Here is a 112820-nt window from a genome sequence, read left to right as displayed (position 1 = left end):
CCGCTCTCCAGCGTCTCCGATGCTCCGGCCACGCCGGAGAAGATCGAGACCGAATCGGCCCAGCGGGTCCCCGCGACCAGCATCGAGCCGGCGTTCGCCGAGGACGACATCGACATTCCTGAGTTCCTGAAGTAACACGGGAATCCGATTTGAGTGAATTGGCTGCGCGGCTGTCGGCGATCGACACGCAGATCGCTGACGCCGCGCGCCGAGCAGGCCGCGATGGCGGGGAGATCACCCGAATCGTGGTGACGAAGTTCCATTCGGCATCCGTCGTCCGGGAGCTCCACGCGCTCGGCGTGCGCGACGTCGGTGAGAATCGGCAGCAGGAGATGTCCGCCAAAGTCGACGAGCTGCAGGATCTCGACCTGCGCTGGCATTTCATCGGCCAGGCGCAGACGAACAAGGCGGCGGCGATCAGGAGCGGGGCGGATGCCGTGCACTCGGTCGACCGCGAACGGCTGGCCGATGCGCTCCATCGTGCGGCGGAGGACGACTCCGCGCTTGACGTGCTCGTGCAGATCAATCTCACCGGCGACGCCGGGCGCGGGGGAGTCGAGCCCGGCGCGGCAGACGCTCTCGCCGAGCACGTGCTCGGCCTGCCCTCGCTACGACTCCGTGGAGTGATGGCCGTGGCTCCGCTCGATGAGGAACCGGCATCCGCCTTCGCGCGCCTGCGCGTCGTCGCCGACCGGATCCGCCTCATCGCGCCGGATGCAACATGGATCTCTGCCGGCATGACCGGCGATTTCGCCGAGGCCATCGCCGCAGGTGCGACACACCTGCGGATCGGCTCCGCAATCACGGGACCCCGGCCCGACCGGGGTTAACCTCTAAACAGACCAGCCCGAACGTTCGAACCGGAGGACACGATGGGTAACCCGCTGAAGAAGACCATGGTGTATCTCGGCCTCGCCGACGAGGAAGAGGTGTACGAGGAGGAGACGCAAGCTCCTGCCCGCGCACACCGCGAACGCGACCGCGAGCAGCGTGACCGTGAAGAGGCCGCCCCGGCGCCCGTCACGCCGTTGCGTCGCCCCGTCGCCGTGCGGCAGCCTGCTGCGGGCACGGTGAACGAGATCCTCACGGTGCACCCCAAGCAGTACCGCGACGCTCAGCTGATCGCTGAGAGCTTCCGCGAGGGCGTCCCGGTGATCATCAACCTCTCGCAGATGAGCGACGCCGACGCGCGCCGCCTCATCGACTTCGCCAGCGGTCTCTCCCTTGGCCTATACGGCCGCATCGAGCGCGTGACGTCGAAGGTCTTCCTGCTGTCGCCGGAGAACATCGCGGTGTCGGGCCACGGGGGAATCGCACACGCAGACGCCGAGTCTGCGGGCTTCGACCAGTCGTAGCCCGTGGAGCTGGTCTCCGTTGCCGCGAGCATCGTTCATCTGGTGCTTCTGCTGTACATCTTCATACTCTTCGCACGCCTCATCCTCGACTACATTCCGCTGTTCAACAGGGAATGGCGTCCGAAGGGCGCTGGCCTGATCGTCGCTGAGATCGTCTACACGATCACCGACCCCCCGATCCGCTTCTTCCGGCGATTGATTCCGCCGTTGCGCATCGGAACACTGTCCCTGGACTTCGGTTTCGCACTCACCATGCTGATCGTGCTGATCCTCATGAACATCGTGCGCATCTTCGTCTGATCTGCGCAGCGACTTCGTCGCGCACGGGTGTCGCGACATCGCGACATTCAGATGCGGGGACTATGCTTGGCTCCCAGGTGCGCGCCCCGGATTCGCGCCACATCACGACCACGCCATACATCGAAACTGGCAACAGAACTCATCGAAAGAGGAGCCACCCATGGCACTTACCCCGGATGACGTCGTCACCAAGCAGTTCCAGCACGTCCGTTTCAAGGACGGCTTCGACCCGGACGAGGTGGACGACTTCCTCGACGAGATCGTCATCGAGTGGCGCAAGGCCCTCGAGGAGAACGTCGAGCTGAAGGCCAAGCTGGCCGCCTACGAGTCCGGTGCGACTCCTGAGGCCGCCGCTCCGGCTCCCGCTGCCGTCGTCGAGGCACCCGCGCCGGTCGCCGTCGCCGAGGCCCCCGTCGAGCCCGCAGCATCTGGCTCCGCGACCGCGACCGCAGGCATCATCGAACTCGCGCAGCGTCTGCACGACGAGCACGTCGCCGAGGGTGAGGCGAAGCGCAACCAGCTCATCGCCGAGGCCGAGACCGAGGTCAGCCGCATCCGCGGCGAGGCCGAGGCCAAGCAGCGCGAAGAGACCTCCCGCATGGAGCGCGAGCGCAACCAGCTCGAGGCCCGTATCACCGAACTCCGCAACTTCGAGCGTGACTACCGCAACCAGCTGCGCGGTTACATCGAGGGTCAGCTCCGCGACCTCGACGAGAAGTCGGCGTCGACGGACTCGACCCCCGTCTCGGCGATCGGACTGTAGGTCGACCCTTTGCCAGGACGTCGTCCCCTTCGTCGGTCGGCGGCCGGTGCGATCGTTGCGATTCTCGCAGCGCTCGTACTGGCCGCCGATCAGTTTGTGAAGCACCTCACGATCACCAACCTGCCATTGCAGGAGTCCGTGCCCGTGCTCGGAGAATTTCTCCAGCTCTACTACGTGCGCAACCCCGGAGCGGCTTTCTCGCTCGGTTCTGAGGTCACCTGGATCTTCACGATCGCTCTGTCGATCGTCGCCGGTGTGATCATCTGGAAGGCGCTTTCGCTGCGTTCGCGCTTGTGGGCTCTGGTTCTCGGATGCCTGCTCGGCGGCGTGCTCGGCAACCTGACCGACCGTCTGCTCCGCGAGCCGGGTTTTCCGGTCGGGCATGTCGTCGACATGATCTCGATGCCCTGGATGATGCCGGCGATCTTCAATGTCGCCGACATCTTCATTGTCACCGGCATGATCTCGGTCGCGCTTCTCGTCGTGTTCGGACTGCGCTTCGACGGCACCCGCGAGCGAGACCACGCCGCGGCGGCCGACGCCGATGCGGCGACTTCCGAGAAGCCGGATGGGTCGACGACCGCCGACGTGGAGCGCTGAGCGTGGAATCCCGTTCCCTTCCCGTCCCCGACGGTTTGGACGGTACGAGGGTCGACGCTGCGCTGGCGAAGATGCTCGGCTTTTCGCGCACCTTCGCCGCTGACGTCGCCGCCGCCGGCGGTGTCCAGCTCGATGGAGTGACGCTCGACAAGTCCGATCGTCTGCGCGGCGGTGGCTGGCTCGAGGTCGAATGGCAACCGAAGGAGGAGCCGCGGATCATTCCGATCCCGGTACCGGATCTCGGCATCGTCTACGACGACGACGACATCGTCGTGGTCGACAAGCCCACTGGCGTGGCCGCCCATCCGTCGCTCGGCTGGGAGGGCCCGACCGTCGTCGGCGCTCTGGCCGCCGCAGGCTTCCGTGTCGCGACCAGCGGTGCGCCGGAGCGCCAGGGCGTGGTGCACCGGCTCGATGTGGGGACCAGCGGGCTCATGGTGGTCGCGAAGACTGAGACCGCCTATACCGCGCTGAAGCGCGCCTTCAAGGAGCGCACGGTCGAGAAGATCTACCACGCGGTGGTTCAGGGACATCCGGACCCGCTCGTCGGCACCATCGATGCGCCGATCGGGCGACACCCGAATCACTCGTGGAAGTTCGCAGTGATCCCCGACGGCAAGCCGTCGGTCACGCACTACGAGACGCTCGAGGCCTTTCCGGGGGCATCGCTCCTGGAGATCCACCTGGAAACCGGCCGCACGCATCAGATCCGCGTGCACATGGCCGCGCACCGGCATCCGTGCGTGGGCGACCCGCTGTACGGTTCCGACCCGACGATGGCAGCCAGACTCGGCCTGACGCGGCAGTGGCTGCACGCGCACCAGCTCGCCTTCCACCATCCCGCCACCGGCGAGTGGGTGCAGTTCGAGTCACCGTATCCGGCCGATTTCCGTCACGCGCTCGACATCCTCCGCGGGGAATAGCGAACGCCGTTCCGTCTCCTGCACATCCATCACTGGTGCGCTAGCGTGGATGCGCCGCTGAGGGGGAGGCGCTTGTGAGACAACCCATTGACCGACGTACCGCACTGCTCGGAGTCCTCGCGCTCGGACTGATCGGGTGTGCTCCACGTCCGGCTGGCCCGTCAGGAGTTGCTGTTCCGACTCGGATGCCGATGCCCACGCGGATGCCGATGCCGGTGTCGACTCCGACGCCGACTCCGGTGCTGCCCGATCCCATTACGATCGCGGCACGACACCACGGTGTCGTGCCATCGGCGTGGGGGACGCACCTGCCTGGCGTCGTGTCGGAGCTGGTGAACCCGACGGACGAGCACGGAGCGGCACGGGTGGCGCTGACCTTCGACGCCTGCGGAGGATCAGGCGGCTCGAACGTCGATCACGCGCTGATCGATGGTCTGCGCGCCGCGACGGTGCCGGCGACGCTCTTTCTGAACCAGCGCTGGGTCGAGACCCATGCGGAGCTGGCGGCAGAGCTCGCGGCGGATCCGCTTTTCCTTCTCGCGAACCACGGAACCGGGCACCATCCGCTCTCGGTCACGGGTGCGGCCGCGTATGGGATTCCGGGCACAGGGTCCGCGGCAGGTGCGGTCGACGAGGTGTGGAGCAACCATCAGGTGCTCACGGAACTCGTGGGGCACCCACCGCGCTATTTCCGTGCAGGCACAGCGCACTACGACGATGTCGCGGTGCGGATCGTGCACGAGCTCGGCGAGATACCGATCGGGTTCACCGTCAACGGCGATGGCGGTGCCAGTTATTCCGCAAGCGCGGTGCGCCACGAGTTCGGGCGGGCCGCCGCTGGCAGCATCGTTCTGGCGCATATGAATCGGCCGGACGGCGGAACCGCGGCAGGAGCGCTGGCAGCAATCTCCGATCTGCGGGCCCATGGCGTTCGATTCGTCCACGTGGACGCCTGACGGAGAATGGCCTCATGAGCATCGAAGTGCGCCCGGCGACCGTGTTCGAGGATGTCGCGGCGCTCGTGGGACCCAAGAAGCCGACGTCGAATGTGTGCTTCTGTCTGAGCTACCGCATCGGCAGTAAGGAGAACGTGGCGCTCATCGGCGAGGACCGCGCGAACCGCGTCCGTGAGCTGTGCGCGCAAGATCCACCGCCGGGAGTGATCGCGTACCTCGACGACGAGCCGGTCGGCTGGGCGGCCGTGCATCCGCGGCGAGACACGAGCTTCGCGCGGAACCGATTGATCCCGCATATCGACGACCTCGACGTCTGGTCGCTCTGGTGTTTCCGGGTCCGTCCAGGGCATCGGAAACTCGGGCTCATGCACGCCCTGATGGACGGCGCCGTCGCGTATGCCCGGGAACGCGGTGCCCCGGCGATCGAAGGGTACCCGGTGGACAACAACGGGGCAAAGGTCAATCAGACCATGATGTACGTCGGGACGCGTGCGATGTTCGAGCGTGCGGGCTTCGAGAAGGCGGCTGACACCGGGTCCGTGATCGACGGTTTCCCGCGTGTGCTTATGCGACTCGACCTCTCGTGAAAGAAATCGTGAACCGTTTGAGCTCTCACAGGCAATAGACAGCGTGAGCACAGACAGCGAGATCATCCAGACGTCGTTGAAGCAGCCTGCGGCGTTTGCCGAGCTGTTCGACCGTCACGCGCGCGCGGTGAACGCGTTCGCCGCTTACCGCATCGGCCAGCATGCCGCGGAAGACGTACTCAGCGAGACTTTCCTTATCGCCTTCCGTCGCCGTGCAGACTTCGACACCAGCGTCGAGTCGGCGACCCCATGGCTGTTCGGAATCGCCTCCCGGCTGATCCGAAAGCACCGGGCGACAGAGGCGAAGCAGTGGCGCTCCTTCGCTGCGGCGATCACTGGTGAGGAGCACACCTCCGAGGGTGGCGTCGATGACGCAATGACGAAGCTAGATGCCGCACGAGAAGTTCAGAGCCTGAAGACGCGTATCGCGGCGCTCGCGCCCAGAGATCGCGAAACTCTCCTCCTCTACGCATGGCAGGGCATGACCTACGAGGAGATCGCCACCACCCTCGGTGTGCCGGTGGGGACCGTGCGTTCGCGCTTGAACCGCGTGCGTCGAAGATTGGACCCCGGGCGGGTCAAGCGAGCAGAAGTATCCGAGATCAAGCAGAAGGGAGAGTCCGTTGGACATCTTTGAGAAAGTGCGCGAGACCACTCCGGAGATCGACGGGGCAGACGAGAACGTCATTTCCGCACGAGCGCGGCTGCTGATGGAGATCCAGACCGAGCGGCGGCCAGCGCGGACCTCTGCCAGGCGTCGGAGGCCATGGATCATCGCGGGCGGTCTGGTCGGGGCAGCGGCGGCAGTGACCGTCGGAGTGCTGGTGGTGGGGAACTTTGCGAGGCCCGGAACTGTCGAAGCCCTGCCGACGCCGTCCCCAGCATTGACGCGTCCGGGATCTGGGCCGATTCCCAGGCCGGTTCCGGCTCCCGTCACCGTGGAATCGGTCCTCAGAGGCGCAGCGAATGTCGCGTCGACGAGTTCGGGACCAATTGCAGGCGAGGGACAGTATCTGCGCATCGACCGCCGGACCGAGCAGCTTGTGCTCCACGGTCCCGCAATGGGTTCGCCGCAGAATACGACGAGAGCGGATGCCACAGCGGCGTGGGTGTCTGCGGGCCACTATGTGACCTACGTGCCCGCAGACCGCTCAGGGGAGTGGGTGACCGTCTTCGAGCCGGAACGCGAGATTATCGCGCTCTACGGCGAAGACGCCGCTGCGCTGTCCCAGGCGTGGCTGGATCAGGTGCTGAAGGAGCAGATCATCCGCCGGGTACCCGGCGGCATGGCCGATCGATGGGAGGACTCGACTGAGCCCGTGGCGGGATCTGACGCGTACTACGCGCAGATGCCTCGCGATCCGGCTCAGTTGATCAATTGGATCCTCGAGTACAACGGCGATTTCAATCTGGGAGCAGAAGAAACGGGGGTAGCGACGTTCCTGATTCAGGAGCTGGAGTGGAACGTCGCCCCGGCAGATCTTCGCGTTGCGATGTACCGCGCGTTGAGCACGCTTTCGAACGGAGTCGTCGTGGGGACTGAGGGCACCGTCGTCACGCTCGCGTTTCCGACCTATGCTCCCAACGACCGGTGGGATGAGATATCGATCGATACCGATACCGCACTCGTGACCCGCACATCCGTCACCTTCGGCTCGGGCGGGACGATCGTCCCGGACACGGTGCCGAACTCCAGATCGACGCCGTCTCTCAGCATCGTCGATTCGGCCCCGTGAACCGCTTTCCGATTCTGGGGCAATACATAGTGTGAGCACAGACAGCGAGATCATCCGGCGGTCGATCGAACAGCCTCGCGCATTTGCCGAGCTGTTCGATCGGCACGCGCGGGTCATTGGCGGCTTCGCCGCGCGCCGTGTCGGATCCGAGGCCGCGGAGGATGTGGTCAGCGAGACGTTCCTCGTCGCATTCAGGCGCCGGGCTTCGTTCGACCAGGCGGTGGAATCCTCTGTTCCCTGGCTGCTCGGAATCGCATCGCGGCTGACGCGAAAGCACAGGGCGCAAGAGGCGAAGAACTGGCGCTCGATCCAGGCAACCGCCGACCAGCGAATCGATCACTCACACGACGGCACCGAACCCGTGATCGCACGGTTGGACGCCGCGAGCTCGACCAGGCAACTGGCGCCACTGATCGCAGCCCTGTCGCCGAAGGACAGGGAGACGCTCCTGTTGTACGCATGGGGCGACCTGACCTATGAGGAGGTCGCCTCCGCTCTCGGTGTGCCGGTCGGCACCGTGCGCTCGCGACTCAACCGGGTCCGTCGGAGATTGGACCCCGGCCGTTCGGCCCGAATGGAACAGCAGAGCAACGAGAAGGAAGGAGAGGTCGATGGACGTGTTGGAACGCGTGCGTGACGTCAACGCAGGGGCAGAGATCGCCGAAGAGCATTACACCCGATCTCGATCGTTGCTCCTGGAGGGCATCGACGAGAGCATCAGCTCTGCGCGTAGGCGCGCAGCCAGGCGCCCGATGTTCCTCATCGCCGGCGCGGTCGCAGGAGTCGCTGCAGCAACGGTGGGCGTCGTGATCGTCAACCAGCTGACAGCGGTGGTGCCTCAGGTCGAGGCGAACCCGGTCGAGACGGCCGATCCGCGCCGTCCCGGCGGGGTCCTGACGCCGGCGCCTGCGCCGACTCCCGCAACTCCCACGGAAGTGCTCCGCGCCGCAGCGAACGCGGCAGCGTCGTTCGCCGCGCCTCAACTCCAGCCCGGTCAGTACCTGCGTCGCGAGTGGACGACGGAGGAGATCATTCTCTACAGCGAACTGGGGGCCGGTGGGTGGGGCATGGGAGGTTCGCACCAGACCGCAACCAGTGCGTGGCAACTGCGACATGGCGGAGTCATGTACATACCGGAGGACTTGTCCGCGTCGTGGTACGCGGAAGGGACCGCCATTCGAGTTGGCGACACCTATGGGGACCAGGTGGAGGCAGATGAGCAGTCTCGGCGGGACCTCGCGACTTTGCCAGGTGAACGCCCGCTCGAACCCTTCACCAAGTTTGCGCCGTGGGACGGTGTTGGGGAAGTCGAGACGCTTGACGTGTTCTTTGCCAGTATGCCTCGCGATCCCGATGAACTGATCACGTGGGTGCAGGAGTTCGCGGGCACGGATCAGCCGGGATGGGCCGACGGAAAGGTGGGGTGGTTCTTCATCGATATGCTCTCCTACAACGTCGGGCCAGCCGACTTGCGAGCGGCGATGTACCGTGCCCTCAGTCTCCTGCCGGGTTCGACCGTTTCGGATGAGGTAGACGGTGTTCGGACGATCACGTTCGACTCGCAACTGGCGCTGGCCGAGGCGACGGAGTTCGCTTCGTACCGGATGACGATCTCGATCGAGATGAGCACGGGAACCGTGCTCGAGACTTCCGAGCGAGCCGAAGCCGGAATCGGCGTGGTGCCCACCGATGTGCCCGACGTCAGGACGCGATACACCACCAGCATCGTGGACTCGCTACCCGCCGAATAGCCCCTCGCCGGTCTGGGGTGTCGGATGCCGAAAGTACACTTGAACCCATGGCATCCGACTCCTTCGTTCACCTGCACGTGCACAGCGAGTACTCGATGCTGGACGGTGCTGCGCGGGTCGGGCCGCTCATTCAAGAAGCGGTGAAACAGGGGATGCCGGCGGTCGCGGTGACCGACCACGGCAACACCTTCGCCGCCTTCGAGTTCTACAAGACCGCGAAGGATGCCGGCATCAAGCCGATCATCGGCATCGAGGCGTACGTCACCCCTGGCACGCACCGCAGCGACAAGACGCGCGTGCGCTGGGGATCGCCCGAACAGCAGCGTGATGACGTCTCCGGCTCCGGTGCGTACACGCACATGACCCTCCTCAGCGAGACGACGGAGGGCATGCACAACCTCTTCCGGCTCTCGTCGCTGGCGAGCATGGAGGGGTACTACTTCAAGCCCCGCATGGACCGCGAGATCCTGCAGAAGTACTCCAAGGGACTCATCGCCACGACCGGCTGCCCGTCGGGGGAGATCCAGACCCGACTGCGCCTCGGCCAGTATGACGCGGCACGTGCCGCTGCGGCCGAGTTCCAGGATCTCTTCGGCAAGGAGAACTACTTCGCCGAGATCATGGACCACGGCCTATCCATCGAGCGCCGGATCATGACCGACCTGCTGAAGATCGCGAAGGACCTCAGCATCCCCCTCGTCGGCACCAACGACCTCCACTACACGCATCAGCACGACGCCACCAGCCACGCCGCTCTCCTCTGCGTGCAGTCCGGTTCGACGCTCGACGACCCCAATCGCTTCAAGTTCGACGGCGACGGCTATTACGTGAAGTCTGCGGCCGAGATGCGCCAGATCTTCCGCGACAACCCCGAGGCCTGTGACTCCACGCTGCTCATCGCCGAGCGCTGCGAGGTCGAGTTCAACACCAGTGCGAACTACATGCCGAACTTCCCGGTGCCCCAGGGCGAGACCGAGGAGAGCTGGTTCATCAAGGAGGTCGAGCAGGGTCTCCAGATGCGCTACCCGCACGGGATCCCGGATGACGTGCGCAAGCGGGCCGAGTACGAATCGGGCGTCATCACGCAGATGGGGTTCCCGGGCTACTTCCTCGTGGTCGCCGACTTCATCAACTGGGCGAAGAAGAACGGCATCCGCGTCGGCCCCGGCCGCGGTTCCGGTGCGGGGTCGATGGCCGCCTACGCCATGGGGATCACCGACCTCGACCCGATCGAGCATGGACTCATCTTCGAGCGGTTCCTCAACCCGGACCGCGTCTCGATGCCCGACTTCGACGTCGACTTCGATGATCGTCGACGCGCCGAGGTGATCCAGTACGTCACCGCCAAGTACGGAGACGAGCGCGTCGCCCAGATCGTCACCTACGGCACGATCAAGGCGAAGCAGGCGCTGAAGGACGCCGGCCGCGTCCTCGGCTTCCCGTTCAGCATGGGGGAGAAGCTCACCAAGGCGATGCCGCCGGCCGTGATGGGCAAGGACATGCCGCTGGACGGGATGTTCGACCCGAAGCATCCGCGTTACAAGGAGGCCAGTGAGTTCCGGGTGGTCATCGAGACCGATCCCGAGGCGAAGACGGTCTTCGACACGGCGTTGGGCTTGGAGAACCTGAAGCGTCAATGGGGCGTGCACGCCGCCGGCGTCATCATGTCTTCCGACCCGCTGATCGACATCATCCCGATCATGAAGCGGGAGCAGGACGGTCAGATCGTCACGCAGTTCGACTACCCGTCGTGCGAGTCCCTCGGCCTCATCAAGATGGACTTCCTCGGGCTGCGAAACCTGACGATCATCTCCGACGCCCTCGCGAACATCAAGCTGAACCGCGACGAGGACCTGGTCCTCGAAGAGCTCGCCCTCGACGACCAGGGGTCCTACGACCTGCTGGCCCGTGGCGACTCCCTCGGCGTGTTCCAGCTCGACGGCGGTCCGATGCGCTCGCTGATGCGACTGATGAAGCCCGACAGCTTCGGTGACATCTCGGCGCTCATCGCCCTGTACCGACCGGGCCCGATGGGTGCGAACTCGCACACCAACTACGCGCTGCGCAAGAACGGCCTGCAGGAGATCACCCCGATCCACCCGGAGTTCGCCGAGTCGATCGCCGACATCCTCGACGAGTCCTACGGCCTGATCATCTACCAGGAGCAGGTGATGGCGATCGCGCAGCGGGTGGCGGGCTTCTCCCTCGGGCAGGCCGACATCCTCCGTCGCGCGATGGGCAAGAAGAAGAAGTCCGAGCTCGACAAGCAGTACGAGGGCTTCCAAGCGGGAATGCACGCGAACGGCTACTCGGATGGTGCGGTGAAGGCGATCTGGGACGTCTTGCTCCCCTTCTCCGACTACGCCTTCAACAAAGCGCACTCGGCCGCCTACGGCGTGATCTCGTACTGGACGGCGTATCTCAAGGCGCACTATCCCGCGGAGTACATGGCTGCGCTGCTCACGAGCGTCGGCGACTCCAAGGACAAGATGGCGCTCTACCTCAACGAGTGCCGCCGCATGGGCATCAAGGTGCTCCCGCCGGACGTCGGCCAGTCCATCAACTTCTTCGCCGCCGTCGGGGAAGACATCCGCTTCGGTCTCGGCGCGGTGCGCAACGTCGGCAGCAACGTCGTCGACGGCATCGTCCAGGCTCGCCAGGAAGAGAACTTCGCCTCGTTCCACGACTTCCTGGGCAAGGTTCCACTGCACGTCGCCAACAAGCGAACCGTGGAATCGCTGATCAAAGCGGGAGCGTTCGACTCACTCGGGCACACCCGTCGTGCACTCATGGAGATCCACGAGGACGCTGTGGAGCAGATCGTCCTCGACAAGCGTCGCGAGGCCCACGGCGAGGTCGGCTTCGACTTCGACAGCCTCTGGGATGAGCCGCAGCACGATGCGAAGGTGCCGGATCGGCCGGAGTGGACGAAGAAGGACAAGCTCGCCTTCGAGCGCGAGATGCTCGGGCTGTACGTCTCCGATCACCCGCTCGCCGGTCTCGAGGTGCCGCTGGCGAAACATGCCTCAATCTCGATCCACGACCTGAACAACTCCGAGGATATCCAGGACGGCGAGCAGGTCACCGTCGCTGGCCTCGTCACCAGCGTTCAGCACCGTGTGGCGAAGTCGAGCGGCAATCCGTACGGCATGATCACCGTCGAGGACTTCAACGGAGAGGTCACCGTGATGTTCATGGGCAAGACCTACACCGAGTTCCAGCTGGTCCTGCAGCAGGACTCGATCCTCGCGGTCCGCGGACGGGTGTCGCGCCGTGATGACGGGCTGAACCTGCACGCGCAATCCGCCTTCGCACCGGACGTCGGCTCGTTCGATGCGGCCGGACCGCTCGCACTCGTGCTGGCGGAGCAGCGTGCGACAGAACGCGTCATGAACGAGCTCGCCGAGGTGCTGCGTCGGCACTCCGGAGAGACCGAGGTCGTTTTGCGCGTGCACCGCGGCGGGACCGCGAAGGTGTTCGAGGTGCCGATGCCGGTCAAGGTGACAGCCGACCTGTTCGGTGACCTCAAGTCTCTGCTCGGGCCGTCCTGTTTGGGATGACCGGGTAGTATCGGGACGCGTTGGGAGCGCGGAAAGACCCCGCCGCGCACCGCGACGAAAGGACCACTATGAGCACCGACCAGCCCGAGTTCACCGACAGCGAGAGCGAAGCGTTCATCGAGGACGGCGTGCTCTACGACGAGGAGGTCACTCCCGAGTACGGGATCCTCGGTTTCACGCTTCGTGAGCTGCTCATCGTCGCCGCGTGGCTTGTCGCCTTCGTCGTCTCGTTCTTCCCCCTCGTCGGCGAAGCGTCGATCTGGGCGGTGGGTATCCAGTGGATCCTGCCGATCGGCCTGCCGACGGTCGCGGTCTTCCTGCTGGTCCTGCGCCGATTCTCACCGGACGGTATCCGTCGAGTCGGTTCGCTCGGTATCGATCAGTTCGCCTCTGTCGCCTTCTCGGTCTCGGCGACGGTGTGGCTCGGCAGCCTGTGGGGAGCGGTGGCGGCCTCGATCGGGTACGGCAGCTGGACCCTGCCCTGGAACGGTGTGGTCCAGGTGATCGTCTCCTTGGCTCTCGTCGCGTTCACGGTCTTCGCGCCGATCATCCCCGGCCTCAAGGAGGACTTCCAGGGGCGCCTCGTCACACTGGCCCACCGGAACGCGAATCCGGTTCGTCCCGTGATCGCCCGACCTCGCCCCGTCGCTCCCGAGCACGCCCCCGAAGCTCCCGGCGCGGCCGTCGCCGAGTGGGATTCGGCCACGGCGGATGCACCGCAGAACGAATCGGCCACCATGGTGCTCGACCTCGAACTGTCGGGTGAGCACACGACGGACGAGATCCTCCGGGCCGACTTCGCAGGTCAGGTGCCCCTCGCCGCTCACGCGTCCAACGGCGGCACCGGGACCGAGGAGACCACCGCGGCTGACACATATGCTCCGTCCTACTCGCGGCGGTCGCGGGGACAGGATGCCGATTGGCAGGTTGAACCGGTCGAGAACGACGAGTACGGCGCCGCGGACGGCTTCGACGCTCTCGTCGAGGAGCTTTCCGAGCCATCCGCCGGCCACGATGCGGATCCCGCAGCCGATCTGGATGACGCCACCGATCTCGACGCGACGAACCCGCGCGAGTCGGCACCCGCTGCCCAGCCGTTCTGGATCCTCGCGCCGACCGAGCGCGACGTCCACGACGAGCGCGGTGAGACGCTCTTCCGGATCGGTCCCGGCGCGTGGGCGCTCGTGATCGAAGACCGAGGCGGCGCCTACGTGGTGCGGCACGACGATGGTCGGATCGGCTACCTGCACGACCTCGCAGACATCGCGAAAGGCTGAACGTGCGCACCATCGACCTTCGAGGGCGCGAGCTCTCGCCCGCTGACATGCTCGCGGCCGTGCCGCGCGCCACACAAGCCCGCGCCGAGGCGCTCGAGGCGGCCACGCGCATCGTCGACGACGTGCGCGAGCGCGGTGAGGACGCGCTGCGCGAGCAGGCCGAGCGCTTCGATCGAGTCGTCGGCCACGCCGTCCGCGTTCCGGCGGAGCACATCGATGAGGCCCTGGCATCCGTCGACCCGATCGTGCGCGCCGCCTTCGAAGAAGCGATCAGCCGCGTGCGGCAGGGATCCGCAGCGCAGGTTCCGGCTGCCCGGACGACCGACATCGGCGCGGGTGCGCGGATCATCCAGCGCTGGCAGCCCGTCGGGCGAGTCGGGGTCTACATCCCCGGGGGCAAGGCGCCCCTCTCCTCGAGCGTCATCATGAACGCGGTTCCCGCGCAGGTCGCCGGCGTCCAGCAGATCGCACTCGCATCGCCGCCGCAGTCCGATCAGGACGGGCGGGTCCACCCGACGATCCTCGCTGCCGCCGGTCTCCTCGGCATCACCGAGGTCTACGCGATGGGCGGCGCCGGTGCTGTCGGTGCCTTCGCGTGGGGCGTGCCCACCATCGGCCTCGATCCCGTCGACGTCGTCTCCGGACCGGGCAACAACTACGTCGCCTCTGCGAAGCGTGCCGTCGCCGGCGTCGTCGGTACGGATTCCGAGGCGGGCGCGACCGAGATTCTCATCGTGGCCGATGCGGATGCCGACCCGCGTCTCGTCGCGGCCGATCTCATCAGCCAGGCCGAGCACGACGAGCAGGCATCGGCCGTGCTCGTCACCGACTCGCCCGAACTCGCGGCGCAGGTCGTCGTCGAGGTCGAGCGGCAGGCGGCGGCGACGCGACACAGTGTCCGCGTCGCAGCGGCGCTGGACGGTCCGCAATCGGCGATCGTGCTGGTCGACGACCGGGCGATGGCGACCGCGTTCAGCAACGCCTACGCACCCGAGCACCTCGAACTTCACCTGTCGGATGCGCGAGAGGCGGCGGCGGCCTTCACGAGCGCCGGTGCCGTCTTCGTCGGCGACCAGACCCCGGTCAGTCTCGGCGATTACATGGCCGGCAGCAATCACGTCCTGCCGACCGGTGGCCAGGCGCGCTACGCTCCTGGCCTCGGCGCCTACACCTTCCTGCGCCCCCAGCAGGTGATCGAATACGACCACGCGGCCCTCGCCGCGGTGCGAGAGGGTGTGGTCGCGCTGGCTAACGCCGAGGTGCTGCCCGCGCACGGCGAAGCGATCGAGGCCCGTTTCACGGCGTAGGTTAGACGACATGCATTGCCCCTTCTGCCGGCATCCGGACTCCCGTGTGATCGATTCGCGAACGAGCGATGACGGGCTCTCGATCCGCAGACGCCGTCAGTGTCCGGAATGCGGCGGGCGGTTCACGACGACGGAGACCGCGAGCCTGAACGTGATCAAGCGATCAGGCGTCATGGAGCCGTTCAGTCGCGAGAAGGTGATCGCAGGCGTCCGCAAGGCATGTCAGGGGCGTCCGGTCACCGAGGCTGATCTCGCGATCCTCGCTCAGCGCGTCGAGGAGGCCGTCCGGCAGACCGGGGTGTCGCAGCTCGACACGAACGAGATCGGGCTGGCGATCCTCGGTCCACTGCGCGACCTCGACCGTGTGGCCTATCTGCGCTTCGCGAGCGTGTACCAGGCCTTCGACTCTCTGGACGACTTCGAGAGCGCGATCAGCGATCTGCGCCGGGACCACGCGAAGTCCGAGCCCGACGAACGGTAACCTGGCAGGGATGTATCCGCTGCTCTTCCGCGCCGTCCTGTCGCGCTTCGACCCCGAGTTCGCCCACCATGCCGGCATGGCGGTGATCCGCATCCTCGGCGTGCCGCCGTTCTCCTGGGCGACTCGTGCGCTGACCCGCCCGGATCCCACGTTGCAGGTCGAAGCCCTCGGGCTCGTCTTCCCCTCGCCGTTCGGCATCGCCGCCGGGTTCGACAAGAATGCCGTCGGAGTGCGCGGTCTCGCAGCCCTGGGGTTCGGCCACGTCGAGGTTGGCACGGTGACGGCGATCCCACAGGAGGGAAATCCCAAGCCGCGACTGTTCCGGCTGATCGCGGATCGTGCCGTCATCAACCGCATGGGCTTCAACAATGCGGGAGCGGATGCTGCGGCACGCCGCCTCGCCCGGCTGCGTCGGGGTGCGCCCGACACGGTGATCGGCGTGAACATCGGCAAGAGCCGGGTGGTCGAGGTGGAGGACGCCACGGCCGACTACGTCGCATCCGCAATCACACTCGCTCCGTTGGCCGACTATCTTGCCGTCAACGTGTCATCGCCGAACACCCCCGGTCTCCGTGGCCTGCAGGCTGTGGAGACGCTCGCGCCGCTGCTGCGAGCGGTGCGAGCGGCAGCGGGGGAGACCCCGCTGCTGGTGAAGATCGCTCCCGACCTTCCGGATGACGAGATCACCGCGATCGCGCAGATGGCTGTCGCCGAAGGTCTGGCCGGCATCATCGCCCACAACACGACCATCAGCCGCGACGGGTTGAGTACGGATGCAGCGACGGTCGAAGCGGCCGGCGCCGGCGGTCTGTCCGGCGCCCCGCTGAAGGAGCGGTCGCTGCAGGTGCTCCGGGTCGTGCGCGCGGCGGTGCCCGAGGAGTTCTGCGTGATCGCCGTCGGCGGTGTCGAGACGGCCGACGATGTGCAGGAGCGATTGGATGCCGGGGCCACTCTCGTGCAGGGTTACACGGCGTTCCTCTACCGCGGCCCCTTGTGGGGTCGCGAGATCAATCGCGGGCTGCGCCGCGGCTGAGCACTGACGAGAAAAGCCTCATGCTCCCGGGAGCATGAGGCCTTTTTCGAAGACGAGGCGAGTCAGGCCGGGTACTTGCCGCGCTTGACCTGCGGCTTCGGAAGGCGCATGAACCGCATCTGGAGCGCACGCATGGCCGCGTACCAGCCGAGGCCCTTCTCCAGGCGTTCCTTGCCGAACTTCTCCGCTGCCTTGCGCTTCACGCGCAGGCCGAGCAGGATCATCCCGCCGACGGCGATCAGCAGATACGCCATCATCACGATGTACGCGTAATAGGCGATCGCGAGGTTGGCGGGGGCGAGGGAAGCCAGGATGACGAGGACCATCACGGCCATCACGAACTCTGCGGGGTGCCAGCCGGCGTCCACGTAGTCACGGACCCAGCGGCGCTGGGGTCCCTTGTCGCGGGGCGGCAGGTACTTGTCCTCGCCGGCGGCCATTCCGGCCTGCGCGCGTGCGCGGCGCTCGTTGAGCTCGGCACGAGCTGCGGCCTTGGCCTCCTTGGTGTTCGCGACAAGGGGGCGGCGGCGGGCCGCCTCCTGCTGCGCACGGGTGGGCGTCGCGCGTCCCTTTCCGACGGCGGGCGTCTCAGAGGCGTCGTCGTTCGTCGATGGGGAGGCAGGGGTATTGGCCACGAGGTTCCTCGGTTCGCTACAGGGGGTTCACCTTAAGATTACTCGCATGAACTCTCCTGCCCCTTCCAGCGAATCAAATCCGTCTCCCGCCGTCGATCCGGCGATCGCCGAGGCCGTCGCAACCGGCATCCCTGCGGCGCTGGCCGATCTGGGCGATCTCGTCCGGATCCCCGGCATCGCGTGGCCCGCATTCGATCAGACGCAGCTGGAGCGCAGTGCCGCCGCCGTCGCCGCGCTCGCGACCGGAACCGGGGTGTTCGACGAGGTACGCGTGCTGCGGGCCGCGATCCCGGGTACCGACGAGCACGGCCAGCCGGCGGTGCTGGCGACGCGCGCCGCGCGCAACGGCAAGCCGACGATCCTGCTCTACGCGCATCACGACGTGCAGCCTCCCGGAGACGACGAGCTCTGGGAGACCCCGCCGTTCGAGCCGACGGTGCACGACGGCCGTCTCTACGGACGAGGTGCCGCCGACGACAAGGCCGGAATCATGGCGCACATCGCTTCGCTGCGGGTTGTCGCAGAGGTGCTCGGCGACGATCTGGAACTCGGCGTGTCGATGTTCATCGAGGGGGAGGAGGAGTACGGCTCCCGCTCGTTCGCCCAGTTCCTCTCCGATAACAAGGAGGCGCTGCGTGCCGACGCCATCGTCGTCGCGGACTCGGGCAACTGGGATTCGGTCACTCCCGGCTTGACCGTCTCTTTGCGGGGGAACGCACGATTCACGATGCGCGTCCGCACCTTGGACCACGCTTCCCACTCCGGGATGTTCGGCGGCGCCGTTCCAGATGCGATGATGGCGACGGTGAAGCTCCTGTCGACCCTGTGGAACGAAGACGGCTCCGTCGCCGTCGAGGGAATGACGGAGCGGGACGCCCCGACTCCGGACTACACCGAGGAGACGCTGCGGGATGAGGCGGGTCTGCTGCCGGGGACGTCGCCGATCGGCGACGGAACCATCCTCAGCAGGATCTGGAACAAGCCGTCGATCACGGTGATCGGCATCGACGCGACGAGCGTCGCAGCAGCATCCAACACGCTGCTTCCCGAGGCGACGGTGGTGATCAGTGCGCGCGTGGCACCGGGGCAGTCCGGTGAAGAGGCGTACGAGGCGCTCCAGCGGCACCTGCGCGCCCACGCGCCGTACGGCGCGGAGCTCACCTTCTCGGATGCCGATCTCGGCAACGGCTTCCTGGTGGACACCAGCGGCTGGGCAGTCGCGCTGACCCGTGATGCGATGCGTGACGGCTATGACGCGGCTCCCGTCGACCTCGGTGTCGGAGGGTCGATCCCGTTCATCGCCGATCTCGTCCGGGAGTTCCCGGGGGCCCAGATCCTCGTCACCGGCGTCGAGGATCCGCACTCCCGCGCGCACAGTCCGAACGAGTCGCTGCACCTCGACACGTTCCGCCACGCGGTGACGACCGAAGCGCTGCTGCTCACCCGGATGAACGAGATCACGCTGCCGCTCTGAACACCCGGGCGCGGCTTTCCCTCGTCCTCGCCGCGTACACGGGCAGCGACGGTACAATCGATGGGAAAGCCGCGCCTGGCGCGGCCCGTCACAAGGAGCGACATGACCGACACCACACTGACTGCCGACACCGCCCGCGCCCACGGCGTGAACCTGACCGAGGCTGCGGCCGTCAAGGTCAAGAATCTGCTCGAGCAGGAGGGCCGCGACGACCTGCGCCTGCGCGTGGCTGTTCAGCCCGGCGGATGCTCCGGACTCATCTACCAGCTCTACTTCGACGAGCGCTACCTCGAGGGCGATGAGACCGTCGACTTCGACGGCGTCGAGGTCATCATCGACAACATGAGCGTCCCGTATCTCGACGGCGCGTCCATCGATTTCAAGGACACGATCTCGGAGCAGGGCTTCACGATCGACAACCCGAACGCGGCCGGAAGCTGCGCCTGCGGCGACAGCTTCCACTGATTCTCGACCCCGTCCAACCTGCGTGGTTGGCATGAATCAGGTGTGAGGTTGCCCTAGACTTGAGGCGTGCCCTGTCCGCGATCTGAAAGGTGCATCGTGCCCTCGAAACACCGCCTTCGTTGGGCCGCCCTCCCCCTGGGAGTTGCGGCAGCTGTGGTTCTAGCGGGGTGTACCACCGCCCAGGAACACGGCTATCTCCCGGGCTTCGTGGACGGCGCTCCTGCCACCACCAACCAGGCAGATCGAGTGTCGTCACTCTGGGTGAACTCCTGGATCGTGCTGCTCGCTGTCGGTGTGATCACGTGGGGCCTGATGGCCTGGGCTGCGATCGCCTACCGCCGCCGCAAGGGCCAGGTCGGCCTGCCGGTGCAGCTGCGCTACAACATGCCGATCGAGATCTTCTACACGATCGTGCCGCTCATCCTCGTGCTGGGCATGTTCTTCTTCACCGCTCGCGATCAGACGGAGATCGAGGCGAAGTGGGACGACCCCGACGTCGAGATCACCGCGATCGCCAAGCAGTGGGCCTGGGACTTCCAGTACGACGGCGAGGACGAAGACGATTCCGACGCCGTCTGGACGATGGGCATCCAGGCGCAGCCCGATAAAGAGGGCAACATCGACCAGTCGCAGTTGCCGACTCTGGTGCTCCCGGTCGATCAGAAGGTCACGATCGACCTCCAGTCCCGCGACGTCATCCACTCCTTCTGGATCATCGACTTCCTCTACAAGAAGGACATGTACATCGGGAAGGACAACTCCTGGTCCTTCATCCCGACGCGCGTCGGCGAGTACGAGGGCAAGTGCGCCGAGCTCTGCGGCGAGTATCACTCGATGATGCTGTTCAAGGTGAAGGTCGTCGAGCAGGACGAGTACGACGCATACGTCGAGTCTCTCCGCGAGAAGGGCAACACCGGCAGCATCACCGATGCCTATGACCGTCTCGGCAACTTCCCGGGCACGGGACCGTCTGACTCCGGGGAAGAGTCCCACTCCGAGGAAGAGGGAGAGTAAGCCATGTCGACCAACTCTGAATCCGGCGACGCTCACCGCTCCCGTCCGTCTGCACTTCCCGCCCGCCAGGCTGCTCTGATGAGCTCCTCGCGTGTGGAGCAGAAGGGCAACATCGTCGTCAAGTGGATCACCTCCACAGACCACAAGACCATCGGGTACATGTACCTGATCGCCTCGGTGCTGTTCTTCCTCCTCGGAGGCGTGATGGCTCTCGTCATCCGCGCCGAGCTGTTCGCACCCGGGATGCAGATCGTCCCGACGAAGGAGCAGTACAACCAGCTGTTCACGATGCACGGCACGATCATGCTGCTGATGTTCGCGACGCCGCTCTTCGCCGGATTCGCCAACGCGATCCTGCCGCTGCAGATCGGAGCGCCCGATGTGGCGTTCCCGCGTCTGAACGCCTTCGCCTTCTGGCTGTTCCTGTTCGGATCGACGATCGCCGTCGCCGGCTTCCTCACCCCGCAGGGCGCGGCCTCGTTCGGCTGGTTCGCCTATCAGCCACTCGCCGGCGCGACGTTCTCGCCCGGCGCAGGTGGAAACCTGTGGATGCTGGGACTCGGCATCTCCGGCTTCGGAACCATTCTCGGTGCGGTGAACTTCATCACCACGGTCATCACCATGCGAGCTCCGGGTATGACGATGTGGCGCATGCCGATCTTCTCGTGGAACACGCTGATCACGAGCCTGCTGGTGATCATGGCGTTCCCGGTTCTGGCCGCCGCGATCTTCGCCGCCGGTGCCGACCGCGTGCTCGGTGCGCACATCTACGACCCGGCCAACGGCGGCGTGCTCCTCTGGCAGCACCTGTTCTGGTTCTTCGGGCACCCCGAGGTCTACATCATCGCGCTGCCGTTCTTCGGCATCGTCTCGGAGATCTTCCCGGTGTTCAGCCGTAAGCCGATCTTCGGTTACAAGACCCTCGTCTACGCGACGATCGCCATCGCGGCGCTCTCGGTCGCGGTGTGGGCCCACCACATGTACGTCACCGGATCTGTCCTGCTGCCGTTCTTCGCGCTGATGACGATGCTCATCGCCGTACCGACTGGTGTGAAGATCTTCAACTGGATCGGAACCATGTGGCGAGGATCGGTGACGTTCGAGACGCCGATGGTGTTCGCCCTCGGCTTCCTGGTCTCGTTCGTATTCGGCGGTCTGACCGGTGTCATCCTCGCCGCCCCGCCGTTGGACTTCCACCTCAGCGACTCGTACTTCGTCGTCGCGCACTTCCACTACGTGGTCTTCGGTACCGTCGTGTTCGCGATGTTCGCCGGGTTCTACTTCTGGTGGCCGAAGTGGACGGGCCGCATGCTGAACGAGCGTCTCGGCTACGTGCACTTCTGGATGCTGTTCATCGGCTTCCACATGACGTTCCTCATCCAGCACTGGCTGGGCGTCGACGGCATGGTGCGCCGCTACGCGGACTACTCGGCCGCCGACGGCTGGACCTGGCAGAACCAGGTCTCGACGATCGGTGCGATCATCCTCGGCGCTTCGATGCTGCCGTTCTTCCTGAACGTGTGGATCACGGCACGCAAGGCGCCCAAGGTCACGGTCAACGACCCGTGGGGCTACGGCGCTTCGCTCGAATGGGCGACTTCCTGCCCGCCGCCGCGACACAACTTCACGTCGATCCCGCGGATCCGCAGCGAGCGTCCTGCGTTCGATCTGAACCACCCGGAGGCGGCGGAGTTCGCCACCACCGCGCCCGGCGAACGAGAGGTCCACTGAGCCATGCGTGACAATGTCATTCTCTGGTGGGTGCTGACCGCGTTCTTCGCGCTCGTCGGCGTGATCTACACCGGGTGGAACATCCTGGCTCACCCTGATCTCGAGATCGTGAACCGAATCGAGTGGGTCGGCACCGTCGCCCTGTTCTTCACCGCCTTCATGGGGGCGATGATCGCGTTCTACCTGGATCGTACGCACGCTGCCCAGGGCGGCGAGCTGCCCGAGGACATCCTCACGGCGGACATCGATGACGGTGACCCGGAGCTCGGCGAGTTCAGCCCGTGGTCCTGGTGGCCGCTCGTTCTCGCGGCGTCCGCGGCGATCTTCATCGTCGGGCTGGCCGTTGGCCACTTCCTCCTGCCGATCGGTCTTGCGATCTTCGTGGTCGCGATCGTCGGCTGGGTGTACGAGTATTACCGCGGTAACTTCGCGCGCTGATTTCCAGACATGAAGAAGGCCCCCGGATCTCTCCGGGGGCCTTCTTCATGTCTGGCTCAGATTGAGGCGTCCACCGTCCGGCGGCGGGTGAGCAGCACCGATGTGGAGGCCAGCAGGCCGATCACCGCGACGGCGATCACCAGATACAGCCCCGGGCGGTATGTGGCGATGCTGGTCGCCGTCGTAGCGCTGATAAGGCTGGTGGCGATCGCCAGGACGATCGCACCGCCGATCTGGCCCGATGTCTGCACCAATCCGGATGCCAATCCTTGCTCTTCGTCGGCGATGCTCTCCGCGGCCTGGACCATGACGGCGGAGAAGCCGATCGCGAATCCCAGCCCCAGCAGGAGGAAGCTCGGCAGGTAGTCGACGAAGTACGCCGGGTCCGGACTGCCGCCCCGCAGGATGAACCAGAGGTATCCCAGCACGAAGGAGGCCATCGAGACGATGATCATCGGCGTGGTGCCGAAGCGATCGATGAAACGACCGGCGAGCGGCGAGAGGATCGCGACGATGATCCCAGCCGGCGCTAGTGCGAGCGCCATCTGCAGAGGTGCCCAGCCGAGGGTGTTCTGGAGATACAGCGACACGATCGTCTGGAAGCTGATGTAGGAGCCGAAGATCGCCATGGCGGCGAGGTTGGCTCGTACGATCGATGTCACCTTGAAGATGCTGAGGCGCACGAGCGGGTGGCGCACCTTGCTCTCCGTCAGGAAGAAGGCACCCAGAAGGACCACAGCCACCACGAGCGTGACGATGACCCCGCCGGTGAAGCCCGTCTCCGGGGCGGTCACGATCGTGTAGACGGCGGCGAGCATGCCACCGGTGAGCATTGCGGCTCCGGCGAAGTCGATGCGTCCACGCTCGGTTTCCTGGGTTTTGGGAACCACGATGAACGCGGCGACCAGGACGACGGCGACAGCGACGACCGGGGCGAAGAAGGTCAGCCGCCAGTCGATCCCGGTCAGCAGGCCGGACATGATCAGTCCCGAGGCGTAGCCGGTCGCACCGAAGACCGTGAAGATCGACAGCGCTCTGTTGCGGTCGTGTCCCTGTTTGAAGGTGGTGGTGATGATGGACAGAGCCGCCGGCGCGGTGAAGGCCGCCGCGATTCCCTTGACGACACGGCTGGCGATGAGGAGGGCGCCGTCGTCGACGATGCCACCGACGAGAGAAGCGATCCCGAACACGACCAGGGCCGCCAGGAAGACGCGCCGTCGGCCGAGGAGGTCGGAGGCGCGGCCGCCCAGCAGAAGGAGGCCACCGTATCCGAGGATGTAGCCGTTCACGATCCACTGGAGGCTGATGGTGTCCAGGCCCAGCTCGGCGCCGATGGAGGGCAGCGCGACGCCGACCATGGAGACGTCGAGCGCGTCCAGGAACATGGCGAGTCCGGCGACGAAGAGGATGGCCCAGAGTTTGAGGCCCCATCGACGGTTGGTCGACGGGGAAGCTGTCGGGGGAGTGAGGTCTGTTTGCGTAAGTGTCACGTCGATCAACGTACATGCCTGTGCATTTGATGTCAACGCATTGAATGCCATGTCATTAAATGTGTGCACATGCTACGCTGATGCTCATGAAGTCGGCACCGGATAGCGATGTCTGCGTGAAGTGGTCCGAAACACTGCGCACCTACCACAATGCATCCTGCGAACTGGAGAGCGAACTCCAGTCGCAGCACGAGCTGGGACTCAGTGAATTCGAGGTCCTGCAGGCTCTTACCGTGCATGCTCAGCATGATGCGGATCCTCAGGTGAGGATGAAAGAACTCGAGACGGAGATGTATCTCAGTCAGAGCGCTCTGTCACGTACCGTGTCCCGCCTTGAGAAGGCGGGTCTCGTCGCCCGGGGCGAGTGCGATTTCGACCGTCGCGCCAGCTTCCTGATGCTGACGGACCGGGGGAGGGAACGCTGGAGCGCCGCGAGCCCCACCCATCGGGCCGTGCTTCAGAAGCACCTCGCCTGACCTCAACCCCGCCGGTTGCGGAGTCTCAAGCGAGACGGGCGGCTCTTCGGTGCGCGTACCGTCAGGCGCGAGTACGGACGCGCGGAATGCCGGTGAGCGGGTCGATGGGGCGATGGTGGGTGCCCTCGGCATCCTGCACCGGATAGCCCTCACGCACCCAGTACTCGAAACCGCCGATCATCTCGCGGACCTCGTATCCGATCTTCGCGAACTCCAGCGCTCCCTTCGCGCCAGCGTTGCATCCAGGGCTCCAGCAGTACACGACGACCTGTGCGTCCGCAGGGATCTCGACGGCGGCTCGTGCGGCGATCTCGCTGTAATGCATGTGAATCGCGCCGGCGACGCGCCCCTGCGCCCAGGCCTCGTCGGACCGGACGTCGATCACGACGATCTGCTCTCCGGCCTTCAGCGCCGCATGGACGTCACTGGCGTCGGTCTCGTAGGCGAGCTTGGCTGCGAAGAAGTCTGCACGTTCGATCATGCCTTCAGCCTATTGAGGAGCGTCATCGACGTCCGGCGCTGTGCGGCCGCCGAACAACTGATTTCCGCCATTCTGTGGGGCTTCGGCAAAGACGGGCGGTCAGACGACGGCGGTCATCTGAATGCGAGGACCATAGCGGTCGAGGTTGAGCCGTGACTCGACCTCGACAAGCCTGTGCAGGAAGGGCGTGGAAGGGAGGCTTTCGTGGAAGCCGCACGTCGCATAGAAGGGCCCGTTCCAGGCGACGTCACGGTAGGTGCGCAGCGTGATGGATTGATACCCCCGACGCTGTGTTTCGGCCTTGGCCGCAGCGACCAGCATCCGGCCGTAGCCTCTCCTGCCGTGCCGGGGGAGGACTGAGAGCTGCTCGAGGTGCGCCTGCCCGTCGATCTCCAGAACGTGAGCGAAGCCGACGACGTCATGGGGCGTTTCGACGTCCTCCGCCACCAGGACGAATCCAGGAAGTGCGGACCGTTCCGATGCTGACGCGGGTGGCGGCCAATCGGTCGCGCCGAACAGCTCGATGAACAGGGCGTCGGCCTCGGCCTCGATCTCTTCCGCGATGGCCAGGTCGGACTCCCGAGCGGGGCGGATGGCGACGCGCAACGAGTCAGTCATCGTGCACGGCCGCGATCGCTTCGATCTCGACGAGCTGGTCCGGGTAACCGAGGACGGTCACCCCGAGGAGCGTGCTGGGCACGTCATGCGAGCCGAATCTCGCGTGAACGACATCCCACGCCGTCACGAGGTCCTCGCGGGTGCTGGAGGCGACGAGAACCCGGGTGCTGATGACGTCGGAGAGCGCAGCACCGGCCGCATGCAATGCGACAGACAACGTCTCCATGCAGCGCGCGGCCTGAGCGGCATAGTCGCCCGGTGCGGCTGTGGACCCGTCGTCATTCAAAGGGCAGGCCCCGGCCAGGAAGATCAGGCGAGCGCCGGCCGCTGCGGTCGCGGCGTACGCGTACGGGGCTTCGGCGAGGGAGGACGAACGGATGAGACGGACTGCAGACATGCTCCGATCCTTTCACGGGTGCGCGCACGAACGAGGAAGGCCCTGTCGGTTCGCATCTCAGCGACCGACAGGGCCTTCCTCGTGGGGGAGCGGCGAACTACTCGCCCTCCTCCGACTTCTTCTTGCGAGGCTTCTTCACCGGCTCGGTGGCGATCACCGTGCTCGGGGTGTTCGGCGTCTCGCCGATGTGATCCTCGGTCGCGACCAGAGGAGCATCCGGTGCTCCGGCGCGCTCGTGCGCACCCTGGATCTCGGCGTTCTCGATCTCCTCGTCGTGTGCGAGGACGTGGTGCTGATGTGCGTCTGCCGCCTCGACCTCTGCCTGCGTGAGCGGAGCGAGTCGGTCCTCGTAGAACCAGCGGGAGATCGACGAGCGGACGTTCTCCGTCCACGGGATGCGGCCCTTCGCGTTCGGGCGCACGACGAGCGGCTGGTAGCCGTCGACATCGATGAGCTTCCAGCGGTCGTACTTGTCGACCGGCTGGTGCACCTCGATGAATTCGCCACCAGGAAGGCGGACGATGCGACCCGACTCGAAGCCGTGCAGCACGATCTCGCGGTCCTTCTTCTGCAGCGCGATGCAGATGCGCTTCGTGACGAAGTAGCCGAGGATCGGCCCCAGGAACAGCAGGATCTGCAGGGAGAGGATGACCCCCTCCATCGTGAGCATGAAGTGCGTCGCGATGAGGTCGGAGGATGCTGCAGCCCACAGCACCGCGTAGAAGATGACGCCGGCCGCGCCGATGGCGGTGCGGGTGGCGGCGTTGCGCGGACGCTGAGCGATGTGGTGCTCGCGCTTGTCGCCGGTGACCCACGCCTCGAGGAACGGGTAGATCGCCACGAGGACGATGAACAGTCCCAGCGCCACGAGCGGGATCAGGATGCCGAACGAGAAGGTGCGATCGAAGAGGACGAGGTCCAGGTTCGACGGCGCCAGGCGCAGGGCGCCGTCGGCGAAGCCGATGTACCAGTCCGGCTGCGTTCCTGCCGACACGGGGGATGGGTCGTATGGGCCGTAGTTCCAGATCGGGTTGATCTGGAAGAACGTCGCGATCAGCACGATCGTGCCGAACACGATGAACAGGTATCCGCCCATCTTCGACATGTAGACCGGCATCATCGGGAAGCCCACGACGTTCTCGTTCGTACGGCCGGGGCCGGCGAACTGCGTGTGCTTGTTGATGACCATCAGCATCAGGTGCACCACGATCAGTCCGATGACCAACAGCGGCAGCAGCAGGATGTGCAGCGTGTAGAGGCGACCGACGATGTCGGTGCCAGGGAACTCGCCGCCGAAGAGGATGTACGAGGTCCAGACGCCGATCAGCGGGATGCCCTTGATCATGCCGTCGATGATGCGGAGGCCGTTGCCCGAGAGCAGGTCGTCGGGAAGCGAGTAGCCGGTGAAGCCCTCTGCCATGGCCAACACGAACAGCACGAAGCCGATCACCCAGTTGAGCTCGCGCGGCTTGCGGAACGCACCGGTGAAGAAGACGCGCAGCATGTGCACGCCGATGCCGGCCACGAAGACGAGTGCGGCCCAGTGGTGGATCTGGCGGACCAGGAGGCCACCACGCAGGTCGAACGAGATGTACAGCGACGACTCGAGGGCCGCGGACATCTCGATACCGCGCATCGGCGCGTAGGCGCCGGTGTAGTGGGTCTCGACCATCGAGGCCTGGAAGAAGAACGTCAGGAAGGTTCCGGAGAGGAACACCACGACGAAGCTCCACAGCGCGATCTCACCGAGCATGAACGACCAGTGGTCGGGGAAGATCTTGCGTCCGAGTTCCTTGACGAAACCGGAGAGGCTGGTGCGCTCATCGATGTAGTTCGACGCAGCGCCGACGAAGCGGCCGCCGAGCGGTGCCTTGTTGTCCTTGTCCTCTTTGGACAGCGTTGCAGTGCTCAATGGCGCTCCCAGAAGCTCGGGCCGACGGGTTCTTTGAAGTCGCTGCGTGCGACGAGGTAGCCCTCGTCGTCGACCATGATCGGCAGCTGCGGAAGCGGGCGAGCCGCCGGGCCGAAGATGACCTTGGCGTGGTCGGTGACGTCGAACTGCGACTGGTGGCAGGGGCAGAGCAGGTGATGCGTCTGCTGCTCGTACAGTGCGACAGGGCAGCCGACGTGGGTGCAGACCTTGGAGTACGCGACGATGCCGTCGTACGACCAGTCCTTGCGGTCATCGGCCTCGATGAGCTGCTCCGGGCGCAGGCGCATGAGCAGGACGATCGCCTTCGCCTTCTCCTCGAGGTAGCCATCGTGGTGGCTGAGTTCGGCGAGCTCTTCCGGGATGACGTGGAAGGCGGAGCCAAGGGTGACATCGGCTGCACGGATCGGAGTGCCGTCGGGGTCGCGAGCGAGGCGCATCCCCTTGTCCCACATGGTGTGCTTCAGCAGTGCCACCGGGTCGCCGACGTGCGGGTGCTCCGGGTCGGTGCCGGCGTGCGGGGCCAGGCCGCGGAACAGAGTCACACCGGGGATGATCGATGCCACGACAGCGGCGATCAACGAGTTGCGGATCATCGAACGACGTCCGAAGCCGGACTCCTCGTTCGCCTCGGCGAAAGCCTTGATCGCCGCCTCGCGCGTCGAATCCTTGCCCCGAGTGGGGTGGCGGTACTCGATGAACTCCTTGTCGGACATCAGCGCCTTCGACCAGTGGATCGCGCCGATACCGAGAGCCAGCAGCGCGAGCGCGATGCCGAGTCCGATGAAGAGATTGTTGTTGCGGATGTCGATGAGCGCGCCGCTCTCGATCGGGAACAGCATGTAAGCGGCGACCGCCCAGATGCTGCCCGCGAGCGAGAGGTAGAACAGCGAGTAGACCGTGCGCACCGCGTTCTTCTCAGCGCGCGGATCCTTGTCGGTCATCCGCTCCCGGTGCGGCGGCAGCCCCGGGTTCTGCACGGGGTCGCTGACTGCGACGCCCAGCCCCGGAGAGGGCTGGTAGGCCCTGTCAAGAGCCTGCGTGTCGTCGTCGTGTGCCATGGTGCTCCTCGTACGTTCCTCTTCGATGAATAAGCGTCAGTTGGACTTCGCCGTGATCCACACGGTGATGGCGACGAGCGCGCCGATGCCGAAGATCCAGATGAACAGACCTTCGGAGACCGGTCCGAGCGAGCCGAGTGTCGCTCCGCCGATCTGCACGGCCTGCTGCTGGAAGAGCAGGGCGGAGATGATGTCGCGCTTGTCCTCGTCGGACAGGTTCATGTCGCCGAAGACCGGCATGTTCTGCGGACCGGTCACCATGGCCGCGTACATGTGCAGCGCGCTGGTCTCGGTCAGAGCGGGGGCGTACTTGCCCTCGGTCAGGGCGCCACCGGCGGCGGCGACGTTGTGGCACATCGCGCAGTTGACGCGGAACAGCTCGGCGCCGTTCGCGACGTCGCCCTCACCGTCGAGCAGGTGCTCATCGGGGTAGGTCGGACCGGGAGCGACCGACTGGACGTACGACGCCATCGCCTTGATCTGGTCCTCGGTGAACTGCGGCTTCTTCTGCGGAGCCTGCGGGCCCTGCATCTGCAGCGGCATCCGGCCGGTGGCGAGCTGGAACTCGGCCGCGAGCTCGCCGACGCCGTACAGGCTCGGACCATTGGGCGTGCCCTGCAGGTCGAGGCCGTGGCAGGTGGCGCAGTTCGCGGTGAACAGCTTCTCGCCGTCCTCCACGGTCAGCTGGGTGGACGCGGCCGCCTGGGTGTCGGTGGCGGCGAACGCGGCCGACGCACCGGCGTACACAGCGCCCGTGATCATCAGGCCTGCTCCGATGAGCGCGGCCGCAGCGATCGGGCTGCGACGACCGCTGGAGCGACGCTTCTTCTCTCGTGCCATCTCGGGGATCAGCTCCGCTCTTATTTCAGGAAGTAGATAACGGCGAACAGGACGATCCAGACGACGTCGACGAAGTGCCAGTAGTACGACACGACGATCGAGGAGGTCGCCTCCTTGTGCCCGAAGTTCTTGACGGCGTAGGCGCGGCCGATGACGAGCAGGAAGGCGATGAGCCCGCCGGTGACGTGCAGGGCGTGGAAGCCGGTGGTCAGGTAGAAGGCAGACGCGTACGAGTCGGCGCTGATGGGCATGCCCTCAGCGACGAGCTGTGCGTACTCCCACACCTGGCCTGAGACGAAGACCGCGCCGAGCGCGAATGTCAGGAAGAACCACTCGACCATTCCCCAGCCGAGCATGCCGCGCTTCTTCGTCGTGTACGGCTGAAGCCGCTCGGCGGCGAAGACGCCCATCTGGCAGGTGACGGAGGAGAGGACCAGGATCACGGTGTTGATGAACGCGAACGGAACGTTCAGCAGCTCTGTCCGCTCAGCCCACAACTCGGGTGAGGTGCTGCGGAGCGTGAAGTAGATCGCGAAGAGTCCCGCGAAGAACATCACCTCACTGCCGAGCCACACAATGGTGCCGACAGCTACCGGGTTGGGCCGCTTGATCGTTCTCGCCGCCGGGGCATACGTCGCTGAGGTCGTCACCCTTCCATTATGGCCGATCCGAGGGGGTGATTCTTGCACCGACAGCCCTGTTTTTGCCTCCCAGGGACTTAGGCAACCCTAAGAAGATACTGCGAATCGTCGGTGAATCGGCGGGAAACAGCGGATGCTGGCGGCCGTCATCTCGGCGTCGACGTCGATGCGCGCGGATAGGATCGCTGACATGGCTGATTCGCTGACCTGGTCCGACATGCTCACCTCTCTTCTGGAGCGTCGTGATCTCAGTGTCTGGGAGTCGACGTGGGCGATGCGCCAGATCATGCAGGGCAAGGTGACCGAGGCGCAGCTGGCAGGGTTCCTCGTCGCACTCCGCGCGAAGGGTGAGACCGTCGACGAGATCGTCGGGTTCCGCGATGCGATCCTGGAGTCGGCCGTGCCGCTGCCGGTGTCTCCGAACGTGCTCGACATCGTCGGTACCGGCGGAGACCGGGTCGGTACCGTGAACGTGTCGACGACGGCAGCGATCATCATCGGTGCGTCCGGCATTCCGGTGGTCAAGCACGGCAACAGAGCAGCGAGTTCGGCCTCGGGGTCCTCCGACGTGCTCGGGGCGCTCGGACTCGAACTCTCGCTCGATCCAGCGGCGGTGGCCTCCGCCCTCGACCGCACCGGCATCACGTTCGCGTGGGCGGCGGCGTTCCACCCCGGCTTCCGGCACGCGGCCACTGTGCGCTCCGAGCTCGGCGTTCCGACGGTCTTCAACATGCTCGGCCCTCTTTGCAACCCGGCCAGGGCCGAGGCGAACGCGGTCGGAGTCGCGCACCTCGAACGCGTGCCGCTGATCACCGGCGTGTTCCGCACCCGGGGTGCGACGGCTCTCGTCTTCCGTGGCGATGACGGGCTCGACGAGCTCACCACTACGGGTCACAGCAGGATCTGGGAGGTGACCCGCGGCGATATCCACGAGCACGACCTGGACCCGCGCGACCTGGGCATCCCTCTCGCCGAGCTGTCCGATCTCATCGGGGGATCCCCGCAGCACAACGCCGAGGTGCTGCGCCACACGCTGACCGGGGCGCCGGGGCCGGTGCGCGACATCGTGCTCCTGAACGCGGCTGCCGGCATCGTCGCATTCGAGCTGTCGCAGGATGCCGCGCAGGTGCAGCGGCCGATCCTGGAGCGGTTGCGCGAGGGATACGAGCGCGCATCGGAGGCCGTCGACGATGGTCGCGCCGCCGCCAAGCTCGATGAATGGGTCGCGGTCAGCCGAGAGCTCGCCTCCGCCTAGGCGCATGATGGATCCCGCCGCCGCACTCCTGGAGATCGCCACTCTGCTGGAGCGCGAACGGGCGTCGCGCTATCGGGCCAAGGCGTTCCGCCAGGCTGCCGCCACGCTGCAGGGGCTGACCGAAGAGGTGCGCAACGATCCGGCGCGGCTGCGGGCGAGCAAGGGGATCGGAGAGTCCACATTCGCGGTCATCCGGCAGGCGCAGGCCGGCGAAGTGCCTGACTATCTGGTCGAACTGCGCGGCGAGGTGGAACCGGAGCGCATCTCGGCACTGCGATCTTCGCTGCGCGGCGACTTGCACGCGCATACGGATTGGTCGGATGGAACGACCTCGATCGCCGTGATGGCCGAGGCGGCGCGCGCCCTCGGTCATGAGTACCAGGCGATCACCGACCACTCACCGCGGCTTCGCGTCGCGCGCGGGCTCTCCGCTGAGCGGCTCCGCGAGCAGATACCGCTCGTGCGGGCGCAGTCCGGCGAGGGATTCCGGGTTCTCGCCGGCATCGAGGTCGACATCCTCGAGGACGGGAGGCTGGATCAGGAGGACACGCTGCTCGGCGAGCTCGACATCGTCGTGGCATCCGTCCATTCCAAGTTGCGCATGGATGCGAAAGCGATGACGGCGCGAATGATCGCGGCGGTGTCGCATCCGAGGGTGAACGTCCTCGGCCATTGCACGGGCCGTCTCGTTCAGGGGGAGCGCGGCACGCGCCCGCAATCGCAGTTCGACGCGACGGCGGTCTTCGCGGCCTGCGCTGAGAACGGTGTGGCCGTGGAGATCAACTCACGCCCGGAGCGGCAGGACCCACCGGATGACCTGATCTCGCTCGCGATGGATGCCGGGTGCCTCTTCTCGATCGATTCCGATGCGCACGCCCCTGGGCAGCTGTCGCTGCTCGATCATGGTGCCGAACGCGCGGAGCGCGCCGGGATCCCGGCTGCGCGCATCGTGACGACGTGGGGTCTGGAGAGGCTGCTCGCCTGGGCGGAGTGAGAGCAGGTCAGACGGTCGATACCGCGGCGACGGCGCGCGTCATGGAGGTGCCGAGGTTCCACTGCTCGGCCAGCGCCGTGGCAGCATCCGCCTCAGCAGGGTCGAGCATGCGGAGCGCGATACCGGGGACGGCGATGTCGAGGTTCCTCGCGACTTCCACAACGGTCGGGGCGACGTCGAGGTAGTCGGAGGCTGCGAGGATCTTCGCGCTGACGCCGGCGCTCATGCCTTCGCCGGCGGCTGCGGCGGTGCGGATGCCGGAGAGATCGCCGTGCGTCTGGAGGAGTGTGGCCGCGGTCTTCTCGCCCACGCCGGCCACTCCGGGAAGGCCGTCGGAGGCATCGCCGCGCATCGTGGCGAAGTCGGCGTACTGCGAGGGTAGTACCCCGTACTTGGCGACCACGGTCGCGTCGGTGACGATCTCGAGGTTGCTCATGCCACGAGCCGTATAGATGACCCGGATGTCGCGGGCATCGTCGACGAGCTGGAACAGATCGCGGTCTCCGGTGACGATGTCGACGGGGATCGTCGCGCGGGTCGCGAGGGTGCCGATCACGTCGTCGGCCTCGTGCTCCGTGACTCCGATGATCGGAATGCCGAGCGCCGTCAACGTCTGACGGATCAGCGGGATCTGCGCTTCAAGCGGATCTGGCACCTCTTCGACGTCAGGAGCGCCGGCGACGACCTCGACGACGCGGTGCGTCTTGTAGCTCGGGATGAGGTCGACTCGCCACTGCGGTCGCCAGTCGTCATCCCAGCAGGCGACGACGTGCGTCGGTTCATAGAGGGTGACGAGCTTGGCGATGATGTCGAGCAGGCCGCGCACCGCATTGACGGGGGAGCCGTCCGGCGCCTTCACTTTGTCGGGAACACCGTAGAAGGCGCGGAAGTAGAGGCTGGCGGTGTCGAGCAGCATCAGGCGGTCGGCGCGGGTCATGGGGACAGTCTGGCACTCGGTTCCGACACCTGCGCGGGATCAGCAACCGGGGGAGTCGGGTTTCTCGGTGCAGGTATGCGCGACGAGGGCGGTGTGCGCTTCGAAGATACGGATCTGTTGGACCGGACCGTCGGTGGTGAGTTCTCCGTTGATGGGGAACCATCCGGTGCCGAAGTCGATCTCGGCGGTGTAGCGGACGTCGACGTCGGCGGGATAGGTTCCGCGGTCCTGGTAGACGTGGCTTGTCGGGGTGGGGGTGAACTGCGCTTGACCGAGGTCCGCCCAGGACGCTCCGCCGGTGGTGGTCGTGGTGGAGGAGCTGTCGCCGTATTGGAAGTCGTATGCGATCGGGGTGAAACGGACGGAGAGCGATCGGCCGAACAGTGTGCCGGACTGCGTGGTGATGGATGCGGTGGTGACGAAGTTGGTGGGCATGCCGGCGATGCCGACGTTGTCGGGTTCTCCGGTGAGGGTGGCGGGCGTCGGGGCGAACTGAGCGAGGTCGGTGATCGTGATCGGTCGGACACCCGGAGCCACGTTCTCTTCGGCGGGAGCTTCTTCTGCTTCCTCGGCGCTTCGGAAGCACTCGATGAAACTCCAGCTGCGCAGGCAGGTCTCGAAGTCGAGTTCCTTCGGCGGCGGGGAGGACTCGGATTCTTCACCCGAATCATCGTCGGGGTTGAAGACGGGATCGGTGCCGGGGGTGGTCTGTTCGCCGCCGACCGTTATCGCTGTTCCGTTGTTCTCAACTCCGCAGCCCACGGTCACAAGCTCAATTTCGTTGCAGCCGTCGGACATTGGAGTAGTGAGAAGGACGGCTCCAAGGAGCAGCACCGTCAACATGGTGCGTCCGTCGCAATCTCATACTTTGCGATGTGCAATTGATCTGCGTTGCCGACGAACTTGACTTCCACGCCATACACATCGCTCCGTTCGGGAGCAGTGACGTCTTCGCCGTTTGAGTTGAGCGCTCGCGCCATAGTTACATCAAGACACACCAACGCAGTTACCTCGGCGACTGCATCACCGTGACTTGCCTGGACCCCTGCAAACGATAGGAGTGCGGTTGGGCCAAGGATTCGAAGACCTGCCTCCTCCAGTTCCCTGGCCGCCTTCACATCGGACTCTAGAACCTCGCCGGTGAGGAACTTGCGCGGGTCTGCGGTGTTATCGCCGCTGCGTAGAGCGTTCACCGCATCGTTGTACGCCCTATACGTTTCTTCCGCCGCCGCGAAAGCTTCCTCTTCCGAGGCGAAGGCCGCGGTCGGGGTCGGTGTCGGCTCCGCTTGCGGGGAGCATCCGACCAGCATTGCGGCCGACAAGACGAGCACGCCGAGGGCGGCCAGGGGAGTCGACGCAGTCCGTACGAGAGTCACCCCGACACGTTAACCCGAATGCGTCCGCATCCGTCAGAGTTATCCACAGGACTGGCGGTGAGGCTCGAGTCCCGCGGCACCCGATCTTCTGATAATCTGAACTGTCACTCGTGGCGTGCATACGCGCGCGCTCGTGACGAGCAATCCAATCCATTCGCTGCGAAGCATGATTTCGGCCGTGCGCGGCCGCATCTTCCAGCCCGAGTTCCATTCACAAGGACAACCCACTACATGACTACCGCAACGACCGCCCCGGCCACCAAGCAGGTCGCCATCAACGACATCGGATCTGCTGAGGACTTCCTGGCCGCGGTCGAGAAGACCCTGAAGTTCTTCAACGACGGCGACATCATCGAAGGAACGATCGTCAAGATCGACCGCGATGAGGTTCTGCTGGACGTCGGCTACAAGACCGAGGGTGTCATCCCCTCGCGCGAGCTCTCCATCAAGCACGACGTCGACCCCAACGAGGTCGTCAAGGTCGGCGACGAGGTCGAGGCTCTTGTTCTCCAGAAGGAGGACAAGGAAGGCCGTCTGATCCTCTCCAAGAAGCGCGCACAGTACGAGCGTGCCTGGGGAGACGTCGAGAAGATCAAGGAGAACGACGGCGTCGTCACCGGTACGGTCATCGAGGTCGTCAAGGGTGGACTCATCGTCGACATCGGCCTTCGTGGCTTCCTTCCGGCTTCGCTCATCGAGCTGCGCCGCGTCCGCGACCTCACGCCGTACCTCGGCCAGGAGATCGAGGCGAAGATCCTCGAGCTCGACAAGAACCGCAACAACGTCGTGCTCAGCCGCCGTGCGCTGCTCGAGCAGACGCAGTCGGAGTCGCGCACCACGTTCCTGAACAACCTGCACAAGGGTCAGGTCCGCAAGGGTGTCGTGTCGTCGATCGTCAACTTCGGTGCGTTCGTCGACCTGGGCGGCGTGGACGGCCTCGTGCACGTCTCCGAGCTGTCCTGGAAGCACATCGAGCACGCCTCCGAGGTCGTCGAGGTTGGCCAGGAGGTCACCGTCGAGATCCTTGAGGTCGACCTCGACCGCGAGCGCGTCTCCCTGTCGCTGAAGGCGACGCAGGAGGACCCGTGGCAGGTCTTCGCCCGTACCCACGCGATCGGTCAGGTCACGCCGGGTAAGGTCACCAAGCTCGTTCCGTTCGGTGCGTTCGTTCGCGTCGCAGACGGCATCGAGGGCCTCGTCCACATCTCCGAGCTCTCCAGCAAGCACGTCGAGCTGGCCGAGCAGGTCGTGTCGGTCGGCGAAGAGGTCTTCGTCAAGGTCATCGACATCGACCTCGAGCGTCGCCGCATCTCGCTCTCGCTCAAGCAGGCGAACGAGTCGGTCGACCCCAACGGCACCGAGTTCGACCCGGCGCTGTACGGCATGCTCGCCGAGTACGACGAGAACGGCGAGTACAAGTACCCGGAGGGCTTCGACGCCGAGACCGGTGCTTGGAAGGACGGCTTCGACTCGCAGCGCGAGGCATGGGAGCAGGAGTACGCTGCAGCCCAGGCTCGCTGGGAGGCTCACAAGACTCAGGTCACCAAGGCGGCCGAGGCTGAGGCAGAGGCCGGCGCCGACTTCGGTGGACAGGTGTTCTCCAGCGAGGCGACCGGTGCTGGCACCCTCGCCGACGACGAGGCTCTCGCGGCTCTGCGCGAGAAGCTCTCGGGCGGCAACGCGTAAGCACAACGCTCAGAAACGGGCCGTCACCTTCGGGTGGCGGCCCGTTTCGCGTCTCCAGGACCGGAGGCTTTCGATGACCGATCCAGAAGACGGGACGGCCAGAGCGGATGCCGGCGACTCGCGTGCCAGGATGGAAGCATGCCTCTCATCGCACTCACCGGCGGCATCGCGTCCGGAAAGTCGACCATCGCGAGGCGTCTGGCAGACCATGGAGCGATCATCGTGGACGCCGACCAGATCGTCCGAGACGTCCAGGCCCCCGGGTCTCCCGTGCTCCAGCAGATCGCGGAGGCCTTCGGTGACGGCGTCATCACCGCGGAGGGCGCGCTCGATCGCGCGTCCCTCGGCGCGAAGGTCTTCGGTGACCCAGAGCTCCTCGCCCGATTGAACGGGATCGTGCACCCGGCGGTCCGCGCCGAATCGCAGCGCCGGTTCGAGGAGGCGCAGGCCGCCGACCCGTCGGCAGTCGTCGTGTATGACGTGCCGCTGCTCGTCGAGGCGCGCGTCGACGATCCCTGGGACCTCATCGTCGTCGCGCACGCCCCGGTCGCAGAGCGGCTGCGCCGGCTCGTTGAACTGCGCGGCATGGATGAGCGATCGGCCCAGGAGCGGATCGACGCACAGGTGTCCGACGATCGGCGTCTTGCGATCGCCGATGTCGTGATCGACACCGCCGGCACGATCGAGGAGACGCGGACCCAGACCGATGCCCTCTGGGAGCGGGTCCGCGCCCAGTGAGCGCGGAATCCTTCTCCGGGCACGCGCCGGGATCGCCCTCCTTCCGGCGCCTCATCACGGGCCTCTTCTTCGCCGGTATCGCGACGTTCGCGCAGTTGTACTCGCCGCAGGCGGTGCTGCCGGCGATCGCCGATGATCTCGGCATCACCCCGGCCGCTGCCGCGCTGAGCGTCTCGGCGGCGACACTCGGACTGGCCGCCGCGGTGATCCCGTGGTCAATGGTCGCGGATCGCATCGGCCGGATCCGCGCGATGGGCGTCGGAGTACTGGCGGCGACGGCGCTCGGTCTGTGTGCTCCTCTGAGCTCGGAGATCGGGATTCTGCTCCTGCTGCGGTTCGCCGAAGGGATCGCGCTCGGTGCTGTTCCCGCGGTCGCGTTGGCGTACCTGAGCGAGGAAGTCGGAGCGCGTCATGCGGCGGCGGCAGCGGGAAGCTACATCGCGGGTACCACCGTCGGCGGGCTCGTCGGTCGCATCCTCTCCGGAGTGGTGGGCGAAGCGGCGGGATGGCGGGCAGGTATCTGGGCTGTGGCGGCGCTCTGCGCTGTGGCGGCGGCGCTGTTCCTCTGGCTCACGCCGCGGGCGCGCGGCTTCGTGCCCCGTCGGATGCACGATGACGGTCCCAGCATCCTCACGACCCTCCTGGTGCCGCTGTGGTCCTCGACGCAGCTGGCACTGTACGCGCAGGGATTCCTGCTGATGGGCGCGTTCGTCGCGGTCTACAACTACCTCGGCTTCCATCTCTCGGCAGCGCCATTCCTGCTGCCGGCATGGCTCATCACATCGCTGTTCCTGGCCTATCTCGCCGGAACCGCCTCCTCGCCGTTGGCGGGGTCGCTCGCGTCGCGGCACGGGCGATATCCGGTGCTGCTCGGATCGATCGCGTTGACATCCTGCGGTGCGGTTCTGATGCTGGTGCCGGTCGCTGCCGTCGTGCTCGTCGGTCTGGTGCTCTTCACTGCCGGTTTCTTCGGCGCTCATGCCGTTGCATCCGGCTGGGCACCCGCGGCCGCGGCCGCGGAGAGCCGCGCCCAGGCGTCGTCTCTGTACTACTTCGGCTACTACGCCGGGTCGAGCCTCTTCGGATGGGGGCTCGGTCTCGTGTTCGGTCACGAAGGATGGACCTGGTTCGTGCTTCTGGTCGTGGGGATGTGCGCGGTCGCTGCCTTCTTCGCCGTGGTCGGATTGCGCGCCGTCCCGTCCGGGCACGTCTGACGCACGCACAGAGGTTCGAGCCCGATGTGCGTCCAAGGGCCCATTCTGCAAAGGTTGCCTGATGCACAAGCGCTATCTCGCCGCGTACGACGATCAGCTCCGCACGGATTCCGAGTCCGTACATGCCCTCGATACCGTGATGCACGGGCCGCTGCGTCTGTCAGTCTTTCCCGGTGGACGCGGCTTCATCAGCTATGCCGATCTCGGGGGAGCAGATGCGCAGAGGATCGGGGAACTCGTCGACGCGGCCATCGAGCACTTCCGCGCTCTGCCCGGCACGACATCGGTCGAGTGGAAGACGCGCGGGCACGATCACGCTCCAGGACTGCATGAGGCGCTCTTATCGCGTGGATTCATCGCTGAGGATCCCGAGTCGATCATGATCGGCGAGGCCGTGCTGCTCGCACATGACGTGGCAGTGCCGGAAGGCGTCGAGATCCGCCGGACGCGCAGCGACGCCGATGTCTGGGCGATGGAGGAGATGCAGGGAACGGTGTTCGAGGATCCGGATTGGCGGACGAGAGCGGAGACGACGCTGCGTCGCGTGCACGAGGACGACACGGTGGAACTCTGGATCGCCCTCGACAGCGGACGAGTGGTGAGCGCCGGGCGTCTCGAGCCCGTCGAAGGAACCGAGTTCGCGGGCCTCTGGGGCGGCGCCACGTTGCCCGAGTGGCGCGGTCGAGGCATCTATCGCGCACTCACCGCGCAGCGGGCGCGATCCGCTCTCGTCCGCGGCAAGAGGTACCTGCAGTCGGATTGCACGGAGTTCTCAAGACCGATCCTGGAGCGCTCCGGGCTGGTCAAGGTCTCGACGACGACTCCGTACGTGTGGACGAAGCCGGCACGCTGAACAACGGCAGTCGGTGGGTTTGTACGTATCATTCACAATTTGACCCGACCCCTTCGTGATTGATAATCTGGCGGCGGGGAGAATGTAATTCTGGGGATTCCGCGTCTGCGGTGTCAGCAACCGTTCTCGGTGCGCGCAATGATGCGCCCGTGGTTTTCGGCGAATGTGGCTGTCCATCGCGGGTGTCTTGCTGTGCGCTGACCCACGTCCGCACGCAAACGAGGAGTCCAAAGTGGTAGATAACAAGTCCCAGCTGTCGCGTCGCACGGTCGTCAAGGGCGCTGCGTGGTCGATACCCGTCATCGCCGTTGCAGCGTCCATGCCCCTGGCAGCCGCAAGCCTGCCGGAGGTCGGAACGAACCTCGGTCCGCTTTACGCATCGTCGGTCGACATCTCCAGCATCAACGTGAACATCGGGGCATTGCAGTTCGACTGCTACCCGGGCATGACGTCGGCTGACATCGTCACCGCGCTGGTGCACGAGATCACCTTGACGTCTACGAACGCCGCGCCTTTCGACATCTCGAACCTCATCGTTCAGGGCTTGGGCTGGACCGTCGTCGCCGGCGCGACCGCGACGAGCGTCACCATCCGCCACGTAGCCACGGATTCCACCTGTGAAGGATTCGTCCAGGGGCCGTCGCTGTACTTCAACGGACAGGTCGCGGCGACGAACAGCATCACTGTGTCGGCGCTCGCCTATAACGCCGACTTCACGGTGGCGCCGCTCATGATCCAGCCTGCGTCCGGCACCGGCGCGCTCGTCGGCCCGGCCTGAGCAGACGCCGAGCGAGTCGTTCCTTCCGGGGCGGCTCGCTTTCGCGTTCCTAGCCGACGGCCTGCTCGCCACGATCGGCGGCACGGCGGGCACGCCTGCGGCGAAGAAGCACGACGACGCCGATGATCAGAGCGATCAAGGCGACACCGGCGGCGATCGGGACGATGATCGCCAGCGCCGCGAGGAGGAACGATGCGCCGTCTTCGGCGGTGCTGAGCACCGGAGCCGCCAGCCCGCCGGTCGTGGCGTTCGCCGCGACGCGCGCTGTCGCCTTGACCACGTGAACGACGAGGGCGATCGCAATGCCGACGACGACAGGCACCCAGGTGTTGTCGGTGAAGAACGACGCAGGATCGGCGACGGCGACCGTCTGCGCTCCGGATCCCGCCCCGAAGGCGATACCTCCGGCAGCCGGGCGGATGATGCTCTGCACGATGTCATTCACGGAGTCGAGCGCCGGGATCTTGTCGGCGACGATCTCCAGCAGCAGGAGGGCTCCGAGGATCCAGAGGGCGACGTCGCTGGACAGCCACGACCAGCCGGCAGGCAACGCCATCGCCGGCAGCAGGCGGTCGGCAAGGCCGAGCAGGAACAGGGGCATCCACGCGTTGAGACCAGCGGATGCGGCCAGGCTGGAGCCGATGATGAACTCGATCACGCCACCACTCTAAGCGGGGCGTCAATCTCAGAGCCCAGTGTCGGAGCCCACTCGTAAGCTGGGATCATGCAACCCACGCGCAGTGTCCGTCCTTTCGAGGTCATCAGCGAGTACGCGCCGGCGGGCGACCAGCCCGCGGCGATCGCCGACCTCGCCGCACGGATCAATGCCGGTGAGACCGACGTCGTCCTGCTGGGTGCCACCGGCACGGGAAAGTCCGCGACCACGGCGTGGCTCATCGAACAGGTGCAGCGTCCGACGCTGGTGCTCTCGCACAACAAGACGCTCGCGGCTCAGCTGGCCAACGAGTTTCGCGAGCTCATGCCGAACAACGCGGTCGAGTACTTCGTCTCCTATTACGACTACTACCAGCCCGAGGCGTACGTACCGCAGACCGACACATTCATCGAGAAGGACTCCTCCGTCAACGCCGAGGTCGAGCGACTGCGGCACTCCACGACCAACTCACTGCTCTCGCGCCGCGATGTCGTCGTGGTGTCGACGGTCTCCTGCATCTACGGTCTCGGGGCGCCGGAGGAGTACCTCCGCGCGATGGTCGCACTCCAGGTGGGGGAGCGATACGACCGAGACGCGCTGATCAGGCAGTTCATCTCGATGCAGTACAACCGCAACGATGTGGACTTCTCCCGCGGCAACTTCCGGGTGCGCGGCGACACGATCGAGATCATTCCCGTCTACGAGGAGAGTGCGATCCGCATCGAGTTGTTCGGCGATGAGATCGAGGCGCTGTACTCCCTGCATCCGCTGACCGGTGAAGTCATCGAGAAGCTCGATGCGGTGCCGATCTTCCCGGCCTCGCACTACGTCGCCAGTACCGATGTGATCCAGCGGTCCATCGGCACGATCGAGGCGGAATTGGCCGATCGCCTGGCCGAGTTCGAGCGGCAGGGCAAGCTGCTCGAGGCGCAGCGTCTGCGGATGCGCACGACCTTCGATCTGGAGATGCTGCAGCAACTGGGCTTCTGCTCCGGAATCGAGAATTACTCACGACACATGGACAACCGCTCACCTGGTGAGCCGCCGCACACGCTGCTGGACTTCTTCCCCGACGATTTCCTGCTGGTGATCGACGAGTCGCACGTGACCGTGCCGCAGATCGGGGCGATGTACGAAGGAGACGCCTCGCGTAAGCGCACGCTGGTGGAGCACGGTTTCCGGCTGCCGAGCGCAATGGACAACCGGCCTCTGCGCTGGGACGAGTTCAAGAACAGGATCGGGCAGAGCGTCTACCTCTCGGCAACCCCGGGCAAGTACGAGATGGGGATCGCCGACGGCATCGTCGAACAGATCATCCGCCCGACCGGTCTCGTCGACCCGCAGATCATCGTCAAGCCGTCCAAGGGGCAGATCGATGACCTGCTCGAGGAGATCCGTCTGCGCGTCGAGCGTGACGAGCGCATCCTCGTCACGACGCTGACGAAGAAGATGGCCGAAGAACTGACGGACTTCCTCGGCGAACATGGTGTGCGCGTGCGCTACCTGCACTCCGATGTCGACACGCTGCGTCGCGTCGAGCTTCTCAGCGAGCTGCGTGCCGGGGTCTACGACGTACTCGTCGGCATCAACCTGCTCCGTGAGGGCCTCGACCTTCCCGAGGTCTCGCTGGTCGCGATTCTCGATGCCGACAAGGAGGGCTTCCTCCGTTCGGGAACGTCGCTGATCCAGACCATCGGCCGCGCCGCACGAAATGTGTCTGGCGAGGTGCACATGTATGCCGACAAGATGACCGATTCCATGGCGAAGGCGATCGATGAGACCGATCGCCGCCGCGAGAAGCAGGTGGCGTACAACCTGGAGAGGGGCATCGACCCGCAGCCGCTGCGGAAGCGGATCGCCGACATCACCGAGGTGCTCGCCAGAGAGGGCGCCGACACCGCAGAGATGATGTCCAAGCGCGGGCGTGCAACCGGCAAGGGCAAATCGCCGACGCCGAACCTGCGGCGCACCGGCATCGCAGCCGAGGGTGCTCAGCAGTTGGAAGCCACGATCCAGGACCTGTCCGACCAGATGCTCGCCGCTGCCGGGGAACTCAAGTTCGAACTCGCAGCGCGTCTACGCGACGAGGTGCAGGACATGAAGAAGGAACTGCGCGCGATGGAACGCGCCGGACACGCCTGATCGCGAGCGGAGCTGACCCACATGGATGACGCGGGGAACGAGCTCGCCGATCGCATCCGCGCTCTGCTGAGCGCCGACGTCGCTCTGGAGGAGCGCCGCATGTTCGGCAGCCGCGCCTTCCTGGTCGAGGGGCGGATCCTCGTCGGGGCACGAAAGGGCGGTGTTCTGCTCGTTCGTGTCACCACCGAGCACGGCGCGGCATTGCTGACTCAGCCCGGTGCCACCCCGGCGGTCATGGGGGCGCGAACCATGAGCCCGAACTGGCTGGATGTCGCGCCGAGCGCGATCGAAGACGACGATGCGCTGATGTTCTGGCTCGACGCCGCGAGGGAGGACAGCGCGACGCTGAGCTGATCCCTACGGGCAGTGCATCAGTGGTTTCGGGCCGGAACGGTCGATCTCGTGCTCCGTCATCGGGGCGCCGCAGAGGGGACACGCCCTTTCTGCGCGCTCTGCTGCGGTCGGCGGCGGTGTCTTCTCGTACGGGCCGACGGACGCAGGCCCGGCCAGGCGCACCAGATTCGAATTGAACCATGCGTAGAACCCGCCGGCTTCGCGGATGCGCGTGCGGAGAGGTTCGCGGTCGGTGTCCTTGGTCATGTTCATTAGTGTACTAACTATTAGGGCGGATGTAAGATCATCTCTCGTGACGGCCTCTGACGATCTGCTCCGGCTGGAGAACCAGCTCTGCTTCGCGCTTGTGACGGCGGCGCGCAACGTCGTCGCGATCTATCGGCCGATCCTCGAGCCCCTCGGTCTCACGCATCCGCAATATCTCGTGATGCTGGCGCTGTGGGAACGCTCTCCTCGCGCGTTGAACGATCTCGCAGCCGACCTCGCGCTGGAGCCCGCCACCGCATCGCCGCTCGTGAAACGACTCGAGAAGGAAGGACTCGTCACCCGGCAGCGCAGCGCCGGCGACGAACGCCGTCTCGACATCACGCTCACCGATTCCGGGCGGGCACTGCGGGAGCGTGCCCTCGATGTGCCGCAGCAGGTGATGTCGGCGGTGGGGATGGATGTCGATGAAGTCGCGACGTTGCGTGACGGCGTCGCACGGTTCGCGGGGCGCACCGAAGGAGTGTGATCGCGATGCGCTGGTCGCGAACTCGATTGTCCGCCGGAGCCAATGTCGGTGGCCCCTCGTAGACTTGATCGGTGCCTATTGTCCCCGTTGTCACCCCAGGAAAACTCAGTGTTCGCGGTGCCCGCGTCCACAACCTCAAGAACGTCGACATCGACATCCCTCGCGACTCGCTGGTCGTGTTCACCGGGCTGTCCGGCTCCGGCAAGTCCAGCCTCGCATTCGACACGATCTTCGCCGAAGGGCAGCGCCGGTACGTCGAATCGCTGAGCGCGTATGCGCGCCAGTTCCTCGGCCAGGTCGATCGGCCAGACGTCGATTTCATCGAGGGCCTGAGCCCCGCCGTGTCGATCGACCAGAAATCCACCAACCGCAACCCGCGCTCGACGGTCGGCACGATCACCGAGATCTATGACTACATGCGACTGCTCTGGGCGCGTATCGGCATTCCGCACTGCCCGGAGTGCGGTGAGAAGATCCAGCGTCAGACCGTGCAGCAGATCGCGGATCAGCTCATGGAACTTCCCGAGCGCACCCGGTACCAGATCGTCGCCCCGGTCGTCTCGCAGAAGAAGGGCGAGTTCGTTGACCTGTTCCGCGAGCTCGGCGCGAAGGGCTACTCGCGTGCGATCGTCGACGGCGAACTCATCCAGCTCGCCGAACCGCCGACACTGAAGAAGAGCTACAAGCACGACATCGCCGTGGTCGTCGACCGGCTCGTGGCATCCGATGACATCCTCGGCCGCGTCACCGACTCGGTCGAGACCGCACTCGGACTCGCCGGTGGCGTCGTGCAGGTCAACTTCGTCGATGGCGAGGGGGACGACGCCTGGCAGACTTTCTCCGAGAAGCTGGCGTGCCCCAACGGTCACGCGCTCACCCTCACCGAGATCGAGCCCCGCACCTTCTCATTCAACGCGCCGTTCGGTGCGTGCCCGTCCTGCTCCGGTCTCGGCACCCGGATGTCGGTCGACGTCGACCTCATGCTCGGCGACGAGGACCTCTCCATCCGCGAAGGCGTCATCATTCCCTGGACGACCCAGGGCAAGGGCCTCTTCCAGTACTACGAGCGGCTGCTCGAGGGTCTCTCCCGTGACCTCGATTTTTCGTTGGACACCCCCTGGCGCAAGCTGCACTCCGACGTGCAAGACGCGATCCTGCGCGGCGAGAACTACAAGGTCACCGTCAAGTGGAAGAACCGCTACGGGCGGGAGATGCGCTACGCATCGGGCTTCGAGGGCGTCGTCCCCTATATCGAACGACAGTACCTGCAGGCGGAATCCGACAACCAGCGCAACCGCTGGGGGGAGTACCTCCGAGAGGTGCCCTGCCCGGTCTGTCAGGGCAACCGCCTCAAGCCCGAGGTGCTCGCCGTCCAGGTGCACGGACACTCCATCGCCGAGGTCTCGCACCTGAGCCTCGCAGACGCGCGCGGCTTCATGGAGAAGCTCGTGCTCACCGACCGCGAGGCGAAGATCGCGGCCCAGGTGCTTCGCGAGATCCGGCTGCGGCTCGACTTCCTGCTGCAGGTCGGACTGTCATACCTCAACCTCAGTCGCTCCGCCGGCTCGCTCTCCGGCGGTGAGGCGCAGCGCATCCGCCTGGCGACGCAGATCGGCTCCGGCCTCACGGGCGTGCTCTACGTCCTCGACGAACCCTCGATCGGCCTGCACCAGCGCGACAACCGCCGCCTCATCGACACGCTGATCAAGCTCCGCGATCTCGGCAACACTCTCATCGTCGTCGAGCATGACGAAGAGACCATCGAGGCGGCCGACTGGGTCGTCGACATCGGTCCAGGAGCCGGTGTCAACGGCGGTGAAGTGGTCCATTCCGGTCCTTACTCGGCGCTGCTGAGCGACAAGAACTCGATGACGGGGGACTACCTCTCCGGTCGCCGTGAGATCCCGATGCCGAAGAAGCGGCGCAAGATCGACAAGAAGCGGCTGCTGAGCGTCGTCGGTGCCAAGGCGAACAACCTGAAGAACGTCACGGCGGACTTCCCGCTCGGCGTGCTCACCGCTGTCACCGGCGTGAGTGGTTCCGGCAAGTCTTCGCTCGTGAACGACATCCTGTACCAGGTGCTCGCGTCGCGCCTGAACGGAGCGCGCACGGTGCCGGGCAAGCACACGAGGGTGACCGGGCTCGACAACCTCGACAAGGTCGTTCACGTCGACCAGGCACCGATCGGACGCACCCCCCGATCGAATCCGGCGACCTATACGGGTGTGTTCGATCGCATCCGCACCCTCTTCAGCGAGACCCCCGAAGCCAAGGTCCGCGGCTACCAGCCGGGGCGCTTCAGCTTCAACGTCAAGGGCGGACGCTGCGAGGCGTGCTCCGGCGACGGCACGATCAAGATCGAGATGAACTTCCTGCCTGACGTCTATGTCGACTGCGAGGTCTGCCACGGCAAGCGCTACAACCGCGACACCCTCGCCGTGCACTACAAGGGCAAGAACATCGCCGAGGTTCTCGAGATGCCGATCGAAGAGGCAGCGGACTTCTTCGAGCCGATCCAGGCGATCCACCGGTACATGAAGACGCTCGTCGACGTCGGACTCGGTTACGTGCGCCTCGGTCAGTCGGCGACGACCCTCTCCGGCGGCGAGGCTCAGCGCGTGAAGCTGGCGACCGAGCTCCAGCGCCGCAGCAACGGCCGCAGCATCTACGTGCTCGATGAGCCGACGACCGGTCTGCACTTCGAAGACGTCCGCAAACTCCTCGAGGTGCTCAACGGCCTGGTGGACAAGGGCAACACGGTCATCGTCATCGAACACAACCTCGACGTGATCAAGTCCGCGGATTGGGTGATCGATCTCGGGCCTGAGGGCGGCTCTGGTGGTGGCGAGATCATCGCGACCGGCACTCCGGAACAGATCGCTCGCGCCGAGCAGAGCCACACCGGGCAGTTCCTCGCGGAAATCCTCGGGGAAGGGCGCTCGGCGCGGAAGGCCAGCTGATGGCCGATGTCCTGCCCTACAAGCCGCGGGCGGGGGAGATTCCCACCGACCCCGGCGTGTATCGCTTCCGCGACGCCGAGGGCCGAGTTCTCTACGTCGGCAAGGCGAAGAACCTCCGCCAGCGGTTGTCGAACTACTTCGCTCCGCTGCGCACGCTGCACGAACGCACCCGCCGGATGGTCACGACGGCAGCATCCGTCGAATGGACGGTGGTGCCCACCGACGTCGACTCGCTGCAGCTGGAGTACATGTGGATCAAGGAGTTCGATCCGCCGTTCAACGTGCGCTACAAGGACGACAAGTCCTATCCGTTCATGGCGGTGACGCTCGGCGACGAGGCGCCCCGGGTGATCGTGACCCGCAACCATCGCATTCCTGGGGCGAAGTACTTCGGGCCCTACCCGAAGGTGTGGGCGGTGCACGACACCATCGACCTGATGGTCAAGGCCTTCCCGATCCGCACCTGCAGCGACGCCAGCTACAAGCGCGCCATGCAGACCGGACGGCCCTGCTTTCCCGGCCAGATCGGCAAATGCGGCGGCCCCTGCTCGATGACGGTGACGGTCGAAGAGCACCGTGCGATGGTCGACGATTTCGTCGCCTTCATGGCCGGTGGCGATGAGCGCTTCACCAAGGAGCTCACGAAGCGGATGCTGGCGGCATCCGCGGCGATGGATTACGAAGCGGCCGCGAAGTTCCGAGACAAGCTCTCGGCGATCGAGGCGGTGCTCGGCAAGAGTGCACTGGTGCTCGCCGCCGACGAAGACGCGGATCTCTTCGGCATCGCCGAGGACGAGTTGGCCGCGGCGGTGCAGCAGTTCGTGATCCGCGGCGGGCGCGTGCGCGGCGTGCGGGCGATGACGATCGAGAAGGAGATCGACATCACCACCGGTGAGCTCGTCGATCAGGTGCTGCAACGCGCCTACGGCGAAGCCGAGGACGTGCCGCGCCGCATCCTCGTGCCGACACTTCCCGACGACGTGGTCGAACTGGAGTTGTGGCTGCGCGAACGACGAGGAAAGAAGATCGAGATCACCGTCGCCCAGCGGGGGCAGCGGGCAGACCTGATGCGCAACGCGACGCTGAACGCGCAGCAGGCCCTGATCAGGCACAAGACGCGCCGCACCAGCGACTACGTCGCCCGCACTCAGGCGCTCACCGATCTGCAGGAGGCGCTGGAACTCGAAGAGGCACCGCTGCGGATCGAGTGCTTCGACATCTCCCATCTCGGCGGCACCAACGTCGTCGCCTCGATGGTCGTATTCGAAGACGGGCTTCCACGAAAAGACCAGTACCGCTCGTTCAACATCCCTGAGACGACCGACGACACCGACTCGATGTACCAGGTCCTCCGCCGCCGTCTCGCGTATCTCGACCGGCCGGACCTGCAGGCCGATTCAGAAGCCGTCCTCGACGAGGAGACAGACGCAGGAACACAGGCGAAGCGGAAGCCGCGCTTCGCGTACCCGCCTCAGTTGCTGCTCGTCGACGGCGGGAAGCCGCAGGTCGAGGCGGCCGCACGAGCCCTTCGTGACGCCGGTCATACCGAGATCGCGGTGTGCGGCATCGCCAAGCGACTCGAGGAGATCTGGCTGCCGGGGGAGGATTTCCCGGTGATCCTGCCGCGCACCAGCGAGTCGCTGTACCTGCTGCAGCGACTGCGCGATGAGGCGCACCGCTTCGCGATCGTCCACCAGCGCAAGAAGCGCAAGCGCGACATCTCGACGGTGCTCACCGAGGTCCCCGGTCTCGGTGCGTCGCGGATCAAGACCCTGCTCAAGCACTTCGGTTCGGTCACGGCGCTCCGCGCCGCGCAGCCGGGGGAGATCGAAGAAGTGCCGGGTATCGGCCCCGTGCTCGCCCAGAACATCCATACGCATCTCTCCACTCGCTAGGCTTGAGAGGACGGGGAGAAGGAGCAACATGACAGACGAGGACAAGGGCGAGTTCCTCATCGTCACAGGTATGTCGGGCGCAGGCCGGACGACGGTCGCCAACGCGCTGGAGGACCTGGGCTGGTACGTCGTCGACAACCTCCCGCCGCAGATCCTCCGTCCGCTGCTCGACCTCACTGACATGGGTGGCGGCGCGCTCCCGAAGGTCGCGGCCGTCGTCGATGTGCGCGGTCGCAACCTGTTCGACGATTTCCCTGGCGTGGCGAGGGCGCTTCGTGCCCGAGGCAGCGTGAGGGTGCTGTTCCTCGACGCTTCTGACGACGTCCTGGTCCGGAGATTCGAGTCGGTCCGGCGGCCGCAACCGCTGCAGGGCGACGGCACGCTCCTCGACGGCATCCGGATCGAGCGGTCCAAGCTCGCCCCCATCCGCGAGGCCGCCGATCTGATCATCGACACCTCGAATCTGAACATCCATCAGCTGGCCACGCAGGTTTCTCAGATGTTCTCCGAGGAGGGCGCGGCGAGGCATCGCGTCACCCTGCTCAGCTTCGGGTTCAAGTACGGGCTCCCGACCGATGTCGACCTCGTCGCCGACATGCGTTTCCTGCCGAATCCGTTCTGGAACGAAGAGCTTCGCGGACTCACGGGCCAGGACGAACAGGTGAAGGAGTACGTCCTCTCGCGGCAGGGAGCCGAGGAATTCCTCGATGCCTACGCGGCCGCGCTCGCGCCGGTTCTCGAGGGGTACCAGCGCGAGAACAAGAGCCATTCGACGATCGCGATCGGCTGCACAGGCGGCAAACACCGCTCCGTGGCGATGTCTGAAGAGCTGGCGCGCCGGCTCAAAGCGATCCCGGGAGTGGCGGTCAACGTCCGTCATCGGGATCTCGGACGCGAGTAGCAGAGCGTTCGGCCGAGTAGGCTAGTCGTTTGCGTCGCGATCCGGCGCGTGAGCGTATGAGGAGTCTCGTGGCACTAACCACCGACGTCAAGGCTGAGCTGGTCAGCATCCGTAATGCACCCCCCACGGTGCGTGTCGCGGAGGTTACCGCCATTCTCCGGTTCGCCGGTGGGCTGCATTCGATCGCGGGTCGTGTCGCGGTCGAGGCGGAGGTGGATGCCGAGACTCTCGCGCGCCGCGTCGCCCGGGATCTCGCCGAGATCTACGGCGTGCGTCCGGAGATCGCACAGGTGCAGTCGAGCACCGCCAACGAGGGCGCACGCTGGGCCGTCCGCGTCATCGCCGCAGGCGAGACCCTCGCCAGGCAGACCGGCCTCCTCGACCAGCGCCGACGCCCCGTGCGCGGCCTGCCGAACCGCCTCACCACCGGTTCTCGCGAAGAGGTCGCCGGCCTCTGGCGCGGCGCGTTCCTCGCCGCGGGAACCCTCAGCGAGCCCGGGCGTTCCGCCATGCTCGAGGTGGCCTGCCCGTCGTCGGAGGCCGCCATGGCACTCGTCGGCGCCGCCCACCGGCTCGGTGTCGCCGCCAAGGCGCGTGAGGTCCGCGGGATGCCGCGCGTCGTCGTCCGCGAGGGCGAGGCCATCCGCACCATCCTCAACGAGATGGGCGCCCAGCGGACGGCCGTCGCATGGGAGGAGCTCCGTCAGCGCCGTGAGGTGCGTGCCGGGGTGAACCGCCTGGTGAACTTCGACGATGCGAACCTCCGCCGTTCGGCGCAGGCCGCTGTCGCCGCCTGCGCACGCGTGGAGCGCGCACTGGAGATCCTCGGCGACGACGTGCCCGATCATCTGCGTCTCGCCGGCGCGCTTCGTCTCGCGCACCGCGACGCGAGCCTCGACGAACTCGGCCACCACGCGGATCCGCCGTTGACGAAGGACGCCGTCGCCGGCCGCATCCGTCGTCTGCTCGCGACCGCAGACAAGCGTGCGCAGCAGGAGGGCATCCCCGGCACCGAGGCCGCAGTGCCCGCCGGTCTCGACGTCTGAGCCCGTCATAGCCGGAAGGATCCGGTCCGCCCCGACGTTCTCGTCACTAGGATGAATAACGTCTGCTCCACGCCGCACTTCGGTGGCGCGGAGGATCGGCAAGCGCCGCGGCGCGGCGCGGATTGGATGAAAGCGATATGGCAACCTACACGCTCCCCGACCTCCCGTACGACTTCGCAGCCCTTGAGCCGCACATCAGCGGGAAGATCATGGAACTCCACCATGGCAAGCACCACGCGGCCTACGTCGCCGGCGCGAATGCGGCGCTCGACGGGCTCGCCGAGGCTCGCGAGAGCGGCAACCTTGCGAACGTCAACAAGCTGGAGAAGGACCTGGCGTTCAACCTCGGCGGCCACGTCAACCACTCCATCTTCTGGACCAACCTGTCGCCGAACGGCGGAGGACAGCCCGAGGGCGAGCTGAAGGCAGCGATCGAGGAGTTCTTCGGATCCTTCGAGAAGTTCCAGGCGCACTTCACCGCCAACGCGATGGGCATCCAGGGCTCCGGCTGGTCCGTGCTCAGCTGGGACTCGATCGGCCAGCGCCTGATCATCCAGCAGCTGTTCGACCAGCAGTCCAACGCTGCGCAGGGCACCGTGCCGATCTTCCAGCTCGACATGTGGGAGCACGCTTTCTACCTCGACTACCTCAATGTGAAGGCCGACTACGTCAAGGCGGCGTGGAACATCGCCAACTGGGAGAACGTCGCTCAGCGCTTCGTAACAGCCCGCGAGAAGACTGCAGGCCTGCTGGTACTGTCGTAAGCAAGACGGGCGTCCCGATGGGCCAACTGCCCGTCGGGACGCCGTTGTCCATGCTTCTCTAGTTGAAACCGCGCGCGAGCGCTCGAGAAATCAGGAGACCTTAGTGTCTGTCAAGATCGGTATCAACGGCTTCGGCCGCATCGGACGCAACTACTTCCGCGCGGCTCTCGCGCAGGGCGCAGACATCGAAATCGTCGCAGTCAACGACCTCACCGACAACAAGACCCTCGCACACCTGCTGAAGTACGACTCCTCCGCGGGTGTCCTCGATGCAGAGATCAGCTTCGACGACGAGAGCATCACCGTCAACGGCAAGACCATCAAGGCGTTCGCCGAGCGCGACCCCGCCAACCTCCCCTGGGGCGAACTGGGTGTCGACATCGTCATCGAGTCGACTGGTTTCTTCACCAAGGCCGACCTCGCCAAGAAGCACATCGACGCCGGCGCGAAGAAGGTTCTCATCTCCGCTCCCGCGACCGGCGACGACCGCACCATCGTCATGGGCGTGAACGAGGAGACCTACAACCCGGAGACGGACCACATCCTCTCCAACGCCTCGTGCACGACCAACTGCCTCGCCCCGCTCGCCAAGGTCTTCAACGACGAGTTCGGTATCGTCCGCGGCTTCATGATGACGGCGCACGCGTACACGGCAGACCAGAACCTCCAGGACGGCCCGCACGGCGACCTGCGCCGTGCACGCGCAGCGGCGATCAACATCGTCCCGGCGTCCACCGGTGCCGCGAAGGCGATCGGAACGGTTCTGCCCGAGCTCAACGGCAAGCTCAGCGGCTCGTCGTACCGCGTTCCGGTTCCGGTCGGCTCGATCGTCGACCTCACGCTGATCACCGAGCGTGAAGACCTCACCGTCGACGTGATCAACGCCGCGTACAAGAAGGCCGCTGACGAGGGTCGCCTCGCCGGCTACCTGCAGTACAACGCCGACGACATCGTCTCGACCGACATCGTGCACAACGCGCACTCGTCGATCTTCGACTCCACGCTGACCAACGTCAGCGGCAACCTGGTCAAGGTCTCGAGCTGGTACGACAACGAGTGGGGCTACTCCAACCGCCTCGTCGACCTGACCGAGTACGTCGCAGAGCGTCTCTGAGCTCGACATGACTCTGCGCACCCTGGACTCTCTGGGTTCGCTCGAAGGCAAGCGCGTCATCGTCCGTTGTGACCTCAATGTCCCCTTGCGGGACGGGGTCATCACGGACGATGGTCGTGTGCGCGCTTCGCTGCCGACCTTGAACGCCCTCATCAACGCCGGAGCACGCGTCATCGTGTGCTCCCACCTCGGACGCCCTGACGGGGCGCCCGACCCGCAGTACAGCCTCGAACCGGTCGCTCAGCGTCTCTCCGAGCTGCTCGGCAAGCCGGTGGCGTTCGCGCGCGACACGGTGGGGGAGTCGGCACACGATGCCGTCGCGTCTCTCGAGGACGGTGGCGTCGTCGTCATCGAGAACCTGCGCTTCAACGCGGGCGAGACAGCGAAGGACGACGCGACGCGTCAGGCCTTCGCCGCGCAGCTCGCAGAACTCGGTGACGTGCTGGTCTCCGACGGTTTCGGCGTCGTGCATCGCAAGCAGGCGAGCGTCTACGACCTCGCGGAACTGCTGCCATCGGCGGCGGGACTCCTGATCGCAGCCGAACTCGACGTCCTGGACCGTCTCACCGAGAAGCCGGAGCGACCGTACGCGGTCGTGCTGGGCGGCTCGAAGGTCAGCGACAAGCTCGGCGTGATCTCGCATCTGCTTCCGCGTGTCGACCGGATCCTCGTCGGCGGCGGGATGCTGTTCACGTTCCTCAAGGCGCAGGGACACGCCGTCGCATCCAGTCTCCTCGAAGAGGACCAGCTCGACACCGTCCGCGGCTACCTCGCCGAGGCGGAGAAGCGCGGCGTCGAGATCGTGCTCCCGACCGATGTGGTCGTCGCGGCGTCATTCTCGGCGGATGCCGCGCATGAGATCGCAGCGGCGGACGCGATCGAGGAGACCGCGTTCGGTGCTTCCGGGATCGGGCTCGACATCGGCCCCGAGACCGCTGCGCGCTTCGCCGAGGTCATCCGCACCTCGAAGACGGTGTTCTGGAACGGGCCGATGGGCGTGTTCGAGTTCCCGGCCTTCGCCGCGGGGACCAAGACCGTCGCACAGGCGCTCACCGAGGTCGACGGGCTCAGCGTCGTCGGCGGCGGAGACTCTGCTGCCGCGGTGCGGCAGCTCGGCTTCTCTGATGACCAGTTCGGTCACATCTCGACGGGTGGAGGCGCCAGCCTCGAATTCCTCGAGGGCAAGAAACTACCCGGCCTGGAGGTGCTCGGATGGGCATAAGCGCTCGTACCCCGTTGATCGCGGGAAACTGGAAGATGAACCTCGATCACCTGCAGGCGGTGGCGTTCGTGCAGAAGCTGCACTGGACGCTGAAGGATGCCAAGCACGAGGACGGTTCGGTCGAAGTCGCGGTCTTCCCGCCTTTCACGGACATCCGCAGCGTGCAGACGCTCATCGACGCGGACAAGATCCCGTTCGCGCTCGGCGCCCAGGATCTGTCGGCACATGACTCCGGTGCGTACACCGGTGAGGTGTCCGGTGCGTTCCTGGCCAAGCTCGACGCGAAGTACGTCATCATCGGTCACTCCGAGCGTCGTGAGTACCACGCCGAGTCGGACGAGGTCGTCGCATCCAAGGTGCAGGCCGCGCTGAAGCACGCGCTCGTGCCGGTGATCTGCGTCGGCGAGACCGCGGAGGACCTGGAGAAGTTCGGTGCAAGTGCCGTTCCGGTCGGTCAGCTCGAGGTCGCGCTCCAGGGCGTGTCGAAGGACGCTGACATCGTCGTGGCGTACGAGCCGGTCTGGGCCATCGGCTCGGGTCAGGCGGCGACGCCGCAGCAGGCGCAGGACGTCTGCGCGACACTGCGCGGCGTGATCGCGAAGGTTCTGGGGGAGGATGCGGCTGCTCGCACCCGCGTCCTCTACGGCGGCTCGGTGAAGTCCGCCAACATCGCCAGCTTCATGCGTGAGCCTGATGTGGACGGTGCCCTTGTCGGCGGCGCGAGCCTCGTCGTCGATGAGTTCGCAGCGATCATCCGTTTCCAGAAGCACGTCGGCGTGTGAGTGTGACGGGGCTGCGGCCCCGTCACACCGTATACTTGACCGTTACGAGGGCAAATCTGCCCTGGCGAAAGGCTCTTCTTCGTGGCAATTCTCGAGTTCGTCCTGCAGGTCGTGCTGGGTATCACCAGCGTCCTGCTGACCCTCCTCATCCTCCTCCACAAGGGCCGCGGTGGCGGCCTGTCCGACATGTTCGGTGGGGGAATGTCGTCGGCGGTCGGCTCGTCCGGTCTCGCGGAGCGGAACCTCAATCGCTTCACTGTGGTCCTGGCGCTGGTGTGGTTCGTCGCCATCGTCGCGCTGGGGCTCATCACGAAGTTCGAGGTGATCTGATGGCTACCGGTGGTAACGCCATTCGCGGCACGCGTGTCGGTTCTGGCCCGATGGGCGAGCAGGACCACGGCTATCATGCCGACCGCATTGCAGTGTCGTATTGGGACGGTCTCGGTAACGAGACGGTCCGCTACTTCGCCGCCGGTCTCCCGGACGAGGAGATCCCCGAGACCATCGACCACCCGCAGTCGGGCCTCCCGGCTGGCCGGGACAAGGAGAACCCGCCGGCTCTCGCCAAGCCGGAGCCGTACAAGACGCACCTCGCTTATGTGAAGGAACGTCGCACCGATGAGGAAGCCGTCCAGCTCCTGGAAGACGCCCTCACTCAGCTGCGCGAGCGTCGGGGTCAGTGACCACCACGCTCTGATGAAGAAACCGCCACGACCGAGTCGTGGCGGTTTCTTCGTCTGCGGTCAGCGGCAGCCCGCGGCAGCGTCGATGTACGACTGCGGGGGATAGCCGTACGCCCACACTCCGTTCGCATCATCGGTGAAGCCCATGCTGATCGCCCAGCCGGTCGCCCACTTCTCGATGCTGTCCTGAGTGGAGTCGTCGTACATGTCTGCGCACTTCACGCTGATGGCGTGGCCGACCTCGTGCGCGACGAGTGCCTGACTCATCGCGGACGGCCACTGCTCGGCCACGGAGTCGGACAGCTCGATCGTCGCGTAGCCGGGGTCGTCGTACCACCAGGTCGTGTATCCGCCCATGCCGCCGTCGAGTCCGAAGCCGTTGACGAGTTGAGCCCAGTCGAACTCGAGCAGCACACCGGGAGCCAGGCTTCGCGCGAAGGCCTCCACTTCGAGACGCGTGCCCTGCAGCGGACCGGCCTTCTCTGCGATCTCCGCCTGCTCTGAGGCGACGATCTGCGTGGCGGCCGACTCCAGGGCGATGAACGCGTCAGCGGCGCCCTGGTCGATCGTGGTCGTGTAGGAGACCTCCTCGGCGGCGTCGCGCAGAGCGATCACGTCAAGGTTCCGGGCGGAGATGTGCGCCGCTTCGAGCGCAGAGGCGCTGTCTGCAGCCGAGACCAGGGCGGCGACGCCGGATTCGGTCACGGTCGTCGCGGTGGCAACGGCGTCATCGCTTTGATCCTGGAGATCCTCGGCATGCTCGTCAGCACGCGCACGATTTTCATCGAGCTGCTGCGTCTCGGAGAACAGCTCCCAGAACCAGAAGGGCTTGTCGTCCGTCTGCGGCAGGGTGACTGCGAGAGCGTCGTCTGCTGCGGATGCCTTCGTCTGGCCTTCCGACACGGCGACGCCGAGTGCATCTGTTGAGCTCGCATCGAGCAGGGTGCCGCTGTTGTTCTCGAGAATGAGCGCCGCTGCATCCGTCGTCGTCCGAAGAGCGCCGACCTCGGCCCTGAGCTGTTCCGCGGTGGTCGCGGCGGCGGAAACGGAATCCTGGTACGCCGCTTCGGCACCGTCGTATCCGGCGTGGGACGAGAGCTGCACCGCGGCGATGGTGGCGACGGCCGCCACGGCGCCGAGAGAGCCGAGGATCGCGCCAGTGCGCCTCTTGCGCGGTACAACCGGCGGCGGCGTGATCGGACCGGTCATCTGTGCCGGGAGCGCGTGTCCGCCGGCCGGATAGGGGTGACTCACGATGTTTCGTCTCCTGCCTCCGCACCGCCGTGCGATCGTCGACATGAGTCTAATCAGGCGCGAATGCAGAAGGCCCCGCCACTGGCGGGGCCTTCTGAGAACGAGGGGCTGACGAGAATCGAACTCGCATCATCTGTTTGGAAGACAGAGGCTTTACCACTAAGCTACAGCCCCGAATCAGATCCTTCACGGACACTGACCGGACTCATCGATCATAGCGGACTGTCGCGGGTGCTCTCGTCCGTTAGACTTCATGGGGCTGAATCCGCGTGCGGATTCCCCGGGGCGTAGCTCAGCTTGGTAGAGCGCCCGCTTTGGGAGCGGGAGGTCGCAGGTTCAACTCCTGTCGCCCCGACACGACTTCCACAGGCATCACAGCCGCGATTCAGCGCGGAAATGACAAGGAGAACGAACCAGCATGGCGAACAGCACCGTCGAGAAGCTGACCCCGACGCGGGTCAAGCTCAGCATCACGGTCACCCCGGACGACCTCAAGCCGAGCATCGCTCACGCGTACGAGCACATCGCTCAGGATGTCCAGATCCCCGGCTTCCGCAAGGGCAAGGTCCCGGCTCCGATCATCGACCAGCGCATCGGTCGCGGCGCGGTCATCGAGCACGCCGTCAACGAGGGCCTCGACCAGTTCTTCCGTGCCGCCACCGCCGAGCACAAGCTCCGCGTGGTCGGCCGCCCGGCCGCCGAGATCATCGAGTGGCCGAACGAGAAGGACTTCTCCGGAGACCTGCTCGTCGACATCGAGGTGGACGTCCGCCCCGACATCGAGCTGCCCTCCTACGACGGCATCACGGTGACCGTCGACGCCGTCGAGACCGACGAGGCGGCCCTCGACGAGGAGCTCGACCGTCTGCGCGCCCGCTTCGGCACGCTCATCCCGGTCGACCGTCCCGCTGCCAAGGGCGACTTCGTCGAGCTCGACCTCGTCGCCGCGATCGACGGCGCTGAGATCGACCGCGCCGAGGGTGTCTCGTACGAGGTCGGCTCGGGCGAGCTCCTCGAAGGCATCGATGACGCGATCGAGTCGCTCACCGCTGGTGAGGACACCACCTTCCGCTCCGCTCTCGTCGGTGGCGACCACGCCGGTGCAGAGGCCGAGGTCTCCGTCACCGTCAAGGCCGTCAAGGAGCGCGAGCTTCCTGAGGCTGACGACGACTTCGCGCAGATCGCCAGCGAGTTCGACACCATCGCCGAGCTCCGCGCGAGCCTCGCCGAGCGCGTTGCCGAGCAGGGCGTGTTCGCCCAGGGTTCCGCGGCGCGCGACAAGCTCGTCGAGACGCTGCTCGAGCAGATCGACATCCCGGTTCCGCCGAAGCTCATCGAGGATGAGGTGCACAGCCACCTCGAGGGTGAAGGCCGCCTCGAGGACGACGAGCACCGCGCCGAGGTGACGGAGGCCAGCGAGAAGCAGTTCCGCACGCAGGTGCTCCTCGACACGATCGCCGAGCAGGCCGACGTGCAGGTCTCGCAGGACGAGCTCAGCCAGTACCTGATCCAGTCCGCTGCGCAGTACGGCATGGCGCCCCAGGAGTTCGTCGAGGCGCTGCAGTCCTCGAACCAGCTCCCGGCACTCGTCGGCGAGGTCGCGCGCAACAAGGCTCTCGCTGTCGCGCTCGGCAAGGTGACGGTCGTCGACACCAACGGCAAGCCTGTCGACCTCACCGGCTTCATCGGTGGCGACGACGAGCAGGATGCTGCTGAGGCTGAGGAGAAGCCGGCCAAGAAGGCTCCGGCCAAGAAGCCCGCTGCGAAGAAGGCCCCCGCGAAGAAGGCGGCCGATGACGCAGACGCTGCCGAAGCCGCTGCGGACAAGCCCGCTGCGAAGAAGCCCGCCGCCAAGAAGGCTCCGGCCAAGAAGGCGGCCGACAAGGCCGAGTGATCGCCACGCGATCGTGACGAAAGGGGCGGGTGCTGCGGCATCCGCCCCTTTTTCATTCGAGGGGGAGTGCATGACGAACTGGGAAGAACAGATCGATGCCGTCTGGAGCGACCCGACGCTCTCGGACGCACAACGTATCGAGCGGATCGACGCGCTTGCCGAGCAGCGACCGGACCATGACGCCCGCGCTCTCTTCGAACGCGCCGGTGCCCGTGACTCCGCGGGACTCGAGGCGGAGGCGGAGGGTCTGTATCGGCAAGCCCTCGACGCGGGGCTCGACGATGAGCACCGAGCTCAGGCCGCCATCCAGCTTGCCAGCACGCTGCGCAATCTCGGGCGGATCGAAGAGGCGCTGGAGATGCTTCGTGCGGAACGCGAGCGAGGAGGCCCGCTGGCCGATGCGGCTGCCGCGTTCTACGCGTTGACGCTGGCATCGAAAGGCGATCCGTATACCGCTGCGGCCGTTGCCCTCGAAACTCTCGCTCCGCACCTCCCGCTGTACACGCGTTCCGTCGCGGCGTATGCCAAGGAACTCGCGGCCCCGCCACGCTGATATGCCGACGGCGAACACGGCCGGAGCGCTGCGTTGTCGCCGGTAGATTCGAATCACCGAAACACGGAAACAGGAGCTGACATGGCTGCAGAACCCCTCGTCGCGACGAGTGTCTTCGACAGGCTGCTGAAGGACCGCATCATCTGGCTGGGTTCAGAGGTGCGCGACTCGAACGCCAATGAGATCTGCGCGAAGATCCTTCTTCTCGCCGCAGAAGACTCAGAGAAGGACATCTACCTCTACATCAACTCGCCCGGTGGCTCGATCACCGCTGGCATGGCGATCTACGACACGATGCAGTTCGTGCCGAACGACATCGTCACCGTCGGAATCGGCATGGCGGCCTCCATGGGTCAGCTGCTGCTCACCAGCGGCACCAAGGGCAAGCGCTACATCACGCCGAACGCGCGCGTGCTGCTGCACCAGCCGCACGGTGGCTTCGGCGGTACGTCCAGCGACATCCAGACCCAGGCGCAGCTCATTCTCTCGATGAAGAAGCGTCTCGCGGAGATCACGGCATCGCAGACCGGCAAGTCGGTCGATCAGATCAACGCCGACGGCGACCGCGACCGCTGGTTCACCGCGGACGAGGCCCTCGAGTACGGCTTCGTCGACCACATCCGCGAGCACGCGAGCGATGTGACCGGCGGCGGCGGCACTGCGGACGCCGCAGAATAACGGATTCGAGAGGACTCACATGTACACCCCGACCTTCCAATCCGCAGGCAACCTGCCCTCCAGCCGCTACGTTCTCCCGCAGTTCGAAGAGCGCACGGCCTACGGCTTCAAGCGCCAGGACCCGTACAACAAGCTCTTCGAAGATCGCGTGATCTTCCTGGGCGTGCAGGTCGACGACGCATCCGCCGACGACGTGATGGCACAGCTCCTCGTCCTGGAGAGCCAGGACGCCGAGCGCGACATCACGATGTACATCAACTCGCCCGGCGGCTCCTTCACCGCGATGACCGCGATCTACGACACGATGCAGTACGTCGCGCCGCAGATCCAGACGGTCGTGCTCGGCCAGGCGGCGTCGGCTGCGGCTGTGCTGCTCGCGGCCGGTGCTCCCGGCAAGCGTCTCGCGCTGCCGAACGCCCGCGTGCTGATCCACCAGCCCGCGATGGGCGAGGCAGGTCAGGGCCAGGCGTCCGACATCGAGATCCAGGCCGCGGAGATTCTCCGCATGCGCACGTGGCTCGAGGAGACGATGGCCTCGCACACGGGTAAGCCCGTCGAGCAGGTCAACCGCGACATCGACCGTGACAACATCCTCTCGGCCGCTCAGGCGCTCGAGTACGGAATCGTCGACCAGGTGCTCACCACGCGCAAGCGCGCGTAGCATTTCGGCAAGAGAGGGCGGTCCGGGTTTCCGGACCGCCCTTTTGCGCACCCCGAGGAGCCGGTACCGCGCAGGTGTTTCGGAGGAGCGCGAATGCGCGTCGGTCATGAACGGCCTGCTCATCTGAGCACCGGAGTGCGCGGATGGGGTTGACGGCTTACGCTGGAGACGAAGGAGGATGCCGTGGACGACGAATTGCTCATGGTCAGGGTCGCTGAACTCTCGTACGACGAGGACAAGACTCAGGACGAGATCGGCGCCCTGCTCAAGATCTCCCGGTGGAAGGTCGGCCGCCTGCTCACGCAAGCGCGCGAACGCGGCATCGTCCGCATCGAGATCGTGCATCCTCGGGCTCGTCGGCTCGGACTCGAGCGCGCGCTGGTCGAGCGATTCGGCCTCGCCGAAGCGGTCGTCGTGCCGTCGCCCTCCGGCGAGGAGAGCACTCTCGACCGGGTCGCCCAGGCGGCAGCCGACTTCCTGACGACCCTTCGCCCGGTGCCGCGGACCCTCGGCGTGAGCTGGGGACGCACGCTCCGCGCGGTCGCCGAGGCGCTCACCGACGGCTGGGCGCACGGCGTGACCGTGGTCCAGCTCAACGGCGGAGTGAGCCTGAACCGCCGCTCCGGCGGAGCTGCTGGCCTCGCCGGGATGATCGCACAACGTGCATCCGGACACGTCTCCCTGCTGCCGAGCCCCGCCATTCTGGAGCGGGTGGAGACGAAGCTGGCGATCGAGGCCGATCGCACCGTCGCGGCTGTTCTCGAAGAGGCCACCCAGGCGCAGGCATTCCTGTTCACCGCCGGTCCCTGCGACGCCAGCTCCGCCCACGTCGAGAACGGCTACCTCAGCGTTCAGGACGTCGAGGAGCTCGCCAGGCGCGGTGCCGTCGGTGACGTCCTCGGACGCTACGTCGATGCCGACGGCAACATCGTGGACCCGCAGCTGGACGCCCGCACCGTCGGTGTCGGGCTCGCTCGCCTCCGGACGGCGAAGACGGCGATCTTCGTCACCGCGGGCCCCGCAAAACATGACATCGCGCGTACAGTCGTCAGCAGCGGCCTATGCAGCGTTCTGGTGACCGATGAGACCACAGCCCGAGCATTGTTGGAGGAACAGTGACGACCAAGGAATTGAGCCGCAGAACAGCGGTGGACGTGCTGGGCGGTGAGCCCGATGATGCGACGCTGCGGCGGTTCCTGCACGGGCTCCCCGGAGTGGATGCGGTAGGCCTCGAGCAGCGAGCTGCCGGACTCGGCACCCGTTCGATCAAGACGACTTCGAAGGCCTGGGCGCTGGACACGATTATCAAACTGATCGACCTGACCACGCTGGAGGGATCGGACACGCCTGGCAAGGTGCGCTCGCTCGTCGCCAAGGCGAAGAACCCGGATGCCGCCGATCCGTCGTGCCCGAAGGTCGCGGCCGTCTGCGTATACGGCGACATGGTCGGCGACGCGGTCGCCGCCCTCGGCGGCATGCACGGCGACCCGGACGACGGACTGATCTCGGTCGCCGCGGTCGCCACCGCGTTCCCGAGCGGACGCTCCTCCCTCGAGATCAAACTCGCGGACACGGCGGATGCAGTCGCCGCGGGTGCCGACGAGATCGACATGGTGATCGATCGCGGTGCGTTCCTCTCCGGGCGGTACGGCCTCGTGTTCGACCAGATCGCCCGGGTGAAGGAAGCCTGCCGTCGCGAGGACGGCAGCTACGGCTCGCTGAAGGTCATCCTGGAAACGGGTGAGCTCAACACCTACGACAACATCAAGCGGGCCTCGTGGCTCGGCATCCTGGCCGGGGGCGACTTCATCAAGACGTCGACGGGCAAGGTGCAGCCTGCCGCGACCCTGCCGACCACTCTGCTCATGCTGGAGACCGTCCGCGACTGGCACCAGGCGACCGGCGAGAAGATCGGGGTGAAGCCCGCTGGCGGCATCCGGTCGTCGAAGGATGCGATCAAGTACCTCGTCACCGTCGCAGAGACCGTCGGCGAGGAATGGCTGCAGCCGCACCTGTTCCGTTTCGGGGCCTCCAGCCTGCTGAACGACGTTCTCCTGCAGCGCCAGAAGCTCACCACCGGCCACTACTCGGGCCCCGACTACGTCACGATCGACTAGGACAACGCATATGTCATTCCTGGAATACGCTCCCGCGCCGGAATCGAAGGCGCTCCTGAACCTCAAGGACAGCTACGGTCTGTTCATCGACGGCGAGTTCGTCGACGGATCGGGCGACAGCTTCTCCACCATCTCGCCGGCCGATGAGTCGCGCATCGCCGAGATCGCATCGGCGAGCGATGAGGACGTCGACCGTGCCGTCGCCGCAGCGCGACGCGCCTACGAGAAGACCTGGTCGAAGATGAGTGGTCGCGATCGGGGCAAGTACCTGTTTCGCATCGCCCGTCTCGTGCAGGAGCGCGCGCGTGAACTCGCCGTCGCGGAGAGCCTCGACAACGGCAAGCCGATCAAGGAGAGTCGCGACGTCGACGTGCCGCTCGTCGCCGCCTGGTTCTTCTACTACGCGGGCTGGGCCGACAAACTCGATCACGCCGGCCTCGGCGCGAACCCGCGCTCGCTGGGCGTAGCCGGCCAGATCATCCCGTGGAACTTCCCGCTGCTGATGCTCGCGTGGAAGCTGGCTCCGGCCCTCGCCGCCGGCAACACCGTGGTGCTGAAGCCGGCGGAGACCACGCCGCTGACCGCACTCATCTTCGCCGAGATCCTGCAGCAGGCCGACCTCCCGGCCGGTGTGGTTAACATCATCACCGGTGCTGGCTCGACCGGAGCATCCCTCGTCCGCCACCCTGACGTCGACAAGGTGGCCTTCACCGGCTCCACCGGCGTCGGCCGTGACATCGCTCGCGCCGTCGCCGGTACGAAGAAGAAGGTCACGCTGGAACTCGGCGGCAAGGCTGCGAACATCGTCTTCGACGACGCCCCCATCGACCAGGCCGTCGAGGGCATCGTCAACGGCATCTTCTTCAACCAGGGACACGTCTGCTGCGCGGGCAGCCGCTTGCTCGTGCAGGAGTCGATCCACGACGAGGTCATCGACCGGCTGAAGAACCGGCTTTCCACTCTGCGTCTCGGCGACCCCCTGGACAAGAACACCGACATCGGTGCGATCAACTCGGCCGCCCAGCTCGCCCGCATCCGCGAACTCAGCGACATCGGCGAGGCCGAGGGCGCCGAGCGGTGGACCGCCGACTGCGTCATCCCGGAGAAGGGGTTCTGGTTCGCGCCGACGATCTTCACCGGAGTCGAGGCCTCGCACCGCATCGCACGCGACGAGGTGTTCGGGCCGGTGCTGTCGGTGCTCACCTTCCGCACGCCGGCCGAGGCCATCGCGAAGGCGAACAACACGCCGTACGGTCTCTCCGCCGGGATCTGGTCCGACAAGGGCTCCCGTATCCTCGCCGTCGCCGACCGGCTCCGCGCTGGTGTGATCTGGGCGAACACGTTCAACCGTTTCGATCCGTCGAGCCCGTTCGGCGGCTACAAGGAGTCCGGTTACGGCCGCGAAGGCGGACGTCAGGGACTCACCGCCTACCTGAAGGGGGCTGCAGCATGAGCAAGCGACTGACCGTGCCGAAGACGTACAAGCTCGCCATCGGCGGCGCTTTCCCTCGAAGCGAATCGGGACGCACCTACGAGGTGCTCTCGGCGAAGGGCGCGTTCCTGGCGAACGCCGCGCAGGGTTCGCGCAAGGATGCTCGGGATGCCGTCGTCGCCGCCCGCGCCGCCGTGAAGGGGTGGTCCGGGGCGACCGCGTACAACCGCGGGCAGGTGCTGTACCGCGTCGCCGAAGTGCTCGAGGGGCGTCGTGCGCAGTTCGTCGACGAGATCGTGGCGCAGGAAGGCATCTCTGCGGCTGCCGCCGGAGCGCAGGTCGACGAAGCGATCGACCTCTGGGTCTGGTACGCCGGCTGGTGCGACAAATACGCCCAGATCGCAGGCAACGCCAACCCGGTCGCCGGTCCGTACTTCAACATCTCGGTGCCGGAGCCGACCGGTGTGGTCGCGATCATCGCACCGCAGGATTCCGCCCTGCTCGGTTTCGTCTCGGTCGTCGCCCCGGCGCTGGTCGCAGGCAACTCCGTCGTCGTGATCGCGAGCGAGCGGTTCCCGCTGTCGGCGATCAGCCTCGCCGAGGTGCTTGCGACGAGTGACGTCCCAGGGGGAGTGGTCAACGTCCTCACCGGGTCGCCCGCGGAGATGGCCCCGTGGCTGGCCTCGCATCAGGACGTCAACGCCCTCGACCTCGCCGGAGCGGGGGACCTCGAGTGGGTCGACCTGCAGATCGCCGCGGCCGACACGCTGAAGCGCGTGATCGCGCCGGGCGAGGTCATCGCCTCACCGGAGCGGATCTCGGCGTTCACCGAGATCAAGACGGTGTGGCACACGAAGTCGATGGTGTGATCGCAACGTGATCGGATGCGGGGTCGTTCGCCATCGGCGAGCGGCCCCGCGCCAATGCGGCCCAGTGTCCCTTGCAGCGGTTAGGCTCAGATGACGATCTCTGGATCCCCCCTAGGAGGACGCGCATGGCCCGTATCGGTGAAAGCGCTGACCTGTTCAAGTGCTCGTTCTGCGGAAAGAGCCAGAAGCAGGTGCAGCAGCTCATCGCTGGCCCCGGTGTGTACATCTGCGACGAGTGCGTCGAGCTGTGCAACGAGATCATCGAGGAGCGGATGGCGGAATCCTCCGCCGAGGGCACAGCCGAGTTCGATCTGCCCAAGCCGCGTGAGATCTTCGCGTTCCTCGAGGAATATGTCGTCGGCCAGGAGCCGGCGAAGCGCGCACTCGCGGTGGCGGTCTACAACCACTACAAGCGCGTCCGCGCGCACGGCACTCTGCAGACGGCCGAGCAGAAGGCCGAAGAGGTCGAGATCGCGAAGAGCAACATCCTGCTGATCGGACCGACGGGCTGTGGCAAGACGTACCTCGCGCAGACCCTTGCGAAGCGCCTGAACGTGCCGTTCGCTGTCGCCGACGCCACCGCCCTCACCGAAGCGGGATACGTCGGCGAAGACGTCGAGAACATCCTGCTCAAGCTGATCCAGGCCGCCGACTACGACGTCAAGCGCGCTGAGCAGGGCATCATCTACATCGACGAGGTCGACAAGATCGCCCGTAAGGCGGAGAACCCGTCGATCACGCGTGACGTCTCCGGCGAGGGTGTGCAGCAGGCGCTGTTGAAGATCATCGAGGGCACGGTCGCCTCGGTTCCGCCGCAGGGCGGACGCAAGCACCCGCACCAGGAGTTCCTGCAGATCGACACGACCAACGTGCTGTTCATCGTCGCCGGCGCCTTCGCCGGGCTCGAGGACATCGTGTCGGCTCGCGTCGGCAAGCACGGCATCGGCTTCGGCGCTCCTCTGCACGACAAGACCAAGGATCTCGACCTCTTCAGTGAGGTGCTGCCGGAGGATCTGCACAAGTTCGGGCTCATCCCCGAGTTCATCGGCCGCCTGCCCGTCGTCACGAACGTGTCGCCGCTGGATCAGGACGCGCTGATGGAGATCCTCACCGGTCCGCGGAACGCCCTCGTCAAGCAGTATCAGCGCATGTTCGAGCTGGACGGCGTGCAGCTCGAGTTCGATAAGGAGGCGCTGCGCTCGATCGCCGATCTCGCCGTCGATCGCAAGACCGGTGCCCGCGGTCTCCGCGCGATCCTCGAAGACGTCCTCGGACCGATCATGTTCGAGATCCCGTCGGCTGATGACGTCGCCAAGGTGATCGTCACGAAGGCCGCCGTCGACGAGGGCGCACCGCCGACGATCATCATGGAGCGTAAGCGCAAGAGCGCGTGAACGGAACCGTCGTCGCCCTCGGAGGCGGCGGGTTCTCGATGTCAGACGACGGCACATCGCTGATCGACGACTATCTTCTGGAGCTGACCGGCGCGACGAAACCCCGTGTCTGCTTCGTGCCGACGGCCAGCGGAGACTCGGACTCGTATAGCGGGCGATTCGAGGCCGCCTTCGCGGGACGCGCCGAGACATCCGTGCTTTCGTTGTTCTGCCAGGATCCGTGGGGTTACACCGATCCCCGGATGCTGCTCGACCAGGATCTGGTCTACGTCGGCGGCGGTTCGACGGCGAACCTCCTCGCGCTGTGGCGCCTGCACGGGCTGACGGAGATCCTGCGTGAGGCGGCGAGCAACGGCACGGTGCTCGCGGGAATCAGCGCAGGAATGAACTGCTGGTTCGAGGCGTCGTCGACGGACTCATTCGGTCCGCTCGCCCCGCTGGCGGACGGTCTCGGATTCGTGAAGGGCAGCGCCTGCCCGCATTACCTCGGCGAGCCCGATCGGCGGGAGAAGTATCTGAGCTGGGTCGCGACGGGCGTGCTGCCCGACGGCTACGCGGTCGACGACTATGCCGCGATCGTCATGCGTGACGGGTCGCTGCAGGAGGCGATCGCGGAGCGTCCCGGCCAGCCGGTGTTCCGCGTCGAACGTGCCGGTGACGAGGCGATCGAGCACGAGGTTCCGGTGAGGGCGCTCCAGCGCTGATTGTCGGTGGCCGCGTCTAACGTGACGCCATGCGAAGCTTCCAGATCTCGGTCCCGGATGACGTCATCGCCGATCTGCACGCGCGACTTTCGCGAGCGCGGCTGTTACCGGACTCTCCCCGGCGTCCTGAATCGGGGCTGTCGGGGGCGTACCTCCGCGATCTCGTCGACAGTTGGGCGGCCTTCGATTGGCGGTCACGCGAGCGAGAGCTGAACGAGCATCCGCAGTTCATCGCTGATATAGACGGAACCGACATCCATTTCGTCCATCTGCGCTCGGACCGCCCCGATGCACCTGCACTCCTCGTCATGCACGGCTGGCCGCACACGTTCGCGCTCCAGCTCGAGTTCGCCCGGTTGCTGCCGGACTTCCATGTCATCGTCCCGAGCCTGCCGGGGTTCGCCTTCTCCGCACCTTTCGACGGAACGATGACCGAGGGCGTTATGGCTCGCCTGATGCATGCGCTGATGACCGAGGTGCTGGGGTACGAGCACTACCTCACCTACGGCGAGGACATCTCCGCCAACGTGAGCGACCTCATCGCCGCGACTCACCCCGGCGCGGTGCAGGGCATCCTCGCGACGCACGCGCACTTCGGCACCGGCGAAGAGCGTGACGCCCTCGATGATGCCGATGCCCGCGCTTTCTTCGAGCGTCTCGCCGCTGGGGGCGGACCAGATGGCGCCTACTCTCACATTCAGGCGACTCGACCGGACACCCTCGCTGCGGGTCTGAACGATTCTCCGGTGGGGCTGCTCGCCTGGCTCGTCGAGAAGCTCGTCGAGTGGAGTGACACACCGACCGGTCAGCCTGAACTCGTCGAACGGCGGATATCCCGTGACCGCATCCTCACTGAGGCGATGATCTACTGGGCCACTCAGAGCATTGCCACGTCGTTCCGCCCCTACTTCGATGGCGGCGATGAGGAGCGGATCCCTCCCGTCGAAGTACCCGCAGCGGTGGCGATCCAGAGGCATGAGCACGACTATCCGGAGAGCCTGGCCCTTGCGTACTATCGCGACCTCCGTTCCTTCGAACGGATGCCGGAGGGCGGCCATTTCGCGGTCGCCGAGGTTCCGGCGGCGATGGCGGGCAGAATGCGAGATTTCGCGCGCGGCCTCGGGCTGCTGCCGAGCTGAACGGTCCCGTACTTGGCTTCGCTTGGCTTCGCTTGGCTTCGCGGGTGCCGCGGGTGCCGCGGGTGCCGCGGGTTCGGCGATCAGTATCGGATCGCCGAACTCGCGTCGTCGGTCACGCGTCCAGACCGCGCCGCTTCAGCAGCGGAGAGATGTCGGCATCGCGGCCACGGAAGTCACGGTAGGCCGCAAGCGGATCCATCGAGCCGCCGACGCCGAGCAGGCGCTGACGGAACCGGTCGCCGTTCTCCCGAGTCAGGCCCCCGTTCGAGCGGAACCATTCCACAGTGTCGGCGTCGAGCACCTCGCTCCAGATGTAGGAGTAATAGCCCGCGCTGTAGCCGCCGGAGAAGACGTGCGCGAAGTACGTCGACGAATAGCGCGTGGGGACGACGGGGTTGTCCAACCCGATGTCCGCGAGCGCGGTGGCCTCGAATGACGCGACATCGACGGCTCCGTCCGACGGCCCGACCCGGTGCCAGGCCTGATCGAGCCACGCTGCCGCGAGGTATTCGCTCGTCGCATGCCCCTGGTTGAACGTCTCGGTCGCACGCAGGCGGTCCACGATGGCAGGATCGAGCGGCTCGCCGGTCTCGTAATGCTTCGCATAGTTGTCGAGCACCTCCGGCCAGAGGATCCACATCTCGTTGACCTGGCTGGGGAACTCGACGAAGTCCCGGAAGACGTTCGTTCCGGCGAAGTGCGGGTACGTCACGGTCGCGAACAGGCCGTGCAGCGCGTGCCCGAACTCGTGGAAGAGCGTCGTCACCTCGTCGAGCGTGAGCAGCGTCGGCTCGCCGTCACCGGGGAGCGGCACATTGAGATTGTTGACCACAACCGCGGGGGTCCCTCTTAGGCGGGACTGACTCACGATCGGGTTCATCCACGCGCCGCCGCGCTTGGAATCCCGCGTGTAGAGGTCGAGGACGTACAGACCCAGGGGACTGTCGTCTTCGTTGTGCACCTCGAAGACGCGCGCGCCCGGGTGGTAGGCGGCGAGGTCACCGCGCTCGGTGAACCGCACGCCGTACAACTGGGTAGCGGCGTAGAAGACGCCCTCCTGCAGCACCCGCTCCGCCTCGAACCACGGTCGGAGCGCGCCGGTGTCGATGTCGAATCGAGCGGTCCGGACACGCTCGGTGAAGTACGCCCAGTCGTGAGCTTCGACCGTGAACGGCTCCGCTTCGGTCTCATCGACGATGGACTGCAGCGCGGCTTGTTCAGCCCGGGCATTCCGGGCCGCAGGTGCGGCGAGTTCGCGCAGCATCTGCTCGACAGCCAGCGGATCGCCTGCGGTCTCGTCGGCCGTGACATACGCCGCATGCGAGTCGTAGCCGAGCAGGGCCGCGCGCTCGGCGCGCAGACCTACGATCTCGCTGAGCACCGGGCGGTTGTCGTGCTCGTTGTCTCGCGCGCCGCGCGCCTGTGACGCCTCGAGGATGCGCTGACGGGAGCTCCGGTCCCGGAGCTGTGCGAGGTACGGATGCCCCGTGAACAGCGGCAGCGACACCAGGAAGCGACCGGGAAGCCCGCGTTCCTCGGCGGCGCGGGCAGCCGAGGAAAGCTCGCCGGCCGTCAGCCCGTCGAGCTCCGCGGCGGAGTCGAACACGACCGCGAGATCGTTGGTGTCGGCGAGGAGATTCCGTTCGAAAACGTTGCTGAGCGTCGACAGCTGCTGATTGAGACCGGTCAGACGTGCCTTCGCGGCATCGTCGAGCGCGGCGCCGGCATGCGTCATCTCGCGGTGGTGACGCTCGACGAGGTAACGCTGTTCGGCGTCGAGTTCTCGCGTGTCCAGCTGCGCATGCACCTGCTGCACCCGCCAGTACAGCTGACTGTTCAGGATGATCGCATCCTGGTGGGCGGCCATCAGCGGTGCGAGCTCCGCATCGATCTCCTGGATCTCCTCCGTCGCGTCGGCTGAGCTGACCGTGTAGAAGACGTGCGCCACGCGGTCGAGCAGTTCACCGGCGCGCTCCAGCGCTTCGATCGTGTTCTCGAAGGTGGGCATGGAACGCACCATCGTGATCCGGTCGATCTCGCGGAGGTGTTCCTCGAACGCGGCGCGGAAGGCAGGAAGGTAGTGCTCGGGCCGGATCGCACTGTAGTCAGGGAGACCGTAGGGGAGTACGGATGGCTGCAGCAACGGGTTCGTGGCATCGGTCATCCTTCGAGCCTAGGGCGCATCGGCATCCAGCGGCTCACTCGCTCAGCCGTGTCATCACCCGCTGCAGAGCCTCGACGACGACCCGCACCGAACGCCGGCGAAGGTTCTCCGGCCGCGCCAGCAGGTCGATCATCCGGTGCGTGCTCACCCCCTGCAGGGGCAGCCGGACGATATCGCGGTCATCTGCGCTCCTGGACGTGTAGCGGGGCAGCATGCCGATCGCGTCGCCAGCGGCGACCACCGCGGACACCGCGCCGTAGTCGTTGATCCGGTGCTGCACGTGGATCGTGCGGTTCGTGACCGCGGCGACGGCACGGAGTACATCGTCGGGGGAGTACCCGATTCGACTCGTCACCCAGAGTTCCCCGGCGACGTCGGCTGGTGTGAGGGTCTTGCGAGACGCGAGCACATGAGTCTTCGCGACGGCGATGTCCAGCGGCTCGCGAACCAGCGTGAGGCTCCGGATGCCCTCGGCCGGCCACGGAGCGGTGTGCTCCATCCGGTGAGCCAGCACGAGGTCGTATCGGGCGGTGAGGGCCGGAAAGTCGCTCTGCGCGACGTCTTCATCGGTCAGCTGCACCGTGGGTGATGACGTCGATGTCGACAGTTCGCGGACGAGCGAGCCGAAGAGTGCCTGACCCACGCTGTGGAACCCGCTCAGCGTGACGATTCCGGTGGTGTCGGTTTCGAAGTCGTCCAGTGCGTTGCGTGCGGCCGCCATCGCGTCGATCGCCTCGGCGCCCGCCGCGGCGAGCACCTCGCCGGCTGCGGTGAGCATCAGGGTTCGGCCTTCTTTGCGTGTCAGCGGAGTTCGGAAGCCGCGTTGCAGGGCGGAGAGTTGCTGGGACACGGCGGAGGGGGTCACTCGCAACTGTGCAGCGACGGCGGTGACGCTTCCGAGTGCGCCGAGCTCGCGGAGGATCTGCAGCTGATGGAGTTCCATTCCGAAATTCTAGAGTTAAGAGCTGGCTTAACGAATAGTGCAGTAATCAGCGATTGCTCTACATGGTGCAAGTGCGGTGTGATCGAGTCATGAAAGCACTGTTCAAAGCCGAACGCGCAGCGGGGCTCGAGCTCGTCGAGCGCCCCGACCCCGTGGCCGGCGCCGACGAAGTGATCATCCGCGTGCTGCGCACCGGCATCTGCGGCACCGACCTGCATATCCAGCGCTGGGACGACTGGGCGGCATCCGCCGTCGTCGCCCCGCTGATTCCGGGTCACGAGTTCTACGGTGAGGTCGTCGAGGTCGGTCCGCTCGTGCACGACATCGCCGTGGGCGACCGCGTGTCCGGCGAAGGACACATCGTGTGCGGCACATGTCGCAACTGCCGTGCCGGCCGCCGCCAGATGTGCATCCGTACGATCGGGCTGGGCCTGCAGCGCGACGGCGCGTTCGCCGAATACCTCTCGCTGCCGGCGGCCAACGTCTGGGTGCACCATGCCGAGGTCAGCCCAGAGCTGGGTGCGATCTTTGACCCGCTCGGCAACGCGGTGCACACCGCCCTCACGTTCCCTCTGATCGGCGAGGATGTCCTGGTCACCGGCTGCGGTCCGATCGGACTGATGGCGATCGCCGTCGCACGGCATGCCGGTGCCCGCTTCATCGTCGCCACCGACGTCAGTGCTCCGCGATTGGAGATGGCACGGCAGATGGGCGCGAACGAGGTCGTGGACGTCTCGGTGCGCGACATCCGCGAGGCGCAGGTGGCCCTCGGCATGCGCGAAGGCTTCGACATCGGTTTCGAGATGAGCGGGGCGCCCTCGGCGCTTCCCGGCATGATCGACAACATGAACCACGGCGGCCGCATCGCGATGCTGGGATTGCCGAGCAGCGAGTTCGGGGTCGATTGGGGAAAGCTCGTCACGCACATGCTGACCATCAAGGGCATCTACGGTCGCGAGATGTTCGAGACCTGGAACGCGATGGGCGCGATGCTGCAGACCAGCGCGACGTTGCGTGCATCGATCGGGCAGGTCATCGCCGAGGTGATTCCGGCGCGTGACTGGGAGCGCGGATTCGCGGCCTCTGAGTCAGCAGGAACGGGCAAGATCATCCTCGATTGGACGGAGTTGTGATGTACGGAACTTTCCAGAAGCACGTGGCCGCCGAGCTGGCCGGCATCGAAGAGGCCGGGCTCACCAAGCATGAGCGCGGCATCCGCGGGCCGCAGAGTGCCGAGATCACCGCCGACGGCGCGGCGGTTCTGAACTTCTGCGCAAACAACTACCTGGGGCTCGCTGACGATCCCCGGATTCTGGATGCCGCGACGGCGGCGCTTCAGGAGTGGGGCTACGGCCTCGCCAGCGTGCGCTTCATCTGCGGCACGCAGGAGCAGCATCTGGAGCTCGAGCGGCGCCTGTCCGGTTTCCTCGGCACCGACGACGCCATCTTGTACTCCTCATGCTTCGACGCCAACGGGGGAGTGTTCGAGACGCTGTTCAGCGCGGAGGACGCGATCATCTCGGACGAGCTCAACCATGCGTCGATCATCGACGGCATCCGCCTCTCCAAGGCTCGACGGCTCCGCTACCGCAACCGCGACATGGCAGACCTCGAGGAGCAGTTGCGAGCGGCATCGGATGCGCGCTTCCGGGTGGTCGTCACCGACGGCGTGTTCTCGATGGACGGTTACATCGCACCGCTGGCCGAGATCTGCGACCTCGCCGAGCGCTACGACGCGCTGGTGTTCGTGGACGATTCCCACGCGGTCGGTTTCGTGGGCGAAAACGGTCGCGGCACGCCCGAGCTCTGTGGCGTCGCGGACCGCGTGGACATCTACACCGGCACGTTCGGGAAGGCCCTGGGCGGGGCTTCCGGTGGCTACGTCGCTTCGCACTCCGACATCGTCGCGCTCCTGCGTCAGCGCTCGCGCCCCTACCTCTTCTCGAACACTCTGGCGCCCGCGATCGTGGCGGGAACCCTGACCGCGCTCGACCTCGTCGAGGGTTCGGCGGATCTGAGGGCGCAACTGCGCGACAACGCCGCACTGTTCCGGGAGCGGATGGCGGCGGAGGGATTCGACCTGCTTCCCGGTGAGCATCCGATCGTTCCCGTGATGTTCGGCGACGCCGCGCTCACCGCCCGCGTCGCGCGGGAGATGCAAGCCCAGGGGATCTACGTCACAGCGTTCAGCTTCCCGGTCGTGCCGCGAGGGGCGGCGCGGATCCGCGTGCAGCTGTCGGCCGCGCACACCGCGGAACAGATCGAGCGCTGCGTCGCGGCATTCGTCGTCGCCCGCGCGTCGGTGAGCTGATCCGCACCTCTTGCAAAGAAACACTTGCAAAGAAGTCTTTGCAAAGGTATCTTTGCATGCATGACGGATGACACGCAGGTTCGAAGGCTTGATTCGGGGGCGCTGAAGGCGCTGGCGCATCCGTTGCGCGTGCAGATCTTCGATCTCCTTGCTGCACAGGGACCGCAGACCGCGAGCTCCCTCGCCGGCCTCGTCGGAGAGACCTCGGGGTCGATGAGCTATCACCTGCGGGCCCTTGCCGCGCACGGACTGATCCAGGAAGTCGAGGGGCGCGGCACGGCGCGCGAGCGCTGGTGGGAGCGCCCGAAGGGGCGCATCGAGGTACCGGGACCCGACGAGTCCACATCGCCCGCGAGTCGCGCGGCAGCCCAGATCGTCACTGCGGAGTTCTTCCGCCTGCGTCACGAGACGCTCATGGCGTATCTCAACCGGCCGCAGTCAGAGGTGCCGGAGGAATGGCGCGACGTCGGTCTCACGATGACGACCCACCTCGATATGACGCCGCCCCAGGTGTTCGCGCTGCGCGAGGAGATGGAGGCGCTCGTCGAGAGCGCGATCCAGCGCTTCCGCGGTCAGACCGGCCCTGATGTTCGTCGCGTCTCTCTTCGCGCCGAGATCTTCGACCTTCCGACGGCGAACAGCCGCCAGACCAGCCCTGAGGAGTGATCATGACCACTGCAACGCTTCGACTCGCCGCACCGACACGCTTCGAACGACTTCTCCAGCAGGTCGCGCTCGGACTGTCTCGACACGTCGAGCACCGGATCGTCGCCCGCGCCGAGCGTCGCGAGATCGCCCTCGATATGCTGCGCGAGCAGCAGGCGCGCCGACACGACCCGCGGGCCGTGGATCATGCCCTCGCGCAGCTCGGCCTGCCGAGGCGCTGAGATCCCGTCGGGCGTTTCGTCTCGTCGCTGCGCTCCTCGCTCAACGACCGGAGACGCTTCTTGGTCGTTGAGCGAGCGAAGCGAGACGAAACGCGGCGCTCAGTCCTCGAACGGCCGTGCGATCACGTCGCCTGAGGCGGTCTGCAAGACCTCCCAGCCGGAGTCGAGTTCCGCGGTCGCGCGGCCCTCGAGCCAAGTGAGCGTCCAGTGGCCGCGCAGGCCGCGCGACTCGACCTCGGCGATCGCGGGGCGGAGCGCCGCTGGTACCGAAGCAGGCGGCTCCGAACCGGCGGCCCAACGAGTGCCCAACTGCATCAGACGCCCTCGCCCACTGCAGGCTCGACGGGGGCGAGCTCGATCGCGGTGACCGCGAACGCCTCGGCCTCGCTGAACTCGAGCTCGGCGATTCGGCCGACGGCGCGCAGGTCATCGGCGGCGGCGCGGAGGGCGACGAGCTTCGCGGCGGGAGCGGCGATCGCTGCACGAGCGACCGCCGTCTTCTGCGAGGCCTTCGCCTCTGTCTTCGCACGACGGATGCCGATCAGCGCCTCACTGGCGGCAGACAGCACCGCAGGATCGCCGGCGATGCCGAGCGGCTCCGGCCAACTCGCGGTGTGCACCGAACCCTCCTCGAACCACGACCACACTTCCTCGGTGGCGAACGACAGCACCGGAGCGAGCAGACGAAGCACCGCAGAGAGGGCCAGGCGCAGGGCGAGTGCCGCCGATGCCTGCCCGACGTCGTTCTGGTTGTACGCGCGCTCCTTGACGAGTTCGAGGTAGTCGTCGCAGAACGTCCAGAAGAAGGCCTCGGTGACTTCCAGGGCCTTCGCCTGGTCATAGTTCTCGTATGCCTTCGTGGCATCGCGGATCACCCCGTCGAGGGCGGCGAGCATCGAAGCATCCAGCGCGTGCGTGACCTGTGCATCCTCGGGAACCGGGAACGACAGCACGAACTTCGCCGCGTTCAGCACCTTGATCGCCAGACGGCGACCGATCTTCACCTGCGTCGGATTCTGCGGGTCGAACGCCGCATCCATTCCCAGTCGGCTGGAGGCCGACCAGTAGCGAACGGCATCCGAACCGTGCGATTCGAGGATGTCCGCAGGCGTGACGACGTTGCCCTTCGATTTCGACATCTTCTTGCGATCGGGGTCGACGATGAAGCCGCTGATCGCCGCGTTGCGCCACGGTGCCCGGCCGTCCTCGAGAGTCGAGCGCAGCATCGTGGAGAAGAGCCAGGTGCGGATGATGTCCTGGCCCTGCGGACGCAGGTCGAACGGCGCAGTGAGGTTCCACAGCTCCTCATCGCGCTGCCAGCCGCCGGCCAGCTGCGGGGTGAGCGACGACGTCGCCCAGGTGTCGAGGATGTCGGCCTCGGCGTCGAATCCACCGGCCACGCCGCGCTGGTCCTCGGTGTATCCCGCCGGCACGTCGCTCGTCGGATCGATCGGCAGCGAGGCGGCATCCGGGGTCAGCACACGGTCGTAGTCACGCTCGCCGTTCTCGTCGAGCGCGTACCAGAGCGGGATCGGCACGCCGAAGAAGCGCTGGCGCGAAACCAGCCAGTCGCCGGTGAGGCCGCCCACCCAGTTCTCGTAGCGCACCCGCATGAAGTCCGGGTGCCAGGCGAGCTCGGCACCGTGCGCGATGAGCTCGTCGCGCAGCTTCGCGTCTCTCGCGCCGTTGCGGATGTACCACTGGCGGGTCGAAACGATCTCGAGCGGGCGGTCTCCCTTCTCGAAGAACTTCACCGCGTGGTTGAACGGCTTGCCGACCGACGTCATGTCGCCGGTCTCCTGCAGCTTCTCGACGAGCGCCTTGCGGGCGCTGAAGACCGTCTTGCCGCCCATGTTCTCGGCGTACCAGTCTCGTGCGCCTGCTTCCGACACCAGAGAAGGCGCTTCGGGAAGGAATCGGCCATCCAGGCCGATCGTGGTCATGTTGGGCAGTGACTCGTTCGTCGTCGTGCGCAGCTCGCGCCACCAGATGATGTCGGTCACGTCGCCGAAGGTGCAGACCATCGCGGCGCCGGTGCCCTTGTCGGGCTGAGCAAGGTGGTGTCCGTGGATCTCGATCTCGGCGCCGAAGAACGGGGTGCGCACCTTCGTGCCGATGAGGTGCTTGTGCGGGCCCTCCGGGTGCGTCACGAGCGCGATGCACGCCGGGAGCAGCTCCGGGCGGGTCGTGTCGATGGCGATCGAGCCGGTGCCATCGGCGAAGGGGAACTCGATCGTGTGGAACGCCGCCTGCTGGTCGCGATCCTCCAGCTCGGCCTGCGCGATCGCGGAGCGGAAGTCGACGTCCCACAGGGTGGGCGCAAGTGCCTGGTAGGCCTCGCCGCGCTCGATGTTGCGCAGGAAGGCGAGCTGGCTCTGCCGGATCGTGTCGTCGGAGATCGTGCGGTAGGTCTGGGTCCAGTCCACGCTGAGGCCGAGCTGGCGGAAGAGGCTCTCGAACTGCTTCTCGTCTTCGACGGTCAGTCGCTCGCACAGCTCGATGAAGTTGCGGCGGCTGATCGGCAGCTGGTCGGCTGCGCGGCTGGACTTGTTGTCACCGCCCTCGAACGGGGGAGTGAAGTCGGCATCGTACGGAAGAGTGGGGTCGCAACGGACGCCGTAGTAGTTCTGCACGCGGCGCTCGGTCGGGAGGCCGTTGTCGTCCCAGCCCATCGGGTAGAACACGGTCTTGCCACGCATGCGCTCGAACCGCGCCTTGATGTCGGTGTGCGTGTACGAGAACACGTGCCCGATGTGGAGGGATCCGGATGCCGTCGGCGGTGGTGTGTCGATCGAATAGACGCCATCGCGGCCGGCGGCAGCGGCGCGGATGCGGTCGAACAGGTACGTTCCCTGATCGCGCCATGCGGCGTCCCACTTCGCTTCGAGACCTTCGAGTGCGGGCTTGTCGGGAATCTGGTTCTGAACGGACACGGCCATGGAGGTCTCCTCGAGCGATGTATGCGGCACTGTGTGAGCGTGCCTGAGTGTGGGTTGTGCCCTCAGTCTAATGGAGAGCCGATGACGAAGGATGAGGTGTAAATCGACCCGGTCCAAGAAGGGGCCGTAGACTGAGATGTCACCCCATCGCTCTTCTCGAGGACCTTTCATGCGCATTTCGCTCCGGCGTCGCCTCCTGCCCTTCGTCGCGGTCTCCGCCGCTGCCGCCCTCGCGCTGAGCGCCTGCGCGGCTCCTGGGGCTACCGAGGAAGGCGGCGGAGAAGTCGTCTGGGGTGTCGACGGCAGTCTGCTCGCGTCCGGGCACATGGACCCGCAGACGAGCCAGTTGGACATCTCCGCGGCCGTCCAGCGGTCCGTCCTCGACTCGCTGGTCTTCCAGAAGCCCGACGGCTCGTTCGGCCCGTGGCTCGCGACCGAGTGGAACGTGTCCGATGACAGCACCGAGTACACGTTCACGCTCCGCGACGATGTGACGTTCCACGACGGGGAGCCGTTCGATGCGGCGGCGGTGAAGGCGAACTTCGACCGGATCATCGACCCCGAGACGGAATCGGCTCAGGCCGCGAGCATGCTCGGCGGAGAGTTCTACGCCGGCACCGACGTCGTCGACGAGCACACCGTCACGGTGCGCTTCTCCCAGCCTTACGCGCCTTTCCTGCAGGCAGCGAGCACGGCGCAGCTCGGCTTCTACTCGCCGAAGGTGCTGGCCGAGTCCGCTGACGAGTTGAAGGTCGGCGGCCCCGGCATCACGGTCGGCACAGGCCCGTTCGAGCTCACCGATTACACGCCGGAGCAGGAGATCGTGTACACGGCCAACGCCGACTACGCGTGGGCGCCGGAAGGCACGGAGAAGCCCGGATTCGAGACGCTGCGCGTGGAGATCCTCCCCGAGCCATCGGTGCGCGCGGGCGTCGTCAGCTCCGGAGAGGCCGACCTCGTCGGCCAGATCCCGCCGAACCTCGCCGCCACGCTCGGCGACGGGGTGACCGTTGAGGCTGTCGAAGAGCCGGGTCTTCCCTACTCGCTGTACCTCAACGAGAAGCACGGCGTCTTCGCCGACCAGAAGGTGCGCGAGGCGTTCTCCCGTGCGATCGACATCGATGCGTCCGTCGAAGAGATCTTCTTCGGCGAATACCCGCGCGCGTGGAGCATCCTCGGACCGACGACCCCGGGCTACGACGCATCGCTCGAGGGATCGTGGCCGATGGACCGCGACCTCGCGAACTCCCTGCTCGATGAGGCCGGGTGGACCCAGCGCGGCGACGACGGCATCCGCACCAAAGACGGCCAGCGGCTGTCCGCGCGCTGGATCGCCTGGACCCCGGTGCCCGACGATCGTGCCGCGCTGGCGAACGCCATCCAGTCCGACCTCAAGGAGGTGGGCTTCGAGGTCCTCCTCGAGAAGCTCGAGCCGGGTGCCTACAACGAGCAGTACGGGCCGAAGACGTTCGATCTCACCGACTGGAGCTTCTCCGGCGTCGACGCCGACCTGCTGCGCAACCATCTGCACAGCGAGGGTTTCCAGAACGCCTCGCAGGTCACCGACCCGACCATCGACGAATTGCTCGAGAAGGGTGTCGCGACGACGGATGCCGACGCTCGTGCCGATGTCTACGGCGAACTGCAGCGGTGGAACGCCGAGCACGTCGCGATCGTGCCGTTGTACGTGCCGTCCGCCATCACCGCGGTCGGGGAGCGCATCTCCGGTCTGCAGTTCGACCTCTACGGACGTCCGCTGTTCTTCGGTGTGACGGTCGAGTGACCCGGCACGGCATCGGCGATACGATGCCGTAGTCAGGAGCGCAATGATCAGAAGGATCGTCGGGCACGCGGCATCCCTCGTCGTGGTGCTGTGGGGAGCGGCGACGCTCGCCTTCCTGGCTTTCCGGGTGATCCCCGGCGACCCGGTCGACGTCATGCTCGGACCGCAAGCTCAGGTGAGCGATGCCGTCAAGGACGGCATCCGGGCGGAACTGGGGCTGGATCGGCCGCCGCTCGAGCAGTACGTCTCGTACCTGAGCCAGCTGCTGCGGGGCGACCTGGGCGAGTCGTACCAACTGCGGATGCCGGTGGCCGAGGTGATCGGGCGGCAGCTCGGGGCGACCCTGCAGCTGACCGCATCCGCGCTGCTCATCGCCGTGGTGCTCGCTCTTGCCGCCGCGCTCTTCGCGCGGCGCGCGGTGTCCAGGGGAATCGTCGCGGCTGTCGAACTCGTCCTGCTCTCCTCGCCGGTGTTTTGGATCGGTCTCGTGCTGCTGAGTGTCTTCGCCTTCGGTCTCGGCTGGTTTCCGGTCTCCGGCACTCGAAATCCGGCGACGATGGTGCTCCCCGCCGTCACGCTCGCCCTGCCGGTGGCTGCGCTTCTGGGACAGGTGCTGCGCGACGGCATCGAGACGGCGGAACGCCAGCCGTTCGCGACGACCGTTCGCGCGCGGGGCGCGGGTCACGTGCGCCTCACCCTGCATCACACGCTGCGGCACGGTGCGGCCGGCGCCCTCACCCTGACCGCCTACCTCGTCGGCTCCCTGCTCGGCGGGGCGGTGCTGGTGGAGACCGTCTTCGCCCGGCCTGGCCTCGGAAGGGTGACGCTCTCGGCGATCACCGACCGCGATCTGCCGGTGCTCAGCGGCATCATCCTGCTCAGCGCGTTCACGTTCGTCGTCGTGAATCTCGTCGTCGAGCTCGTGCACCCGCTGCTCGATCCGCGCGTGCGGACAGTGGCCGACACCCCGGACAGGACGCCGCGCGCATGAGCGTCGGACGTCGCATTCTCCTCGGCGCAGCCGTGTTGATCCTCGCGCTGATCGCCGTGGCGGCGCTCGTGCCCGACCTGATCGCCTCCCAGGATCCCCTGCAGACCGATGTGCGCAGCGCCCTGCAGGCGCCGAGCGCCGCGCATCTGTTCGGCACGGACCAGAGTGGCCGCGACGTCTTCTCGCGCGTTGTGCACGGGACAGGCAGATCGGTCGGCATCGGACTGCTCGCGACCGCCCTCGCCCTCGCCCTCGGTCTGCTGTTCGGCGCACTGGCGGGGGTCGCGCCCCGTGCCGTCGATATCGCCGCGATGCGCGTCACTGATGTGCTCCTCGCCTTCCCCGAGTTCCTCGTCGCACTGATCGTCGTCGCGGTGCTCGGGCCCGGTCCCGTGAACGTCGCGATCGCGGTCACGCTCGCCGCGGTGCCGGTGTACGTGCGCATGGGGCGCGTGCAGACGAGGACGCTCGCCGTCGCCGAGCATGTCGAGGCGGCTCGGATCCTCGGGGTGCCGCCCGTGCTCGCGTTCGTGAGGCATGTGGTGCCCAGCGTCTTCGGGTCGCTCAGTGTGCTCGCCACCATCGGGATCGGATCGAGCATCCTTGCCGCAGCCGGGCTCAGCTTCCTCGGTCTTGGCCCCGCGGAACCGGCACCGGAATGGGGCCTCATGCTGGCCGGCGGGCGCAACGTCCTCGGCCAGGCGTGGTGGATCTCGGTCTTTCCCGGAGCGGCGATCACGCTCACGGTCGTCGCAGCGACGATCGTCGGACGTCAACTGAGGGCCCGCGCCGAGGGGAGGACATCATGAGTGCGCTCGAGGTGCGGGATCTCTCCGTCAGAATCGGCGGTGCCAGGCCGGTGGAATCCGTCTCCTTCACCGTGGAACCGGGGGAGTGCGTCGCGATCGTCGGGGAGTCGGGGGCCGGCAAGTCGCTGACGGCCGCGGCCCTGCTGGGACTGACTCCGCACGTCGCCCGGGTATCTGCCACCCGTCTCGTCGTCGACGGCGTCGATGCGCGGTTGTTCGGCGAACATGAGTGGCGCCGGCTCCGCGGCGAACGGATCGCGCTCGTGTCGCAGGATGCTCTGGTGTCCCTCGACCCGCTGCGCACCATCGGGGCGGAGATCGCCGAACCGTTGGCCATCCATCGGCGGCTCGCGGGGACGCAGCGCCGCACGAGAGTGCTCGAACTTCTCGACGCGGTGGCGATGCCGGAGCCGGCACGTCGGATCAGACAGTACTCGCACGAGCTGTCCGGAGGGCTCCGGCAACGCGCGCTCATCGCCTCGGCCCTCGCCGGCGACCCAGCGGTGCTCATCGCCGACGAGCCGACGACGGCCCTGGACGCGACGGTGCAGGCGCGGATCCTCGATCTGCTGCGAGGGATCGCGGATGCCGGCACCGCCGTCGTCTTCATCAGCCACGACTTCGCGGCCGTGAGGCGGGTCGCCGATCGGGTCCTGGCGATGCGGGACGGCCGGGTCGTCGAGTCCGGTGCGGTCGCGGAGGTGCTCGAGGCTCCGCAGCACGAGTACACGCGCCGACTGATCGCAGCGACGATGCACGAGCCGCGTCCCGCCGTCGATGCGGGCGGCGAGCTGGTGTTCTCGTCCGTTGCAGCGTCGAAGGCGTTCGGCGCCATGCCCGCCGTCGTCGGTGCGACTTTCTCGGTGCATCGTGGTCGGACGCTCGGCATCGTCGGGGAGTCCGGCTCCGGCAAGACGACACTGGCCAGGATGATCGTCGGTGTGGAGCATCCGGACGCCGGCGAACTGCGCTGGAACGGAGCGCAGCGCGTGCAGCTTGTGCACCAGAACCCGCTCGGCGCATTCGATCCGCGATGGACGATCGGACGATCGCTGCGCGAGGCGCTTGCTGCCGGCCGGGTCCCTCGCTCGCAGCGTTCCTCGCGCGTTGCCGGACTGCTCGTCGAGGTCGGCCTGGATCCCGCACTCGCGGGGCGCCGGCCATCCGCCCTCTCCGGCGGTCAGCGACAGCGCGCCGCCATCGCCCGGACCCTCGCCGCCGATCCGGATGTTCTGGTGCTCGACGAGCCGGTGTCGGCACTCGATCCCTCGGTGCGGGAGCGGATCCTGCACCTGCTCCGGCGACTGCAGCGAGAACGCGGGCTGACGATGATCTTCGTCTCGCACGATCTCGACGTGATCGCGGCGATCGCGGATGACGTGCTCGTGATGCAGGACGGGCGGATCGTCGAGCAGGGCTCCACCGGTGCCGTCTTCGCGGCTCCTCAGCATCCGTTCACTCGAGAGCTGCTCGCGGCCAGCGCCGTGTCCTGAGCTCAACCCTTGATCTGGATGCCCAGCCCGGCCGCAATGGTCGGGGCGAGCTGCTGCACCTGGAACTCGGTCAGTGTGGTTCCGCGCAGGCTGTTCGCGTCGAGGTAGGCGAGGGCATCCAATCCGCGCAGATCGACGTGCGTGGCACGCATACCGCGCGGATCGACCTCGTCGCTGCGAGTGCTCGTGAAGCGAACCCGGGTGAGTTCGGCCTGCGGCATGTCGATGGCGCGGATGCTGCAGCCGGTGACCTCGAGATCTTCGGCGCGCGCTGTCCCGAGGTTCAGGTAGTCGATGCGCACGTCGCGGAGTTCGAGCTCGGCGATGCGGGCGCCGCTGAGATCGAGCGTCCCGATCCGTCCGCCGGTGATGCGAAGGCGACGGATTCCGGAATTGCGGAGTTTGAGGGAGGCCACCCTCATGTCGGTCATCGCGACGTCGAGGATCGTGGCACCGGTGAGGTCGACCGTGTCGGCATCCGCCGTGACCACGCACTGCTCCAAAGAGGCGTACGCGAGATCCGCTGAGCCCGCGATCTCGAGGCGTGCGGCCAACAGGTCGGCTCGACGGGCAGGAGTGGCGGGTGCGAGGTCCTCCGGGAGGTCAGGTGCGGTGACGCGAGGCGCGACGGGGGAGTCGGAGGAGCGGGCCATCCCTCGAGCGTATGCGGTGGCACGGACACGGGTGGGCTGCCGTGCGCCCGAGCTTGCTGCAACCCCGGAAGCGCAACTTCGCGGAACTTCCCGAACTTCGCAGGAATCTCAGGAGACTCTGCGAAGACGCTGCAGTTCTGCGACGAACGAGTTGTCCTACACAGGGGGTGGATGCTGGAGCCCGTCCACAGTTCCGGGATGCGCAGGGAATGAGCGGCGGCGGGATGCGGCATGCTGCCGGAATGAGCCAGGACAACCTCATCGAGGCCGTCACCAATGGCGGTGGTGTCATGCGCGTGGAGCGGCTCCGCGAACTCGGTTTTCGGCGCACACTTCTCGAGTCCGTACTCGCCGCAGGCCGACTTCAGCGCGTGCGCCGCGGATGGGTGGCGTTGCCGAACGTGGATCCGCTTCTCGCATCGGCGGCGCGGCGCGGCGTCGTGCTCACATGCATCACCCAGGCGCGCCGACTCGGCTTGTGGGTGCACGAGACGCCGGCAGCTGCGCACGTCGGAGCGACGCCAGGCAGCGCGGGTGGAAAGCCGGACACGATCCGCGTGCACTGGGCGCGGCCGTTGCTGCCACGTCACCCGGACTCGCTCGTGGATCCGATCGAGAATGTGCTCGCGATAGTCGCCGAGTGCGAGCCCCATGAGCAGGCGCTAGCGACCTGGGACTCCGCGCTCAACAAGGGACTGGTCACGTTGGAAGGACTCGCCGGGTACGACTGGCGCCCGGCGGCGCGGCGTCTGCTCGGAGAAGCCACGCCGTTCTCGGACGCCGGGCTTGAGACCTACCTTCGCCCTCGACTGCGCTGGCTGCGGCATCCGATCCGGATCCAGACGTGGATTGCGGGCCACAGGGTCGACGCGCTCATCGGCGAGCGTCTCGTGCTGCAGATCGACGGAGCACATCACGTCGGCCAGCAGCGCAGCGAGGACATCAGACACGATGCCGAGCTGAGGCTCATGGGATACCACGTGGTCCGCATCAGCTACCACCAGATGATGCACGAATGGGCATTAGTGCAGGACCTGATCATGCGCGCCGTCGCCCAGGGGCTACATCTCGCGTCGCGTCGCCGGGCCTGATGGGGGCGCTTCTTCGCAGAACTGCCCCAACTTCGCAGGAATTCCTGGAAAGCCTGCGAAGAAGCTGCGGTTCTGCGAAGAACCGCTGGCGCACGGCTCGGCCCCGCGAGGCACCCGGATGCCGCACTCACGACCTGCGCGTAGAATGAGAGCACAAGCACTGATCCGGCCATCACCGGGGAGCTCTCGGAAGAACGCAGGAGACTGCAAGTAGAACCGAGCGGGGCAGGCCCGTGATCGCCGCAGTGAGAGTGGTCGCGTCGTGAGACGCAGCACGTGAGGTGGTACCGCGGTCTCGCAGGAGATCGTCCTCGCAGCAGCATCCGCCCGTGCCACCAGCTCAGATCACTGCGAGACGACATGACCTACCCGCGTTCATCCTTCGGACCCGCCGCCGATGCCTCCGTCGTGCCCAGCCCGCGCTTCCCCGAGATCGAGACCGAGGTTCTCGAGTTCTGGAAGTCGGACGACACATTCCGTGCATCGATCGAGCAGCGCGACGGTGCACCCGAGTGGGTGTTCTACGACGGTCCTCCGTTCGCCAACGGACTGCCGCACTACGGTCACCTGCTGACCGGCTATGCGAAGGACGTGTTCCCGCGCTTCCAGACGATGATCGGCCACAAGGTCGATCGCGTATTCGGCTGGGACACCCACGGCCTGCCGGCCGAGCTCGAGGCGATGAAACAGCTCGGCATCACCGAGAAGAGCCAGATCGAGGCCATGGGGATCGACGTCTTCAACGCGAAGGCGAAGGATTCCGTGCTCACCTACACCCGCGAGTGGGAGGACTACGTCACCCGCCAGGCTCGCTGGGTCGACTTCGAGCGCGGCTACAAGACGCTCGATCTCGGGTACATGGAGAGCGTGCTCTGGGCCTTCAAGACCCTCTACGATAAGGGCCTCGCCTACGAGGGCTACCGCGTGCTGCCGTACTGCTGGCGCGACGAGACGCCGCTGTCGGCACACGAACTGCGCATGGATGACGACGTCTACCAGATGCGTCAGGACCCGTCCGTGACGGTCTCGTTCCCGCTCGCGGGTGCGGATGCCGCCGCCAAGGGGCTCGAAGGCGTGCGGGTGCTCGCCTGGACCACGACGCCGTGGACGCTGCCGACCAACCTCGCGCTCGCCGTGGGTCCTTCGATCGAGTACGTCGTGGTGCCCGCAGGGCCGAACGGCGTCGCAGAAGGCGCAGCAGGCGGTCGCTACCTGCTGGCGCGGGACCTGCTCAGCGGGTATGCGAAAGACCTCGGCTACGAGGACGGAGACGCCGTGGTGGCAGCCATCGAGCGCACCGTCACCGGGGCCGACCTCGGCGGCCTCCGCTACGAGCCGCTTTTCGACTACTACGCCGACGTCGAGACCTATGGCACCGAGAACGCGTGGCAGATCCTCGTCGACGACTACGTCACCACCACCGACGGCACCGGCGTGGTGCACCAGGCTCCCGCGTACGGTGAGGACGACCAGCGGGTCGCCGAAGCCGCCGGCATCCCGACGATCCTCTCCCTTGACGATGGCGGACGCTTTCTGCCGAACGTGACCGATGTCGCGGGCGAACTGTGGATGGACGCGAACACGCCGCTGGTGCGACTTCTCCGCGCGGACGGCCGGCTCATCCGCCTGCAGAGCTACGAGCACTCGTACCCGCACTGCTGGCGCTGCCGGAACCCCCTGATCTATAAGGCCGTGTCCAGCTGGTTCATCCGGGTCACCGACATCAAGGACGACCTGCTGGCGAACAACGAGCAGATCACCTGGGTGCCCGAGAACGTCAAGCACGGTCAGTTCGGCAAGTGGCTCGAGGGCGCGCGCGACTGGTCCATCAGCCGCAACCGCTACTGGGGATCGCCGATCCCGATCTGGAAGAGCGATGACCCGGAGTACCCGCGCGTCGACGCCTACGGCTCCCTCGAGGACATGGAGCGCGACTTCGGCACACTGCCGCGCAACCCGGAGGGTGAGATCGACCTGCACCGTCCGTACATCGATGATCTGACCCGGCCGAACCCCGACGACCCCACCGGCCAGAGCACGATGCGCCGCATCGAGGACGTCTTCGACGTGTGGTTCGACTCCGGCTCGATGCCGTACGCGCAGGTGCACTACCCGTTCGAGAACCAGGAATGGTTCGACTCGCACTCGCCGGCCGACTTCATCGTGGAGTACATCGGACAGACGCGTGGCTGGTTCTACGTGATGCACGTGCTGTCCACGGCGCTGTTCGACCGCCCGGCGTTCACGGGTGTCAGCTGCCACGGCATCGTGCTGGGCTCCGACGGCTACAAGATGTCGAAGTCGCTGCGCAACTACCCGGACGTCTCCGAGGTGCTCGATCGCGACGGATCCGACGCGATGCGCTGGTTCCTGATGTCGAGTTCGGTGCTGCGCGGCGGCAACCTCGCTGTCACCGAAGAGGGCATCCGCGCGGGCGTCCGCGAGTTCCTGCTGCCCCTGTGGAACTCGTGGTACTTCTTCGCGACCTACGCGAACGCATCCGACGGCTACGAGGCGACCTGGCGTACCGACTCCACGGACGTCCTCGACCGGTACATCCTCGCCCGTCTCGGCGACCTCGTCCGCGAGGTGCGCGCCGATCTGCAGGGCCTGGACTCGACCACGGCCGCCGGACGACTGCGCGAATTCGGCGAGACCCTGACGAACTGGTACATCCGTCGTTCCCGCGACCGCTTCTGGGTCGGTGTGACCGATGACCCGAAGAGCCGCGAGGCGTTCGACACCCTGTACACGGTGCTCGAGACGCTCTGCCGGGTCGCCGCCCCGCTGGTTCCCCTCGTCAGCGAGCGGGTCTGGCAGGGTCTCACCGGCGATCGCAGCGTCCACCTCACGGACTGGCCGGATGACACCGCGTTCCCCGCCGCAGACGAGATCCGGGATGCGATGGATGCCGTACGCGAACTGTCGAGCGTCGGCAACGCATTGCGCAAGAAGGAGAAGCTGCGGGTGCGCCTGCCGCTGGCCCGTCTCACGATCGTGTCGCCGCTGGCCGCATCGCTGGGTCAGTTCGAGGACATCCTGCGTGAAGAGCTCAACGTGAAGCGCGTCGAACTGGTCGAACTCGGTGAGAACGCGGCAGCAGAGTACGGCGTCAGCCACAGGCTCAGCGTGAATGCCCGCGCGGCCGGTCCGCGCCTCGGCAAAGAGGTGCAGAAGGTCATCCAGGCGGCGCGCGGCGGCTTCTGGACCGAGGAGAACGGCGTGGTGACGGCCGACGGCATCGCACTGGAGCCCGGCGAGTACGAGCTCGTGCTGGAGACCACGGGTCGCCCCGAGGGCGAGGCTCTGGCTATCGTCCCCAGCGGAGGCTTCGTGCTGCTCGACACTGCGACCACTGCGGAGCTCGAGGCGGAGGGTCTGGCTCGCGACGTCATCCGCGCTGTGCAGGAGACCCGCAAGAACGCCGGGTTCGATGTCAGCGATCGCATTCGGCTGGTGCTTCGATTCGCGGATGCCGCGGACTGCGACGCTGTCGTCTCGGCGTTCGATCTTGCCGGTGTCGCGAGTGAAACGCTGGCGGAGGAGTACTTCGTGGTGAATCCGCAGGGCGACTCGATCTTCGGGCACGGCGCCGTATCGCTCGCCGCCGGTGGTGTCGAGGCCGAGTTCACGGCGACCATCTCCCAGGGCACATATGCCAACTCCGGTGATCTCACGATCGCCGTCTCCCGGATCGGAGTGACCGCATGAGCGACCGCGAGCGCGCAGACGCCGTCTATGAGACCCTCCTCGCCCGGGCGGGCGAGCGCTGGGTTCAGCCGCGCAAGGAGCGCACGGCGCGGATCCTGGCGTTCCTCGACGACCCGCAGCGCACCTACCGGGTGGTGCACATCACCGGCACCAACGGCAAGACGTCGACGGCACGGATGATCGAGAGCCTGCTGCGCGCGCACGACCTGCGCACCGGCTTGTTCACCAGCCCGCACCTGGAGCGCTTCACGGAGCGGATCATGATCGATGGCGAGCCCATCGATGATGCCGCGATCGCGGACGCCTGGGACGAGATCGAACCGTTCGTCGACATCGTCGACGCCGAGCTGGAGGCGGCAGACGACGCCCCGCTGACGTTCTTCGAGCTGCTCACGGTGCTCGCCTTCGTGGCGGCCGCCGATGCGCCGGTCGATGTGCTCGTGCTCGAAGTCGGGATGGGCGGTGAGTGGGATTCGACGAACACCGCCGATGGCGACGTCGCCGTGTTCACGCCGATCGACATCGATCACGCGGACCGTCTGGGCGCGACCATCGCCGAGATCGCCCAGGTCAAGGCCGGGATCATCAAGGAGGGCGCCGCGGTCGTGTCCGCACAGCAGCCCGCCGAGGCCGTCGAGGTCCTGCGCAGGGTCGCGACCGCGAACGGCGCAACGATCGCATTCGAGGGCGAGGAGTTCGGCCTCGTCGATCAGAAGCTCGCCGTCGGAGGACAGCTCCTCACCGTCCGCGGTCTCGCGGGGGAGTACGTCGAGGAGTACCTGCCTCTGTACGGCGCGCACCAGGGCCACAACGCCGCGCTCGCGGTGGCGGCGGTCGAATCCCTCATCGGAGGCGGGTCGCAGCGCATCGCGGCCGACATCGTCGCCGAGGGCCTGCAGGGGGCGACCTCTCCTGGCCGTCTGCAGCTGCTCGGGATCGCTCCGACGGTGATCGTCGATGCCGCCCACAATCCTCATGGTGCCGCTGCCCTCGCGCTGGCGCTCGATGACAGCTTCGACTTCGACGAGTGGGGGATCGTGCTCGGCATCCTCTCCGACAAGGACGCCGCCGGCATCGTCGCCCGTCTGGCTCCGGCGGCCGCGCATGTCTTCGCGACGGCGCCGGATTCGGAGCGGGCGAGCGACGCGGATGTCATCGCCGATCTCGTCGAGCAGACAGGGGGGCGGGTGACGGTGCATCCGACGCTCGCCGAAGCGGCCGACGCGGCGCGTGAGTGGGCCTCATCCTCCGACCGCCGCGCCGTCGCCATCGCCGGCTCCGTGGTGCTCGCCGGTGAGGCGATCGCGCTGGCCGAGACCGAGGACTGGAAGTCCGGGTGGCGAGCGTGAGTGCTCCGGCACGCCAGGGGCGCCCGCCGCGAACCCTCGTGCAGAAGCTCGCCCCGATCGTGCTGGGTTTCGAGGCGATCGTCGTAGTGCTGGTCGGTCTCACCCTCTTCGGCCTCAAGGCGTTGCCCGCCGGGATCGAGCAGTGGTGGGCGATCGTCGGCGCCGCCGTCGTAGCTCTGGCGTGCATCGTCACCGCCGGCATGATCACGAAGCCGTGGGCGATCGGCGTCGGCTGGGCGATTCAGGCGATCATCGCGCTCTCCGCGTTCTTCGAGCCGACGATCGTGATCGTCGTCCTGATTTTCGGCGGCATGTGGGGGTATGCGACGATCATGGGGGCCCGATTGGACGCACGACGCCCGACGGAGCCCACGACCGAGACTCAGACTCATACTCAGACAGAGAGTGAATGACATGGCCACCGAAGAAACCCTCGTCCTCGTCAAGCCCGACGGCGTCGCCCGCGGACTCACCGGTGCGATCCTCGCCCGGATCGAGGCGAAGGGCTACGCCCTCGTCGACATCCGCCTGGTCGATCCCGACCGGGATCTTCTCGCAGCGCACTACGCCGAGCACGAGGGAAAGCCGTTCTACGAGCCGTTGCTCGAGTTCATGCTCTCCGGCCCTTCCGTCGCCATTCGTCTCGCGGGCAACCGTGTGATCGAGGGCTTCCGGTCGCTCGCGGGCACCACCGACCCGACCACGGCCGCTCCTGGCACGATCCGCGGCGACTTCGGCCGCGACTGGGGCCTGAAGGTGCAGCAGAACCTCGTGCACGGATCAGACAGCCCCGAGTCCGCGGCGCGCGAACTCGGCATCTGGTTCGACTGACGATAAACACGAAGCCCGCCCCACGATCGTCGTGCGGGCGGGCTTCGTCGTTCGTGTCGAGGTCAGAGGATCATTCCGATGACCTCACCAAGAAGGTCGAGACCGCGCATCTGAACGAGCAGGATGATGATCGCGTAGGCGAGGATCGTCGCGAGCGGTACCCACACCATCAGCTTGTTCGCGCGCTCCTGCACCGCTTCGTTGCGAGTGAACGTGCCGTTGCGTGCCAGATGCACCATCGTGGCGAAGAACGTCGGGATCGTGACGGCCCAGGTGAGCATGCACCATGGGCAGAGCACTCCGAGATTCGTGGCGTACAGGCTCTGGCCGATCAGCCAGCAGACGAACCCGAACGCGAAGGTGATTCCGGCGCCGAATGTCGCCCAGAACCAGCGCGGGAACGTGGCACCGGCGAGAATCGCGACTCCGACGACGAAAGGTGCCATCCATCCGGTGAGGCCGATGATGGGGTTCGGGAATCCGAAGATCTCGCCCTGCCAGGAATCGAGGTTCTTCCCGCATTGGATCATGACGCTGACGTTGCAGCTGAGGTCGGCGCTCGGATTCTCGAGTTGGATGAACTTGTCGATCGTGAGTTGGAAGGCGGCGAACCAGCCCAGAACGCTGGCGATGATCAGCCAGACGGCGAAGACGACGGGGCGGGGACGTGGCTCGCTCATATCTGGATTATCTCAGCGTCGGCTATGCGCGGGACGTGAAGCGCGCGGCGCGCGCGAGGTCGGATGCCGCGAACGGGCGAACTTGGTGCGATAATGATCTGTGATGCACCGCACGGCCTTGCCGTGACACGCATCGACGCAGACTTCGGGGTCCTATGCCCCACGTGACCAGAGCCATGAGCCGGTCGCACACCGTGTGAGTTCGCGGCACCTGCGGGTGTCGCACGAGATTTCGCGGAGCACTCAGTGCCCCGCGCAGGGAGTAAGCCAGAGATGGCCGATGACAACAATGACAACAACGCCTCCACCCTCGACTTCCCGGCTGACGCCGCGGATTCTCTGACGGAACACGCGGCGCCCCCCGAGGATGCCGCCGACGACGTGACCGCCGAGGACGCCACCGAGGCGATCGACGCGCCCGACGAGACGGCTCCAACCGTTGCCACGGCATCCGCTGAAGCGCCTGTCGAGGAAGCGCCTGTTGAGGACGCGCCCCTCGAGGAAGCGCCTGTTGAGGACGCGCCCGTCGACGAAGCGCCTGTTGTTGAAGCGCCTGTTGAGGACGCGCCTGCAGAGGAGGCATCCGTAGAGGCTGCGCCTGCAGAGGAAGCATCCGTAGAGGCTGCGCCTGCAGAGGCTGCGCCTGTCGAGGATGCTCCCGAAGAGGCTGCTCCCGTCGCGACGCCGGCTGCGCCGGAGCCGCTCACCGCGGTTTCTCTCGGGCTCCTGCCTGAGGTGTTCGTGTCGCAGGTCTCCACCCGCCTTTCCTTCTACGCTCCTGAGATCGTGCCGCTCCCGGCCCGCCAGGGTCGCGAGCGCAACTTCGATCGCAATGCGGACCGGAGCTTCGATCGTGAATTCGACCGCAACGTCGAGCGGGACCAGGACGAGCCGGCGTCCGCTCGTCGCGGCCGTCGCCGTCGTGGCGGAGTCGAGGTCGACGAGCAGCAGCGCGAAGAGCCGCGTCAGCGCCAGCGCGTCGTCGAGTACATCACCGAGCCGAAGGCCATCAAGGGCTCGACCAGGCTCGAGGCGAAGAAGCAGCGCCGTCGCGACGGACGCGACGCCGGTCGCCGGCGTCCCGTGGTGACCGAGGCCGAGTTCCTCGCCCGCCGTGAGTCCGTCGACCGCAAGATGGTCGTCCGCTCCAAGAACGGCCGCACCCAGATCGGTGTCCTCGAGGACGGCGTTCTCGTCGAGCACTACGTGGCCCGCAACCAGGACGCATCCCTGATCGGCAACGTCTACCTCGGACGCGTGCAGAACGTGCTCCCGAGCATGGAGGCCGCGTTCGTCGACATCGGCCGCGGCCGCAACGCCGTGCTGTACTCCGGTGAGGTCGACTGGGACGGCGTCGAGACGGGCAACCAGCCCCGCCGCATCGAATTGGCGCTCAAGCCCGGCGATCGCGTGCTCGTGCAGGTCACCAAGGACCCCATCGGCCACAAGGGCGCCCGATTGACCAGCCAGATCTCGCTCCCGGGCCGCTACCTCGTGTACGTGCCCGGCGGCTCGATGAACGGCATCAGCCGCAAGCTCCCCGACAACGAGCGTGCGCGCCTCAAGCGCATCCTCAAGGAGGTGCTCCCCGAGTCCAGCGGCGTGATCGTCCGCACCGCGGCCGAGGGCGCCACCGAGGACCAGCTGACGCGCGACGTGCAGCGTCTCACCACGCAGTGGGAACACATCCAGAAGCAGGTCGAGAATCAGCAGGCACCTGCGCTGCTGCACGCCGAGCCCGACCTGCTCGTGAAGATCGTCCGCGATGTCTTCAACGAGGACTTCACGAAGATGCTCATCCAGGGCGATGAGTCCCAGGGAACCATCCGTGCCTACCTCGAGAGCGTCGCCCCGGATCTTCTGGAGCGCGTCGAAGCCTACGAGGACGAGACCGATCCTTTCGATGCCTTCCGCATCACCGAGCAGATCGAGAAGGCCCTGGACCGCAAGGTCTGGCTGCCCTCCGGCGGTTCGCTCGTGATCGACCGCACCGAGGCGATGACCGTCGTCGACGTGAACACCGGCAAGTTCGTCGGCTCCGGTGGAAACCTCGAGGAGACCGTCACCAAGAACAACCTCGAGGCCGCCGAGGAGATCGTCCGCCAGCTGCGGCTGCGCGACATCGGCGGAATCATCGTCGTCGACTTCATCGACATGGTGCTCGAGTCCAACCGCGACCTCGTGCTGCGCCGCCTCATCGAGTGCCTCAGCCGCGACCGGACCAAGCACCAGGTCGCCGAGGTCACCTCGCTCGGCCTCGTGCAGATGACCCGCAAGAAGCTCGGTCTCGGGCTGCTGGAGACCTTCAGTGAGGCCTGTGAGGTCTGCGCCGGCCGTGGCGTCATCGTGCACCACGACCCGGTCGTCAAGCACCGTGCCAGCACGAACGGCAACGGCCAGAGCAGCAGCAACAATCGCCGTCAGCGCGGCGGCAACGGACAAAGCCAGAGCGCTCCGCCCGCGAGCACCGTCACGCACAGCATCCCCGAGGGCGCGAAGTCGGCGCTCGCGCAGATCGCCGCTTCCACCGTCGCGCCCCGCGTCGAGGAGACCCCGGATGCGGCTCTCGCCGTCGAGCCGGTGCAGCCTGCTCAGCCGGAGCGCGCGAAGAAGCCGCGCAAGAAGCGCAACTCGGAGCGCAACGCACCCAAGTCCCCGGCCGAGCAGCTGCTCGACTCGGTGCTCGATGCCCTTCCTGAGCCGAAGGCTCCGGGTCAGGGACGCGGGCGCCGTCGGGTGAGCACGGCCGCGCTCACCGGCACTCCGGTCTCGGTGAACGCCGAGGCGTCAGCGCCGGTCGCGAGCGGGAATCCGGAGTCCTGAGGCGATCAGTCTCCGGACCAGTTCCTTGCCGCCCACCGGCTCGGCGCCTGCGGCGACGAGCCGGGGGATGAGCTCTGCGGGAACGTCGTAATGGTCGAGGTCGAAGGATCGCGCGGGAACGTCGTGGGCGCGGGCGAAGTCATGCAGCTCCGCCAGGCTCGCGTCGCTGACGAGGTGCGCCCAGAGCCGGCCGTGCGCGGGCCACAGTGGGTCGTCGACGAGAACGGTCACGTCGCCAAGCCTATTCGCGTCCGGCAGGCGATCGGTCGACCAGACACACCGACCGGCTCGCTTTGCGACATGGTCCTGCATCCGGTAAAGTAGTCCCTTGGTGCGTATGCCGTTCCGTCCTCGTCGGGCGGTGCGGAAAGTCTTGTGTTCGCACCCATCGCCCCGCGATGAATGCAAGCAACAGTCTTCCCGTGAGATTCTCGGAGCCGCGAGCTCCCCAACGAAACAGGTATGAAGTGGTTTACGCAGTAGTGCGCGCCGGTGGCCGGCAGGAGAAGGTGGAGGTCGGCACCATCGTTCAGCTCGACCGTGTTCGGGCTGCCCAGGGCGAGAACATCGAGCTGCCCGCCGTGCTGCTCGTCGACGGCACCACGGTGACCACCGACGCTGACACGCTGGCGAAGGTCAAGGTCACTGCTGAGGTCATCGGCAACCTCCGCGGCCCGAAGATCATCATCCAGAAGTACAAGAACAAGACCGGCTACAAGAAGCGCCAGGGCCACCGTCAGGAGCTCACGCGCGTCAAGATCACCGGCATCAAGTAAGCACGGAGGAGACTAAGATATGGCACATAAAAAGGGCGCGAGCTCTACCCGTAACGGTCGTGACTCCAACGCACAGCGACTTGGCGTCAAGCGCTTCGGCGGTCAGCAGGTTCTCGCCGGCGAGATCATCGTCCGCCAGCGCGGCACCCACTTCCACCCCGGCGTGAACGTCGGCCGTGGTGGCGACGACACGCTGTTCGCTCTCGCAGCGGGCGCAGTGCAGTTCGGCGCGAAGGGCGGCCGCAAGGTCGTCAACATCGTCGCCGCTGCTGAGTAATCACAGCACAGCATTTCATCCGGTTCGGGGCGGGCTTCGGCTCGCCCCGTCCGTGTATCCAAGGGGAGTTTTCGACATGGTTTCATTCGTCGACACCGTGACGCTGCATCTGCGCGCGGGCAAGGGCGGCGGTGGCTGTGTCTCGGTGCACCGGGAGAAGTTCAAGCCGCTCGGCGGCCCCGACGGCGGCAACGGCGGCGACGGCGGTGACATCGTGCTCGTCGCGGACCCGCAGACCGGCACGCTGCTGACGTACCACCACTCTCCGCACCGCTCTTCGGGCAACGGCGGGCCCGGTATGGGCGATCACCGCTCCGGTGCGCTGGGCGAGACTCTCGAGCTTCCCGTTCCCGTCGGCACTGTGGTGAAGAACCCGGCCGGTGAGGTACTGATCGACATGATCATCCCTGGCGAGCGATTCGTCGTCGCCAAGGGCGGACAGGGCGGTCTCGGAAACGCGGCACTCGCCTCTCCGAAGCGCAAGGCGCCTGGTTTCGCGCTGCTGGGCACACCCGGCTTCGAGGGAGATGTCGTCCTCGAGCTGAAGACGGTGGCGGACGTCGCCCTCGTCGGTTACCCCTCTGCGGGGAAGTCGAGCCTGATCGGCGCCATCTCGGCCGCTCGCCCGAAGATCGCCGAGTACCCCTTCACGACGCTGCATCCCAACCTCGGCGTGGTGCAGGCCGGTGAGTCCCGCTACACGGTCGCCGACGTGCCAGGGCTGGTCGAAGGCGCGAGCGAGGGCCGCGGTCTCGGCCTCGAGTTCCTCCGCCACGTCGAGCGCTGTTCTGCCCTTCTGCACGTCCTGGACTGCGCGACGCTGGAGCCCGGCCGAGACCCGATCTCCGATCTCGACGTGATCCTCGCCGAGCTCGCCGCCTACGAAGTTCCCGAGGGGCAGACGCCGCTGCTGGAGCGCCCGCAGCTCATCGCGCTCAACAAGATCGATGTGCCCGAGGCCCGCGATCTCGCCGAGCTGGTCCGCCCCGACCTCGAGGCGCGTGGGTTCCGGGTCTTCGAGATCTCCACGATCTCGCACGAAGGACTCCGCCCGCTGACCTACGCGCTCGGCGAGATCGTCGAGAAGCACAAGGCCGATACTGCTGTCGACGTGACCCACGAGCGCGTCGTCATCCGGCCGAAGGGCTCCAAGAAGGAATTCACGATCCGCATCGACGGCGGCTCGTACGGCAACTACTACCGCATTCTCGGCGAGAAGCCGGTGCGCTGGATGCAGCAGACGGATTTCCAGAACGAAGAGGCGATCGGCTACTTCGCCGACCGCCTCGAGAAGCTCGGCGTCGAAGACGAACTGTTCCGCCTCGGCGCAACTCCCGGTTCGACCGTCGTCATCGGCGAGGGCGACAGCATGATCTTCGACTGGGAGCCGACCATGCGCTCGGCAGCCGAGCTGATGACCGCTCCTCGCGGTACCGACCCGCGTCTCGCCCCCAACGCGCGCCGCACGACATCTGAGCGCCGTGAGCAGTACTACGAGCGGATGGATGCCAAGGCAGAAGCACGTGCGGAACTGGAGGCCAAGCGTCGCGCCAGCAATCTGGGAGCCGACGAGTGACGGCTCGCGTCAGGGCTGATCTCGCGACCGCCACGCGCATCGTCGTGAAGGTGGGCTCCTCCTCGATCAGCGGTGAGTCCTCCTGGCGCATCCCGGTGCTCGTGGAAGCGCTGGCAGCGGCGCACGCACGCGGCGCAGAGGTGGTGCTCGTCTCCTCCGGTGCGATCGCGTCCGGCATCCCGCTCCTGAACCTCGATGCGCGGCCCACCGACCTCGCCACGCAGCAGGCGGCGGCAGCGGTCGGTCAGAACGTGCTCATCTACCGCTACCAGGAGGCGCTGCACACGTTCGGGATCATCGCCGGCCAGGTGCTGCTGACGACGGGTGATCTGGAGAATCCGACCTCTCGCAGCAATGCGCGTCGTGCGATGGAGCGGCTGCTGGGGCTGCGGATCATCCCGATCGTCAACGAGAACGACACGGTGGCGACCCAGGAGATCCGCTTCGGCGACAACGACCGCCTGGGTGCGCTCGTCGCGCAGCTGGTCGGGGCAGATGCTCTGGTGCTGCTCAGCGACATCGAGTCGCTGTACACGAAGCCGCCGTCCGACCCCGGTGCGCAGCCGATCGACGTCGTCGCTGCGGATGCCGACCTTTCCGGCCTCGAGTTCGGCGCGACGGTCGTGAACAGCGTCGGCACCGGGGGAGCGGCGACCAAGGTCTCTGCGGCAAGGCTGGCTGCCGCATCCGGGATCGGGGTGCTGGTCACCAGCGCCGATCTCGTCGACAGGGCCCTCGCCGGCGATGACATCGGCACCTGGTTCGAACCAGCCGCTGACTAAACTGGGCGGATGACCGACCAGACCCCGCAGGTGCGCCTGGAGCGCGCCAAGGAGGCCTCACGCGCCACGGCCGCACTCACCAGCGACGACAAGGTGCGTGTGCTCGAGGCGATCGCGGTCGCGCTGGAGGCGGAAGCCCCGCGCATCATCGCGGCGAACGAGCAAGACATCGCCCGTGGTCGTGAGGAAGGCATCGGCGAATCGCTGATCGACCGGCTCCGTCTGGACGAGAAGCGGGTGAGCGACCTGGCAGCCGCCGTGCGCCAGATCGCCGCTCTCCCTGATCCGGTCGGCCAGGTCGTCGGCGGGCATCGGATGCCGAATGGTGTCGCCCTGCAGCAGATCCGCGTGCCTTTCGGGGTCGTGGGCGCCATCTACGAGGCCCGCCCGAACGTGACCGTCGACATCGCCGCTCTCGCGCTGCGCTCCGGCAATGCGGTCGTGCTGCGCGGCGGGAGTGCCGCTCGCGACTCGAATACGGTGCTCGTGCAGGTGATGCGCGATGCCCTGGAGGGTGGAGGCGTCACCGCGGAGGCGATCCAGACCGTGGATGATTTCGGTCGGGACGGTGCGAAGGCGCTGATGCACGGTCGTGGATTCATCGACGTGCTCGTGCCTCGCGGCAGCGCGGGGCTGATCGAGACGGTGGTCACCGAATCGACGGTTCCAGTGATCGAGACTGGTGCCGGCAACGTCCACATCGTGCTCGATGAGACCGCGCCGGCCGACTGGGCGCGCGACATCGTCGTCAACGCCAAGGTGCAGCGGCCGAGCGTGTGCAATGCCGTGGAGACCGTCCTCGTGCTGCGGCAGGCGGCTCCGAGCCTGATCCCGCTCGTCGCGAGCGCGCTGCAGAGCGAGGGCGTGGCGATCCACGGTGACGACATCGTGGCCGGACTCGTCACCGGTGTCATCCCCGCGACCGAGGAGGACTGGGCGACCGAGTATCTGAGCCTGGACATCGCCATGAAGGTCGTCGATTCCCTGGACGACGCGCTCGACCACATCCGCCGGTACAGCACGGGGCACACCGAGTCGATCATCACGACAGACTCACGCAACGCCGAGCGCTTCCTCGCCGAGGTCGACTCCGCAGTGGTGATGGTGAACACCTCCACGCGGTTCACCGACGGCGGTGAATTCGGATTCGGCGCCGAGGTGGGCATCTCGACGCAGAAACTGCACGCGCGCGGCCCGATGGGGCTCAGCGAGCTGACCAGCACGAAGTGGCTGGCGCGCGGATCGGGGCAGACCCGCGGCTGAGCGATAGGATGGACAGGCGTCTTCTCGCACCCGGTCACGAACGGAGTCAGGATGAACCTCATCGCACAGATCGCGATGGCTGCAGCGGAAACCGAGCATCACGGAAACGTCGCGCTCGAAACCCTCATCTTCGGTGTCATCGCCGCGCTCGGATTCGCCTTCCTCGGGTTCGTGACCCTCTCGTACCGCAACGTCGCCAACCGTCACTCGGCGAAGGCGGAGGCATGGGCGGCGAAGCACGGCAAGGACGGCCACGGGGCGGGGCACGGCCACTAGGCCCCCATGGAGACCTCGCGTGCTCCGCGCATCGGCGTGATGGGCGGTACCTTCGACCCGATCCATCACGGTCACCTGGTCGCAGCCAGCGAGGTCGCGCACTCTTTCGATCTCGACGAAGTGATCTTCGTCCCGACCGGACGACCGTGGCAGAAAGAAGAGGTCACGGCCAGCGAGCACCGCTATCTGATGACGGTGATCGCAACGGCCTCGAACCCTGATTTCACCACCAGCCGGGTCGATATCGACCGCGAGGGGCCGACGTACACCATCGACACGTTGCGCGATCTGAAGCGAGATCGACCCGACGCAGAGTTCTTCTTCATCACCGGTGCGGATGCCGTAGCGCAAATTCTCAGTTGGAGAGACCATGATGAGTTGTGGGACTTGGCGCATTTCGTCGCGGTCTCCCGTCCAGGGCACGTCCTGAGCACGGACGGACTCCCGGGAGATCACGTCAGTCAGTTGGAAGTGCCGGCACTGTCGATCTCGTCGACGAACTGCCGGCAGCGGGTCCGCGAAGATGAACCCGTCTGGTACCTCGTTCCCGACGGAGTCGTTCAATACATCGCAAAGCATCATCTGTATCGGAGCAAGGCATGAGTACATCGGATCAGCAAGGACACGGTCCGCTGACGCGCAAGCAGTTGCGCGAGATCCGGCTGACCGGTTCCACGCCCGTCATCACGGCGGAGGAGGCAGCCGCTGCGGCGGCGCCGCCGGTGGTTCCGCCGGTCTCACAACCTGTCGCACCGGTCGAGCCGACCGCGCCCGTCGATGAATCCGACGAAGCGGCGGGGCGACTGACGCGCCGCCAGGTGCGCGAGCAGGAGCGGATCCGCACCGGTTCGGTCCCCATCGCAGATCCTGCGCCCGAGACCCCTGCTGAAGCGCTCCCTGCCGTCGAAACGGCGGATGCCGAAGTTCCTGAAGTCGTCGAGCCTGTCGAGCTCGCTGAGACCGTCGAGGCCGTGGCGCCCGCGGAGCCCGCCGAGGTCGTCGAAGCCGAGATGGTCACCAGCGTTCCGCTTTTCAGCAGAATTGAAGACTCCGCAGCGCCCGGAGAAGAATCCGACGCCGCGGACGCTTCTGCGGAAACCGACGAGGTCGGCACGCTCTTCGAAGGCAATTCCCGGGAATCAACGGAAGACGACGAGGTCGCGCCGGCCGCGGCCGACGATACGGATGTCCGCGCCGAGGAACGACCCACGGTGAGCCCCGCCTTCGGGCGAGGACTGCTCGGTGATGACGCCGACCACAAGCCGTTCGCCCCTTCCTTCGACGAGCTTCTCACGGTGAACGACTCGACCGGATCGCAGCACATCGCACCCAGCGCACTGATCTTCACGCAGTCCCCGGGAGAGGGGTCCCTCTCGGGTCCCGTCGCCTCCACCGGTGAAGTGCTCGTCACCGGCTCTTACGAGCTGCCCCAGGGGCTCGGGTCCCAGGGGCACGCACACGGGACCACCGACGGCAAGGACGTCGACGCGGTTCTCATCGACGGTGAACTGGCGCCGGCATCCTCGCCGACGCCGATCGCCGCGAGCGCCGCGATCAGCACGATGAAGTCCGCCGGTGAAGTCATCCGCCCCCCTGCCCCTGAGAAGGGCAACAAACTCATGCTGACTCTGGCGATCACCGCCGGTGGTCTGGCCCTCGCACTGGCGGTCGCTCTCATCGTCGCCTTCACCACGAATGTGTTCTGATGCAATCACCTGAAACCGCCGAAGAGATGCTGCAGCTTGCAGCCAACGCCGCCGCCTCGAAGGGCGGAGAGGACCTCGTCGCGCTCAACGTCTCCGAGCCGCTTCCGCTCGTCGACATCTTCCTGCTCGTCACCGGAAACAGCGAGCGGAACGTCGCCGCGATCGCCGATGAGATCGAAGACACCCTCATCGAGGCCGGGCACAAGCGCGTGCGCCGCGAAGGCCGGTCGGAGGCCCGCTGGGTGCTCCTGGACTTCGGCGACCTCATCGTGCACGTCTTCCACCAGGAGGAGCGGGTCTACTACGGCCTGGAGCGCCTCTGGAAGGACTGCCCTGTCGTTCCGATCCAGCTCGCGGAAACGGTCACGGGGGAGTAGCACTCCGCCTCGACCCCCGCGCAGACACGCTCGAGGAGTTGCCGCTCGTGGAAAATACGACCGGCCCGATTCACACGCCTGATTTCGCGCACACCGATGCCGAAGTCGTCTTCGGCGACCTCGGAGCGCTGCTGCTCGACGCCGGCATGTCGGTGACCGATGTTCGGGCGTCGCTCGAGCAGGTGCGCGATGCGACAGCGCCCGAAGAAGCGCTGGCGTTCGCCGTCCTGCCCCAGCACGTCCTCGTCAGTCGGCCGCGCACCGCGGGGGCGACAACGATCGGAGCCTCGACGGGCGCGGAACTCACCTTCCGCCAGTCCGCGCATGCCAGTCGCCTCGCCAGGCGACTCGAGGTCGGCAAGCTCAGCCTCGATCAGGTTCCGCCGCACGTGGAACGGATCCGCGGCCTGCCCCGCCAGCACCCGACACTGCAGTGGCTCGTGGGCGGCGGACTGCTGTCGATGGGCCTGGCCATGCTGTTCCGCTGCCCATGGTGGGCGATCGTGCTGGCGTTGCTGGTCGGCGCCCTGGTCGGGTTGATCTCGACGCTCATGTCGAGGTTCCGTCCCGCGGCCGCGATCGTGCCGTTCGTGGCGAGTTTCGTCTCGACGGTGCTCGTCGGAGCCGCAGATGCCTGGCTCGATCTCGGTCCGGTGCCGCTGTTCGCGGTCTGCGCGCCGATCGCATTGCTCGTTCCTGGGGCGCTGATCACCAATGCGCTGCTCGAACTCACCGCTGCCGACATCGTGACGGGGGCGGCGCGCCTCACCTACGGGATCATCATGCTCGGCTTCATGAGCGCGGGGATCTTCGCCGGCGGAGCGATCACCGGCCTGCGCATCGATCCGGATTCGGCGGCGCTCGTCGGTCAGGCGGCCGGAGTCACCGCGGATCACGGCGGATGGCAGGCGCTGCCGCCGTTGTGGCTCTCCTGGATCGGTGTGGTCTTCCTCGCGGTCGGCATCGGTCTTGCCTTCGGAGCCGGGTTCCGTCTGACGGTCGTGAGCGTTCTCGTGATGACCTGCACCTACGCGGCGCTGGTCGTGCTCACACCGTTCACAGGTAACACCGTCGCGACCGGGATCGCGGCCGCACTGCTGTTCGTCGCGGCGCGCCTCCTGGAACGCGTGACGCTCGCCGTGCCAGCGACCGTGTCCTTCCAGCCCGCGTTCCTGCTTCTCGTGCCCGGCACCGTAGGACTCGTCGCCATGGCGTCGTTCGATGCCGAGGCGCTGGCGGCTGCACCGATGATCTTCGTGAGTCTCTGCATCGGCACGAAGGTGGGGGCATTGATCGCGGATGCGGCGCGCATCACGCACTCGGCCCCTGGCCCCGTGGCCTGAGTTCCCCAAGCCATCGGCGCAGAGGGCGGCTTCCGAACTGCGATACGGTTCACAGATGGGTTCCCTTCTGTACGACGGCGAAGATCGACCGATCCACATCGACGATCGGGCGCTCGCGCACCTCAAGGTCGTCATCGCCACCAAACTCCGTCGTCAGGAGAGCTTCACCCTGTCCTGGAAGCACTCGGACAGTGAGCCGGGCGGACGGTCGACGATCTGGCTGCACCCCTCCATCCCGCTTCGTTTCATCTTCGATGAGCCTGAGCCGCCCGAGTTGAACATGCAGTGGGTCGAAGATCTGATGCACTCAGCCAATTCGACGGGAGGCATCATGCTCGTCGATGAGGTGCTCGACGTCTGAGAATATCTGACTGCTGCGGGCAAAACTGTCAAGGGTCTTTTCTTGTCCTGACAGCGCTCGGACAATCTCTCTGGGAGTGAACCTTGGAGGGATGTCAGATGTCTGAAACGCCGGATCCGCGCTACTCATTGCGCAGGGTGACGTCGTCGGAGTGGGTCATCAATGACTTTCGCTATGAGGCGCATGATCCACGTCATGTGGTGGCCTGTGTGTACGAACTCGAGGAGACCGAGGTCGAGGTCGTGTGGTTGCGCGACTTGCCGCTGGCTTCCCGCTACTCCTCGCCGTTCGATGTGCTCGAGGAAGTGGAACGGGTGAACAGTGTGAGTCGAGCGACCCGACCAGTCGCCATCCCGCACCTGCCGCCGCTTCTGGCGACGTGAGCGCGCCGATCATTCTTCTCCGCCATTGTTCTCGGCCGCTCCGCCGAGCCAGCCGCGACGGCGGAAGACGATGTATGCGACCACGTCGAGCACGATGATGGAGACGCCGACCGCGACCCAGCCGTACTCCCATCGCAGGAGCGGCAGGTTCTTGAAGTTCATGCCGTAGAGGCCGCCGATCACGGTCGGTATCGCCAGCAGTGCGGCATACGCGGAGATCGTTCGCATGTCCTGATTCTGGCGGGTGGCGACATTGCTCTCATGACTGGACACCAGAGCATCGAGAGAGGCGTGCTCGTTGGCGGAGAGTTCGGCCACGCCCGACGCGTCGAGTTCGAGGTGATGGAAGTACGGGCGCAGCTCAGGGCGATCCGCCGTTGCCGCTTCGAACTCCTGGCGAGCGGCCCTGAGCGCCTCGGACAGGCCGGTCGCGGCCCGATCGATGCGCCCGATCCGCCGACGCAGACGGTAGATGCGCTGATAGTCCTCATGGACGCGGTTGTCGAAGACGTCCGCCTCGAGTTCGTCGAGGTCGCCTTCGACTTGAGCGGCGAGCTCGACGAAGTCATGCACGATGGCGTCGAGAACTCGATACGCCGCGGTGATCGGCGAATCCACGAGTACCGGCCCGGGGCCTGCGAGCAACGCGTCAAGGTCGCGTATCTCATCGATGTCGCCGCGTTGGATCAGAAGCAGCACTTCGCCGTTCCAGATGAGCGCCAGATCCACGTCGGTCGTCGCCGACTCGACTCCGCCTCGATCGACATCCCAGATCGACAGATACAGGTGGTCGCCGAAGGTCTCGAACTTCGGCTGCTGTCGATGCTCGCCCAGGTCGCCGAGTATGAGCGGGTGGAGTCCGAACTGAGCCTGCGCCACTTCCAGTTCGGCGCGAGAGGGGTTCACCAGGCGGTGCCATGGTCTGGTCATCGCGCGCCGCCGGTCAGAATGCGTCGCGCTCGTCGTCCTCTGAGCCGCCGGCAGCGAGACGATCGGCTGTGGCGCTGTCGATCAGATCGTCGTCGATGTCGGGATCGAGCGTGGTCTCTCCGTCCACCTCGGTGGTGACGAGGTCATCGTCGAACGGCTTCTCGTCCGGTGTCTCGTCATCAGGGAGGGGAATGATCGGGGGGATGATGTTCGACATGATCGTGTCCTTTCGCCGGGTTGTCCGTCGACTGTAACCACGAAAGGACTGTGCGCCCGAGCCGCTTGACCGATGGTGCGGGTGGCGCTATAAGCCGCGCCGGAGCGACTGTCAGCGACTCATCGGCGCGCCGTAGCGTGCGACCATCGTCCGTGCCGCTTCGTCCACCACATCGTGCGTCTCGGCTTCGTCGAGCGACCAGTTGCCGTGGATGAGGCGTGGCCAGAAGACGACGGTGGAGATCATCCCGAGGAATTGCGCTGCCGCAACGTCGGGGTTCTCGACGATGGCGGTCCCGGCCACATTCGCCGTCTTGAAATAGCGCGCCAGCGCAGCGAGGACGGGCAGCGTGCCGAAATTGAAGGTGCGTTCGCGCAACTCCGGGAATCTCGGCAGGTTGGCGATCACGACCCGGATCAAGTCCTCCATCTGAGGGCGCGACAGCAAATCGGCATAGGCGAGTCCCAGGACGACCAGGCCGGCGTGAAAGTCTTCGGAGGGTGGATCTGCGAATTCGCCGCCAGGAACATCGCCTGCCGCGAGCACCGTCGCTTCGAAGAGTTCTGCCTTCGTCGGGAACTGTTTGAACAGAGTCGCCTTGGAGACCCCGGCGTTCTCGGCGACGCGCGCCAGCGAGGTCCGATCGTACCCATGCTCGAGGAACAGGGCGGTTGACGCATCCAGGATCGCCGCACGGTTGGCGGCCGCGACGCCTCGGTGGTACTGGGAGAGTGCTCGTGCCATGCGCCCAGTATGACAGAGGTGAGTCGCTTGACTCGCCATAAAGAAAGGAGTACCGTCCCGTAGTGAGTCAGCCGACTCACCTCATGTAAAGGAGCCGAACATGGCCAAGCTCATCTACTCGATGTTCACCTCGCTCGACGGCTACGCCGAAGCGGCGGAGGGCGATCTCGGCAGCGGCGCCGAGGATGAGGAGGTGCACACGTTCATCGGTGACACGTTCCGTCACCTGGGTACCTATCTCTACGGACGGCGGATGTACGAGACGATGGTCTTCTGGGAGACCGCGCACGCCCTGCCCGATGTGCCGCCGTACATCGCGCAGTACGCACGCGACTGGCAGGCCGCGGAGAAGGTCGTCTACTCGACCACGCTCGAGTCGGTGTCGAGCGCGAAGACCCGGATCGAGCGGTCATTCGACCCGGACGCTGTGCGCCGGCTCAAGGCGGAGTCCGACCACGACCTCAGCGTCGACGGCCCGACGCTTGCTGCACACGCGATCGCTGCCGGCCTGGTGGATGAATACCACCTCTTCATCACCACGAGCGTCGTGGGCGGGGGCAAGCGGTTCTTCCCCGATGGCGTACGTCTCGATCTCGACCTGGTCGAGCAGCGTGCCTTCGAAAGCGGGCTGCTCTATGTGCGCTACCAGACCCGCTGACCGCACGAAAAAACCTTGCTTCACTTTGACGTGAGGCAAGGTTTGATCGTTCTGATTCGGTGGACCTGAGGGGATTCGAACCCCTGACCCCCTGCATGCCATGCAGGTGCGCTACCAACTGCGCCACAGGCCCAAACGCTGCCCCGTAGAAGCCGGGGCAACTCGAATAGCGTACTACACGGATCGGGCGAAGGGCCAATCGAGCAGCCTGCCGGTGGCACGAGGGGGGAGCGGATTAGGCTGACCCCGTGACGAGTATCCGAGCGATCCAGCAAGACGACTTCGAGGAATGGTCCGTTCTGTGGTCCGGATACCTGCGGTTCTATGAATCCGAGATCGCGGACGATGTCACTCGCGCCACGTTCGATCGTCTCGTGAAAGACCGCGAACTGCACGGCGCGCTCGCAATCGACGAAGAGGGACATGCGATCGGCCTGGTGCACTGGCTGACGCACGCGGCGACGTGGAGCACGGGGGAGTACTGCTATCTCGAGGACCTGTTCGTCGCCCCGGATGCCCGTGGCAGCGGTAGTGGTCGGGCGATGATCGCGCACGTGCGCGAATGGGCCGAACAAGCCGGTTGCGCGAAGCTCTACTGGCTCACGCAGGAGGGCAACGCGACCGCGCGTACCCTCTACGACCGCGTCGCGACGAACACGGGTTTCACGCACTACCAGATCTCGCTCTGAGTTCGAGCGGCGGAACAACTCCGAGGCTCGGGGCGTTCACTCCATGGTGAGCATTCTCGAGAGCGTGGTGATCGGTGCAGGTCAGGCCGGACTCTCCGCGTCGTACCACCTCACGAGACTCGGGGTCGATCATGTCGTCCTCGACGCGGATGCCGAAGCCGGGGGCGCCTGGCGGCACCGCTGGGACGCGCTGACGATGCAGGACGTGCACGGTGTGGCCGAACTCCCCGGTTCGGTTCCGCCGCCGCGGAACAGCGAACGCGCGAATATGGCCGTTCCGGCATACTTCGCGGAGTACGAGCGTGCGCACGCGCTCCCGATCGTGCGACCGGTGCGTGTCGAACAGGTGACGGACGACGACGGCATCCTCGTGGTGCACGCCGGCGAGCGAACCTGGAGCAGCCGTACCCTCGTGAACGCGACCGGCACGTGGACCCAGCCGTTCATGCCGCACTACCCCGGGATGGAGACCTTCCTCGGCGAACAGCTGCACACGGTCGACTACCCCGGCCCCGAGCATTTCCGCGGTAGACGAGTGCTCGTCGTCGGCGGTGGAGCATCGGCTGTGCAGTTCATCGGCGCGCTCGCGCCGATCACCGAGACGCTCTGGGCGACTCGGCGCGAGCCCGTGTGGATCACCTCCGACTTCACCCCGGAGGCGGGTGCCGCCGCTGTCGCTCTCGTCGAGCAGCGCGTCGCCCAGGGGCTCCCACCGCAGAGCGTGGTCAGCGTCACCGGCCTCATGCTGCGCGCTCAGGAGCGAGAGGCGGAGCGGCGGGGAGCGTATGCCGCACGACGACCGATGTTCTCCCGCATCGAGCCAGACGGTGTTCGCTGGGCCGATGGCGCGTTCGAGCGCGTCGACGTCATCCTCTGGGCCACCGGCTTCCGGCCGGCGATCAGTCATCTGGCTCCCTTGCACCTGCGCAGCGCAGCGGGCGGTATTCAGCTCGACCGCCATGGCCGGGGCACGACTGCGGTCGGGGACCCTCGCGTGCAGATGGTCGGGTACGGCCCGTCTGCGAGCACCATCGGAGCGAATCGTGCGGGTCGAACCGCGGCGCGCGGCGTACAGCATCAGCTCGCCGCGTCGGGCGCGCTGCAGGACACGGACCGAGCCATCTCGCTACGCTGAGCGCATGCTCCGTATCGTCTTCACGATCATCTGGCTGTTGCTCTCGGCCTGGCTCATCATCTGGGTCGGGGAGGGCCTGTTCGGAGTGAATCAGCGTCAGTCGATCCTTCCGTTCGGCGGCGACAAGCTCGGCGCCCCGATCATGATCGGCGTGGCCTGGGGGCTCCTCCTCACCTTCGGCGGCACGATGAGCGGCCTCGGCCGCCGCAAGCGCGTGCGCGGCGACGCGCAGATCGGCGTCGGGCGGATCGTCGAGGTCTCACGCACCGGCCTCACGGTCAACGACGTGCCGCAGTACGACCTGTTCATCCGCGTGACGCCGCGCCTGGGCGATGAGTTCGTCGGTCAGCTCCGGATGCTGGTGGATGCGAGTGAATTCGGGATGCTGCAGGTCGGCCAGCCGCTGCCGGTGCGCTACAGCATGACCGATCAGGACACGGTCGAGCTCGCCGACCTCACCGACCCGACGGTGCGGGAGGCGATGCTGAACTGGCGCATCGAGCGCGGTCTCCTCGATCCACGACTGGTGAAGGCGCGCACCACGGGAACTCAGGTGCCGGCATCGGTCCTGACCGTACGACCGACCGGGCGACGCCGAGAGGGGCAGAGCGAGCTCGCGCTTCGGGTGCTGATGGCACCGGAGGGCCTGTCGACGTGGGAGGCGGACACCACGGTGTTCGTGCACCCCGACGCGATCTCGAGGCTCCAGGTCGGCGCACCGATCTGGGCGTTCTACCGCAGGGAAGATCCCCAGACGGTCGCCGTCACGATCGAGAAGGAGGAGGGGCGATGAACCCGATGGACACGCTCATCTGGCTGATCAACTTCCCGGTCGCGCACGGCTACGCGATGGTCTTCATCGCAGGCTTCTCCCTTCTCGGGCTGTTCGCGATGTCGGCCCGCGGCACCGCACCAGGAGGGCGGCTGCGCAGCATCCGTGAGCGGGAGGGCCTGCTGACGCTCGATGCGCGACCACGGGGTGAGTTTCTGGGTCGTCTCAGGCGAATCGTCTTCCGGGTGCTCGCCTTCCTGATGCTCGGTTCTCTGATCCTCGGCATCCTGGGTCTGACCGGAGTGCCGGTCACCCGCGCCTACATCCACGAGAACGGCCGTCCGACCACCGCGACCATCGATGGGGACTGGGTCACATTCACCACCGCAGACGGCGTCGAGTACACCCTCGAGAGCAATTTCTTCACCCCGTCCGTCTACCCTGCGCGTGACGCCATCCCATCGAGCGGGAGCGTCGTCGTGCGCTACCTTCCGAGCCACCCGCAGGCGTTCGTCATCGACGGCTCGCAGCGGCCTCGCTGAGCACCGACCAGAGGAGACCTCATGTCCCGCATCATCGTTTTCGGCGGCCACGGCCGCATCGCCCTTCTGCTTGCCCCGCTGCTCGTCGCACGTGGTGACGAAGTCACGGCGATCATCCGGAATCCGGCGCACGCCGCCGAGGTCGAGCAGACCGGGGCGACGCCCGTGGTGGCCGATATCGAGGAATTGGATGTCGCCGCTCTCGCCGACCTGATCCGCGCCCACGATGCGGTGGTCTGGTCGGCGGGTGCCGGAGGTGGTGCTCCGCAGCGGACCTATGCCGTCGATCGCGATGCCGCGATCCGAACGATGGATGCGGCGGAAGCCGCCGGCGTCCGCCGCTACGTCATGGTGTCGTGGCTCGGATCGACCGCCGAGCACGGAATCCCCGAGGACGACGGCTTCTTTCCCTACGCCGACGCGAAGTGGGCGGCAGACGAGTATCTGCGAGGGACGGATCTGGAGGGCACGATCCTCGCCCCCGGTACGCTCACGCTCGACTCCTCGACCGGGCGGATCGAACTTGACCCTTCGGATCGCGGCGCAGTGTCCCGTGCCGATGTCGCCGCCGTGATCGCCGCAACGCTGGAAGCGTCGCCCACGATCGGACGGACCATCCGCTTCGGCAACGGAACCCCGGAATCCTCCGAGCCGATCGACGTCGCCCTAGCCCGCTGACCGGCGCGTCGCCCGCTCGCTCAGCGACCGGAGAAAAGGCGTCGTAGGCTGGACGGATGCGCCGAAACCTCCCCGTCCGGGTTGCCGGAGCGTTGATGGTCGCCGTCGCAGCGCTCACTCCCGCGACTGCGTCGGCGGATCTCGAGCGCGCTGGCGTGGTCGACACCGCACGGAAGAGCGGTCCGGCTGACCGAGCCGAGACGATCGTCTCGGCGATGAGTGTCCAGGAGCAGGCGGCGAGTGTCGTGATGGGGCACATTCCGAGCACGGATGCGGCCACGCTCAGCACCTTCATGTCGGCGGAGAATCTCGGCGGATTCATCCTGATGGGATCGAACGTTCCCGGTTCAGAAGCCGAACTGCTCGGGGTCACCGCGGCGCTCACGATCGATCCCGAGCTTCCGCCCCTCATCGCCATCGACCAGGAGGGCGGCGACGTCTCGCGCATCGGCTGGGACGATTTCCCGGCCGCGCCCACCCTCAAGGACGCGCCCCCGGCGGCCACCTCGGCGGCGTTCGCTGCCCGCGCCTCGCTCGTGGCGCGCGGGGGAGCGAACGTGAATTTCGGCATCGTCGCGGATACGACGGCCGACGGCTCGTCGTTCATCTTCAGTCGTTCCCTCGGGGCCGACCCTCAGAGTGCGGCAGATCGGGTCGCTGCCGCTGTCACCGCCGAGGAGCAGTTCCTCGCCTCCACCTTGAAGCATTTCCCGGGGCACGGTGCGGCGCCGGGAGATTCTCACCAGCAGATCCCCTCCACCGCCATGACGATCGAGCAGTGGCGTGCGGCGGACGCGCTGCCGTTCATCGCCGGGATCGACGCAGGCGCTTCCCTGCTCATGTTCGGGCACCTCGCCTACACCGCGGTCGACCCCGCGCCCGCGTCTCTCTCCGCCCGGTGGCACGAGATCGCCCGAGAGGAACTCGGATTCGACGGTGTGATCGTCACCGACGATCTCGGCATGCTCCAGTCGACCGGTATTCCGGCATACGCGGATCCGGTCGCGAACGCCGTCGCGGCGCTGGCCGCCGGCACCGACCTCGTACTCACCATCGCTCACTCCACACCCGAGACCGCCGCACAGCTGACGGCCGGAATCGTCGCTGCCGTCGAGGCGGGAGCCCTCCCCGCGGAGCGGCTTCAGGAAGCGGCGGAGCGGGTGCTCACGTTACGGCTGGAACTCGCGGGGGCCGGCTCAGGGTGGGCGCTCTGCGCGGAGTGCGCGCCCGTCTCCTGACCCAGCCAGGCGCCGAGCAGCCGCCTACGCAGCAGCGCGCCGCGATCGGCGAACCCTCGCTGCCGACGCACGTACTCCGCTTTTCCGTCGACGGTCTCGATCCGAACCGGTTCGACGCCCCACGCGGTGAGGTCGTACGGCGCCGCCTGCATGTCCAGCAGCCGGATGTCTCTGGCCAGCTCGAACGTGTCGAGCAGCAGCTCGCCGGGCACCAGCGGCCCGAGCTTCATCGCCCACTTGTACAGATCCATCCCGGCGTGCAGGCACCCCGGCTGCTCGAACAGCGGCTGCACATCACGGCTGAGGTCGTTGCGGTTGCGCCGCACCGCTTCCGGCGTGAAGAAGCGGAACGCGTCGAAGTGCGTGCAGCGCAGTTCGTGACTCTCCACCACCGCGTCGGTCTCGGCCTGCCCGAGACGCAGCGGCGCCGGATGGCGGTGTTCCTTGTCCCGGTAGACCATCGCCCATTCGTGCAGGCCGAAGCAGCCGAACTGGCCGGGGCGCGACGCGGTGCGGCGCAGCATCCGCTCGATCAACCCCGCGAGGTCCGGCTTCTCGCGTGCGAAGGCGGCCGCATCGGGGACGGCGGATTCGGCAGAGGAGCCGGGGGAGTACCAGCGCCAATCCACCCGCTCGGGGGCCTTCGCGAGTTCGACCCCGGCGCCCGGGTGCCAACGACGTATCTGGGCGGGCTTGTACGAGTAGTACGTGAACAGGAAGTCCCACACCGGATGCTTCTCGCCGCGTGCCGACCGCGCGCGGTGCTCGGCGGTCAGCTGGTCCGCGCGCTCGTGGTGCGCCCGTTCGAGCTCCGACCAGGCGCTGCGTGGGAGGGACATCTCAGCGCAGGATGCCGACGTCACCGAGCAGATCGCGCAGACCCGCGCCGTCCTCGGCGCTCACCCACGGGGCCGGGTCGTCAGCGTGCGGCTCGGGGTCGGCACGCCCACCCGCGAGCACGGCTTCGGCAGGCAGCAGGCGACGGATGGCGACACCGGCGACGGAGTCGGGATGCTCTTCCATGAACTGCGTGTAGATCGACTCGTCATGCTGCCCGTCGTCGCCGATCAGCAGCCATTTCACATCGGGGAACTCGGTCGCCAGCCGACGCAGGTTCGTGAGCTTGTGCTCTCGGCCGCTGCGGAACCAGCGGTCGTGGGTGGGACCCCAGTCGGTGAGCAGCATGGCGCCGGCGGGGAACAGGTGCCTCCCGAGGAACCGGCGCAGGGTCGGCGCCACGTTCCAGGCGCCGGTGGACAGATAGATCATCGGGGCACCGGGATGCTCCCGGAGGAGCTGATCGAGCAGGACCGCCATTCCCGGGACGGGCAGGCGGGCGTGCTCGTCGACGACGAACGAGTTCCAGAAGGCGATGAAGGGCCGGGGGAGCGCAGTCACCATGACGGTGTCGTCGACGTCTGAGACGACACCGAACCGCACGCCGTCTGCGGCGATGAACGCGGTGGACTCGACGGGGTCCTGTCCTTCGACCGACATCGTGAAGCTCTGCCAGCCGGCGGGAAGGTCGGCTGCGATCGAGGTGTCGATGACGCCGCCACGATCGGCCACGACTTCGTGCACCTTGCCACCGATATCGATGCTGACCGTCGCGAAGCTCACCGGGATTCCGACGAAGCTGCGCCAACCGCGTACGCTCGCCGGCTCGCCGTTCTTGGTGGCGCGTTGCGGGCGCACGATGAGCACACGGCCCGTGACGCGCACCCAGCCGGCGCCGCCATAGCCGGGGAAGGGCAGGATCGTCGCGGCACGGCCGCGACGGCGCGCGCGGCCCTCGCGCCACACGTGAAGACGGTGCTCGAGTCGCGCGAACCAGTGGATCCGGGGTGCCGGGGGAACTTTTGGCATCGGTTCAGTCTTTCACGTTGGTCGCGGCATCCGCGTCCGGAGTCTCGAGGTGGCGGGCCTCGAGGCGTGAGATGACCTTCTTACCGACGAACACCGCAATCAGGAACAGCGCGATGATGCCTACGAAGATGTATCCCGCATAGTGGACCCGGTCGGCGAGCTCGTCGAAGCTTCCGGCCGCCAGAGACGTGACGCTCACGTAGGCAGTGGCCCACAGCAGGCACGCGGGCGCGGTCCACGCGAGGAAGCGGCGGTACGAGTAGTGGCTCATACCCACGGTGAGTGGGACGAGCGAGTGGAGCACCGGCAGGAAGCGCGACAGGAAGATTGCGATGCCGCCTCTGCGCGCGAGGTAGCGCTCGGCGCGCACCCAGTTCTCCTCGCCGACCCGTCGGCCGACCCAGGAAGCGCGGATATGCGGACCGATCCATCTGCCGAGCCAGAAGCCGATGCTCTCGCCGATCAGCGCACCGACCACGACGGCGACGACCATCGCGACCGCTTCGGGGAGGCTCGTGATGCCGATGGAGGCGATGAGGACCACCGTGTCGCCTGGGAACACCAGGCCGATCAGGACGCTGGTCTCCAACATCACGGCGAGCCCCGCGACGAGCGTGCGGGCAACCGGGTCGATGGACCGCATAAAGTCGATCAACCACGGCACGATCTCATCCAC

General features: G+C 66.4%; 116 protein-coding genes and 3 tRNA genes (1 of these 119 only partly in view). 89 read left to right on the top strand and 30 right to left on the bottom strand.

Annotated elements, in window-relative coordinates:
• The 18 genes from ftsZ to MRBLWH12_RS06700 all read left to right on the top strand — a co-directional run.
• Nucleotides 1–135, top strand: the 3' portion of a protein-coding gene (ftsZ, locus tag MRBLWH12_RS06785) for a cell division protein FtsZ (protein WP_363547449.1). Its footprint begins 1014 nt before the window's first position; 135 of the gene's 1149 nt are visible here — the last part of the coding sequence; its start codon lies off the left edge, out of view; the stop codon is at nucleotides 133–135.
• Between the two features lie 14 nt (nucleotides 136–149).
• On the top strand, nucleotides 150–830 hold the full coding sequence (locus MRBLWH12_RS06780; protein WP_363547446.1) for a YggS family pyridoxal phosphate-dependent enzyme: 681 nt from the start codon (nucleotides 150–152) through the stop codon (nucleotides 828–830).
• Nucleotides 831–872: 42 nt separating this feature from the next.
• Nucleotides 873–1355 (top strand): cell division protein SepF, encoded by a 483-nt coding sequence (locus MRBLWH12_RS06775; RefSeq protein ID WP_341974363.1) that lies wholly within the window; start codon nucleotides 873–875, stop codon nucleotides 1353–1355.
• 3 nt (nucleotides 1356–1358) lie between these two features.
• The gene (locus MRBLWH12_RS06770; protein WP_341974365.1) at nucleotides 1359–1655 is read left to right on the top strand and encodes a YggT family protein; all 297 of its coding nucleotides are present in this window, start codon (nucleotides 1359–1361) and stop codon (nucleotides 1653–1655) included.
• A 160-nt stretch (nucleotides 1656–1815) separates the two neighbouring features.
• Nucleotides 1816–2418 carry a DivIVA domain-containing protein gene (locus MRBLWH12_RS06765; protein ID WP_363547443.1) on the top strand — a complete coding sequence of 201 codons (603 nt, stop codon included), beginning with the start codon at nucleotides 1816–1818 and terminating at the stop codon, nucleotides 2416–2418.
• Between the two features lie 60 nt (nucleotides 2419–2478).
• The gene (lspA, locus tag MRBLWH12_RS06760; RefSeq protein WP_414685038.1) at nucleotides 2479–3018 is read left to right on the top strand and encodes a signal peptidase II; all 540 of its coding nucleotides are present in this window, start codon (nucleotides 2479–2481) and stop codon (nucleotides 3016–3018) included.
• A 2-nt stretch (nucleotides 3019–3020) separates the two neighbouring features.
• The gene (locus MRBLWH12_RS06755) at nucleotides 3021–3941 is read left to right on the top strand and encodes an RluA family pseudouridine synthase (protein ID WP_363547437.1); all 921 of its coding nucleotides are present in this window, start codon (nucleotides 3021–3023) and stop codon (nucleotides 3939–3941) included.
• A gap of 185 nt (nucleotides 3942–4126) precedes the next feature.
• Nucleotides 4127–4897, top strand: a complete 771-nt coding sequence (locus tag MRBLWH12_RS06750; RefSeq protein WP_363547434.1) for a polysaccharide deacetylase family protein — start codon at nucleotides 4127–4129, stop codon at nucleotides 4895–4897.
• Nucleotides 4898–4911: 14 nt separating this feature from the next.
• Nucleotides 4912–5484: a GNAT family N-acetyltransferase gene (locus tag MRBLWH12_RS06745; RefSeq protein WP_363547431.1), complete on the top strand. Its 573-nt coding sequence runs from the start codon at nucleotides 4912–4914 to the stop codon at nucleotides 5482–5484.
• Nucleotides 5485–5527: 43 nt separating this feature from the next.
• Nucleotides 5528–6121: an RNA polymerase sigma factor gene (locus MRBLWH12_RS06740; RefSeq protein ID WP_363547428.1), complete on the top strand. Its 594-nt coding sequence runs from the start codon at nucleotides 5528–5530 to the stop codon at nucleotides 6119–6121.
• Between the two features lie 424 nt (nucleotides 6122–6545).
• Nucleotides 6546–7220, top strand: coding sequence for a hypothetical protein (locus MRBLWH12_RS06735; RefSeq protein ID WP_363547425.1), 675 nt, complete (start codon nucleotides 6546–6548; stop codon nucleotides 7218–7220).
• A gap of 31 nt (nucleotides 7221–7251) precedes the next feature.
• Complete coding sequence (locus tag MRBLWH12_RS06730) at nucleotides 7252–7857, top strand: RNA polymerase sigma factor (RefSeq protein WP_363547422.1); 606 nt, start codon at nucleotides 7252–7254, stop codon at nucleotides 7855–7857.
• Nucleotides 7832–8971, top strand: a complete 1140-nt coding sequence (locus MRBLWH12_RS06725; RefSeq protein ID WP_363547419.1) for a hypothetical protein — start codon at nucleotides 7832–7834, stop codon at nucleotides 8969–8971. The genes MRBLWH12_RS06730 and MRBLWH12_RS06725 overlap by 26 nt, the downstream gene beginning before the upstream one ends.
• Before the next feature lie 47 nt (nucleotides 8972–9018).
• Nucleotides 9019–12531, top strand: a complete 3513-nt coding sequence (gene dnaE / locus MRBLWH12_RS06720; RefSeq protein WP_341974374.1) for a DNA polymerase III subunit alpha — start codon at nucleotides 9019–9021, stop codon at nucleotides 12529–12531.
• Between the two features lie 68 nt (nucleotides 12532–12599).
• A complete protein-coding gene (locus MRBLWH12_RS06715; RefSeq protein WP_363547416.1) occupies nucleotides 12600–13808 on the top strand; it encodes a hypothetical protein in 1209 nt (402 codons plus the stop codon).
• 2 nt (nucleotides 13809–13810) lie between these two features.
• Nucleotides 13811–15115, top strand: a complete 1305-nt coding sequence (hisD, locus tag MRBLWH12_RS06710) for a histidinol dehydrogenase (RefSeq protein ID WP_363547413.1) — start codon at nucleotides 13811–13813, stop codon at nucleotides 15113–15115.
• Between the two features lie 10 nt (nucleotides 15116–15125).
• The gene (gene nrdR, locus MRBLWH12_RS06705) at nucleotides 15126–15596 is read left to right on the top strand and encodes a transcriptional regulator NrdR (RefSeq protein ID WP_341974377.1); all 471 of its coding nucleotides are present in this window, start codon (nucleotides 15126–15128) and stop codon (nucleotides 15594–15596) included.
• A 10-nt stretch (nucleotides 15597–15606) separates the two neighbouring features.
• Entirely contained in the window at nucleotides 15607–16629 is a 1023-nt protein-coding gene (locus tag MRBLWH12_RS06700; protein WP_363547409.1) for a quinone-dependent dihydroorotate dehydrogenase, read from the top strand.
• Between the two features lie 62 nt (nucleotides 16630–16691).
• Here MRBLWH12_RS06700 and MRBLWH12_RS06695 read toward each other — a convergent pair whose 3' ends face one another.
• Complete coding sequence (locus MRBLWH12_RS06695; RefSeq protein ID WP_363547406.1) at nucleotides 16692–17264, bottom strand: DUF3043 domain-containing protein; 573 nt, start codon at nucleotides 17262–17264, stop codon at nucleotides 16692–16694.
• 46 nt (nucleotides 17265–17310) lie between these two features.
• Between MRBLWH12_RS06695 and MRBLWH12_RS06690 the strand changes: the two genes are divergently transcribed.
• The 5 genes from MRBLWH12_RS06690 (at nucleotide 17311) to MRBLWH12_RS06670 (ending at nucleotide 22386) form a co-directional block, all read left to right on the top strand.
• The gene (locus MRBLWH12_RS06690) at nucleotides 17311–18738 is read left to right on the top strand and encodes a dipeptidase (protein ID WP_363547403.1); all 1428 of its coding nucleotides are present in this window, start codon (nucleotides 17311–17313) and stop codon (nucleotides 18736–18738) included.
• Nucleotides 18739–18840: 102 nt separating this feature from the next.
• Nucleotides 18841–19203 carry an iron-sulfur cluster insertion protein ErpA gene (erpA, locus tag MRBLWH12_RS06685; protein ID WP_363547400.1) on the top strand — a complete coding sequence of 121 codons (363 nt, stop codon included), beginning with the start codon at nucleotides 18841–18843 and terminating at the stop codon, nucleotides 19201–19203.
• 96 nt (nucleotides 19204–19299) lie between these two features.
• Complete coding sequence (gene coxB, locus MRBLWH12_RS06680) at nucleotides 19300–20217, top strand: cytochrome c oxidase subunit II (protein WP_341974382.1); 918 nt, start codon at nucleotides 19300–19302, stop codon at nucleotides 20215–20217.
• A gap of 78 nt (nucleotides 20218–20295) precedes the next feature.
• A complete protein-coding gene (ctaD, locus tag MRBLWH12_RS06675; protein ID WP_341978393.1) occupies nucleotides 20296–21948 on the top strand; it encodes a cytochrome c oxidase subunit I in 1653 nt (550 codons plus the stop codon).
• Between the two features lie 3 nt (nucleotides 21949–21951).
• Nucleotides 21952–22386, top strand: coding sequence for a cytochrome c oxidase subunit 4 (locus MRBLWH12_RS06670; RefSeq protein WP_341974383.1), 435 nt, complete (start codon nucleotides 21952–21954; stop codon nucleotides 22384–22386).
• 56 nt (nucleotides 22387–22442) lie between these two features.
• Here MRBLWH12_RS06670 and MRBLWH12_RS06665 read toward each other — a convergent pair whose 3' ends face one another.
• Complete coding sequence (locus MRBLWH12_RS06665; protein WP_363547397.1) at nucleotides 22443–23876, bottom strand: MFS transporter; 1434 nt, start codon at nucleotides 23874–23876, stop codon at nucleotides 22443–22445.
• Nucleotides 23877–23962: 86 nt separating this feature from the next.
• Between MRBLWH12_RS06665 and MRBLWH12_RS06660 the strand changes: the two genes are divergently transcribed.
• A complete protein-coding gene (locus MRBLWH12_RS06660) occupies nucleotides 23963–24352 on the top strand; it encodes a MarR family winged helix-turn-helix transcriptional regulator (protein ID WP_341974385.1) in 390 nt (129 codons plus the stop codon).
• A 61-nt stretch (nucleotides 24353–24413) separates the two neighbouring features.
• On the opposite strand, the gene MRBLWH12_RS06655 is transcribed toward MRBLWH12_RS06660, so the two are convergent.
• The 7 genes from MRBLWH12_RS06655 to MRBLWH12_RS06625 all read right to left on the bottom strand — a co-directional run bounded on the left by MRBLWH12_RS06655 (nucleotide 24414) and on the right by MRBLWH12_RS06625 (nucleotide 30329).
• A complete protein-coding gene (locus tag MRBLWH12_RS06655; RefSeq protein ID WP_363547393.1) occupies nucleotides 24414–24833 on the bottom strand; it encodes a rhodanese-like domain-containing protein in 420 nt (139 codons plus the stop codon).
• A gap of 99 nt (nucleotides 24834–24932) precedes the next feature.
• Nucleotides 24933–25451, bottom strand: a complete 519-nt coding sequence (locus MRBLWH12_RS06650) for a GNAT family N-acetyltransferase (RefSeq protein WP_363547390.1) — start codon at nucleotides 25449–25451, stop codon at nucleotides 24933–24935.
• The gene (locus MRBLWH12_RS06645; protein WP_363547387.1) at nucleotides 25444–25848 is read right to left on the bottom strand and encodes a RidA family protein; all 405 of its coding nucleotides are present in this window, start codon (nucleotides 25846–25848) and stop codon (nucleotides 25444–25446) included. The genes MRBLWH12_RS06650 and MRBLWH12_RS06645 overlap by 8 nt, the downstream gene beginning before the upstream one ends.
• Nucleotides 25849–25945: 97 nt before the next feature.
• On the bottom strand, nucleotides 25946–27760 hold the full coding sequence (locus MRBLWH12_RS06640) for a cytochrome b (protein WP_363547385.1): 1815 nt from the start codon (nucleotides 27758–27760) through the stop codon (nucleotides 25946–25948).
• Nucleotides 27757–28839: a ubiquinol-cytochrome c reductase iron-sulfur subunit gene (locus MRBLWH12_RS06635; protein WP_341974390.1), complete on the bottom strand. Its 1083-nt coding sequence runs from the start codon at nucleotides 28837–28839 to the stop codon at nucleotides 27757–27759. The genes MRBLWH12_RS06640 and MRBLWH12_RS06635 overlap by 4 nt, the downstream gene beginning before the upstream one ends.
• A gap of 36 nt (nucleotides 28840–28875) precedes the next feature.
• Nucleotides 28876–29679: a c-type cytochrome gene (locus MRBLWH12_RS06630; protein WP_341974391.1), complete on the bottom strand. Its 804-nt coding sequence runs from the start codon at nucleotides 29677–29679 to the stop codon at nucleotides 28876–28878.
• 20 nt (nucleotides 29680–29699) lie between these two features.
• Nucleotides 29700–30329, bottom strand: a complete 630-nt coding sequence (locus MRBLWH12_RS06625) for a cytochrome c oxidase subunit 3 (RefSeq protein ID WP_341974392.1) — start codon at nucleotides 30327–30329, stop codon at nucleotides 29700–29702.
• 181 nt (nucleotides 30330–30510) lie between these two features.
• Here MRBLWH12_RS06625 and trpD point away from each other — a divergent pair, with 181 nt between their 5' ends.
• Nucleotides 30511–31575, top strand: coding sequence for an anthranilate phosphoribosyltransferase (trpD, locus tag MRBLWH12_RS06620; RefSeq protein ID WP_363547380.1), 1065 nt, complete (start codon nucleotides 30511–30513; stop codon nucleotides 31573–31575).
• 7 nt (nucleotides 31576–31582) lie between these two features.
• On the top strand, nucleotides 31583–32569 hold the full coding sequence (locus tag MRBLWH12_RS06615) for a PHP domain-containing protein (RefSeq protein ID WP_363551313.1): 987 nt from the start codon (nucleotides 31583–31585) through the stop codon (nucleotides 32567–32569).
• Nucleotides 32570–32576: 7 nt separating this feature from the next.
• On the opposite strand, the gene MRBLWH12_RS06610 is transcribed toward MRBLWH12_RS06615, so the two are convergent.
• The 3 genes from MRBLWH12_RS06610 to MRBLWH12_RS06600 all read right to left on the bottom strand — a co-directional run bounded on the left by MRBLWH12_RS06610 (nucleotide 32577) and on the right by MRBLWH12_RS06600 (nucleotide 34882).
• A complete protein-coding gene (locus tag MRBLWH12_RS06610) occupies nucleotides 32577–33506 on the bottom strand; it encodes a 5'-3' exonuclease (RefSeq protein ID WP_363547378.1) in 930 nt (309 codons plus the stop codon).
• A gap of 39 nt (nucleotides 33507–33545) precedes the next feature.
• Nucleotides 33546–34274: a hypothetical protein gene (locus MRBLWH12_RS06605; RefSeq protein WP_363547375.1), complete on the bottom strand. Its 729-nt coding sequence runs from the start codon at nucleotides 34272–34274 to the stop codon at nucleotides 33546–33548.
• A gap of 68 nt (nucleotides 34275–34342) precedes the next feature.
• Nucleotides 34343–34882: a hypothetical protein gene (locus MRBLWH12_RS06600; protein ID WP_363547372.1), complete on the bottom strand. Its 540-nt coding sequence runs from the start codon at nucleotides 34880–34882 to the stop codon at nucleotides 34343–34345.
• A gap of 231 nt (nucleotides 34883–35113) precedes the next feature.
• On the opposite strand from MRBLWH12_RS06600, the gene rpsA reads away from it, so the two are divergent.
• The 5 genes from rpsA to MRBLWH12_RS06575 all read left to right on the top strand — a co-directional run bounded on the left by rpsA (nucleotide 35114) and on the right by MRBLWH12_RS06575 (nucleotide 40151).
• Nucleotides 35114–36568, top strand: a complete 1455-nt coding sequence (rpsA, locus tag MRBLWH12_RS06595) for a 30S ribosomal protein S1 (RefSeq protein ID WP_341974397.1) — start codon at nucleotides 35114–35116, stop codon at nucleotides 36566–36568.
• Nucleotides 36569–36706: 138 nt separating this feature from the next.
• Nucleotides 36707–37306: a dephospho-CoA kinase gene (gene coaE, locus MRBLWH12_RS06590; RefSeq protein ID WP_363547369.1), complete on the top strand. Its 600-nt coding sequence runs from the start codon at nucleotides 36707–36709 to the stop codon at nucleotides 37304–37306.
• The gene (locus MRBLWH12_RS06585; RefSeq protein WP_363547366.1) at nucleotides 37303–38520 is read left to right on the top strand and encodes an MFS transporter; all 1218 of its coding nucleotides are present in this window, start codon (nucleotides 37303–37305) and stop codon (nucleotides 38518–38520) included. Before coaE ends, MRBLWH12_RS06585 begins: the two co-directional genes overlap by 4 nt.
• Before the next feature lie 61 nt (nucleotides 38521–38581).
• The gene (locus MRBLWH12_RS06580) at nucleotides 38582–39373 is read left to right on the top strand and encodes a GNAT family N-acetyltransferase (protein WP_363547363.1); all 792 of its coding nucleotides are present in this window, start codon (nucleotides 38582–38584) and stop codon (nucleotides 39371–39373) included.
• A 232-nt stretch (nucleotides 39374–39605) separates the two neighbouring features.
• Nucleotides 39606–40151, top strand: coding sequence for a hypothetical protein (locus MRBLWH12_RS06575; protein WP_341974401.1), 546 nt, complete (start codon nucleotides 39606–39608; stop codon nucleotides 40149–40151).
• Between the two features lie 49 nt (nucleotides 40152–40200).
• On the opposite strand, the gene MRBLWH12_RS06570 is transcribed toward MRBLWH12_RS06575, so the two are convergent.
• Nucleotides 40201–40809 (bottom strand): DUF4126 domain-containing protein, encoded by a 609-nt coding sequence (locus tag MRBLWH12_RS06570; protein ID WP_341974402.1) that lies wholly within the window; start codon nucleotides 40807–40809, stop codon nucleotides 40201–40203.
• Between the two features lie 66 nt (nucleotides 40810–40875).
• Between MRBLWH12_RS06570 and uvrB the strand changes: the two genes are divergently transcribed.
• Both uvrB and MRBLWH12_RS06560 read left to right on the top strand, forming a co-directional pair.
• Nucleotides 40876–42948 (top strand): excinuclease ABC subunit UvrB, encoded by a 2073-nt coding sequence (gene uvrB / locus MRBLWH12_RS06565; RefSeq protein ID WP_363547359.1) that lies wholly within the window; start codon nucleotides 40876–40878, stop codon nucleotides 42946–42948.
• A 21-nt stretch (nucleotides 42949–42969) separates the two neighbouring features.
• On the top strand, nucleotides 42970–43302 hold the full coding sequence (locus MRBLWH12_RS06560) for a TfoX/Sxy family protein (protein ID WP_363547356.1): 333 nt from the start codon (nucleotides 42970–42972) through the stop codon (nucleotides 43300–43302).
• 3 nt (nucleotides 43303–43305) lie between these two features.
• Here the strand turns inward: MRBLWH12_RS06560 and MRBLWH12_RS06555 are convergent, their stop codons facing one another.
• On the bottom strand, nucleotides 43306–43548 hold the full coding sequence (locus MRBLWH12_RS06555; protein ID WP_407358146.1) for a hypothetical protein: 243 nt from the start codon (nucleotides 43546–43548) through the stop codon (nucleotides 43306–43308).
• Between the two features lie 46 nt (nucleotides 43549–43594).
• Between MRBLWH12_RS06555 and MRBLWH12_RS06550 the strand changes: the two genes are divergently transcribed.
• The 11 genes from MRBLWH12_RS06550 (at nucleotide 43595) to MRBLWH12_RS06500 (ending at nucleotide 55402) form a co-directional block, all read left to right on the top strand.
• Nucleotides 43595–44035, top strand: coding sequence for a MarR family winged helix-turn-helix transcriptional regulator (locus MRBLWH12_RS06550; RefSeq protein ID WP_341974406.1), 441 nt, complete (start codon nucleotides 43595–43597; stop codon nucleotides 44033–44035).
• A 71-nt stretch (nucleotides 44036–44106) separates the two neighbouring features.
• On the top strand, nucleotides 44107–46995 hold the full coding sequence (gene uvrA / locus MRBLWH12_RS06545) for an excinuclease ABC subunit UvrA (protein ID WP_341974407.1): 2889 nt from the start codon (nucleotides 44107–44109) through the stop codon (nucleotides 46993–46995).
• Nucleotides 46995–48890 carry an excinuclease ABC subunit UvrC gene (uvrC, locus tag MRBLWH12_RS06540; RefSeq protein WP_341974408.1) on the top strand — a complete coding sequence of 632 codons (1896 nt, stop codon included), beginning with the start codon at nucleotides 46995–46997 and terminating at the stop codon, nucleotides 48888–48890. Before uvrA ends, uvrC begins: the two co-directional genes overlap by 1 nt.
• A gap of 28 nt (nucleotides 48891–48918) precedes the next feature.
• Nucleotides 48919–49791, top strand: coding sequence for an RNase adapter RapZ (rapZ, locus tag MRBLWH12_RS06535; RefSeq protein ID WP_341974409.1), 873 nt, complete (start codon nucleotides 48919–48921; stop codon nucleotides 49789–49791).
• Nucleotides 49792–49859: 68 nt separating this feature from the next.
• Nucleotides 49860–50837, top strand: coding sequence for a DNA-binding protein WhiA (gene whiA / locus MRBLWH12_RS06530; protein WP_341974410.1), 978 nt, complete (start codon nucleotides 49860–49862; stop codon nucleotides 50835–50837).
• Between the two features lie 137 nt (nucleotides 50838–50974).
• Nucleotides 50975–51601, top strand: coding sequence for a superoxide dismutase (locus MRBLWH12_RS06525; protein ID WP_341974411.1), 627 nt, complete (start codon nucleotides 50975–50977; stop codon nucleotides 51599–51601).
• A gap of 103 nt (nucleotides 51602–51704) precedes the next feature.
• Nucleotides 51705–52715 (top strand): type I glyceraldehyde-3-phosphate dehydrogenase, encoded by a 1011-nt coding sequence (gap, locus tag MRBLWH12_RS06520; protein ID WP_341974412.1) that lies wholly within the window; start codon nucleotides 51705–51707, stop codon nucleotides 52713–52715.
• A 7-nt stretch (nucleotides 52716–52722) separates the two neighbouring features.
• Nucleotides 52723–53937 (top strand): phosphoglycerate kinase, encoded by a 1215-nt coding sequence (locus MRBLWH12_RS06515; RefSeq protein ID WP_363547348.1) that lies wholly within the window; start codon nucleotides 52723–52725, stop codon nucleotides 53935–53937.
• Nucleotides 53928–54719 (top strand): triose-phosphate isomerase, encoded by a 792-nt coding sequence (tpiA, locus tag MRBLWH12_RS06510; protein ID WP_341974414.1) that lies wholly within the window; start codon nucleotides 53928–53930, stop codon nucleotides 54717–54719. The genes MRBLWH12_RS06515 and tpiA overlap by 10 nt, the downstream gene beginning before the upstream one ends.
• Before the next feature lie 81 nt (nucleotides 54720–54800).
• Nucleotides 54801–55049 carry a preprotein translocase subunit SecG gene (gene secG / locus MRBLWH12_RS06505; protein WP_102192666.1) on the top strand — a complete coding sequence of 83 codons (249 nt, stop codon included), beginning with the start codon at nucleotides 54801–54803 and terminating at the stop codon, nucleotides 55047–55049.
• Nucleotides 55049–55402 carry an RNA polymerase-binding protein RbpA gene (locus MRBLWH12_RS06500; RefSeq protein WP_102192665.1) on the top strand — a complete coding sequence of 118 codons (354 nt, stop codon included), beginning with the start codon at nucleotides 55049–55051 and terminating at the stop codon, nucleotides 55400–55402. The genes secG and MRBLWH12_RS06500 overlap by 1 nt, the downstream gene beginning before the upstream one ends.
• A 60-nt stretch (nucleotides 55403–55462) precedes the next feature.
• On the opposite strand, the gene MRBLWH12_RS06495 is transcribed toward MRBLWH12_RS06500, so the two are convergent.
• Nucleotides 55463–56656, bottom strand: a complete 1194-nt coding sequence (locus MRBLWH12_RS06495) for a hypothetical protein (RefSeq protein WP_363547345.1) — start codon at nucleotides 56654–56656, stop codon at nucleotides 55463–55465.
• A 103-nt stretch (nucleotides 56657–56759) separates the two neighbouring features.
• A tRNA-Gly gene (locus MRBLWH12_RS06490) sits at nucleotides 56760–56830 on the bottom strand.
• Nucleotides 56831–56937: 107 nt separating this feature from the next.
• Between MRBLWH12_RS06490 and MRBLWH12_RS06485 the strand changes: the two genes are divergently transcribed.
• From MRBLWH12_RS06485 to MRBLWH12_RS06430, 12 genes are all read left to right on the top strand, one after another.
• Nucleotides 56938–57011 (top strand) — tRNA-Pro (locus MRBLWH12_RS06485).
• A gap of 63 nt (nucleotides 57012–57074) precedes the next feature.
• A complete protein-coding gene (gene tig / locus MRBLWH12_RS06480) occupies nucleotides 57075–58550 on the top strand; it encodes a trigger factor (protein ID WP_363547342.1) in 1476 nt (491 codons plus the stop codon).
• A gap of 70 nt (nucleotides 58551–58620) precedes the next feature.
• Nucleotides 58621–59103: a tetratricopeptide repeat protein gene (locus MRBLWH12_RS06475; RefSeq protein WP_363547339.1), complete on the top strand. Its 483-nt coding sequence runs from the start codon at nucleotides 58621–58623 to the stop codon at nucleotides 59101–59103.
• An 81-nt stretch (nucleotides 59104–59184) separates the two neighbouring features.
• A complete protein-coding gene (locus tag MRBLWH12_RS06470; RefSeq protein ID WP_341974418.1) occupies nucleotides 59185–59781 on the top strand; it encodes an ATP-dependent Clp protease proteolytic subunit in 597 nt (198 codons plus the stop codon).
• 19 nt (nucleotides 59782–59800) lie between these two features.
• A complete protein-coding gene (locus MRBLWH12_RS06465; protein WP_341974419.1) occupies nucleotides 59801–60442 on the top strand; it encodes an ATP-dependent Clp protease proteolytic subunit in 642 nt (213 codons plus the stop codon).
• Between the two features lie 183 nt (nucleotides 60443–60625).
• Nucleotides 60626–61561, top strand: coding sequence for a sugar-binding transcriptional regulator (locus tag MRBLWH12_RS06460; protein ID WP_341974420.1), 936 nt, complete (start codon nucleotides 60626–60628; stop codon nucleotides 61559–61561).
• Complete coding sequence (gene deoC, locus MRBLWH12_RS06455; RefSeq protein WP_363547334.1) at nucleotides 61558–62559, top strand: deoxyribose-phosphate aldolase; 1002 nt, start codon at nucleotides 61558–61560, stop codon at nucleotides 62557–62559. Before MRBLWH12_RS06460 ends, deoC begins: the two co-directional genes overlap by 4 nt.
• A gap of 10 nt (nucleotides 62560–62569) precedes the next feature.
• Nucleotides 62570–64012, top strand: a complete 1443-nt coding sequence (locus MRBLWH12_RS06450) for an aldehyde dehydrogenase family protein (protein WP_363547331.1) — start codon at nucleotides 62570–62572, stop codon at nucleotides 64010–64012.
• A complete protein-coding gene (locus MRBLWH12_RS06445) occupies nucleotides 64009–64860 on the top strand; it encodes an aldehyde dehydrogenase family protein (RefSeq protein ID WP_363547328.1) in 852 nt (283 codons plus the stop codon). Before MRBLWH12_RS06450 ends, MRBLWH12_RS06445 begins: the two co-directional genes overlap by 4 nt.
• A 125-nt stretch (nucleotides 64861–64985) precedes the next feature.
• Nucleotides 64986–66254: an ATP-dependent Clp protease ATP-binding subunit ClpX gene (gene clpX, locus MRBLWH12_RS06440; RefSeq protein ID WP_363547325.1), complete on the top strand. Its 1269-nt coding sequence runs from the start codon at nucleotides 64986–64988 to the stop codon at nucleotides 66252–66254.
• Nucleotides 66251–66958 (top strand): peptidase E, encoded by a 708-nt coding sequence (locus MRBLWH12_RS06435; protein ID WP_363547322.1) that lies wholly within the window; start codon nucleotides 66251–66253, stop codon nucleotides 66956–66958. Before clpX ends, MRBLWH12_RS06435 begins: the two co-directional genes overlap by 4 nt.
• A 29-nt stretch (nucleotides 66959–66987) precedes the next feature.
• Nucleotides 66988–68097, top strand: coding sequence for an epoxide hydrolase family protein (locus tag MRBLWH12_RS06430; RefSeq protein ID WP_363547319.1), 1110 nt, complete (start codon nucleotides 66988–66990; stop codon nucleotides 68095–68097).
• Nucleotides 68098–68209: 112 nt separating this feature from the next.
• Here the strand turns inward: MRBLWH12_RS06430 and MRBLWH12_RS06425 are convergent, their stop codons facing one another.
• Complete coding sequence (locus MRBLWH12_RS06425; RefSeq protein WP_363547316.1) at nucleotides 68210–70261, bottom strand: M3 family metallopeptidase; 2052 nt, start codon at nucleotides 70259–70261, stop codon at nucleotides 68210–68212.
• 34 nt (nucleotides 70262–70295) lie between these two features.
• Nucleotides 70296–71204, bottom strand: coding sequence for a LysR family transcriptional regulator (locus MRBLWH12_RS06420; protein ID WP_341974430.1), 909 nt, complete (start codon nucleotides 71202–71204; stop codon nucleotides 70296–70298).
• 89 nt (nucleotides 71205–71293) lie between these two features.
• Here MRBLWH12_RS06420 and tdh point away from each other — a divergent pair, with 89 nt between their 5' ends.
• From tdh to MRBLWH12_RS06400, 4 genes are read left to right on the top strand one after another with little or no spacing between them, the layout of a single operon-like run.
• Nucleotides 71294–72337 (top strand): L-threonine 3-dehydrogenase, encoded by a 1044-nt coding sequence (gene tdh, locus MRBLWH12_RS06415; RefSeq protein WP_341974431.1) that lies wholly within the window; start codon nucleotides 71294–71296, stop codon nucleotides 72335–72337.
• Entirely contained in the window at nucleotides 72337–73515 is a 1179-nt protein-coding gene (locus MRBLWH12_RS06410) for a glycine C-acetyltransferase (RefSeq protein ID WP_363547313.1), read from the top strand. Before tdh ends, MRBLWH12_RS06410 begins: the two co-directional genes overlap by 1 nt.
• Nucleotides 73516–73575: 60 nt before the next feature.
• Complete coding sequence (locus MRBLWH12_RS06405; RefSeq protein WP_341974433.1) at nucleotides 73576–74181, top strand: ArsR/SmtB family transcription factor; 606 nt, start codon at nucleotides 73576–73578, stop codon at nucleotides 74179–74181.
• 2 nt (nucleotides 74182–74183) lie between these two features.
• Nucleotides 74184–74402, top strand: a complete 219-nt coding sequence (locus MRBLWH12_RS06400; RefSeq protein WP_363547310.1) for a hypothetical protein — start codon at nucleotides 74184–74186, stop codon at nucleotides 74400–74402.
• A 99-nt stretch (nucleotides 74403–74501) separates the two neighbouring features.
• Here the strand turns inward: MRBLWH12_RS06400 and MRBLWH12_RS06395 are convergent, their stop codons facing one another.
• The gene (locus MRBLWH12_RS06395; RefSeq protein WP_363547307.1) at nucleotides 74502–74717 is read right to left on the bottom strand and encodes a hypothetical protein; all 216 of its coding nucleotides are present in this window, start codon (nucleotides 74715–74717) and stop codon (nucleotides 74502–74504) included.
• Nucleotides 74717–77341, bottom strand: coding sequence for a valine--tRNA ligase (valS, locus tag MRBLWH12_RS06390; RefSeq protein ID WP_363547304.1), 2625 nt, complete (start codon nucleotides 77339–77341; stop codon nucleotides 74717–74719). Before valS ends, MRBLWH12_RS06395 begins: the two co-directional genes overlap by 1 nt.
• Before the next feature lie 169 nt (nucleotides 77342–77510).
• On the opposite strand from valS, the gene MRBLWH12_RS06385 reads away from it, so the two are divergent.
• The 4 genes from MRBLWH12_RS06385 to MRBLWH12_RS06370 are packed head-to-tail and all read left to right on the top strand — an operon-like array spanning nucleotide 77511 to nucleotide 82417.
• Entirely contained in the window at nucleotides 77511–79124 is a 1614-nt protein-coding gene (locus tag MRBLWH12_RS06385) for an ABC transporter substrate-binding protein (protein ID WP_363547301.1), read from the top strand.
• 43 nt (nucleotides 79125–79167) lie between these two features.
• Complete coding sequence (locus tag MRBLWH12_RS06380; protein ID WP_363547298.1) at nucleotides 79168–80115, top strand: ABC transporter permease; 948 nt, start codon at nucleotides 79168–79170, stop codon at nucleotides 80113–80115.
• Complete coding sequence (locus MRBLWH12_RS06375; protein ID WP_363547295.1) at nucleotides 80112–80924, top strand: ABC transporter permease; 813 nt, start codon at nucleotides 80112–80114, stop codon at nucleotides 80922–80924. Before MRBLWH12_RS06380 ends, MRBLWH12_RS06375 begins: the two co-directional genes overlap by 4 nt.
• A complete protein-coding gene (locus MRBLWH12_RS06370) occupies nucleotides 80921–82417 on the top strand; it encodes an ABC transporter ATP-binding protein (RefSeq protein WP_363547292.1) in 1497 nt (498 codons plus the stop codon). The genes MRBLWH12_RS06375 and MRBLWH12_RS06370 overlap by 4 nt, the downstream gene beginning before the upstream one ends.
• Nucleotides 82418–82419: 2 nt before the next feature.
• Here the strand turns inward: MRBLWH12_RS06370 and MRBLWH12_RS06365 are convergent, their stop codons facing one another.
• Nucleotides 82420–83070 carry a pentapeptide repeat-containing protein gene (locus MRBLWH12_RS06365; protein WP_363547289.1) on the bottom strand — a complete coding sequence of 217 codons (651 nt, stop codon included), beginning with the start codon at nucleotides 83068–83070 and terminating at the stop codon, nucleotides 82420–82422.
• Between the two features lie 242 nt (nucleotides 83071–83312).
• Between MRBLWH12_RS06365 and MRBLWH12_RS06360 the strand changes: the two genes are divergently transcribed.
• The 5 genes from MRBLWH12_RS06360 (at nucleotide 83313) to ndk (ending at nucleotide 90052) form a co-directional block, all read left to right on the top strand.
• A complete protein-coding gene (locus MRBLWH12_RS06360) occupies nucleotides 83313–84161 on the top strand; it encodes an endonuclease domain-containing protein (protein WP_341974442.1) in 849 nt (282 codons plus the stop codon).
• A gap of 360 nt (nucleotides 84162–84521) precedes the next feature.
• The gene (gene ileS, locus MRBLWH12_RS06355) at nucleotides 84522–87872 is read left to right on the top strand and encodes an isoleucine--tRNA ligase (protein ID WP_363547286.1); all 3351 of its coding nucleotides are present in this window, start codon (nucleotides 84522–84524) and stop codon (nucleotides 87870–87872) included.
• Nucleotides 87869–89221, top strand: coding sequence for a bifunctional folylpolyglutamate synthase/dihydrofolate synthase (locus MRBLWH12_RS06350; RefSeq protein ID WP_341974444.1), 1353 nt, complete (start codon nucleotides 87869–87871; stop codon nucleotides 89219–89221). Before ileS ends, MRBLWH12_RS06350 begins: the two co-directional genes overlap by 4 nt.
• The gene (locus MRBLWH12_RS06345; RefSeq protein WP_363547283.1) at nucleotides 89218–89634 is read left to right on the top strand and encodes a DUF4233 domain-containing protein; all 417 of its coding nucleotides are present in this window, start codon (nucleotides 89218–89220) and stop codon (nucleotides 89632–89634) included. Before MRBLWH12_RS06350 ends, MRBLWH12_RS06345 begins: the two co-directional genes overlap by 4 nt.
• A 1-nt stretch (nucleotide 89635) precedes the next feature.
• On the top strand, nucleotides 89636–90052 hold the full coding sequence (gene ndk / locus MRBLWH12_RS06340; protein ID WP_102192635.1) for a nucleoside-diphosphate kinase: 417 nt from the start codon (nucleotides 89636–89638) through the stop codon (nucleotides 90050–90052).
• Between the two features lie 62 nt (nucleotides 90053–90114).
• On the opposite strand, the gene MRBLWH12_RS06335 is transcribed toward ndk, so the two are convergent.
• Nucleotides 90115–90732: a vitamin K epoxide reductase family protein gene (locus MRBLWH12_RS06335; RefSeq protein WP_363547280.1), complete on the bottom strand. Its 618-nt coding sequence runs from the start codon at nucleotides 90730–90732 to the stop codon at nucleotides 90115–90117.
• A gap of 273 nt (nucleotides 90733–91005) precedes the next feature.
• Between MRBLWH12_RS06335 and MRBLWH12_RS06330 the strand changes: the two genes are divergently transcribed.
• Nucleotides 91006–93555 carry an Rne/Rng family ribonuclease gene (locus MRBLWH12_RS06330; RefSeq protein WP_363547277.1) on the top strand — a complete coding sequence of 850 codons (2550 nt, stop codon included), beginning with the start codon at nucleotides 91006–91008 and terminating at the stop codon, nucleotides 93553–93555.
• On the opposite strand, the gene MRBLWH12_RS06325 is transcribed toward MRBLWH12_RS06330, so the two are convergent.
• Complete coding sequence (locus MRBLWH12_RS06325) at nucleotides 93520–93786, bottom strand: DUF4031 domain-containing protein (RefSeq protein ID WP_341974448.1); 267 nt, start codon at nucleotides 93784–93786, stop codon at nucleotides 93520–93522. The two genes, MRBLWH12_RS06330 and MRBLWH12_RS06325, sit on opposite strands and share 36 nt — an antisense overlap.
• 236 nt (nucleotides 93787–94022) lie before the next feature.
• On the opposite strand from MRBLWH12_RS06325, the gene rplU reads away from it, so the two are divergent.
• The 12 genes from rplU (at nucleotide 94023) to MRBLWH12_RS06265 (ending at nucleotide 102675) form a co-directional block, all read left to right on the top strand.
• Nucleotides 94023–94331, top strand: coding sequence for a 50S ribosomal protein L21 (gene rplU / locus MRBLWH12_RS06320; RefSeq protein ID WP_341974449.1), 309 nt, complete (start codon nucleotides 94023–94025; stop codon nucleotides 94329–94331).
• Nucleotides 94332–94350: 19 nt separating this feature from the next.
• Entirely contained in the window at nucleotides 94351–94608 is a 258-nt protein-coding gene (gene rpmA / locus MRBLWH12_RS06315; protein WP_028501603.1) for a 50S ribosomal protein L27, read from the top strand.
• A gap of 76 nt (nucleotides 94609–94684) precedes the next feature.
• Entirely contained in the window at nucleotides 94685–96184 is a 1500-nt protein-coding gene (obgE, locus tag MRBLWH12_RS06310; RefSeq protein WP_341974450.1) for a GTPase ObgE, read from the top strand.
• Entirely contained in the window at nucleotides 96181–96966 is a 786-nt protein-coding gene (proB, locus tag MRBLWH12_RS06305) for a glutamate 5-kinase (protein ID WP_363547273.1), read from the top strand. The genes obgE and proB overlap by 4 nt, the downstream gene beginning before the upstream one ends.
• 9 nt (nucleotides 96967–96975) lie before the next feature.
• Entirely contained in the window at nucleotides 96976–98229 is a 1254-nt protein-coding gene (locus MRBLWH12_RS06300; protein WP_363547270.1) for a glutamate-5-semialdehyde dehydrogenase, read from the top strand.
• Nucleotides 98230–98280: 51 nt separating this feature from the next.
• A complete protein-coding gene (locus tag MRBLWH12_RS06295; protein WP_102192627.1) occupies nucleotides 98281–98505 on the top strand; it encodes a hypothetical protein in 225 nt (74 codons plus the stop codon).
• A gap of 6 nt (nucleotides 98506–98511) precedes the next feature.
• A complete protein-coding gene (nadD, locus tag MRBLWH12_RS06290; protein WP_341974453.1) occupies nucleotides 98512–99108 on the top strand; it encodes a nicotinate-nucleotide adenylyltransferase in 597 nt (198 codons plus the stop codon).
• On the top strand, nucleotides 99105–100211 hold the full coding sequence (locus MRBLWH12_RS06285; protein WP_363547266.1) for a hypothetical protein: 1107 nt from the start codon (nucleotides 99105–99107) through the stop codon (nucleotides 100209–100211). Before nadD ends, MRBLWH12_RS06285 begins: the two co-directional genes overlap by 4 nt.
• A complete protein-coding gene (gene rsfS, locus MRBLWH12_RS06280) occupies nucleotides 100211–100588 on the top strand; it encodes a ribosome silencing factor (RefSeq protein ID WP_341974456.1) in 378 nt (125 codons plus the stop codon). The genes MRBLWH12_RS06285 and rsfS overlap by 1 nt, the downstream gene beginning before the upstream one ends.
• 47 nt (nucleotides 100589–100635) lie before the next feature.
• Nucleotides 100636–101931, top strand: a complete 1296-nt coding sequence (locus MRBLWH12_RS06275) for a threonine/serine exporter family protein (RefSeq protein ID WP_363547262.1) — start codon at nucleotides 100636–100638, stop codon at nucleotides 101929–101931.
• 55 nt (nucleotides 101932–101986) lie between these two features.
• The gene (locus MRBLWH12_RS06270; protein ID WP_363547259.1) at nucleotides 101987–102292 is read left to right on the top strand and encodes a hypothetical protein; all 306 of its coding nucleotides are present in this window, start codon (nucleotides 101987–101989) and stop codon (nucleotides 102290–102292) included.
• A gap of 98 nt (nucleotides 102293–102390) precedes the next feature.
• Nucleotides 102391–102675, top strand: a complete 285-nt coding sequence (locus tag MRBLWH12_RS06265) for a hypothetical protein (RefSeq protein WP_363547256.1) — start codon at nucleotides 102391–102393, stop codon at nucleotides 102673–102675.
• A 9-nt stretch (nucleotides 102676–102684) separates the two neighbouring features.
• On the opposite strand, the gene MRBLWH12_RS06260 is transcribed toward MRBLWH12_RS06265, so the two are convergent.
• The 3 genes from MRBLWH12_RS06260 to MRBLWH12_RS06250 all read right to left on the bottom strand — a co-directional run bounded on the left by MRBLWH12_RS06260 (nucleotide 102685) and on the right by MRBLWH12_RS06250 (nucleotide 104566).
• Nucleotides 102685–103581, bottom strand: a complete 897-nt coding sequence (locus MRBLWH12_RS06260) for a CorA family divalent cation transporter (RefSeq protein WP_363547254.1) — start codon at nucleotides 103579–103581, stop codon at nucleotides 102685–102687.
• Nucleotides 103582–103618: 37 nt separating this feature from the next.
• Nucleotides 103619–103822, bottom strand: coding sequence for a hypothetical protein (locus tag MRBLWH12_RS06255; RefSeq protein ID WP_363547252.1), 204 nt, complete (start codon nucleotides 103820–103822; stop codon nucleotides 103619–103621).
• A 111-nt stretch (nucleotides 103823–103933) separates the two neighbouring features.
• Nucleotides 103934–104566: a TetR/AcrR family transcriptional regulator gene (locus MRBLWH12_RS06250; RefSeq protein ID WP_363547250.1), complete on the bottom strand. Its 633-nt coding sequence runs from the start codon at nucleotides 104564–104566 to the stop codon at nucleotides 103934–103936.
• 100 nt (nucleotides 104567–104666) lie between these two features.
• Between MRBLWH12_RS06250 and MRBLWH12_RS06245 the strand changes: the two genes are divergently transcribed.
• Nucleotides 104667–105224, top strand: a complete 558-nt coding sequence (locus MRBLWH12_RS06245; protein ID WP_363547247.1) for a dihydrofolate reductase family protein — start codon at nucleotides 104667–104669, stop codon at nucleotides 105222–105224.
• Between the two features lie 60 nt (nucleotides 105225–105284).
• Here the strand turns inward: MRBLWH12_RS06245 and MRBLWH12_RS06240 are convergent.
• Nucleotides 105285–105357, bottom strand: a tRNA-Ala gene (locus MRBLWH12_RS06240).
• A gap of 115 nt (nucleotides 105358–105472) precedes the next feature.
• On the opposite strand from MRBLWH12_RS06240, the gene MRBLWH12_RS06235 reads away from it, so the two are divergent.
• Genes MRBLWH12_RS06235 through MRBLWH12_RS06210 form a run of 6 tightly spaced genes read left to right on the top strand, consistent with a single transcriptional unit; the run spans nucleotide 105473 to nucleotide 110278 of the window.
• Nucleotides 105473–105913, top strand: coding sequence for a GNAT family N-acetyltransferase (locus tag MRBLWH12_RS06235; protein WP_341974464.1), 441 nt, complete (start codon nucleotides 105473–105475; stop codon nucleotides 105911–105913).
• 46 nt (nucleotides 105914–105959) lie between these two features.
• Nucleotides 105960–107048: an NAD(P)-binding domain-containing protein gene (locus MRBLWH12_RS06230; RefSeq protein ID WP_363551312.1), complete on the top strand. Its 1089-nt coding sequence runs from the start codon at nucleotides 105960–105962 to the stop codon at nucleotides 107046–107048.
• A 4-nt stretch (nucleotides 107049–107052) separates the two neighbouring features.
• Nucleotides 107053–107841: a hypothetical protein gene (locus MRBLWH12_RS06225; protein WP_363547244.1), complete on the top strand. Its 789-nt coding sequence runs from the start codon at nucleotides 107053–107055 to the stop codon at nucleotides 107839–107841.
• On the top strand, nucleotides 107838–108362 hold the full coding sequence (locus MRBLWH12_RS06220) for a hypothetical protein (RefSeq protein WP_363547241.1): 525 nt from the start codon (nucleotides 107838–107840) through the stop codon (nucleotides 108360–108362). Before MRBLWH12_RS06225 ends, MRBLWH12_RS06220 begins: the two co-directional genes overlap by 4 nt.
• A gap of 21 nt (nucleotides 108363–108383) precedes the next feature.
• Entirely contained in the window at nucleotides 108384–109040 is a 657-nt protein-coding gene (locus MRBLWH12_RS06215; protein WP_341974468.1) for an SDR family oxidoreductase, read from the top strand.
• A 56-nt stretch (nucleotides 109041–109096) separates the two neighbouring features.
• Entirely contained in the window at nucleotides 109097–110278 is a 1182-nt protein-coding gene (locus MRBLWH12_RS06210; protein ID WP_363547238.1) for a glycoside hydrolase family 3 N-terminal domain-containing protein, read from the top strand.
• Here MRBLWH12_RS06210 and MRBLWH12_RS06205 read toward each other — a convergent pair.
• The 3 genes from MRBLWH12_RS06205 to MRBLWH12_RS06195 are packed head-to-tail and all read right to left on the bottom strand — an operon-like array spanning nucleotide 110182 to nucleotide 112820.
• Nucleotides 110182–111117: a 3-methyladenine DNA glycosylase gene (locus MRBLWH12_RS06205; RefSeq protein ID WP_363547235.1), complete on the bottom strand. Its 936-nt coding sequence runs from the start codon at nucleotides 111115–111117 to the stop codon at nucleotides 110182–110184. The genes MRBLWH12_RS06210 and MRBLWH12_RS06205 overlap by 97 nt on opposite strands.
• 1 nt (nucleotide 111118) lies before the next feature.
• Nucleotides 111119–112144, bottom strand: coding sequence for an App1 family protein (locus MRBLWH12_RS06200; protein ID WP_341974471.1), 1026 nt, complete (start codon nucleotides 112142–112144; stop codon nucleotides 111119–111121).
• Nucleotides 112145–112148: 4 nt separating this feature from the next.
• A complete protein-coding gene (locus tag MRBLWH12_RS06195; RefSeq protein WP_363547232.1) occupies nucleotides 112149–112820 on the bottom strand; it encodes a DedA family protein in 672 nt (223 codons plus the stop codon).

This window comes from Microbacterium sp. LWH12-1.2 (assembly GCF_040675825.1).
Lineage (GTDB): Bacteria > Actinomycetota > Actinomycetes > Actinomycetales > Microbacteriaceae > Microbacterium.
Note: the sequence above shows the minus strand (reverse complement) of the source record. Positions and strands in the feature narration are given on the sequence as shown.

Coding starts and splice junctions, on each gene's coding strand:
- MRBLWH12_RS06775 (WP_341974363.1), top strand. CDS start 873: ATGGGTAACCCGCTGAAGAAGACCATGGTGTATCTCGGCCTCGCCGAC.
- MRBLWH12_RS06765 (WP_363547443.1), top strand. CDS start 1,816: ATGGCACTTACCCCGGATGACGTCGTCACCAAGCAGTTCCAGCACGTC.
- MRBLWH12_RS06750 (WP_363547434.1), top strand. CDS start 4,127: ATGCCGATGCCCACGCGGATGCCGATGCCGGTGTCGACTCCGACGCCG.
- MRBLWH12_RS06745 (WP_363547431.1), top strand. CDS start 4,912: ATGAGCATCGAAGTGCGCCCGGCGACCGTGTTCGAGGATGTCGCGGCG.
- MRBLWH12_RS06735 (WP_363547425.1), top strand. CDS start 6,546: ATGGGTTCGCCGCAGAATACGACGAGAGCGGATGCCACAGCGGCGTGG.
- MRBLWH12_RS06725 (WP_363547419.1), top strand. CDS start 7,832: ATGGACGTGTTGGAACGCGTGCGTGACGTCAACGCAGGGGCAGAGATC.
- dnaE (WP_341974374.1), top strand. CDS start 9,019: ATGGCATCCGACTCCTTCGTTCACCTGCACGTGCACAGCGAGTACTCG.
- MRBLWH12_RS06715 (WP_363547416.1), top strand. CDS start 12,600: ATGAGCACCGACCAGCCCGAGTTCACCGACAGCGAGAGCGAAGCGTTC.
- nrdR (WP_341974377.1), top strand. CDS start 15,126: ATGCATTGCCCCTTCTGCCGGCATCCGGACTCCCGTGTGATCGATTCG.
- MRBLWH12_RS06700 (WP_363547409.1), top strand. CDS start 15,607: ATGTATCCGCTGCTCTTCCGCGCCGTCCTGTCGCGCTTCGACCCCGAG.
- MRBLWH12_RS06690 (WP_363547403.1), top strand. CDS start 17,311: ATGAACTCTCCTGCCCCTTCCAGCGAATCAAATCCGTCTCCCGCCGTC.
- erpA (WP_363547400.1), top strand. CDS start 18,841: ATGACCGACACCACACTGACTGCCGACACCGCCCGCGCCCACGGCGTG.
- ctaD (WP_341978393.1), top strand. CDS start 20,296: ATGAGCTCCTCGCGTGTGGAGCAGAAGGGCAACATCGTCGTCAAGTGG.
- MRBLWH12_RS06670 (WP_341974383.1), top strand. CDS start 21,952: ATGCGTGACAATGTCATTCTCTGGTGGGTGCTGACCGCGTTCTTCGCG.
- MRBLWH12_RS06660 (WP_341974385.1), top strand. CDS start 23,963: ATGAAGTCGGCACCGGATAGCGATGTCTGCGTGAAGTGGTCCGAAACA.
- MRBLWH12_RS06655 (WP_363547393.1), bottom strand. CDS start 24,833: ATGATCGAACGTGCAGACTTCTTCGCAGCCAAGCTCGCCTACGAGACC.
- MRBLWH12_RS06650 (WP_363547390.1), bottom strand. CDS start 25,451: ATGACTGACTCGTTGCGCGTCGCCATCCGCCCCGCTCGGGAGTCCGAC.
- MRBLWH12_RS06645 (WP_363547387.1), bottom strand. CDS start 25,848: ATGTCTGCAGTCCGTCTCATCCGTTCGTCCTCCCTCGCCGAAGCCCCG.
- MRBLWH12_RS06635 (WP_341974390.1), bottom strand. CDS start 28,839: ATGGCACACGACGACGACACGCAGGCTCTTGACAGGGCCTACCAGCCC.
- MRBLWH12_RS06630 (WP_341974391.1), bottom strand. CDS start 29,679: ATGGCACGAGAGAAGAAGCGTCGCTCCAGCGGTCGTCGCAGCCCGATC.
- trpD (WP_363547380.1), top strand. CDS start 30,511: ATGGCTGATTCGCTGACCTGGTCCGACATGCTCACCTCTCTTCTGGAG.
- MRBLWH12_RS06615 (WP_363551313.1), top strand. CDS start 31,583: ATGGATCCCGCCGCCGCACTCCTGGAGATCGCCACTCTGCTGGAGCGC.
- MRBLWH12_RS06610 (WP_363547378.1), bottom strand. CDS start 33,506: ATGACCCGCGCCGACCGCCTGATGCTGCTCGACACCGCCAGCCTCTAC.
- rpsA (WP_341974397.1), top strand. CDS start 35,114: ATGACTACCGCAACGACCGCCCCGGCCACCAAGCAGGTCGCCATCAAC.
- coaE (WP_363547369.1), top strand. CDS start 36,707: ATGCCTCTCATCGCACTCACCGGCGGCATCGCGTCCGGAAAGTCGACC.
- MRBLWH12_RS06580 (WP_363547363.1), top strand. CDS start 38,582: ATGCACAAGCGCTATCTCGCCGCGTACGACGATCAGCTCCGCACGGAT.
- uvrB (WP_363547359.1), top strand. CDS start 40,876: ATGCAACCCACGCGCAGTGTCCGTCCTTTCGAGGTCATCAGCGAGTAC.
- MRBLWH12_RS06560 (WP_363547356.1), top strand. CDS start 42,970: ATGGATGACGCGGGGAACGAGCTCGCCGATCGCATCCGCGCTCTGCTG.
- MRBLWH12_RS06555 (WP_407358146.1), bottom strand. CDS start 43,548: ATGACCAAGGACACCGACCGCGAACCTCTCCGCACGCGCATCCGCGAA.
- uvrC (WP_341974408.1), top strand. CDS start 46,995: ATGGCCGATGTCCTGCCCTACAAGCCGCGGGCGGGGGAGATTCCCACC.
- rapZ (WP_341974409.1), top strand. CDS start 48,919: ATGACAGACGAGGACAAGGGCGAGTTCCTCATCGTCACAGGTATGTCG.
- MRBLWH12_RS06525 (WP_341974411.1), top strand. CDS start 50,975: ATGGCAACCTACACGCTCCCCGACCTCCCGTACGACTTCGCAGCCCTT.
- MRBLWH12_RS06515 (WP_363547348.1), top strand. CDS start 52,723: ATGACTCTGCGCACCCTGGACTCTCTGGGTTCGCTCGAAGGCAAGCGC.
- tpiA (WP_341974414.1), top strand. CDS start 53,928: ATGGGCATAAGCGCTCGTACCCCGTTGATCGCGGGAAACTGGAAGATG.
- MRBLWH12_RS06500 (WP_102192665.1), top strand. CDS start 55,049: ATGGCTACCGGTGGTAACGCCATTCGCGGCACGCGTGTCGGTTCTGGC.
- tig (WP_363547342.1), top strand. CDS start 57,075: ATGGCGAACAGCACCGTCGAGAAGCTGACCCCGACGCGGGTCAAGCTC.
- MRBLWH12_RS06475 (WP_363547339.1), top strand. CDS start 58,621: ATGACGAACTGGGAAGAACAGATCGATGCCGTCTGGAGCGACCCGACG.
- MRBLWH12_RS06470 (WP_341974418.1), top strand. CDS start 59,185: ATGGCTGCAGAACCCCTCGTCGCGACGAGTGTCTTCGACAGGCTGCTG.
- MRBLWH12_RS06465 (WP_341974419.1), top strand. CDS start 59,801: ATGTACACCCCGACCTTCCAATCCGCAGGCAACCTGCCCTCCAGCCGC.
- MRBLWH12_RS06450 (WP_363547331.1), top strand. CDS start 62,570: ATGTCATTCCTGGAATACGCTCCCGCGCCGGAATCGAAGGCGCTCCTG.
- MRBLWH12_RS06445 (WP_363547328.1), top strand. CDS start 64,009: ATGAGCAAGCGACTGACCGTGCCGAAGACGTACAAGCTCGCCATCGGC.
- clpX (WP_363547325.1), top strand. CDS start 64,986: ATGGCCCGTATCGGTGAAAGCGCTGACCTGTTCAAGTGCTCGTTCTGC.
- MRBLWH12_RS06430 (WP_363547319.1), top strand. CDS start 66,988: ATGCGAAGCTTCCAGATCTCGGTCCCGGATGACGTCATCGCCGATCTG.
- MRBLWH12_RS06425 (WP_363547316.1), bottom strand. CDS start 70,261: ATGACCGATGCCACGAACCCGTTGCTGCAGCCATCCGTACTCCCCTAC.
- MRBLWH12_RS06420 (WP_341974430.1), bottom strand. CDS start 71,204: ATGGAACTCCATCAGCTGCAGATCCTCCGCGAGCTCGGCGCACTCGGA.
- tdh (WP_341974431.1), top strand. CDS start 71,294: ATGAAAGCACTGTTCAAAGCCGAACGCGCAGCGGGGCTCGAGCTCGTC.
- MRBLWH12_RS06410 (WP_363547313.1), top strand. CDS start 72,337: ATGTACGGAACTTTCCAGAAGCACGTGGCCGCCGAGCTGGCCGGCATC.
- MRBLWH12_RS06405 (WP_341974433.1), top strand. CDS start 73,576: ATGACGGATGACACGCAGGTTCGAAGGCTTGATTCGGGGGCGCTGAAG.
- MRBLWH12_RS06400 (WP_363547310.1), top strand. CDS start 74,184: ATGACCACTGCAACGCTTCGACTCGCCGCACCGACACGCTTCGAACGA.
- MRBLWH12_RS06395 (WP_363547307.1), bottom strand. CDS start 74,717: ATGCAGTTGGGCACTCGTTGGGCCGCCGGTTCGGAGCCGCCTGCTTCG.
- valS (WP_363547304.1), bottom strand. CDS start 77,341: ATGGCCGTGTCCGTTCAGAACCAGATTCCCGACAAGCCCGCACTCGAA.
- MRBLWH12_RS06385 (WP_363547301.1), top strand. CDS start 77,511: ATGCGCATTTCGCTCCGGCGTCGCCTCCTGCCCTTCGTCGCGGTCTCC.
- MRBLWH12_RS06380 (WP_363547298.1), top strand. CDS start 79,168: ATGATCAGAAGGATCGTCGGGCACGCGGCATCCCTCGTCGTGGTGCTG.
- MRBLWH12_RS06375 (WP_363547295.1), top strand. CDS start 80,112: ATGAGCGTCGGACGTCGCATTCTCCTCGGCGCAGCCGTGTTGATCCTC.
- MRBLWH12_RS06370 (WP_363547292.1), top strand. CDS start 80,921: ATGAGTGCGCTCGAGGTGCGGGATCTCTCCGTCAGAATCGGCGGTGCC.
- MRBLWH12_RS06365 (WP_363547289.1), bottom strand. CDS start 83,070: ATGGCCCGCTCCTCCGACTCCCCCGTCGCGCCTCGCGTCACCGCACCT.
- MRBLWH12_RS06360 (WP_341974442.1), top strand. CDS start 83,313: ATGAGCCAGGACAACCTCATCGAGGCCGTCACCAATGGCGGTGGTGTC.
- ileS (WP_363547286.1), top strand. CDS start 84,522: ATGACCTACCCGCGTTCATCCTTCGGACCCGCCGCCGATGCCTCCGTC.
- MRBLWH12_RS06350 (WP_341974444.1), top strand. CDS start 87,869: ATGAGCGACCGCGAGCGCGCAGACGCCGTCTATGAGACCCTCCTCGCC.
- ndk (WP_102192635.1), top strand. CDS start 89,636: ATGGCCACCGAAGAAACCCTCGTCCTCGTCAAGCCCGACGGCGTCGCC.
- MRBLWH12_RS06335 (WP_363547280.1), bottom strand. CDS start 90,732: ATGAGCGAGCCACGTCCCCGCCCCGTCGTCTTCGCCGTCTGGCTGATC.
- MRBLWH12_RS06330 (WP_363547277.1), top strand. CDS start 91,006: ATGGCCGATGACAACAATGACAACAACGCCTCCACCCTCGACTTCCCG.
- rpmA (WP_028501603.1), top strand. CDS start 94,351: ATGGCACATAAAAAGGGCGCGAGCTCTACCCGTAACGGTCGTGACTCC.
- obgE (WP_341974450.1), top strand. CDS start 94,685: ATGGTTTCATTCGTCGACACCGTGACGCTGCATCTGCGCGCGGGCAAG.
- MRBLWH12_RS06300 (WP_363547270.1), top strand. CDS start 96,976: ATGACCGACCAGACCCCGCAGGTGCGCCTGGAGCGCGCCAAGGAGGCC.
- MRBLWH12_RS06295 (WP_102192627.1), top strand. CDS start 98,281: ATGAACCTCATCGCACAGATCGCGATGGCTGCAGCGGAAACCGAGCAT.
- nadD (WP_341974453.1), top strand. CDS start 98,512: ATGGAGACCTCGCGTGCTCCGCGCATCGGCGTGATGGGCGGTACCTTC.
- MRBLWH12_RS06285 (WP_363547266.1), top strand. CDS start 99,105: ATGAGTACATCGGATCAGCAAGGACACGGTCCGCTGACGCGCAAGCAG.
- rsfS (WP_341974456.1), top strand. CDS start 100,211: ATGCAATCACCTGAAACCGCCGAAGAGATGCTGCAGCTTGCAGCCAAC.
- MRBLWH12_RS06270 (WP_363547259.1), top strand. CDS start 101,987: ATGGGTTCCCTTCTGTACGACGGCGAAGATCGACCGATCCACATCGAC.
- MRBLWH12_RS06265 (WP_363547256.1), top strand. CDS start 102,391: ATGTCTGAAACGCCGGATCCGCGCTACTCATTGCGCAGGGTGACGTCG.
- MRBLWH12_RS06255 (WP_363547252.1), bottom strand. CDS start 103,822: ATGTCGAACATCATCCCCCCGATCATTCCCCTCCCTGATGACGAGACA.
- MRBLWH12_RS06250 (WP_363547250.1), bottom strand. CDS start 104,566: ATGGCACGAGCACTCTCCCAGTACCACCGAGGCGTCGCGGCCGCCAAC.
- MRBLWH12_RS06245 (WP_363547247.1), top strand. CDS start 104,667: ATGGCCAAGCTCATCTACTCGATGTTCACCTCGCTCGACGGCTACGCC.
- MRBLWH12_RS06225 (WP_363547244.1), top strand. CDS start 107,053: ATGCTCCGTATCGTCTTCACGATCATCTGGCTGTTGCTCTCGGCCTGG.
- MRBLWH12_RS06220 (WP_363547241.1), top strand. CDS start 107,838: ATGAACCCGATGGACACGCTCATCTGGCTGATCAACTTCCCGGTCGCG.
- MRBLWH12_RS06215 (WP_341974468.1), top strand. CDS start 108,384: ATGTCCCGCATCATCGTTTTCGGCGGCCACGGCCGCATCGCCCTTCTG.
- MRBLWH12_RS06210 (WP_363547238.1), top strand. CDS start 109,097: ATGCGCCGAAACCTCCCCGTCCGGGTTGCCGGAGCGTTGATGGTCGCC.
- MRBLWH12_RS06205 (WP_363547235.1), bottom strand. CDS start 111,117: ATGTCCCTCCCACGCAGCGCCTGGTCGGAGCTCGAACGGGCGCACCAC.
- MRBLWH12_RS06200 (WP_341974471.1), bottom strand. CDS start 112,144: ATGCCAAAAGTTCCCCCGGCACCCCGGATCCACTGGTTCGCGCGACTC.